At 66.9% G+C, this 115,343-nt stretch carries 95 protein-coding genes, 1 tRNA gene and 1 pseudogene (1 of these 97 running past the window's edge); 44 read left to right on the top strand and 53 right to left on the bottom strand.

Annotation, left to right across the window (positions count from 1 at the left end; translation table 11 throughout):
- On the bottom strand, window positions 1-1,232 hold the 5' portion of the coding sequence (locus tag AC1DIX_RS17320; protein WP_477326012.1) for an Hsp70 family protein. The gene continues 19 nt to the left of window position 1, outside the view; only the first 1,232 of its 1,251 coding nucleotides appear in the window; its start codon is at window positions 1,230-1,232; its stop codon lies off the left edge, out of view.
- Window positions 1,233-1,388: 156 nt separating this feature from the next.
- On the opposite strand from AC1DIX_RS17320, the pseudogene AC1DIX_RS17315 reads away from it, so the two are divergent.
- From AC1DIX_RS17315 to cphA (AC1DIX_RS17295), 5 genes and pseudogenes are all read left to right on the top strand, one after another.
- A pseudogene (locus AC1DIX_RS17315) lies at window positions 1,389-1,780 on the top strand (cbb3-type cytochrome c oxidase subunit I); the annotation flags it as partial.
- A gap of 36 nt (window positions 1,781-1,816) precedes the next feature.
- Complete coding sequence (locus AC1DIX_RS17310) at window positions 1,817-2,248, top strand: DUF2244 domain-containing protein (RefSeq protein WP_477326010.1); 432 nt, start codon at window positions 1,817-1,819, stop codon at window positions 2,246-2,248.
- 161 nt (window positions 2,249-2,409) lie between these two features.
- Window positions 2,410-3,318 carry an isoaspartyl peptidase/L-asparaginase gene (locus AC1DIX_RS17305; RefSeq protein WP_477326008.1) on the top strand — a complete coding sequence of 303 codons (909 nt, stop codon included), beginning with the start codon at window positions 2,410-2,412 and terminating at the stop codon, window positions 3,316-3,318.
- 28 nt (window positions 3,319-3,346) lie between these two features.
- Entirely contained in the window at window positions 3,347-4,264 is a 918-nt protein-coding gene (locus AC1DIX_RS17300; RefSeq protein ID WP_477326006.1) for a cyanophycinase, read from the top strand.
- Window positions 4,261-6,870, top strand: coding sequence for a cyanophycin synthetase (cphA, locus tag AC1DIX_RS17295; protein ID WP_477326004.1), 2,610 nt, complete (start codon window positions 4,261-4,263; stop codon window positions 6,868-6,870). The genes AC1DIX_RS17300 and cphA (AC1DIX_RS17295) overlap by 4 nt, the downstream gene beginning before the upstream one ends.
- An 18-nt stretch (window positions 6,871-6,888) precedes the next feature.
- Here the strand turns inward: cphA (AC1DIX_RS17295) and AC1DIX_RS17290 are convergent, their stop codons facing one another.
- The 5 genes from AC1DIX_RS17290 to AC1DIX_RS17270 all read right to left on the bottom strand — a co-directional run bounded on the left by AC1DIX_RS17290 (window position 6,889) and on the right by AC1DIX_RS17270 (window position 14,831).
- Window positions 6,889-7,944, bottom strand: coding sequence for a hypothetical protein (locus AC1DIX_RS17290; RefSeq protein WP_477326002.1), 1,056 nt, complete (start codon window positions 7,942-7,944; stop codon window positions 6,889-6,891).
- 78 nt (window positions 7,945-8,022) lie between these two features.
- On the bottom strand, window positions 8,023-10,659 hold the full coding sequence (gene cphA / locus AC1DIX_RS17285; protein ID WP_477326000.1) for a cyanophycin synthetase: 2,637 nt from the start codon (window positions 10,657-10,659) through the stop codon (window positions 8,023-8,025).
- A gap of 92 nt (window positions 10,660-10,751) precedes the next feature.
- Window positions 10,752-12,215, bottom strand: a complete 1,464-nt coding sequence (locus tag AC1DIX_RS17280; RefSeq protein WP_477325998.1) for an iron-containing redox enzyme family protein — start codon at window positions 12,213-12,215, stop codon at window positions 10,752-10,754.
- Window positions 12,216-12,416: 201 nt separating this feature from the next.
- Window positions 12,417-13,817 carry an amino acid permease gene (locus AC1DIX_RS17275; RefSeq protein ID WP_442122106.1) on the bottom strand — a complete coding sequence of 467 codons (1,401 nt, stop codon included), beginning with the start codon at window positions 13,815-13,817 and terminating at the stop codon, window positions 12,417-12,419.
- A gap of 168 nt (window positions 13,818-13,985) precedes the next feature.
- Window positions 13,986-14,831, bottom strand: a complete 846-nt coding sequence (locus AC1DIX_RS17270) for a metallophosphoesterase (RefSeq protein ID WP_477325996.1) — start codon at window positions 14,829-14,831, stop codon at window positions 13,986-13,988.
- Between the two features lie 118 nt (window positions 14,832-14,949).
- Between AC1DIX_RS17270 and AC1DIX_RS17265 the strand changes: the two genes are divergently transcribed.
- From AC1DIX_RS17265 to AC1DIX_RS17245, 5 genes are all read left to right on the top strand, one after another.
- Window positions 14,950-15,576, top strand: coding sequence for a LysE family translocator (locus AC1DIX_RS17265; RefSeq protein ID WP_477325994.1), 627 nt, complete (start codon window positions 14,950-14,952; stop codon window positions 15,574-15,576).
- Between the two features lie 142 nt (window positions 15,577-15,718).
- Complete coding sequence (locus tag AC1DIX_RS17260) at window positions 15,719-17,230, top strand: FAD-dependent oxidoreductase (RefSeq protein ID WP_477325992.1); 1,512 nt, start codon at window positions 15,719-15,721, stop codon at window positions 17,228-17,230.
- A 96-nt stretch (window positions 17,231-17,326) separates the two neighbouring features.
- Complete coding sequence (locus AC1DIX_RS17255; protein WP_477251896.1) at window positions 17,327-19,192, top strand: AI-2E family transporter; 1,866 nt, start codon at window positions 17,327-17,329, stop codon at window positions 19,190-19,192.
- 147 nt (window positions 19,193-19,339) lie between these two features.
- A complete protein-coding gene (locus tag AC1DIX_RS17250; protein WP_477325990.1) occupies window positions 19,340-21,550 on the top strand; it encodes a hypothetical protein in 2,211 nt (736 codons plus the stop codon).
- An 86-nt stretch (window positions 21,551-21,636) separates the two neighbouring features.
- A complete protein-coding gene (locus AC1DIX_RS17245; protein WP_477325989.1) occupies window positions 21,637-23,253 on the top strand; it encodes an MFS transporter in 1,617 nt (538 codons plus the stop codon).
- Here the strand turns inward: AC1DIX_RS17245 and AC1DIX_RS17240 are convergent.
- The 6 genes from AC1DIX_RS17240 to AC1DIX_RS17215 all read right to left on the bottom strand — a co-directional run bounded on the left by AC1DIX_RS17240 (window position 23,232) and on the right by AC1DIX_RS17215 (window position 30,870).
- On the bottom strand, window positions 23,232-24,107 hold the full coding sequence (locus AC1DIX_RS17240; RefSeq protein WP_477325987.1) for a lysostaphin resistance A-like protein: 876 nt from the start codon (window positions 24,105-24,107) through the stop codon (window positions 23,232-23,234). The genes AC1DIX_RS17245 and AC1DIX_RS17240 overlap by 22 nt on opposite strands.
- Before the next feature lie 73 nt (window positions 24,108-24,180).
- Window positions 24,181-25,287 (bottom strand): TIGR03118 family protein, encoded by a 1,107-nt coding sequence (locus tag AC1DIX_RS17235; RefSeq protein ID WP_477325985.1) that lies wholly within the window; start codon window positions 25,285-25,287, stop codon window positions 24,181-24,183.
- 120 nt (window positions 25,288-25,407) lie between these two features.
- The gene (locus tag AC1DIX_RS17230) at window positions 25,408-25,833 is read right to left on the bottom strand and encodes a DoxX family protein (protein ID WP_442122097.1); all 426 of its coding nucleotides are present in this window, start codon (window positions 25,831-25,833) and stop codon (window positions 25,408-25,410) included.
- A 58-nt stretch (window positions 25,834-25,891) separates the two neighbouring features.
- On the bottom strand, window positions 25,892-28,351 hold the full coding sequence (locus tag AC1DIX_RS17225; RefSeq protein ID WP_477325983.1) for a sensor histidine kinase, YfiR-like protein-associated: 2,460 nt from the start codon (window positions 28,349-28,351) through the stop codon (window positions 25,892-25,894).
- A 2-nt stretch (window positions 28,352-28,353) separates the two neighbouring features.
- Complete coding sequence (locus tag AC1DIX_RS17220; RefSeq protein WP_477251885.1) at window positions 28,354-28,935, bottom strand: TOL_0243 family YfiR-like periplasmic protein; 582 nt, start codon at window positions 28,933-28,935, stop codon at window positions 28,354-28,356.
- A gap of 3 nt (window positions 28,936-28,938) precedes the next feature.
- Complete coding sequence (locus AC1DIX_RS17215) at window positions 28,939-30,870, bottom strand: TOL_0244 family TonB-dependent receptor (protein WP_477325981.1); 1,932 nt, start codon at window positions 30,868-30,870, stop codon at window positions 28,939-28,941.
- Between the two features lie 171 nt (window positions 30,871-31,041).
- On the opposite strand from AC1DIX_RS17215, the gene AC1DIX_RS17210 reads away from it, so the two are divergent.
- Complete coding sequence (locus AC1DIX_RS17210) at window positions 31,042-32,820, top strand: PHA/PHB synthase family protein (RefSeq protein WP_477325979.1); 1,779 nt, start codon at window positions 31,042-31,044, stop codon at window positions 32,818-32,820.
- Window positions 32,821-32,830: 10 nt separating this feature from the next.
- Here AC1DIX_RS17210 and AC1DIX_RS17205 read toward each other — a convergent pair whose 3' ends face one another.
- Window positions 32,831-33,760: a LysR family transcriptional regulator gene (locus AC1DIX_RS17205; RefSeq protein ID WP_442122092.1), complete on the bottom strand. Its 930-nt coding sequence runs from the start codon at window positions 33,758-33,760 to the stop codon at window positions 32,831-32,833.
- Window positions 33,761-33,865: 105 nt separating this feature from the next.
- Between AC1DIX_RS17205 and AC1DIX_RS17200 the strand changes: the two genes are divergently transcribed.
- The 3 genes from AC1DIX_RS17200 to AC1DIX_RS17190 all read left to right on the top strand — a co-directional run bounded on the left by AC1DIX_RS17200 (window position 33,866) and on the right by AC1DIX_RS17190 (window position 38,386).
- Window positions 33,866-34,225, top strand: a complete 360-nt coding sequence (locus tag AC1DIX_RS17200; protein ID WP_477325977.1) for an HAD hydrolase-like protein — start codon at window positions 33,866-33,868, stop codon at window positions 34,223-34,225.
- Between the two features lie 425 nt (window positions 34,226-34,650).
- A complete protein-coding gene (locus AC1DIX_RS17195) occupies window positions 34,651-37,083 on the top strand; it encodes a membrane-bound PQQ-dependent dehydrogenase, glucose/quinate/shikimate family (RefSeq protein ID WP_477325975.1) in 2,433 nt (810 codons plus the stop codon).
- A gap of 16 nt (window positions 37,084-37,099) precedes the next feature.
- On the top strand, window positions 37,100-38,386 hold the full coding sequence (locus tag AC1DIX_RS17190; protein WP_477325973.1) for a carbohydrate porin: 1,287 nt from the start codon (window positions 37,100-37,102) through the stop codon (window positions 38,384-38,386).
- On the opposite strand, the gene AC1DIX_RS17185 is transcribed toward AC1DIX_RS17190, so the two are convergent.
- The 18 genes from AC1DIX_RS17185 to AC1DIX_RS17100 all read right to left on the bottom strand — a co-directional run bounded on the left by AC1DIX_RS17185 (window position 38,383) and on the right by AC1DIX_RS17100 (window position 51,539).
- Complete coding sequence (locus tag AC1DIX_RS17185) at window positions 38,383-39,030, bottom strand: TetR/AcrR family transcriptional regulator (protein WP_477325971.1); 648 nt, start codon at window positions 39,028-39,030, stop codon at window positions 38,383-38,385. The two genes, AC1DIX_RS17190 and AC1DIX_RS17185, sit on opposite strands and share 4 nt — an antisense overlap.
- Before the next feature lie 107 nt (window positions 39,031-39,137).
- Complete coding sequence (locus tag AC1DIX_RS17180) at window positions 39,138-39,566, bottom strand: DsrE family protein (RefSeq protein WP_477251875.1); 429 nt, start codon at window positions 39,564-39,566, stop codon at window positions 39,138-39,140.
- Between the two features lie 10 nt (window positions 39,567-39,576).
- The gene (locus AC1DIX_RS17175) at window positions 39,577-40,593 is read right to left on the bottom strand and encodes an MBL fold metallo-hydrolase (RefSeq protein WP_442122086.1); all 1,017 of its coding nucleotides are present in this window, start codon (window positions 40,591-40,593) and stop codon (window positions 39,577-39,579) included.
- Between the two features lie 43 nt (window positions 40,594-40,636).
- Window positions 40,637-41,125, bottom strand: a complete 489-nt coding sequence (locus AC1DIX_RS17170) for a thioredoxin family protein (RefSeq protein ID WP_477325969.1) — start codon at window positions 41,123-41,125, stop codon at window positions 40,637-40,639.
- A 20-nt stretch (window positions 41,126-41,145) separates the two neighbouring features.
- Complete coding sequence (gene soxB, locus AC1DIX_RS17165; protein WP_477326030.1) at window positions 41,146-42,858, bottom strand: thiosulfohydrolase SoxB; 1,713 nt, start codon at window positions 42,856-42,858, stop codon at window positions 41,146-41,148.
- Between the two features lie 28 nt (window positions 42,859-42,886).
- Window positions 42,887-43,510: a sulfur oxidation c-type cytochrome SoxX gene (gene soxX, locus AC1DIX_RS17160; RefSeq protein WP_477325967.1), complete on the bottom strand. Its 624-nt coding sequence runs from the start codon at window positions 43,508-43,510 to the stop codon at window positions 42,887-42,889.
- A gap of 9 nt (window positions 43,511-43,519) precedes the next feature.
- Window positions 43,520-44,326 carry a sulfur oxidation c-type cytochrome SoxA gene (gene soxA / locus AC1DIX_RS17155; RefSeq protein WP_477325965.1) on the bottom strand — a complete coding sequence of 269 codons (807 nt, stop codon included), beginning with the start codon at window positions 44,324-44,326 and terminating at the stop codon, window positions 43,520-43,522.
- A 52-nt stretch (window positions 44,327-44,378) separates the two neighbouring features.
- The gene (gene soxZ / locus AC1DIX_RS17150) at window positions 44,379-44,690 is read right to left on the bottom strand and encodes a thiosulfate oxidation carrier complex protein SoxZ (RefSeq protein WP_477325963.1); all 312 of its coding nucleotides are present in this window, start codon (window positions 44,688-44,690) and stop codon (window positions 44,379-44,381) included.
- 43 nt (window positions 44,691-44,733) lie between these two features.
- Window positions 44,734-45,195 (bottom strand): thiosulfate oxidation carrier protein SoxY, encoded by a 462-nt coding sequence (gene soxY / locus AC1DIX_RS17145; protein WP_477325961.1) that lies wholly within the window; start codon window positions 45,193-45,195, stop codon window positions 44,734-44,736.
- Window positions 45,196-45,217: 22 nt separating this feature from the next.
- Entirely contained in the window at window positions 45,218-45,652 is a 435-nt protein-coding gene (locus AC1DIX_RS17140) for a pseudoazurin (RefSeq protein ID WP_477325959.1), read from the bottom strand.
- A 35-nt stretch (window positions 45,653-45,687) separates the two neighbouring features.
- The gene (locus AC1DIX_RS17135; RefSeq protein WP_477325957.1) at window positions 45,688-46,746 is read right to left on the bottom strand and encodes a c-type cytochrome; all 1,059 of its coding nucleotides are present in this window, start codon (window positions 46,744-46,746) and stop codon (window positions 45,688-45,690) included.
- Window positions 46,730-48,094, bottom strand: a complete 1,365-nt coding sequence (gene soxC, locus AC1DIX_RS17130) for a sulfite dehydrogenase (RefSeq protein WP_477325955.1) — start codon at window positions 48,092-48,094, stop codon at window positions 46,730-46,732. Before soxC ends, AC1DIX_RS17135 begins: the two co-directional genes overlap by 17 nt.
- Window positions 48,095-48,215: 121 nt before the next feature.
- Window positions 48,216-48,584, bottom strand: a complete 369-nt coding sequence (locus AC1DIX_RS17125; protein ID WP_442122077.1) for an ArsR/SmtB family transcription factor — start codon at window positions 48,582-48,584, stop codon at window positions 48,216-48,218.
- Window positions 48,585-48,676: 92 nt separating this feature from the next.
- Window positions 48,677-49,246 carry a DUF302 domain-containing protein gene (locus AC1DIX_RS17120; RefSeq protein ID WP_477325953.1) on the bottom strand — a complete coding sequence of 190 codons (570 nt, stop codon included), beginning with the start codon at window positions 49,244-49,246 and terminating at the stop codon, window positions 48,677-48,679.
- A 124-nt stretch (window positions 49,247-49,370) separates the two neighbouring features.
- A tRNA-Val gene (locus AC1DIX_RS17115) sits at window positions 49,371-49,445 on the bottom strand.
- Window positions 49,446-49,514: 69 nt separating this feature from the next.
- Window positions 49,515-50,222, bottom strand: a complete 708-nt coding sequence (gene dnaQ, locus AC1DIX_RS17110) for a DNA polymerase III subunit epsilon (RefSeq protein WP_442122075.1) — start codon at window positions 50,220-50,222, stop codon at window positions 49,515-49,517.
- 62 nt (window positions 50,223-50,284) lie between these two features.
- Window positions 50,285-50,725, bottom strand: a complete 441-nt coding sequence (gene rnhA / locus AC1DIX_RS17105; protein ID WP_442122074.1) for a ribonuclease HI — start codon at window positions 50,723-50,725, stop codon at window positions 50,285-50,287.
- A gap of 22 nt (window positions 50,726-50,747) precedes the next feature.
- Window positions 50,748-51,539, bottom strand: coding sequence for a class I SAM-dependent methyltransferase (locus tag AC1DIX_RS17100; protein ID WP_442122073.1), 792 nt, complete (start codon window positions 51,537-51,539; stop codon window positions 50,748-50,750).
- Between the two features lie 45 nt (window positions 51,540-51,584).
- Here AC1DIX_RS17100 and gloB point away from each other — a divergent pair, with 45 nt between their 5' ends.
- The gene (gene gloB / locus AC1DIX_RS17095) at window positions 51,585-52,394 is read left to right on the top strand and encodes a hydroxyacylglutathione hydrolase (protein WP_477325950.1); all 810 of its coding nucleotides are present in this window, start codon (window positions 51,585-51,587) and stop codon (window positions 52,392-52,394) included.
- The gene (locus AC1DIX_RS17090; protein WP_477325948.1) at window positions 52,394-53,083 is read left to right on the top strand and encodes a DsbA family protein; all 690 of its coding nucleotides are present in this window, start codon (window positions 52,394-52,396) and stop codon (window positions 53,081-53,083) included. The genes gloB and AC1DIX_RS17090 overlap by 1 nt, the downstream gene beginning before the upstream one ends.
- Window positions 53,084-53,123: 40 nt before the next feature.
- Here the strand turns inward: AC1DIX_RS17090 and aceB are convergent, their stop codons facing one another.
- Entirely contained in the window at window positions 53,124-54,713 is a 1,590-nt protein-coding gene (gene aceB, locus AC1DIX_RS17085; protein WP_477325946.1) for a malate synthase A, read from the bottom strand.
- 126 nt (window positions 54,714-54,839) lie between these two features.
- Between aceB and AC1DIX_RS17080 the strand changes: the two genes are divergently transcribed.
- Window positions 54,840-55,754, top strand: coding sequence for a LysR family transcriptional regulator (locus tag AC1DIX_RS17080; RefSeq protein WP_442122069.1), 915 nt, complete (start codon window positions 54,840-54,842; stop codon window positions 55,752-55,754).
- Between the two features lie 94 nt (window positions 55,755-55,848).
- On the opposite strand, the gene AC1DIX_RS17075 is transcribed toward AC1DIX_RS17080, so the two are convergent.
- The 4 genes from AC1DIX_RS17075 to AC1DIX_RS17060 all read right to left on the bottom strand — a co-directional run bounded on the left by AC1DIX_RS17075 (window position 55,849) and on the right by AC1DIX_RS17060 (window position 59,295).
- On the bottom strand, window positions 55,849-56,052 hold the full coding sequence (locus AC1DIX_RS17075) for a cold-shock protein (protein WP_036166698.1): 204 nt from the start codon (window positions 56,050-56,052) through the stop codon (window positions 55,849-55,851).
- Between the two features lie 296 nt (window positions 56,053-56,348).
- Entirely contained in the window at window positions 56,349-56,741 is a 393-nt protein-coding gene (locus tag AC1DIX_RS17070) for an Hpt domain-containing protein (protein ID WP_442122068.1), read from the bottom strand.
- A gap of 9 nt (window positions 56,742-56,750) precedes the next feature.
- Complete coding sequence (gene upp, locus AC1DIX_RS17065; protein ID WP_442122067.1) at window positions 56,751-57,401, bottom strand: uracil phosphoribosyltransferase; 651 nt, start codon at window positions 57,399-57,401, stop codon at window positions 56,751-56,753.
- A gap of 193 nt (window positions 57,402-57,594) precedes the next feature.
- Window positions 57,595-59,295 (bottom strand): isovaleryl-CoA dehydrogenase, encoded by a 1,701-nt coding sequence (locus tag AC1DIX_RS17060; protein ID WP_477325944.1) that lies wholly within the window; start codon window positions 59,293-59,295, stop codon window positions 57,595-57,597.
- A gap of 347 nt (window positions 59,296-59,642) precedes the next feature.
- On the opposite strand from AC1DIX_RS17060, the gene AC1DIX_RS17055 reads away from it, so the two are divergent.
- Genes AC1DIX_RS17055 through AC1DIX_RS17045 form a run of 3 tightly spaced genes read left to right on the top strand, consistent with a single transcriptional unit; the run spans window position 59,643 to window position 62,732 of the window.
- The gene (locus AC1DIX_RS17055) at window positions 59,643-61,379 is read left to right on the top strand and encodes a putative bifunctional diguanylate cyclase/phosphodiesterase (protein ID WP_477325942.1); all 1,737 of its coding nucleotides are present in this window, start codon (window positions 59,643-59,645) and stop codon (window positions 61,377-61,379) included.
- On the top strand, window positions 61,376-62,332 hold the full coding sequence (locus tag AC1DIX_RS17050) for an HDOD domain-containing protein (RefSeq protein ID WP_477325940.1): 957 nt from the start codon (window positions 61,376-61,378) through the stop codon (window positions 62,330-62,332). Before AC1DIX_RS17055 ends, AC1DIX_RS17050 begins: the two co-directional genes overlap by 4 nt.
- Window positions 62,262-62,732 (top strand): hypothetical protein, encoded by a 471-nt coding sequence (locus AC1DIX_RS17045; protein ID WP_477325938.1) that lies wholly within the window; start codon window positions 62,262-62,264, stop codon window positions 62,730-62,732. The genes AC1DIX_RS17050 and AC1DIX_RS17045 overlap by 71 nt, the downstream gene beginning before the upstream one ends.
- A 129-nt stretch (window positions 62,733-62,861) precedes the next feature.
- On the opposite strand, the gene aroC is transcribed toward AC1DIX_RS17045, so the two are convergent.
- Window positions 62,862-63,953: a chorismate synthase gene (aroC, locus tag AC1DIX_RS17040; RefSeq protein ID WP_442122063.1), complete on the bottom strand. Its 1,092-nt coding sequence runs from the start codon at window positions 63,951-63,953 to the stop codon at window positions 62,862-62,864.
- A gap of 176 nt (window positions 63,954-64,129) precedes the next feature.
- On the opposite strand from aroC, the gene AC1DIX_RS17035 reads away from it, so the two are divergent.
- Window positions 64,130-66,400, top strand: a complete 2,271-nt coding sequence (locus AC1DIX_RS17035) for a putative bifunctional diguanylate cyclase/phosphodiesterase (RefSeq protein WP_477325936.1) — start codon at window positions 64,130-64,132, stop codon at window positions 66,398-66,400.
- A gap of 127 nt (window positions 66,401-66,527) precedes the next feature.
- Here the strand turns inward: AC1DIX_RS17035 and AC1DIX_RS17030 are convergent, their stop codons facing one another.
- Window positions 66,528-66,980, bottom strand: a complete 453-nt coding sequence (locus AC1DIX_RS17030) for a CBS domain-containing protein (protein ID WP_442122061.1) — start codon at window positions 66,978-66,980, stop codon at window positions 66,528-66,530.
- Between the two features lie 246 nt (window positions 66,981-67,226).
- Between AC1DIX_RS17030 and AC1DIX_RS17025 the strand changes: the two genes are divergently transcribed.
- Genes AC1DIX_RS17025 through AC1DIX_RS17015 form a run of 3 tightly spaced genes read left to right on the top strand, consistent with a single transcriptional unit; the run spans window position 67,227 to window position 69,668 of the window.
- Entirely contained in the window at window positions 67,227-68,537 is a 1,311-nt protein-coding gene (locus tag AC1DIX_RS17025) for an O-acetylhomoserine aminocarboxypropyltransferase (protein ID WP_442122060.1), read from the top strand.
- Between the two features lies 1 nt (window position 68,538).
- Window positions 68,539-69,345, top strand: coding sequence for an alpha/beta fold hydrolase (locus AC1DIX_RS17020; RefSeq protein ID WP_477325934.1), 807 nt, complete (start codon window positions 68,539-68,541; stop codon window positions 69,343-69,345).
- Window positions 69,346-69,359: 14 nt separating this feature from the next.
- Window positions 69,360-69,668 carry an Mpo1-like protein gene (locus AC1DIX_RS17015; RefSeq protein WP_477325932.1) on the top strand — a complete coding sequence of 103 codons (309 nt, stop codon included), beginning with the start codon at window positions 69,360-69,362 and terminating at the stop codon, window positions 69,666-69,668.
- Here the strand turns inward: AC1DIX_RS17015 and AC1DIX_RS17010 are convergent.
- Complete coding sequence (locus tag AC1DIX_RS17010; protein WP_477325930.1) at window positions 69,658-71,655, bottom strand: GGDEF domain-containing protein; 1,998 nt, start codon at window positions 71,653-71,655, stop codon at window positions 69,658-69,660. The genes AC1DIX_RS17015 and AC1DIX_RS17010 overlap by 11 nt on opposite strands.
- 104 nt (window positions 71,656-71,759) lie before the next feature.
- Window positions 71,760-73,136 carry a YihY family inner membrane protein gene (locus AC1DIX_RS17005; protein ID WP_477325928.1) on the bottom strand — a complete coding sequence of 459 codons (1,377 nt, stop codon included), beginning with the start codon at window positions 73,134-73,136 and terminating at the stop codon, window positions 71,760-71,762.
- A 71-nt stretch (window positions 73,137-73,207) separates the two neighbouring features.
- Here AC1DIX_RS17005 and wrbA point away from each other — a divergent pair, with 71 nt between their 5' ends.
- The 12 genes from wrbA to AC1DIX_RS16945 all read left to right on the top strand — a co-directional run bounded on the left by wrbA (window position 73,208) and on the right by AC1DIX_RS16945 (window position 86,977).
- Complete coding sequence (gene wrbA, locus AC1DIX_RS17000; RefSeq protein WP_047825946.1) at window positions 73,208-73,819, top strand: NAD(P)H:quinone oxidoreductase; 612 nt, start codon at window positions 73,208-73,210, stop codon at window positions 73,817-73,819.
- Window positions 73,820-73,822: 3 nt separating this feature from the next.
- The gene (locus tag AC1DIX_RS16995; protein ID WP_477325925.1) at window positions 73,823-74,221 is read left to right on the top strand and encodes a DUF2069 domain-containing protein; all 399 of its coding nucleotides are present in this window, start codon (window positions 73,823-73,825) and stop codon (window positions 74,219-74,221) included.
- On the top strand, window positions 74,214-75,635 hold the full coding sequence (locus AC1DIX_RS16990) for an FAD-binding oxidoreductase (RefSeq protein ID WP_477325923.1): 1,422 nt from the start codon (window positions 74,214-74,216) through the stop codon (window positions 75,633-75,635). Before AC1DIX_RS16995 ends, AC1DIX_RS16990 begins: the two co-directional genes overlap by 8 nt.
- 13 nt (window positions 75,636-75,648) lie before the next feature.
- Window positions 75,649-76,092: a DUF4124 domain-containing protein gene (locus AC1DIX_RS16985; protein ID WP_477325921.1), complete on the top strand. Its 444-nt coding sequence runs from the start codon at window positions 75,649-75,651 to the stop codon at window positions 76,090-76,092.
- Entirely contained in the window at window positions 76,080-78,647 is a 2,568-nt protein-coding gene (locus tag AC1DIX_RS16980) for an ABC transporter permease (RefSeq protein ID WP_477325919.1), read from the top strand. The genes AC1DIX_RS16985 and AC1DIX_RS16980 overlap by 13 nt, the downstream gene beginning before the upstream one ends.
- The gene (locus AC1DIX_RS16975) at window positions 78,647-79,720 is read left to right on the top strand and encodes a lipocalin-like domain-containing protein (protein WP_477326028.1); all 1,074 of its coding nucleotides are present in this window, start codon (window positions 78,647-78,649) and stop codon (window positions 79,718-79,720) included. Before AC1DIX_RS16980 ends, AC1DIX_RS16975 begins: the two co-directional genes overlap by 1 nt.
- Before the next feature lie 29 nt (window positions 79,721-79,749).
- Entirely contained in the window at window positions 79,750-81,564 is a 1,815-nt protein-coding gene (locus AC1DIX_RS16970; protein WP_477325917.1) for an ABC transporter transmembrane domain-containing protein, read from the top strand.
- A 98-nt stretch (window positions 81,565-81,662) separates the two neighbouring features.
- On the top strand, window positions 81,663-82,757 hold the full coding sequence (locus AC1DIX_RS16965; protein ID WP_477325915.1) for a threonine aldolase family protein: 1,095 nt from the start codon (window positions 81,663-81,665) through the stop codon (window positions 82,755-82,757).
- A 38-nt stretch (window positions 82,758-82,795) separates the two neighbouring features.
- The gene (thyA, locus tag AC1DIX_RS16960) at window positions 82,796-83,590 is read left to right on the top strand and encodes a thymidylate synthase (RefSeq protein WP_477325913.1); all 795 of its coding nucleotides are present in this window, start codon (window positions 82,796-82,798) and stop codon (window positions 83,588-83,590) included.
- Window positions 83,591-83,594: 4 nt separating this feature from the next.
- Window positions 83,595-84,080 carry a dihydrofolate reductase gene (locus AC1DIX_RS16955; RefSeq protein ID WP_442122047.1) on the top strand — a complete coding sequence of 162 codons (486 nt, stop codon included), beginning with the start codon at window positions 83,595-83,597 and terminating at the stop codon, window positions 84,078-84,080.
- 175 nt (window positions 84,081-84,255) lie between these two features.
- On the top strand, window positions 84,256-86,511 hold the full coding sequence (locus AC1DIX_RS16950; RefSeq protein WP_477325911.1) for an Orn/Lys/Arg family decarboxylase: 2,256 nt from the start codon (window positions 84,256-84,258) through the stop codon (window positions 86,509-86,511).
- A gap of 64 nt (window positions 86,512-86,575) precedes the next feature.
- A complete protein-coding gene (locus tag AC1DIX_RS16945; RefSeq protein WP_477325909.1) occupies window positions 86,576-86,977 on the top strand; it encodes a lysozyme inhibitor LprI family protein in 402 nt (133 codons plus the stop codon).
- Window positions 86,978-87,061: 84 nt separating this feature from the next.
- Here the strand turns inward: AC1DIX_RS16945 and dcd are convergent, their stop codons facing one another.
- The 3 genes from dcd to AC1DIX_RS16930 all read right to left on the bottom strand — a co-directional run bounded on the left by dcd (window position 87,062) and on the right by AC1DIX_RS16930 (window position 89,180).
- Window positions 87,062-87,628: a dCTP deaminase gene (gene dcd / locus AC1DIX_RS16940; RefSeq protein WP_442122044.1), complete on the bottom strand. Its 567-nt coding sequence runs from the start codon at window positions 87,626-87,628 to the stop codon at window positions 87,062-87,064.
- A 38-nt stretch (window positions 87,629-87,666) separates the two neighbouring features.
- Window positions 87,667-88,494: an alpha/beta fold hydrolase gene (locus tag AC1DIX_RS16935; protein WP_477325907.1), complete on the bottom strand. Its 828-nt coding sequence runs from the start codon at window positions 88,492-88,494 to the stop codon at window positions 87,667-87,669.
- Window positions 88,495-88,619: 125 nt separating this feature from the next.
- Window positions 88,620-89,180, bottom strand: coding sequence for a Spy/CpxP family protein refolding chaperone (locus tag AC1DIX_RS16930; protein ID WP_477325905.1), 561 nt, complete (start codon window positions 89,178-89,180; stop codon window positions 88,620-88,622).
- 136 nt (window positions 89,181-89,316) lie between these two features.
- Between AC1DIX_RS16930 and AC1DIX_RS16925 the strand changes: the two genes are divergently transcribed.
- Both AC1DIX_RS16925 and AC1DIX_RS16920 read left to right on the top strand, forming a co-directional pair.
- Complete coding sequence (locus AC1DIX_RS16925; protein ID WP_477325903.1) at window positions 89,317-90,003, top strand: response regulator; 687 nt, start codon at window positions 89,317-89,319, stop codon at window positions 90,001-90,003.
- Between the two features lie 2 nt (window positions 90,004-90,005).
- On the top strand, window positions 90,006-91,532 hold the full coding sequence (locus AC1DIX_RS16920) for a sensor histidine kinase (RefSeq protein ID WP_477325901.1): 1,527 nt from the start codon (window positions 90,006-90,008) through the stop codon (window positions 91,530-91,532).
- 1 nt (window position 91,533) lies between these two features.
- Here the strand turns inward: AC1DIX_RS16920 and AC1DIX_RS16915 are convergent, their stop codons facing one another.
- The 9 genes from AC1DIX_RS16915 to AC1DIX_RS16875 all read right to left on the bottom strand — a co-directional run bounded on the left by AC1DIX_RS16915 (window position 91,534) and on the right by AC1DIX_RS16875 (window position 108,042).
- Window positions 91,534-93,927 carry a DNA internalization-related competence protein ComEC/Rec2 gene (locus tag AC1DIX_RS16915; protein WP_477325899.1) on the bottom strand — a complete coding sequence of 798 codons (2,394 nt, stop codon included), beginning with the start codon at window positions 93,925-93,927 and terminating at the stop codon, window positions 91,534-91,536.
- A gap of 22 nt (window positions 93,928-93,949) precedes the next feature.
- Window positions 93,950-94,924, bottom strand: a complete 975-nt coding sequence (locus AC1DIX_RS16910) for a T6SS immunity protein Tli4 family protein (RefSeq protein WP_477325897.1) — start codon at window positions 94,922-94,924, stop codon at window positions 93,950-93,952.
- Between the two features lie 158 nt (window positions 94,925-95,082).
- Window positions 95,083-96,690 carry a T6SS immunity protein Tli4 family protein gene (locus AC1DIX_RS16905; RefSeq protein WP_477325895.1) on the bottom strand — a complete coding sequence of 536 codons (1,608 nt, stop codon included), beginning with the start codon at window positions 96,688-96,690 and terminating at the stop codon, window positions 95,083-95,085.
- A 259-nt stretch (window positions 96,691-96,949) separates the two neighbouring features.
- Window positions 96,950-98,623, bottom strand: coding sequence for a PGAP1-like alpha/beta domain-containing protein (locus AC1DIX_RS16900; RefSeq protein WP_477325893.1), 1,674 nt, complete (start codon window positions 98,621-98,623; stop codon window positions 96,950-96,952).
- A 30-nt stretch (window positions 98,624-98,653) separates the two neighbouring features.
- The gene (locus tag AC1DIX_RS16895) at window positions 98,654-101,512 is read right to left on the bottom strand and encodes a type VI secretion system Vgr family protein (RefSeq protein WP_477325891.1); all 2,859 of its coding nucleotides are present in this window, start codon (window positions 101,510-101,512) and stop codon (window positions 98,654-98,656) included.
- 177 nt (window positions 101,513-101,689) lie between these two features.
- Entirely contained in the window at window positions 101,690-102,493 is an 804-nt protein-coding gene (locus AC1DIX_RS16890) for a TatD family hydrolase (protein ID WP_477325889.1), read from the bottom strand.
- 6 nt (window positions 102,494-102,499) lie between these two features.
- A complete protein-coding gene (gene lolD, locus AC1DIX_RS16885) occupies window positions 102,500-103,207 on the bottom strand; it encodes a lipoprotein-releasing ABC transporter ATP-binding protein LolD (RefSeq protein ID WP_442122033.1) in 708 nt (235 codons plus the stop codon).
- 13 nt (window positions 103,208-103,220) lie between these two features.
- On the bottom strand, window positions 103,221-104,486 hold the full coding sequence (locus AC1DIX_RS16880) for a lipoprotein-releasing ABC transporter permease subunit (RefSeq protein ID WP_442122032.1): 1,266 nt from the start codon (window positions 104,484-104,486) through the stop codon (window positions 103,221-103,223).
- A gap of 109 nt (window positions 104,487-104,595) precedes the next feature.
- Window positions 104,596-108,042: an Ig-like domain-containing protein gene (locus AC1DIX_RS16875; RefSeq protein WP_477325887.1), complete on the bottom strand. Its 3,447-nt coding sequence runs from the start codon at window positions 108,040-108,042 to the stop codon at window positions 104,596-104,598.
- A gap of 119 nt (window positions 108,043-108,161) precedes the next feature.
- On the opposite strand from AC1DIX_RS16875, the gene AC1DIX_RS16870 reads away from it, so the two are divergent.
- Genes AC1DIX_RS16870 through arfB form a run of 3 tightly spaced genes read left to right on the top strand, consistent with a single transcriptional unit; the run spans window position 108,162 to window position 111,327 of the window.
- Window positions 108,162-109,244: a hypothetical protein gene (locus tag AC1DIX_RS16870; RefSeq protein WP_477325885.1), complete on the top strand. Its 1,083-nt coding sequence runs from the start codon at window positions 108,162-108,164 to the stop codon at window positions 109,242-109,244.
- A complete protein-coding gene (gene recJ / locus AC1DIX_RS16865) occupies window positions 109,241-110,938 on the top strand; it encodes a single-stranded-DNA-specific exonuclease RecJ (RefSeq protein ID WP_477325883.1) in 1,698 nt (565 codons plus the stop codon). Before AC1DIX_RS16870 ends, recJ begins: the two co-directional genes overlap by 4 nt.
- Window positions 110,935-111,327, top strand: a complete 393-nt coding sequence (arfB, locus tag AC1DIX_RS16860) for an alternative ribosome rescue aminoacyl-tRNA hydrolase ArfB (protein ID WP_477325881.1) — start codon at window positions 110,935-110,937, stop codon at window positions 111,325-111,327. The genes recJ and arfB overlap by 4 nt, the downstream gene beginning before the upstream one ends.
- 9 nt (window positions 111,328-111,336) lie before the next feature.
- Here the strand turns inward: arfB and AC1DIX_RS16855 are convergent, their stop codons facing one another.
- Window positions 111,337-112,239, bottom strand: a complete 903-nt coding sequence (locus AC1DIX_RS16855; RefSeq protein ID WP_442122028.1) for a LysR substrate-binding domain-containing protein — start codon at window positions 112,237-112,239, stop codon at window positions 111,337-111,339.
- Window positions 112,240-112,351: 112 nt separating this feature from the next.
- Between AC1DIX_RS16855 and AC1DIX_RS16850 the strand changes: the two genes are divergently transcribed.
- The 3 genes from AC1DIX_RS16850 to AC1DIX_RS16840 are packed head-to-tail and all read left to right on the top strand — an operon-like array spanning window position 112,352 to window position 115,307.
- Entirely contained in the window at window positions 112,352-113,530 is a 1,179-nt protein-coding gene (locus AC1DIX_RS16850) for an MFS transporter (RefSeq protein ID WP_477325879.1), read from the top strand.
- Between the two features lie 24 nt (window positions 113,531-113,554).
- Window positions 113,555-114,361, top strand: coding sequence for a 2,5-didehydrogluconate reductase DkgB (dkgB, locus tag AC1DIX_RS16845; RefSeq protein ID WP_477325877.1), 807 nt, complete (start codon window positions 113,555-113,557; stop codon window positions 114,359-114,361).
- A 13-nt stretch (window positions 114,362-114,374) separates the two neighbouring features.
- Window positions 114,375-115,307 (top strand): TIGR03571 family LLM class oxidoreductase, encoded by a 933-nt coding sequence (locus AC1DIX_RS16840; protein ID WP_477325875.1) that lies wholly within the window; start codon window positions 114,375-114,377, stop codon window positions 115,305-115,307.
- Window positions 115,308-115,343 lie beyond the last annotated feature (36 nt).

Raw genomic sequence — 115,343 nt, 5'->3', positions numbered from 1 at the left:
GCGTCGATGGCCAGGCCTGCGCCGATGCTGCCGAACAGGTCGCCCTCGACGCGCCTCGCCTCGGGGACGATGGCGGCAATCCGTTCACGCAGGGCCGCGACCCCGCTCGAGCCGCCGGTAAAGAACACGGTGTCGACCTGGTCCGCGGCCACCCCGGCCTCGCCCAGCAGGCGCTGCACGGTGGCGCCGACCTGGTCGACCAGGCCCGCGATGGCCGCCTCGAACACCGTGCGCTCCACCTGCAGGCGTTCGGGCGGCGCCAGGCGGTCCAGGTCGAGCTCGACCAACGGCGTGGCCGACAGGCCGATCTTGGCGTCCTCGACGCGCATCGCCAGCCAGTGGCCGGCGCGCTCGTCGATCAGATTGCGCAGCCGGCCCAGCTTGGCCGGCTCGGCGGCGTCGCGCGCCAGGTCGTCGAGCTGGGCGATGCTCTTGCGGGTATAGGCCTGGTTGATCGTGTGCCAGGTCGCCAGGTTGAAATAATAACTGGACGGCACCGGCGCACCAGAAACCAGCGCGCTGCCGTAGCCCAGCAGCGGCATCACCGAGGCCAGGCTCAGGTATTTATCGAAGTCGGTGCCGCCGATGTGCACGCCGCCGGTGGCGAGGATGTCGTCGCGGCGCTCGATGCGGCCTGCGCGGTCCGGGCCGAGGCGCACCAGCGAGAAGTCCGAGGTGCCGCCGCCGATGTCGGCGATCAGCACCAGTTCTTCCTTCTCGATGCGCGATTCGTAGTCGAAGGCGGCGGCGATCGGTTCGTACTGGAAGCCGATCTCGCGGAAACCGGCCGCGCGCGCGATCTCGGCCAGGGTGTCCTCGGCCAGGCGGTCGGCCTGCGGATCGTCGTCGACGAAGTACACCGGGCGGCCGAACACGGCGCTGGTGAATTCGCGCCCGGCCTGCTGCTGGGCGCGACGGCGCAGCTCGCCGATGAAATGGGACAGCAGTTGACGGAATGGCAAGGCGCGCCCGGCGACTTCGGTCTGGCCATCCATCAGGCTGGTGCCGAGCAGGCTTTTCAGCGAGCGCATAAGGCGGCCCTCGTAGCCCTCCAGGTAGTCGGCCAGGGCGGCGCGGCCGTAGCGCACCTGTTCGTCGTCGGCATTGAAGAACACGACCGACGGCAGGGTCGGCTTGCCGTCCTCGAGGGCCAGCAGGCTGTGATGGCCGGGGCGGACCCAGCCGACGGTGGAATTGGAGGTGCCGAAATCGACGCCGCAAGCGTTCGCCATGGAAGCCTATCTGGAAGAGGAGCAAGGGAAGGGGCGAGATGTTACCAGAACTCGGCCGGGGCCGGCGAGTCTCCCGCCGCCGCGGAAGTTCCACAAGCCGCAATCGGGCGCCGGATGTATCAAGCCCGCCACACGCTGCGATCGTGCGCGCTGCCGATGTTCTGCTGGACCTGGCTGATCACCGCCTGCCTCGGCACCACCCTCTTCATCGCGGCCGGCTTCTTGTGGGTGTTCACGATCGGCGGCTTTTCCGGATTGATCCTGTCGGTGGCGCCGATCGACATCCAGGTCCAGGACACCTATTATGTGGTCGGCCATTTCCACTACGTGCTGGCAGCCGGATCGCTGTTCTGCATGTTCTCCGGCTATTATTACCGGGTGCCGAAGTGGACCGGGCATATGGTCAACGAGTGGCGCGCCAGGTTTCACTTCTGGAATTCGCTGCACCGGCGCCTGCCAGGCCCTGGGACGGCGCGGCAGGGCTGGAGTGGACGGTGCCCAGCCCGGCACCCTTCCATACCTTCGAGACGCCGCCGATGGTGAATTGAATGTGGTTCGAGTGGACACTGCAGCGCAATTGTTCGATGACGCCCCGCCAGGTGGCGCGCGCCTATGCCGTGCTGTGCACCATCTCGCTGGCCGTCGCCCTCGCCTTCTTCCTGCGCGGGGTCTGGATCGTGCTGGCCTTCTCGCTGCTCGAACTGGCCTGCGTGGGCCTGGCCCTGGTCCTGTATGCCCGCCACGCCCTCGACCGCGAACGCATCTCCCTGTCCACCAGCTGCCTGCTGATCGAATGCGTGCAGGCGAACGTCCGCAGCCAGGCGCGCCTCGATCCGCTCCGGACGCGCGTCCTGCCGCCCACCGAGCTGCCGCCCGCCGGCGCCCGGCGCCCCCTGATCACCCTCGAGTCGCGCGGCGTGCGAATCGAAGTGGGCCGTTTCGTCAATGAAGCCAAGCGCCGCCAGGTCGCCCGCGAGCTGCGCCAGGCCCTGCGCCAGGTTTCCGCCCTGCCCTGAGCCATTCCCGTCCACTCTTCCTCACGAATCCTTGTCAGCGGGCTCTTACATTCACACGGCCCGGGCACCGATGTTTCAATTTCTACATCATTTGCATAATGTGGACATTCGAATGCCGCGCTGAAGCCTAGCGCGGCATTGCATCATTTTGGAGAAGAAGAATGTCACTAAGCCAAGGAAGCTATGCCATCGTCGTCCACGGCGGCGCCGGCGGCAAGCCCGAATACAAGGACGGTTGCGAGCGCGCTGCCCAGCGCGCCGTCGAAGAGCTCGGCATCAGCGGCGATGCACTGGAAGCCGCCATCGCCGCCGTCACCGTCCTCGAGGATGACGGCCGTTTCAACGCCGGCCGCGGTTCGGTGCTGTGCCTGGACGGCGAGACCGTCGAGATGGATGCATCGGTGATGGATACCCGCGGCCGCCTGGGCGCGGTCGCCTGCGTGCGCGGCATCGAGAATCCGGTGCTGCTGGCGCGCGCGGTGGCCGATACCCCGCACTGGTTCCTGGCCGGCGACGGCGCCGACCGCTTCGCCGCCGCAATCCGCCATCCGGTCTGGAACCAGATCTCCGAACACCAGCGCGAGCAGCACCGCAAGGTGCGCGAAGCGCTGGCCGGATCGGCCCCGGCCATGCCCGGCGTCGACAACCAGGCCTTCCTGCGCTTCTGGAACTACCGCAGCGCGCCGGACCTGCCGGCGGGCGCGGCCTGCGACACGGTGGGTGCCGTGGTGCGCGCAGCGGACGGCCATTTCGGCGTGGCCGCCTCTACCGGCGGCTCGGCCCCCTCCCTGCTGGGCCGGGTGGGCGACACTCCCATCATCGGCAGCGGCTTCTACGCCGGCCCGYATGGGGCGGTGGCCGCCACCGGCGTCGGCGAATACATCGTGCGCCACCTGCTGGCGCACCGCGTCTACACCTGGATCGAGGACGGCATGCCGCTCGAACAGGCACTCAGGCGCGGCATCGAGCTGTTCGACAAGGACGTCGACGTCGGCCTCATCGCGGTCAGCCGCACCGAAGCCGGCGCCTTCAGCAACCGCGACATGCCGCAGGCGCGGATCGGCAACTGAGCATCAGGGATTGAAAAGCACCGATCACATGACGCCACGAGAACAAACCCAGCAACAAGAGCATCAGGAGCGCCAGGTGCGCGAAAGCCACGGCCACCTGGTCATCATCGGCGGCCATGAAGACCGCAAACGCGACAAGGAAATCCTGTGCCGCTTCGTCGACCTCGCCGGCGGCAAGGATGCGAAGATCGTCGTGATCTCGGCCGCCAGCACGGTCGCCGACGAGATGTGGGAGATCTACGACCAGGCCTTCGGCGAACTGGGCGTCACGAACCGCGTACACCTGCACCTGCGGAACCGCCAGTGCGCCAACGACCCTGAACACATCAAGGACATCCGCGACGCCACCGGCATCTTCATGACCGGCGGCGACCAGAAGCGCCTGCTGGCCATCATCGGCGGCACCGCCCTCGACACCGAGATGCATGCCGCCCTCAAGCTGCGCGGCGCCTGCATCGGCGGCACCAGCGCCGGCGCCTCCGCGATGTCGGGCCACATGCTGGCCCAGGGCCGCGCCGAACTGCACCCCGAGAAGGGCTCGGTGAGCCTGGGTGCAGGCCTGGGCTTCCTGCACAAGGTCGTCATCGACCAGCATTTCTCGGAGCGCCAGCGTCTCTCGCGCCTGCTGTCGGTGGTGGCCCAGAATCCGTACTTGCAGGGCATCGGCATCGACGAGGACACCGCCCTGGTCATCGAACGCGGGGTCGGCATCCAGGTGCTGGGCGAAGGCGCGGTGACCATCGTCGACGGCCGCAACATGAGCACCAACATCGCCGAGATCTCCGACCGCGAAACCCCCGAACTGATCGACGTACGCCTGCACCTGCTCCCGGCCGGCAGCAAGTACTGCCTGCCGGAGGCGGACGAAGCCTGCGAACCGCACCGGATCCCGGCCCCGCTGCTCGAGTTTTTAGAAAACGTAACGAAACGGAATCCGCTCTCATGAGAATCATCGAACAACGCTTCCTGCGCGGCCCCAACCTGTACGCCGCTGCGCCCTGCCTGATGGCCGTCGTCGATACCGGCGAAGATGGCGCGCATTCCCATATCGCCGGCCTCGGCGCCCGCCTGCTGGCCCTGCTGCCCGGGATCTGTCCGGAAGCCGCGGTCCGCCTGTCCGACTGCGCTTCGCCCGCCGAAGCCCTGGAACCGGTGACGATGGAGCTGCAGCGCCTGGCCGGCGCCGCCTCCGATTTCAGCGCCAGCATGCCCATTCCCGCACAAGCGGAACGGCTGCGGGTGGTCTGCGGCTATGCCGTCGAACAGGTGGCCGGGGCCGCCCTGCGCACTGCCCGTGAGCTGATCCGGGCCCTCGCCGCGCACGAGGACGTCGACCTCGGCGCCGCATTGAAGGAACTGCGGGAGATCGCGCTGGACCATGCGATCGGCACCAGCACCGGCGCCGTCATCGATGCCGCCCGCAAGCGCGGCATCCCGAGCCTGCGCCTGACCGACCAGGCGAACCTGTTCCAGCTGGGCTGGGGCAGCAGGCAGAAACGCCTGCAGGCGACCATCACCGGCGCCACCAACAACATCGCGGTCGGCATCGCCAGCGACAAGCAGCTCACCAAGACCTTGCTCGACCAGGCCGGCTGCCCGGTCCCGGCCGGCGACACCGTCACCAGCCTGGCCGAGGCCCAGCGCGTCGCCCGCAGGCTGTGCAGGAACGGCGGAAGCGTCACCGTAAAACCGCTCGACGCCAACCAGGGCAAGGGCGTGACCACGGCCTGCGCGACGCCGGAAGAGGTCGAGCGCGCCTTCGAGTTCGCGCGCAGACATGGCCGCCGCGTGATCGTCGAGGAATTCCTGCGCGGGCGCGACTACCGCGTGCTGGTCACCGGCAGCAAGATCGCGGCCGCGTCCTGGCGCCGCCCGCCGCACGTGACCGGCGACGGCGTGCATTCCATCCGGGAGCTGGTCGAGATCGAGAACCACAACCCCGCGCGAGGCGACGGTCACACCAACATCCTGACCAACATCCCGCTCGACGAGATCGCCCTCCAGATATTGGCGAGGCAGGGCTATGATCTCGATTCGGTACCGGCGGAAGACGCCTGTGTCGAACTGCGCGGCAACGCGAATCTCTCCACCGGCGGCACCGCCGAGGACGTGACCGACCTGCTGCCGGAAGAGACCCGCGACATCTGCATCCGCGCCGCCCGCACCATCGGCCTCGACGTGGCCGGCATCGACATCGTGTGCGAGGATATTTCGCAGCCGCTGCGCGAGCAGCGCGGCGGCATCATCGAGGTTAACGCGGCGCCGGGCATCCGCATGCACCAGTACCCGAGCCGCGGTACCCCGCGCGACGCCGGCGCCGCCATCGTCGAGGCCCTGTTCGGCGAGGACGACGGCCGCATCCCCGTGGTGGCCGTCACCGGTACCAACGGCAAGACCACGACCACCCTGCTGATCGCCAACGCCGTCCGCATGGCCGGCCTGCGCGCCGGGGTCACCACCACCGAGGGCGTATTCGTCGACGGCCAGCGCATCGTCAAGGGCGACTGCACCGGCTACCGCTCGGCGCGCAGCATCCTGAGTTCGCCGGACGTCGACTTCGCGGTGCTCGAGACGGCGCGCGGCGGCATCCTCAAACGCGGCCTGGCCTACGACCGCTGCGACGTGTCGGTAGTGCTGAACGTGTCGGCCGACCACCTGGGCATGGACGGCGTCGACTCGGTCGAGGAGCTGGCAAGGGTCAAGGCCGTGGTCGCCCAGCGCGCCTCGCGTGCGGTGGTGCTGAACGCCGAGGACGACCATTGCGTGGCGATGGCGGCGACCCTGGCGGACGGCGTCGAACCGCTCTACTTCTCGCTGGACGCCGACAACCCGCACCTGCTGCGCCACCTGGACAACGGCGGCCGCGCGGTCTACCTTGAAGACAATACGATCGTGCTGGCCAACGGCGCCCGCCACGAAGCGATTGCCGACGTGCGCCAGATGCCGGTGGCCTTGCAGGGCGCGGCCCGCTATAACATCGCCAACAGCCTCGCCGCCACCGCGGCGCTGGCGGCCTGCGGCTTCGGCAACCAGGAAATCGCCGACGGCCTGCGCAGCTTCGTGTCCGACTGGAAGCACAACCCGCTGCGCTCGAACCTGTTCGACGTCGACGGCGTGACCGTGATCTTCGATTACGCCCACAACACGGCCGCCTATGCGGCCCTGGCCGAGACCGCGCGCGCGATGACGCCGGGCCGCCTGGTCGGCGTGGTGGCCGCGCCGGGCGACCGCCGCGATGCCGACCTGGTCGACATCGGCATCACCTGCGCCGCCGGCTTCGACGAGCTGGTGGTCTACGAGACCGAGAACCGCGGCCGCGCCGCCGGCACCGTGGCGGCCCGGCTGGTCGAAGGCATCCGCCTGGCGAAGTTCGAGGAAGACCACCTGCGCGTGGAGCTGGATGTGCACGAAGCGATCCGTGCCGGGCTGGCGCGCTGCGAGAAGGGCGATGTGCTGGTGTTCGGCTGCGGCTCGGACATCAGCGAGTTGCTGGAGGCGATACGCCCGGCGTCGCCGGAGGCGGCCAGGCGGATCGAGACCGAGGCGGCCTGAGGCCGCCCTTCATGCCGGCTAGCGAGTGGGACCCGTGTACACGCCATTACGGAAATGGCAGTCGGACGATGGGCCCCAGAGCTGGTCGACGTGGATGTACTGCATCCCCATCATCGTCTGCACGCCGATCATGGGTTTCTTGATATCGAAGACGAGACCGCAATTGGTCCTGGTACCGATTGCAATCGTCTTGCGCATCTCGACCGCCTCGGCCAGCAGCTTCGCCTGCAGCTCCTGTTGGCGCCGCGCCCGTTCCTGCTGCTCCAGCTCCTGCTGCTGCTTGCGCGCTTCGTAAGCCGTTTTCTGGTCGGCCGCCTGCGCCTTTTCGAGCGCCAGGTACTTTGCGCTACCGCTCGAGCATTGTTCGAACTTCGCCGCGAGCGCAGCCTGGTCGGTATCGAAAGTCGTGGTCCAGCCTTTTCCCAACTGGTTGAAACCCAGGTAGACCCTGACGTCGTTCGACGGTCTGCCGTAGGCGAATACGTTTGACAGGTTCGCATATGGCCACTTGCTGCGTTCCATGCGGGTCTCGTCATAGCTACAGTCCGCCTCCTGGTAGGAACTGAAACTGACCCACTGCTGGGGCATGACTTTCAAATTGCCGTCCTCTGCCATGCCGCAGGCCAGGACGTAGCGGTTGTCAAAATTGACGGTCTCGAACTTCGTACCATCCCGCAGCTTGACCATCTCGGTGAAATAGGGATCCTTGTCGGTACCGCTGCGGCCGATGCTCTCGACGCTGGCGATCTTCGTCAGATTCACGTAATAGACGTCGATGGTCCCCTTGCTCTTGAAGAGACCCGGCCTGCCGGTCAATGCATTGACCCGGTAGCACAGGTTTTTCATGTCGACGCCGTCCTTGACTCCCGGCAGGATCGCCCGCGAGAACTCGAACTGGGTAAAGTTCGGTCCCCGCATGTTGTCACCGAAGTAGAATTCGCGGTAGCTTTCGGACGCGTCGTAGTATTTCAGGTGGTTGTCGAACCTGATGTCCCAGTCGGTTGCCGTCGCGGCAGTCGAGCAGCCTGCGGCGAAGATGAACAGGATGTGCGAGTGTTTGAGTTTCTGGAGCATATGATCTTGAGTGCGCTGAAATGTTTCCTGATTGCATCATATCATGCAATTTAGATACGCTCCAGCCCCCCGATAAGCTCACCCCACCTGCCCCGCAATCCGCTCCGCACTCTCCGGATCCATCTCCCGGATCGCATCCACGAACACCTGCAGCGAGGACCCGCAGGCAAACACCAGTACATCGCCGCGCTCGCACAGCGACATCCCGAGGCGGATCGCCGCCCCCACCTCCAGCTCGCGGTGCAGGGTATCGGTCTTGCCGACCACCTCTTCCGCGCCCTCCAGGATCAGGTCGACGGCGCCGCCGTAGGCGCGGCCGCGGCTGGACGATTCGTAGACCACCAGTTCGTCGAAACGTCCCGCGCAGACGCGCCCGACTTCGAGCAGGTCGGCGTCGCGGCGGTCGCCCGGTGCGGTGACGATGCCGACCAGCTGGCCGGGCAGCAGCGAGCGCGCCATCTCGGCCAGGGCGGCGTAGGCGGCCGGATTGTGGGCGTAGTCGACGATCACGGTCACGCCGCGCACCTCGAACACATTGGTGCGCAGCGGATTGGTTTTGCCGTCGCTGACGAAGGTGGAGAGGCCGGTGGCGATCTGCAGATTGCTGAAACCGGCCGCCATCAGCGCCGCGCTGGCCGCCAGGGCGTTGGCGATGTTGTAGCGCGCGCGGCCGCCCATCGAGATCGGCATGCTCTCGACCCGCAGCAGCTCCTGGTGCACATTGCCGTCGGCGAGCACGATGGCATTGTCCTGCAAATAGGCGGCGCGGCCGCCCTCTTCCAGGTGGCGCAGCAAGACCGGGGCTTCCGGATTCATGGCGAAATAGACCAGCTCCACGTCGGGGCGCACGCGGCGCGCCATCGCCACACACAGCGGGTCTTCGGCGTTCAGCACGGCGGCGCGGGTGGCGGACAGCGGCACCACGGCCTTCACCTGGGCCAGGTCTTCGATGCTGTCGACGCCGTCCAGGCCCAGGTGGTCGGGCGAGACGTTCAGGCAGATGCCGACGTCGCAATGGTCGAAGGCCAGACCGCGCTTGAGGATGCCGCCGCGGGCCGTCTCCAGCACCGCGATCTCGACTTCCGGCGCGGCCAGCACGGTGCGCGCCGACCAGTAGCCGGTACAGTCGCCCTTGGTGATCTGCTTGCCGTCGATGTAGACACCGTGGGTGGTGGTGGCGCCGGTCACGCGCCCGGCCAGGCGCGTGGCGTGGGCGATCAGCAGCGTGGTGGTGGTCTTGCCGTTGGTGCCGGTGCAGGCGATGATCGGGATGCGGCCGTCCGAGTTGCCCATCAGGCCTTCGACGATCGCGCCGCCGGCGTCGCGCGGCTCGCCGCTGCTCGGATACTGGTGCATGCGGATGCCCGGCGCGGCGTTCACTTCGATCACGGCGCCGCCCTGGGCCGCCAGCGGCTGGCTGATGTCGTGGCAGACGATGTCGATGCCGGCCACGTCCAGGCCAATCTTGCCTGCTGCGCGCACGCAGATCTGGCGCGTCGATTCCGGCAGCAGCTCGGTCACGTCCTCGGCGGTACCGCCGGTCGACAGGTTGGCGGTCCCGCGCAGCTCGACCGCCACACCCTCGGCGGGGATGGTATCCGGCGCTTGGCCCTGTTTGCGCAGGACGTCCTCGGCATGCGCGTCGAGCGCGATGCGGGTCAGGATGTTGGTGTGCCCCGCGCCGCGCGCCGGGTTGCGGTTCTCGATCTCGACCAGCTCGCGAATCGTGTGCCGGCCATCGCCCACCACATGGGCCGGACGGCGGCAGGAAGCCGCGGCGACGCGGCCGGCGGCCACGAACACGCGGTAGTCGCGGCCCTCGATGCTGCGTTCGACGATGATGCGGCGTCCGAACTTGCGGGCGAAGGCATAGGCCTGCTCGACTTCTTCCGGCGTGCGGCAGTCGACCGTCACGCCCTTGCCCTGGTTGGCGTCGAGCGGCTTGACGGTGACCGGCACCGCCAGCTTGCGGGCCACGCGCAGGGCGTCGTCGATGGTGTCGACGGTCTCGCCTTCCGGCACCGGCACGCCGGCTTCCGTCAAGAGCTGCTTGGTGAGCTGCTTGTCGCCGGCGATGCGCACCGCGATATTGCTGGTGTCGCCGGTGATGGTGGCCTGGATGCGCTTCTGCTTGACGCCCCAGCCGAGCTGGAATAGGTTGGCGTCCTCGGTGATGCGCTGGACCGGGATGCCGCGCTCGTGGGCGGCCGCCAGCACGGCGGCGGTACTGGTGCCGATCGCGTAGTGCTCGGCCAGCTCGCGCAGTTCTTCCAGGCGCGCCGCCAGGTCGTTGAAGTCATGGCCGTGGGCCAGCGCGTCGACGATGTCCACCGCCAGCTGGAAGGCCGGCTGCGCCACCTTCTCGATCTGGTAGGCGCACACCACCCGGTACTGGCCGGGTGTGCCGGCCATCGGGCGGGTGCGGCCGAAGCTGGCCGGAGCGCCGGCCAGGCATTGCAGGCCGAGGGTCACGTGTTCGACCACGCGCGCCAGGTAGGTGCCCTCGCGCAGGCGCTGGGCGAAGCCGCCCGGCTGGCCGATCGGCACCAGGTGCTCGGCCAGCGAAGGCAGCAGGTTCAGCAGGGCTTCGCTGAACCGCGGAATGTCGCGCGTGGAGACGCCGTACAGGTCGCCGAGGTCGAGCACGGACAGCAGGCAGGGGGTATCCGCATGGACGTTCGGGCCACGCAGGAATCGTTGTTCGAGAATTTGCACGTGTAGGTCCTTGTAAGGCTGATCGCACGGCGGCGCGGAAGAGAGGCATCCCTTCCGCGCCGTCGGGTCTTGCTTCCGTCCTGCCCTTGCCGTTATGCGTCCAGCAGTTGCGAATACATGCGGGTCGCCATCAGGCCGATGGCCGTGTGGTGCACGGACGGCGACATCAGGCGCGCCAGCATGGCCATCGCTTCCTGCTTGGAAGCGGCGCCGGCTACCTTCTCTTCCAGTTCGCGCAACTCGGCATCGCCCTGCAGGGCGCCGGCCGCATGGCGGCGGATCAGGCCGCGCTCCGGATAGCCGCTCTTGCCGGCGTGCTGGGTCAGGGTGTCGAGGGTGCGCTGGCGCGCGCGGTGGCTCAGCACGCGCGTGGTGCGCTGGGAGGCGTCGGCATCGCGCGGGGTCTGGATCCAGTCGCGCAGCACCTGCTGTTCGTAGCTGGTGAAGACGCCGAACATCTCGGCGCGTTCGCCCTGGATCAGGCGCCAGAAGCGGCTGTTCTCGACGTCCTCGCCGCGCTTGATCCAGCCGGCGCTTTCCAGCGCCGCCAGGAAGGCCGGGATCTGCCTGGGCTCGCCGAGCCAGTCGTTGATCGAGCGGCCGGCGACGCGGCAGTAATCCGAATGCATGTTGCGGCCGACCGCGGCCTTGGCCGTGAAGATCTCGACCAGCTCCGCTTCCAGATCGAAGGCGGCGATCACCGAGGTGGTGCAGGCGCCGAGTTCGTTCAGCCGGTAGCCGTCCAGCACGCGGCGGAAGAAGTCGGCCGGGTCGCCGGACTGCGCCATCAGGTGACGGAGCGCCTGCACCGCCTTGTGCGCATGGCCGCTGCCGGCGTTGTCGACGGTGACGTGCAAGGTGAAGTAATACGGGTCGATGCCCAGTTCGTTCAGCTCGTAGGACGTGATCAGCAGGTGCAGCGGCAGCTGCTCGTAGCCGAGGTTGTAGCCCACGACCTCGGGCAGGAAGCGGTCGGCGTTGCAGGCCAGGGCCAGCTGGATCGCGCCCTGCACGAAATGGCTTTCCGACAGGCTTTCCCAATGCTCGCAGCCATGGATGGCCAGCAGGCGGCGGTACAGGGTCACGTGGTTCTTGTCGGGCGCGCCGTCGCCCAGCTCTTCGAGATAGGTCTTGATGAGGGGGTGGAAATCCGGATTCTCCCAGCGCGGCAGGGTACCGTAGAGCCAGGCGCCGTCGACCAGCTTGGTCGGCGCGACGCCCTTCAGGAAGTACAGCGCATGCGATTTGCTGCCGAAGTAGCGGCGCGGCGCGCCGTTCTTGCGGGCGCTCAGGTATTCGCGATAGGCGATGCCCGCCGATTCGGCGCGGCCCTGGATCCAGCCGGGCAGCTCCCACAAGCCGTCCGGCAGGTCGCAGGGTTCCAGGCGCGCGGCCTCGATCTGGGCCTGCAGGTAGTCGCGCGACCTGGCGGCGGCCGCCTCCGGCTTGTCCAGCAGGGAGAAATACAGGGCTTTCGAGCTTGCAAGCGCCTGGCCTGCCCGCGCTCGTGGCGCGGATTCCAGCTCGGGCGACTCCATGGCATAGGTGGTGGTCATAGACAATCTATTGGTAAATGTTCTACCAAGATTATCCGTAGCGCCCGGCGCGCACGTAATCGGTTGTCGGCTTACCTGAATGTCGGACAGGGATTACAAAAATTTCACGAATTTCCAAAAGGAACTTCGGAAAACGATCGGGGCGCCGCAGCAGGAGCCGCGGCGCCCCGATCGGGCAATACTAAAGGATGGCGCTGACCCTTACTGGGTCACGCCATGCAGCAGCGAACGGCTGCGTGCGTAGCCGAAGTAGACCAGCAGGCCGATCGCCAGCCAGATCCCGAAGGCGATCCAGGTGATGAGGCTCAGGAAGCTCATCAGCGCCAGGCAGAAGATCACGGCGATCGCCGGAATCACCGGCACGCCCGGGCAGCGGAAGGCGCGCTTCAGATCCGGACGCTTCTTGCGCAGCACGATCACGGCCACCGATACCAGGCAGAAGGCGGCCAGGGTGCCGATGTTGACCAGCTCGGCCAGCACGTTCAGCGGCACGAAGGCAGCGATCAGGCCGAACAGGATGCCGACCACCCAGGTCGCGAAGAACGGGGTGCCGAATTTCGGATGCACGGTCGACAGCTTGGCCGGCAGCAGGCCGTCGCGCGACATCGCGTACACGATACGGGTCTGGCCGAAGGCCATCACCAGGATGACGGTGGTCATGCCGAGGATGGCGCCGAGGTCGACGAAGCCGGCGAACCAGTTTTCGCCGGCGTGCTGCAGGGCCAGCGAGACCGGGTGGTCGATGCCTTCGAACAGCTTGAACGGCACGATACCGGTCATGATGGCCGACACGATCACGTACAGGATGGTGCAGATGGCCAGCGAACCGATGATGCCGATCGGCAGGTCGCGGGTCGGGTTCTTGACTTCCTCGGCGGCCGAGGTCACGGCGTCGAAGCCGATGAAGGCGAAGAACACCACGGCGGCGGCACTCATCACACCCGACACGCCGAAGGGCATGAAGGGATGCCAGTTGGCCGGGGTCACGTGCTTGAAGCCGACCAGGATGAACAGCAGCACGACCGAGATCTTGATGACGACCATCACGTTGTTGACGCGGGCCGACTCACGCACGCCCCAGGACAGCATGGCGGTCAGGACCAGCATGATCAGCAGCGCCGGCAGGTTCATGATGGTGCTGACGCCGGGCAGCGCGCCCGGTGCCGCCGACAAGGCTTTCGGAATCTCGATGCCGAAGCCGCCGATCAGGGATTGGAAATAGCCCGACCAGCCAACCGACACCGCCGAGGTCGCCAGGCCGTATTCCAGCAGCAAGTCCCAACCGATCATCCAGGCCACCAGTTCGCCCAGCACCACATAGCTGTAGGTATAGATCGAACCGGCCACCGGCACCGTCGATGCGAACTCGGCATAGCAGAGGGCGGCGAAACCGCAGGCGATGGCCGAGACGACGAAGGACAGCGTCAGTGCCGGACCGGCGGTCAGGGCGCCGGTGCCGGTCAGCACGAAGATACCGGTGCCGACAATCGCCCCGATACCCATCAGGATCAGGTCGAAGGGGCCCAGCACCTTCTTCAGTCCGCTGGGCTTGCCTGCGGCGGCGACCATGTGGTCGAGATTCTTGGTTCTAAAAAGACTCACTGCATTCTCCAATCGATAGTAGATAGTCCCCAGGCCCTTTTATATTGGATGTCTCCTCCGCGGGCATGGTTGCCGCTCGGCAGCAGCGTAAGCGGCACGTCATATTACTCAAAAATCAATCGATAGAGTACGCCCTTGCCCGAAAAACGGTTAATTCGGGAAGAATTTTTAGCGCAAAGTGCAGATGACGAGCTCAGGATCGGCGCGAACGCGCAACGGAATGCCGGCGCAGCCGATGCCGCGGCTGACGAACAGGGGGCCGTTGCCCGCGATCTCGAAGCGTCCATGGCCGTATTCCCGCGAATAGGGACCGCTGGGACGCTTCAGCGGTTCGCCATTGCGGCGTACCACCTGCCCGCCGTGGGTGTGGCCGGCAAAACCGAGGTCGAAACGCTGGCCTTGCAGGCACCACAGGCCGTCCGGGGAATGCATCAGATAGATCCGCACCGGACCGGCGCCGGCGAAGGTGGCCCCGGCCGAAGGCGCGCCGGTCCACGGATCGTCGATGCCGCAGATGCTGACCGACCCGAAAGGCGCCGCCAGCGCGATATTCCGGTTGACCAGCACCTCGATGCCGGCCTCGGCCAGCACCGCGGCCACCTCGGCGCTGCCGTTCCAGACGTCGTGGTTGCCCAGCACGGCATAGGTGCCGAGCGGCGCTGTCGCTTGCCGCAGGAAGCCGCGCAGCTGGCCGATGTTGGCGGCGTCGAAGGAAATATAGTCGCCGCCCAGCAGCAGCACGTCCGGACCTTCGTGCCGAATCCGCTCCAGCAGCACGTCGAACAAGGCCGGATGGGTGGTCGGGCCGGCGTGGAAGTCCGAGGCGAAGCCGATCTTCAAGGGCCGCGGCAGCCGCCGCTCGGGCCCCAGCTCGAGCTCGTAGCGGCTCACGCCCAGGCTGCCGTGACCGCCCAGGCGATAGCTGAGTCCCGCCGCCCAGCCGCCCGCAAGCAGGGTGCCCAGCAGCCTCTCGGTGGCGTGGCGGACTGGCCGGTGGCGTTTGCTTGGTCGCATGCAGTGGAAAGAATTAACAGATGTTGCAAAATTGCCACTGTACACCATCGAGGCCGCCCAGTGGCGCAACCTTGGACCGGCACTAGTGCACTATGTCAACGAAGTGTAAGATGCGCGCATGCTGACACCCGAACAATTGCTCGCTTTCCTGGCCGCCGCCATCCTGTTGACCCTGTCTCCGGGGCCCGACAATATGATGGTCCTCGGCATCGGCATGGCCAAGGGCCGCATGCGCGGGATGGCCTTCGGCCTCGGCTGCGCGCTCGGCTGCCTGAGCCATACCCTGCTGGCGGTGATCGGTGTCAGCGCCCTGATCGCAGCCTCGCCGCTGGCCTTCACGACCTTGAAGGTATGCGGCGGCCTCTACCTGGCCTGGATGGGTTTCAACGCCATCCGCAGCCGCGGCGGCGCCGCCGCCAGCCGCGCCGAGGGTGTGACCGAATCCGCGCGCACCCTGTTCTTCCGCGGCGTGTTCGCGAACGCCATCAATCCCAAGGTGGCGCTGTTTTTCCTGTCCTTCCTGCCGCAGTTCGTGGTGGCCCAGCGCGGCGACGCCAACCTGCAGACCGCCCTGCTCGGCCTGACGTTCACGGCGCAGGCCGCAGTCCTGTTCGGCCTGCTGGGCTTCTTCTCCGGCACGGTCGGCACCTGGCTGACGCGCCGCCCGCGCGCCGGCATGTGGATGGACCGGCTTGCCGGCGCCATCTTCATCGCACTCGGCCTGCGCCTGATCGTGGCGCGCTGAGGGCTGCGCCGGCGGGCATCTTCTTTCGTTTACGTTCGTCAACGCTGCGCCGCGGCATGCCGGTTCTTGGGATCATGAGCCGAACGCGGCCAGCCCCGCGGCTGGCCGTACGCAGACCGACAACGACAGAAAGGCGCCCCCTATGGATACCTCATCGCTCTGGAAAGGCACGGCGGCCAAGACCGCCTGCCTGCCGACCCTGCAAACCGACCTGAAAGTCGACGTCGCCATCGTCGGCGCCGGCATCACCGGCCTGACCGCCGCCATGCTTCTGGTCCAGGCCGGCAAGCGGGTCGCCGTACTCGACGCCAGCAAGGCCGGCGACGCCAACACCGGCAACTCGACCGGCAACCTCTACGCCACCGTCGACCTCGGCCTGCACACGCTGGAAGAGCTGCATGGCCTTGAAACCATGCGCCGGGTGGTGGAGTCGCGCTCGGCCGCCATCGACCTGATCGAGGCCACGGTCGGCCGCCTGAACCTGGACTGCGGTTTCCAGCGCGTGCCCTGGCACCTGATCGGCGTCGATGCCGCCCATGTGGGCGACATCGAGAAGGAAGCGCTGGCGGCGATGCGTGCGCGCCTGCATGCCGACCTGCGCGACGACGCCCCGCTGCCGATCGACACGGCGTTGAAAACCCTGCGGGTCGAGGACCAGGCCCAGTTCCAGCCGCTGGCGTACGTGCGGCAACTGGCCCAGCGCATCGGCGGCGAGGATTGCCTGATCTTCGAGAACACCCGCGTCACCGCCATCGACGATGCGCCTGCCGTGGTCCACACCGAGCACGGCAAGGTCGCCTGCCAGCATATCGTGATCGCCACCCATACGCCGGTCGGCATCCACCTGGTGCAGTCGCAGCTGGAGGTGGTGCGCGAATACGGCATCGCCGCACCGCTGCACGACAGCGTGCCGGAGCCCGGCGTCTACTGGTGCATCGGCCGGGAGCGGCATTCGGTGCGCACCTTCACCGAGCACGGCCGCAGCTACCTGGTGGTGATCGGCAGCGCCCACAAGCTGGGCGAGCAGGAAGTCGGCGCCGAGCGCTTCCAGCAGCTGGAACTGTTCGCGCGCGACCACTTTCCGATCGGGCCGGTCGAATACCGCTGGTCGGCCCAGCGCTACCGCGCCAAGGACAAGCTGCCCTATATCGGCCGCAACGTCGATGCGGAGAACACCTATGTCGCGACCGGCTTCTCGGGCGACGGCCTGACCTACGGCACCCTGGCCGGCATGATGCTGGCCGACGAGATCCTCGGCCGCGGCACGCCCTGGCGCGACCTGTACGCGGTCGAGCGCCTGGCCGGGGACAAGCGGCCCAGGGGCTTCGAAAGGGAAAGCTCCGGCCCCGCCAGCCCGGACAAGGCGGTGGCGCTCGGCGCCGGCGAGGTCGGCAAGCTGGCCGACCTGCCGCCCTGCCAGAGCCGCAAGATCGAGGTCGACGGCAAGCCGGTGGCGGTCTATCGCTCCCAGGACGGCCGGCTGCAGGCGGTGGCCGGCAAGTGCTCGCACATGGGCTGCGAGATCAAGTGGAACGGCGCCGAGACCAGCTGGGACTGCAGCTGCCACGGCAGCCGTTTCGCGCCGGACGGCCGGGTGCTGGAAGGACCGGCGCTGGCGCCGCTGCAGACAGCCAGCATCGATCAAGGCGCTTGAAAACCACCATAAAATTGATCGCCTTCACGTTTTTGCGCTACATTGCTGGTTTTACGTTTTCTCGGGATAGATTTCTATTCCGCACGCAGCACGCGAATGCGCGATCTCTCCCTGTTCAAGCACCTGAATGCCGGCTCCCTGATCACCGTCACCTGTGGCCTGGGCCTGCTATACGTCGGCCGCGACGTTCTCGAACCGATCGCCCTCGCCTCCATCCTCAGCCTGGTGATCGCGCCGCTGATCCGCAGCATGCGCCGCGCCGGCCTGCCCCAGGTGCCGGCGACGGCACTGTCGGTGCTGCTCGCCACCACCTGCCTGGTCGGGGTCGGCATCGTGCTGGCCTTCCAGCTGGTGGCCGTCACCGGCGACCTGCCGAAGTACCGTGCGGCAATGCGCACCAAGGTGGCCGCCGTGCGCGAAATCGCCGAGCGGCCTTTCGCCCGCATCGAGGCCGAACTGAGCGCGGTGGCGCCGTCGGGCGGCACGACCGCCACCGGCAAGCGCGGCATGACCACGATCACCATCAGCCCGACCCAGCCGATCCCGGTCGAGATCCGCGCCCCGCGCCTGACCACCACCGGCGCACTGACCCGCCTGTTCTCGCTGGCCTGGGGCCCGATCGGCGAGGCCGGCCTGGTGCTGGTGCTGCTGATTTTCATGTCGCTGGAGCATGAATCTCTGCGCGACCGCCTGATCCGGCTCGGCGGCCAGACCGAGACCAGCCGCACGATCCAGGCCCTCGCCGATGCGGCCCAGGGCGTCTCGCGCTTCTTCTTCTCGCAATTCATCGTCAACATCACCTTCGGCGCCCTGATCGGCGTGGTGCTGTGGGCGCTCAGCGTGCCGCACGCGGCGCTGTGGGGTGCGCTCAGCGGCCTGCTGCGCTTCGTTCCCTATCTCGGCATCATGGCGGCCGGCGCCGTGATCGCGGTGTTCGTGGCCGCCATCGACCCCGGCTGGACCCTGGCCCTGTCGGTGATGGTGCTGTTCGTCGCCCTCGAACTGGTGGTGGCCAACATCATCGAACCGAAAGTCTACGGCCACAGCTCGGGCCTGTCGCCGCTGGCCGTGATCGTTTCGGCCCTGTTCTGGGGCGCGATGTGGGGCCCGGTCGGGCTGCTGCTGTCGACCCCGCTCACCCTGTGCCTGGTGGTGGCCGGCCGCCACGTCCGCACCCTGGAGCCGGTCACCATCCTGCTCGGCGACGCCCCGGCCGTCACGGGCGCCCAGCGCTTCTACCAGCGCGTGCTGGCCGGCGACATCGGCGCCATCATCCACGACGCCCATGCCTACCTGGAGCGCTCCAGCTTCGCGCGCTACTGCGACCACATCCTGCTGCCGGGCATCGTGCTGGCGGCCAGCGACACCCGCTCGGGCAAGATGGAAAAGATCCAGGAGGAACGGATCCGCGCCGTCATCGCCGACGTCGCCATCACCCTGACGCCGGAATCGGGCGGCCCGCCGAAGAGCCGGCGCCGGCGCGACGTCTCGCTACTCGACGCCAATGTCGGCGCCCACCTGCGCCAGATGCGCGAGGCGCGCCTGGGCCGCTGGCAGGGCGCCCTCGACGTCCCTGCCCACTCCGTCGTGCTGTGCGTCGGCCTGGCCTCGATGCGCGACGACCTGCTCAGCGAACTGCTGGTGCGCGCCCTGCGCGAAGCCGGCGTCGACGCGCGCAGCTTCTCGATCATCGCCGACAACGAGAACCCGGGCCCGGACACGGCCGACCTGGTGTCGACCGTCTTCATCGCCTATCCGGTCGAAGCCATGCTGGACCAGTGGCTGGCCACCGTCGCCAACCTGCGCGCCGGCCTGCCCGAATCGATGCTGGTGACGATACGGCTGCCGCTGATCGATCCGGTGCCGAGCGCCTCGCTGGTCGAAAAGCAGGTCGACATGGTGCTGCGTTCCTTCGAAGAAGCGCTGGCCTTCGTCGCTCCCGAGCGCGTGCCGCGCCCGTAAGCAGGCGCGGCCGACGCCGGTCTTTCCGGCCGACAGCAGCGGCGCGTCGCCGTCTTGATCCTTGCCCAAGCCACTGCTCGGAAAACGCTCCACGGCGGCGGCCCTGCCCGTATGATCATGGAGAGGCAACAGGAAGGGAGACGGAGGATGCCGGAACGGACGGAAGTCGGGGAGCGTGACATGGGCGGGGAGCGGCTGCGCGAGCCGGCCGCTCCCCGCCGGCGCTCGCCCGGCCGCGGCAACCAAGTCACCCGCTTCACCTTCCTRCGCCGCACCCTGCTGCTGAATTTCTATCCGGTGCTGACGGTCGTCGCCGGCAACATCATCCTGCTCATGGTCCCCCAGGCGCGCGAGGCCCTGGGCGCCTTCGGCAACTTCAACGAGACCAGGGACGTGGTGTGGGCCAACGCCGGCTACTGGTTCTTCATCGCGGCCCTCGTCTACTGGTCGCTGACGGCCTGGTACTGCGCGCGGCTGCTGCTGGCCAAGCGCTTCGCCGTCGACAATGTCGGCCAGTGCGCCAGCCATCGCTTCGCCGCCGCCACCAATACCTGGCTGCCGCGCGGACTCGGCCTGCTGGCCTGCGTCCCGATCACGGTCTGGTTCGCGCTGCCGGACGCGCCGCCCGGCGCCTGGCTGGTCCCGGCCCTGTACACCGGCCTGTTCGTGGCGCTGACGGTGCGGCGCCGGCGCCTCCTGAACCGCTGGCTGGGCCGGCAGGCGCTGGCGGACAAGGCCTGGGCGCGCACCCACCGCACGCCGCGCATCAGCCTGGCCGCGATGCTGCTGATGTTCGCCGTGTCCGGGATGGTGCTGGCGGCGGTCTGCATCGGCCGGGAGACGGCCTCGCGTCTCCTCGGCGCCCCGGCCCTGCTGCTGTTCGCCTTCGGCTCCTGGACCGTGTTCGGCAGCATCATCCTGGTCTACCTGCCGAAAACCGCCGGCTGGCCCTCGCTGGCCCTGCTGCCGCTGTTCGCGGTCCTGCTGTCCTCGATCTCGAACGAGAACCACTTCGTGGCCCGCAACGGCGGCCCGCCGCTGGCCGTCCGGCGCCCGGCGCTGGCCGACGACTTCCGCGCCTGGCAGGCGGCGCGCGGGGTCCATGGCGGCGAACCGGTTTACCTGGTGGCCGCGGCCGGCGGCGCCTCGCGCGCGGCCTTCTGGGCCGGCACCCTGCTGCTGGAACTGGAGCGCCAGGCGCGCAGCCAGGGCAAGCGCTTCGCGCCCAACATCTATGCGATGAGCGGCGTCTCCGGCGGCAGCCTGGGCCTGGCCGCCTTCGCCGGCTCGCTGGCGGTGGGCGATCCGAACTATGACCTCACGGCCGACCGGGTCGAAGCCTTCCTCGGCCAGGATTACCTGGCGCCGCTGGTCGGCTACCTGCTCTATCCGGACCTGCTGGCCCGCTTCTGGCCCTTCCCCTGCCGCGCCTGCGACCGCTCGCTGGCGCTGGAAGGCGCCTGGCAACGCGGCTGGGCCCAGCGCTTTCCGCTGTCGCCGGCGCACGACTGGTTCAGCCGTCCCCTGCTGGCGCCCGGATCTGACGCGGCCGGCCTGCCGCGGCTGCTGTTCAACACCACCTCGGCCAGCGAAGGCCGCCGGGTGCTGCAGTCGAACCTGGCCTTCCTGCCGCCCCAGGCCTACGACCTGTTCGCCCGCCCGCCGGGCGACCAGGCGCTGGACACCACCCGCCTGACCCTGGCCCAGGCGGTCCATAACAGCGCCCGCTTTCCCTACATCAGCCCGGCCGCGCTGGTATCCACCATCGGCGGCCAGCGCTGGGACTACCTGGTCGACGGCGGCTACTTCGAAAACTCGGGCGCGGCCACGCTCAACGCGATGATCCGCGAGATCCTGACGCTGGGGGTGATCAAGCCCGAACAGCTGGTGGTGCTGGTGATCGAAAACGAGCCGGCCACGCAGTCGCAATGGATCTGCCCGACGGGCGCCCAGTTGCGCGATGCCGCCGCCGGCCCGGCGCCGCGCCCCCTGTCGGTCGGCCTGCGCATGCCCTGGCAGGCGCGCCTGCGCCCCGGCGACAAGGTGGTGCCGCCGGTACCCGAGCTGTCGCTTCCCTTTTACGCCCTGTACCAGACCCGCAACGCGCGCGCCCAGGCCGCCGAGGAGGAAACCACCCGCCTGCTGGGCGGCTGCGGCGCCGGCCGCGTGGTCGAACTGCGCTACCCCTGGACACGTGATGCCCGCCAGCCGCCGCTCAGCTGGTACCTGAACGGCGGCACCACGCGGGCCATGGCCGGCATGCTGCAGCGGAAAGAGAGCGAGGCGCCCGAGGTCGGCGCCTTTCTGGCGAACTGGAAGCGGATCCGCGAGACCATCCTGGGCGAAGCCACCCCTTGAGGCCCTCCATTAAGTTGTCATACGTCAGTTGCACGTCGGTATAATCGGCGCTTCCACCCGCACCGCTGTGTTCTTCCGGAAGCCCCATGAAGCAGAACGGCCTGACCTTTCACTCCCCCTTCGCCTTCTGGATCGGCACCCTCGCCATCGTTGCCGGCGTCCTCGCCCACATTCCGATGTTCGTCTGCGCTTCCCACATGGGCTACCGCATGGTCGGCATGCCGATGGATGCGGCGATGCTGGCCGGGATGGCGCTGATTCCACTGGGCCTGGTCCTGGCCGCCTACGGCCTGATGCCCCGCCTCGGGCGCCTGCGCGCGCACGGCGGCGGCCACGCCCCCCTGCAGTTCGAGGTGGCGGACGGCATTCCGCTGAACCGCCGCCACTGGAGCCTGGTCCTGGTGCTGGTGGTGGCCCTCACCATCGACGTCATGAAACCGGCCACCCTCGGCTTCGTGATGCCGGGGATGACCAGCGAATACAGCCTCAGCAAACAGAATGCCGGCTTCCTGGCCCTGGTCGCCCTGACCGGCACCACGGTCGGTTCGGTGGCCTGGGGCATGATCGCCGACCGCTACGGCCGCCGCGCCACGATCCTCTTGTCCGCCCTGATGTTCATCGGCACCGCCATCTGCGGCGCCATGCCGTCCTTCGGCTGGAACCTGGCGATGTGCTTCCTGATGGGCGCCTCGGCCGGCGGCCTGCTGCCGATCACCTTCACCCTGATGGCCGAGATGATTCCGGCGGCCCACCGCGGCTGGCTGCTGGTGGCGTTGGGCGGCATCGGCAACTCGGCCGGCTACCTGGTGGCCGCCGGCGCCGCCAGCCTGCTGGAACCTTCGTACAGCTGGCGCGTGCTGTGGCTGCTGGGCCTGCCGACCGGCGCCGTGATCATCCTGCTCAGCCGACTGCTGCCGGAATCGCCGCGCTTCCTTGCGAGTAACGGCCTGCATGCCGAGGCACGCGCGGTGCTGGCCCGCTTCGCCGGCAGCATCCGCGATGCGGGCGCTGGCCCGGCCGCGAGCGGCGCGCCGGCGGCGGCCGGCTCCGGTATCGGCGAACTGCTCCGCGGCGGCTATGCGCCGCTGACGATCGGCATGAGCGTGGCCGGCGTGGCCTGGGGGCTGGCGAACTTCGGATTCCTGCTGTGGCTGCCGATGAACCTGCGCGCCATGGGCATGGATGCCGCCACCGCCACCTCCCTGCTGGCGCGCGCCGCCTTCCTCGCCCTGCCCGGCACCCTGCTGGTGATCTGGCTTTATCACCGCTGGAGCTCGATCATGACCCTGGTCGCCTTCATCGCCTTGAGCGCCGCCAGCCTGCTGGCCTTCTTCCTGCTCGGCTGGATGGGCATCGCTTCGACCACCGCCGTGGCGATCGCCACCTGCGCCCTGCTGGTCTCGGCCAGCGGCGTGATCGCCACCCTGATTCCCTACGCGTCGGAGATCTATCCGGTGCACCTGCGCGCCACCGGCTCCGGCGTGATCGCCGCCAGTTCCAAGCTGGGCGGCATCGTCGGCGCCGGCCTCGGGGTGGTGGGACTGTTCGCGGACGTCCCGCTGTCGGCCCTGGTCATCGCCGTGCCGATGCTGGCCGCCGCCGTGTTGCTGGCTCGCAAGGGCATCGACACGCGCGGCCGCCGTCTCGAGGACATCCAGCGCCTGGTGACGGTGGACGCCGCTCAGCGCGCCAGCGCCGGATAGGTAAATGCCAGGAAGTGCACGGCGTTGAGGACGAAGTGGGTCAGGATCGCGCCCTCGATGTGCCGCGCGCGCAGGTAGGCCCAGCCATAGAACAGCCCGGCGACGGTCGCCAGCAACACCAGCGGCGCCCCGCCACGCGCGTGCGCCAGGCCGAACAGCACGGCGCTGAGCACCAGTGCCAGCGCGGCGCCGGCGCGCCAGCGTTGCATCGCAGCCGCCATGCGTTCGAGCAGCAGGCCGCGGAAGAAGGCTTCCTCGGTCACGCAGGTGAACAGCAGGTTCATCGCCAGGAAGGCCGCCGAATACGGCGTCCACTTGAGGTCCGGCAGCACATAGCCCAGCGCGAGGCCGACGCCCAGCACCACCGCCAGGGTCGCGAGCGGCACCGGCCACGCGCGGCGCAGCATGGCCAGCCATTCTTCTGCGGTCCGGAGCGGCCGGCAGAACACGCCCATCAGCACGATGCCGGCCACCACGGTGTCGTAGTTCAGGCGCAAGGTCAGCGCCGGCGCACCGCTGGAAAACACGATGCCTTCCGCCAGCACCGGATTGAAGAAGCCCGGCACCCGGTGCAGGGCGAACAGGAAGGCGGATAAGCCGGTCAGCACCAGCAAGGCGGTCCGCAGCCAGGTCTGTTGCGCCTCGCGCGCCTGCCAGGCCAGGGCCGCGAAGCCGCCCACGAACAGCGGCGCCCGCCAGTCCAGGCTGCCGGTGGCGATGCCCGCCAGGCAGACCAGCGCCAGGCCGGTGCACCAGGTCCAGTCGCGCCGGCCGCGGATCGGCGGCGCCCACAGCAGCAGTACGGCCAGGGCCAGGGCGCCGAAACTCGGCAGGGTGGCGGAAGACAAGGGCATGGGTCGGAGGGCCGTTATTGTAAATTTGCAAGATTATACGGCCCCGCCCGCACCTGTCGACTACCCGACCTTGCTACTCGGCATCGTTCATGTCGTCGTACTCGTTGCCCGGCGCCACGTCGAGCCGGCCGTACAGGCCATGCTGCTCGCCGGCCGGCCCGGCGCTGAAGAACAGCGTGTCGATCGGCTGGTTCTGCAGGCCGTTGCCGAAGGCGATGCCCCACAGACCGTCGATATGCACGGGCTTGTGGTCCATGCCCTTCAGGCGCCCGACCCAGCGGCCGCTGTCGAGGTCATAGGCATTGATCCTGCCGTCGCCGAAATTCCCGACCAGCAGACGGTTGCTGAACTTGCCGAAGCTGGCCGGCGCCAGCGCCATGCCCCAGGGCGCGTTGAGGGCGCCGTTCGAGGCCAGGCGCCGCACCAGGCGGCCGTCCGGGTCGAACACGTCGATGAAGCCGAGTCCGCGTCCCTTCACGTCGTCGTGGCGATCGGCGTCCTGCTTGGCGTAGCTGACGTAGAGGTCGCCGTTGATGGCCTGGATGCCGAAGGGGGCGAAGCCCGACGGCATGTTCGGATCGAAGAACGGGCGGTCCGGCAGGGTGACCGGCTTGAAGCTGCCGTCGTAGACGTCGATCTTGCCGTTATGGAAGTCGGTCGCGTATATCAGGGGCCCGCGGCCGTTCGCGCTGACCGCCATGCCCTTGTAGACGGCCTGGCTGGCGCCGTTGTCGATCACGCGCACGGCATGGTTCAGGTCGACGCTCGGTGCCCAGCCGGAAATGCCGCCGTCCTCGTTGACGAACAGGAAGCGGCTCGGTGCCGACACCGCCCCCTTGCTGACGACGAAGGCGGGGCCGCCGTAGAAGACGACGCCGGTCGGGTTGCCGGTCTGCTTGCCGGTGCCGGGGATCGTCACGACCAGGGTCTGGGGTTTGCCGTCGCCGTCGTACAGGGTGGAAAAACCGGTGCCGTTGTCCGCCACCCAGGCCACGCCGAAGGGGTTGAAGGCAAGGCCCCAGGCGTTGATCAGGCGCGCGTCGTTATTTTCAGCGCGGATCTGGCTGCTGTCGGAGACCAGGTTGCGCTGCTTGTAGAATTCGCCCGCCCAGGCGCCTTGCGCGCCGGCGAAGGCCAGCGCGCCGAGCGCACAGGCCAGTGGTGTGGACATCCTCTTCATGATAAGCCCCTCCGGTTGGTCAATGGATTGCCGTCTGGCCCGCATGCGCGGGTTTGACTGGCACCGTTGATACCCGAATCAGGGCCGGTGGTTCACGGCGTCGGCCGCAAAAGAGCCATTTTAGTTGAAGCGCCCCGCCGCGCCGCCGAGGCTGTAACGGCCGGCGCCCAGCAAGGCCACGGCCACCGCGGCGCCGAGGTACATGCCCTGCAGCTCCAGCGCCCAGCCGCCGGTCTCGTTGAGGGTGAAGAACTGTTTGGTGTGCACCAGCATCAGCGCGACGATCATGTTGATCACGACCACGAGGGCGGCGGCACGGGTGAACAGGCCGACCAGGATCAGCAGCGGGGCGATCACCTCGCCCACGTAGACCCCATAGCCGACCACATGAGGGATCCCGAGCTTGTCGAGCATGCCGGTAATCATACCAATGCCGCCGATCAGCTTGGAAACGCCATGGAACAGCAGCAGGACGGCGAGCAGCACGCGCAGCAGCAGCTTGCCCTGGTCGTCGGTGGCGGGATGCAGGACGTTCGAGGTTTCCATGGCGATGCCTCCTTTTGTCGAGTACACCACCGGAATCATATCCTGAATCCGCCCGAACTCAAGCGCCGTCCGCGCAGGTGGCCTCATCCAGTACTTGCTGCAGCGCGGCCAGGGTGAAGGGCTTGGGCAGGAAAGACGGCTTGACCGCCAGGCCCGGAGTATCCGGGGCGCCGTAGCCGGACGAGAAGATGATCCGCATTCCCATGCCGCGGCCGGCCACCGTGCGCGCCAGTTCGAGGCCGGTCATGCCGGGCAGCGAATGGTCGGTCAGCAGGATGTCGAATTGTCTTTCGGCCAGGATCTCGAGCGCCTGCTCGGCGCTGCCCGCGCCTTCCACCGCATGTCCGAGCACCAGCAGCAGCTCGGACAGCATGGCGCGGGCGTCCTGGTTGTCCTCGACCACCAGGATGGAGATCGGCCGGGCGGCGCTCGACAGCGCGGCTTCCTCATCGGCAGCCGGAGCCGGAATCGGCGGCGCCGGAATCGGCGGCGCCGGTTCGAGCGGCAAGGCCGGCGCCGGCGCCGCCACGGCAGCCTCCTTGCGCGCCGCGAACAGCTGGCGGATCTTGCGCGCCAACTCGTCGCGGCGGTAGGGCTTGCTGATCAGTTCGACGCCCGGATCGAGGCGTCCGCCGTGCACGATGGCGTTCTGCGTGTAGCCGGAGGTGAACAGGACTTCGATGGCCGGCAACATCTGCTTGGCCTGGCGCGCCACCTCGATGCTGCGCACCGGGCCCGGCATGACGACGTCGGTGAACAGCATGTCGACCGGGATGCCGCTCTGCAGGATGGTCAGCGCGCCCTGGCCGTCGCTGGCCTTCAGCACGCGGTAGCCCAGGCCCTGCAGCATGTCGACCACGGTGGCCTGCACCGCCAGGTCGTCCTCGACCACCAGGATGGTTTCCGAGCCGCCCAGCACCGGCGCGTTGCGCAGGTTCGGCAGCTCGACTTCCGGCTGCATCGAGCGCGGCAGGTAGATCTTGATCGTGGTGCCGCTGCCGACTTCGCTGTAGATGCGGATGTGGCCGTTACTCTGCTTGACGAAGCCATAGGCCATCGACAGGCCCAGGCCGGTGCCCTCGCCTTCGCGCTTGGTCGTGAAGAAGGGCTCGAAGGCGCGCGCGATGACCTCCGGCGGCATCCCGCAGCCGGTGTCCGAGATCGCCAGCATCACGTACTGGCCGGGCGCCACTTCCGGCTCGTGCAGGACGTAGTTGTCGTCGAGCATGGCGTTGTTCAGTTCCAGGGTCAGGCGGCCGTCGCCCTTCATGGCGTCGCGCGCGTTGATGGCCAGGTTCAGGATCACGTTCTCGAGCTGGTGCGGGTCGGCCAGGGTGGTCCACAGGCCGCCGGCGACCACGGTCTCGATCTGCACCGATTCGCCGAGCGCTCGGCGCAGCAGGTCGTCCATGCCGCGCAGTACCCGGCCGATATTGGTCGCCACCGGCTGCAGCGGATGGCGGCGCGCGAAGGCCAGCAGCTGGGACGACAGCTTGGCGCCGCGGTCGGCCGCGAAGGCCGCGGATTCCAGGCGGCGCTGGGCCTCGGGATTGCCCGCCAGGGACATCTGCAGCAGTTGCAGGTTGCCGGCGATGACCTGCAGGACGTTGTTGAAGTCGTGGGCCACGCCGCCGGTCAGCTGGCCGATCGCCTCCAGCTTCTGCGACTGGCGCAGCTGGGCGTGGGTCTTTTCCAGCTCGGCGGTGCGTTCGCGGATACGCTCTTCCAGCGAGTTGTTCAGCTGGCGCACGGCATCCTCGGCCTCGACCCGCACGTCCATCTCGTGCTGCATGCGGGCATGCGATTCTTCCAGCGCCTTGGCGCGCTCGCCGACTTCGCCGAGCATCCCGTTGAAGGCGTCGACCAGCACGCCGACCTCGTCTTCGGTGGTCTTCGGCACACGGGTCGAGAAGTCGCGCTTGCGCATCGCGCGGTCGACCGCGTCGGTCAGTGCCAGCACCGGCTTGATGATGGCCGCCTGCAGCCAGCTCGACATCAGCATGGCCACCAGCAGGCTGCCGCCCAGCACCGCGGCGAGGATGGACAGGTAGCGCTGCACCTGGGCCATCAGCGGATATTCGGCCTCGACGTAGATCGTGYCGACCAGCTCGCCGTTACGCAGCATCGGCGTGGCGACGCCGATCTTGCCGCCGTCGATGGTCTGGCCGGGGCGCGGCAGGCGCTTCGGCAGGCGCGCCAGGTCCTGCGCGGCCTTGGCATAGCTGGCGAACACCTTGCCGTCCGGGCGGTAGATGGCGGCGGTGACGATCGGCGGCCGCGCGCGCAGCTGCAGCAGGTTTTCCCGGGCCACGCCGGCGTCGTTGAATTCGAGGGCCGGCTTGGTCACTTCGGCCAGGATGTCGGCCTGGGCGCGCAGGTCGTCGGCCCAGCCGGTCTGGTAGTTGTGGACGTCGAGCACCAGCATGGAGGCGCAGGCGACCAGCAGCGCGGTCAGGGTGGTCACCAATACGCCCAGCACCAGCTTGCGGGAGATCGATTGTTTTACGGCGCCGAACATGCTTAATGGTTTCCTTTCACCACATTGGTCGCAACACTGAAGAGTCGCGAATTCAGGTGGATGCCGCTCTGCTCGGCGGCGTCCACGGAGACTTCGAAGCGGACCCGGTCGTCGACGGTCCGGAAGTTGATGATGGCGCCCTGATCCAGCGCGCCGTCAAAGGCGGTGACGGTCAGGATCGCCCGCCCCTTCGCCGGGCGCAGCCACTGGGCCAGCCGGCCGCGTTCGCCGCGCCCGACGAAGAGCATGTGCAGCTCGTTGACGGCGTCGCCCGGCAGCAGGCGCTTGACCACCACGCCGCGGTTGTTGACGCTGCGGCCGGCGGCGATGCGCGCCAGCTCGTCGGCGACGGTGTCGTCGCCGGCCACGCCGATCACGTAGGGACTGTCGGCCTGCGGGAACACGGCCGGCGGCCATTCCGCGTAATTCAGGAATTTGTGCAAGTAGGCCGCCTCGACCTTTTCCTCGCTGGCGACGATGGGAGCGCCGGCCGCGGCGGCACCGGCGGCCGCGCCCAGGCCGGCGCCCGCCAGGCAAACTCCGGCGAGGAAGGCGCTGCTGAACAGGATGCGCAGGGGTCGCACGGCTTACAGGTTCCAGACCAGCTTGAGGAGGACGGCGCGCTCGTAGCTGCTGCGCACGCCGGCCGCGCCGGACTCGGCGTGCCGGGGATCCAGCAGGTTGCGGCCGATCAGGTTCAGCTCGAGGCCCTTGCGGATGCGCCAGCCGTAGCGCAGGTCGAGTGCCGTGTAGGACGGCACGGCCGGCCTGGGCAGCGCGCCGACGTGGCGCAGCGTGACATCCAGCTCCTGGTTGTCCGCCAGGTCGTGCGAGGAGCGCAGCATCCAGTAATGGCTGGGATCGCTGGTGGCGAGGCCGGTGGCGCCGCTCAGGTCGCGGCTCTCGGGGTTGACGGCGGTGTCGATGCGCTGCACCACGCCGCCGCCCGAGAGACGCCAGTTCTTGCCGGCCTGCCAGCTGGCCCAGGCTTCGATGCCGCGGGTACGGCCGTCGGCCAGGTTGCGGAACACCGAGCCGCTGCCATGCCGGTTCGGCTCGATGGTGCGCAGCTTGTCGTAGCGGCCGAAGAAGGCGGTGGCCGAATACGATAGCGCCGGCAGCGGCTGGGCGCGGTAGCCGAGCTCGAACACGTTGGCGACCTCGGATTCGAAGTCCGGGCCGCCCGCGATCGCGTATTGCGGCACGCCGCCGACGAGCGCCGGCCGGGTCGGCGAATACAGGTCGCGGTCGATCCGCGAAGGCGCGCGTACCGAGCGCGACAGCGAGCCCCACACCAGGGTCGACGGCTGCGGATTCCAGGCCAGGCGCAGGGTCGGCAGCACCTCCACGCCGGTGTAGTTGTTGTCTTCGAACTTGAGGCCCGCGGTCAGGCGCAGGTTGTCGCGCAGGGCCAACTCGTCCTGGGCGAACAGGTTGGCCCAGTGCAGGTTCAGGTGTCCCGGCAGGAAGCCGAAGGCGGCGCCGTTGTCGACGCGGTCGTGGCCCCAGCGGTAGCCGCCGCCCCAGACCAGGCGATGGCCCTCCCCCAGGCCCACCGCGTGCTGCAGCTGCAGGTCGAGGGTGTCGAGGTGCTCGACGAAGGCCAGCGGCTGGTCGCGTTCGGTATGGTCCCAGTACATCTGCAGGGTCGCGGTCGAGCCGCCGGCGAAACTCCGGCTGAGGCGGCCGAGCAGGTTGGCGCCGCGCACCGCGATGTCCGCGGTGCCGGCCTGCTGCAGCTTGCCGTCGTAGACATCGCCCTGCACCGTCGCGCCGCGCGCCGCGTCGCCCCAATCGGCGCGGAAGCCCGCCTGCTGGCGCCGCCAGCCGGTGCGGCTGCGGGCGCCGTTCTCGCGGTCGACGTCGTCGTCGGCGGCGTATTTGCCGTAGACGCGGTAGTGGCCGCCGTTGCCGAGGGCGCCGCCATGGCGCACCGCGCCGTTGCGCTCGTCCTTGCCGGCGCTGGCGCTCACCAGGGTGCCCTGGGTGCCGGCCGCCGATTTGGTGATGATGTTGATGACGCCGTTGACGGCATTCGCGCCCCACAGGGTGGCGCCGGGCCCGCTGATGACCTCGATCCGGTCGATGTCTTCCAGCACCACATCCTGGACGTCCCAGAACACGCCGGAGAACAGCGGCGAATACACGGTCCGGCCATCGATCAGCACCAGCAGCTTGTTCTCGAAGGCGCTGCTGAAGCCGCGCGCCGTGACCGCATAGTTACGCGCATCGACGCGCGCCACCTGCAGGTTGGGCGCCAGGCGCAGGGCTTCCGGCAAGGTGGCGGCGCCGGCCCGGTGGATCTCGGTGCCGGTGATGACGAAGATCGACGAAGCGGCTCCCGACAAGGCTTCCGGGCGGCGCGACACCGAGGTGACCTGGATGTTGGCCAGCTCTTCCAGGCTGAGGTCGCCGAGATCACGCGGATCGGGCGCGGACGCCTGGGCCCGGGCATCGAAGGCGATCAGGGAAAGGGCGATACAATGCGCCAGCGGGAGCAGTCTAGTTTTACCGAACACGTTTAAACAGCCTGGGCGGAAAATTCGTGCGGCATTGTAACGCAATAAATTTCCGCGACACAAACTTATCCTTGTTGTACGTACTGTGTGTATACGGAAACTTCACCAGCGCGCGGCACTTTACCGCCCAGTTCTGGTCGAACTCATGCCCTCTTCCGAAAGGTCGCCGCCATGAACGCCCGTCCCGACATACCGCCCAGCGAGCAGATGCGCGAAGCCAGCGCCTGGCAGGGCGGCATCCCGCCGCGTTACCCCGAATCCAGCGTCGAGCACGCCCACGTCGACCTCGCCCTGAATGCCTGGCTGGGCCGCATGACCGGCTATGTGTCGCCGGCGGCCCTGGCCGCGGCCTGGCAGGACTGGGCGGTCCACCTGCTGCTGTCGCCCGCCAAGCAGATGGAGCTGGCGATGCAGGCCGCCACCAGCGTCGAGGAAGGTCTGCGCTACTGCACCGCCGCCCTGCTCGGCAATGGCGAGGAACCGGTGCGGCCGCTGGCCCAGGACAAGCGCTTCAGCGCCCCTCCCTGGCACACCTGGCCCTATAACCAGATGAGCCAGGGCTTCCTGCTGACGCAGATGTGGTGGCACCGCGCCACCAGCGGCGTGCGCGGCCTGTCGCCCCACCACCGCGACGTCGTCACCTTCCTCACCCGCCAGCTGCTGGACGGTCTGGCGCCCTCGAACTTCATCGCCACCAACCCGGTGGCGCAGCAGGCCACCCTCGCCAGCGGCGGCGAAAACCTGCTGCACGGCGCCCTGCGCGTGGCCGGCGACCTGCGCCGCGGGCTGGCCGGCACCGCCGCCGTCACTTTTCGCCCTGGCCGCGACGTCGCGGTCACGCCCGGCAAGGTGGTGATGGCAAACCACCTGATCGAGCTGATCCGCTACGACCCGCAGACGCCCCGGGTCCACGCCGTGCCGCTGCTGATCGTGCCGGCCTGGATCATGAAGTATTACATCCTCGACCTGTCGCCGGAGAATTCACTGGTGCGCTACATGGTCGAGCACGGCCACACCGTGTACATGGTTTCCTGGAAAAACCCGGACGCCGAGGACCGCGATCTCTCGCTCGAGGATTACCGGCGCCTCGGCGTGATGGCGGCGCTCGACACCGTGGTCGCCCAGACCGGCGCGGCGAACATCAACGCCTGCGGCTACTGCCTCGGCGGGACCCTGCTGGCGATCGCGGCGGCGGCGATGGCGCGCGACCACGACCGGCGCCTGGCCAGCATGACCCTGCTGGCGGCCCAGGTCGACTTCACGGAACCGGGCGAGCTCTCGCTGTTCATCGACGACAGCCAGGTCGCCTTCCTGGAAGCCGTGATGTGGCAGCAGGGCTACCTCGACACCCGCCAGATGGCCGGCGCCTTCCAGCTGCTGCGCTCGAACGACCTGATCTGGTCGCGGCGGCTGCGCCACTACCTGCTCGACATTCCCGACAAGGACAACGACCTCGCCTCCTGGAACGCCGACGCCACCCGCATGCCCTACCGGATGCACTCCGAATACCTGCGCAAGCTGTTCCTGAAGAACAGCCTGGCCAGCGCGCGCTACATCGTCGACGGCCACGCGGTGGCGCTGACCGACATCCATATCCCGATCTTCGCGGTCGGCACCATGACCGACCACGTGGCGCCCTGGCATTCGGTGTACAAGATCGTGCCGCTGACCGATACCGACGTCACCTTCCTGCTGACCACCGGCGGCCACAATGCCGGCGTGGTGTCGCCGCCCGGCACGCCCAGGCGCAGCTACCAGATCGCTTCGCATGCCCACGACGCCCCGTACGTTGCGCCGGACACCTGGCAGGCGGCGAACGAGCACCACGAAGGCAGCTGGTGGCCGGCCTGGGAGACCTGGCTGGCTGCGCGTGCCGGTCCGCTGACGGCGCCCCCGGCTCCGGTCGAGAGCCTGGGCGACGCGCCCGGCGTCTACGTCCTGCAGCCCTGATTCGCAGGCCTCAGCCCCAGGCGAAGCTTTCCAGCTCGTCCGAGATCAGTTGCTGCCCGTGCTCGACCATGAATTCGTGGAAGGAGGCGGCCACCGTCGGGATCGCACGCGCGGCCTTGTGCATCACGTGCCAGTCGCCCTGGACCTTGACGCCCGGCACCCGCAGCACGCTGAGGAGATTATTCCTGACCTCCAGCGTACAGGCGTGCACGGACAGGAAGCCGACGCCGAGGCCGGCCGCCGTCATCTGCTTGATCGCCTCATTGCTCGACAGCTCGGAGCCGATCGCCAGCGGCACGCCTTCGTCCTCGTACAGGCGGTCGATGGCCGCCCGCGTGCCCGAACCGCGCTCACGCACCAGCAGGTTATCGGCGGCGATGTCGTCGAGGCTTACTGCCGCCTTCGCCAGCAGCGGGTGGCCGGGGGCGACGAAGAAGGCCATCGGGTGACGGGCGAAGCGGCTGGCGCTGGTCGGGAATTCGCGCGGTGGCGTGCCCATGATGGCCAGGTCGATCTCGTCGCGGCTCAGCATGCCGATCACTTCCGGCCGTGAACCGACCTGCAGCTTGATGCGCACGTGCGGGCGCCCCGTCGTGAAGCGCACCAGCATCGGCGGCAGCAGGTGTTCGGCGGTCATCACCGCACCGATGCGCAGGGTACCGCTGGTCACGCCCTTGAGCGCGGCGATCTCGTCGCCTGCCTCTTCCCACAAGCCGAGGATGCGTTCGGCATAGCCCACGAGTAGTTCGCCGGCGGCCGTCATCTGGATGTTGCGGCCCTGGCGGCGGGTCAGCGGCACGCCGGCCGCCTCTTCCAGCAGTTTGAGGTGCAGGGACACGGCCGGCTGCGTGACGTGCATGGCTTCCGCGGCCCGCGAGACGCTCTGGTGGCGCGCGACCAGCACGAGGGCCTGCAATTGCTTGAAGCTGGCAGGATACATAAGCTTTACCTTATCGAATTCCTAGAAATATTTATTTTTATTTTATCTTGCGCGGCCGTATAGTAAAACCCATCCAGCAACAACGGCTCAGAAAAGGAGATCATCATGACGGCACAAGCGCTCATCTTCGACTTATCCGCATTCGTGAACATGGACACGGACCGCCTGCTGCACGAAGCGGTCGAGCACGGACTGCCCTGCGCCCTGATCTCCGAACTCCCCTACCGCCAGGCCGAGCAGCAGTTGCGCGACCGCTTCGGCGACACTGCCCACCACATCTTTTCGGTCGTGCTGACCGGCGCGGATTTCAAGGAGCGCGGACACAAGTCGCCCTATTCCATCGTGCTGAACCAGCTCGGCGTGCCGCCCGACGAGGCGCTGGCCGTGACGAGCTCGTCGCACGCCATCGCCGCCGCCCGTACCGCCCGGATCGGCGTGCAGGGCGGCAGCGAAACCCGTCACTGAGCCGCCACTGAGCCGCCACCGAGTCATGGCTGGCCGCCACCGCGCGGCCTTCGCAAACAGGCATCGCCCAACGGCCGTCGAACCAGCGTGTTAAAATCCTGTCTTCGGGAAAACCTCGCTTGGATGGCCGTATCGACGATTGACTAGTATCACCCTCGACTTCCCCCGCTCCGCAAAGACCAGGGCCGCATCAGCACACTGATCGCGCGCCGCAATTCATTACATATCCGACAAGCTTCGGCCAGGCTTCGTATCGCTTCGCAGCCAGGACGACACAAAAACGGACCATGTTTAACTAACTGGTTAGTTATCCTCCGGCCTGGCGAACGGGGCCTGCCGCACAGGCGATACGAATCGACGCGTCCCCTCCTCCGAGGCTGAACGAACAACGCTTGATTGCATGGTTAGTTCTTGGAGAATTCGTAATGACTAAAAATGAAACCCCTCCTTCGACAGGGCTGAAGGTGTGGTGTGGTTTGCTCGGCCTGGTATTGCTGGCCACCGGCCTGTTCTTCGCCGTCGGCGGCGCCAGGCTAGCCTCGCTGCACGGCAGCTGGTACTTCCTGGTCGCGGGCCTCGTCATCGTCGCGGCCGCCGTCCAGTTCCTGCGGAAGAAGCCGTCCGCGGTGCTCGTGTACGGCGCGGCCTTCGCCGGCACCCTGGTCTGGGCGCCGCTCGACGCCGGCATCGACTTCTGGCCGCTGGTCTCGCGCCTGATGCTGCCGACCGGCCTGATGGTGCTGGCCCTGCTGACCTGGCCGTCGCTGCGCAGGCGCGCCACCGGCCAGGCGGCGGGCAAGGCCGCCTACGGCATGGCGCTGCTGCTCGCGGCCGGCATGGCGCTCGCCTTCGTCAACATGTTCCAGCCGCATCCAACCGTCGCCTTCCAGGGCACGCCCACCCCGCTGGTGCCGGTGGCCCCCGGCCAGGGGCAGAAGAACTGGAGCAATTACGGCAACACGCCGGGCGGCAGCCGCTTCGCCGCACTGGACCAGATCACCCGCGACAACGTGAAGAATCTGCAGCTTGCCTGGACCTTCCACACCGGCGACACCCCGATCAGCCCCACCGGCAATGGCGCGGAAGACCAGGAAACTCCGCTGCAGATCGGCGACCGCATCTATTTATGCACGCCGCATAACAACGTCATCGCCGTCGATGCGGACAGCGGCAAGAAGATCTGGGAGCGCGCCATCAACGCGCAATCCCAGGTCTGGAACCGCTGCCGCGGTCTGGCCTATTTCGATGCCACGCAGCCCCTGGTCCAGCCGACCGTGGCCGGCGCGACCCCGGTCCCGGCGGCCACGGTGCCAGCCGGCGCCAACTGCCGGCGCCGCCTGCTGATGAATACCATCGACGCCCGCCTGGTCGCCATCGACGCCGACACCGGCGCCATGTGCGAAGGCTTCGGCAAGGGCGGCTTCGTCGACCTGAAGGCAGGCCTCGGCGCCGCCGACGATCCGAAATACCAGCTCACCTCCGCCCCGACCCTGGCCGGCACCACGGTGGTAGTGGGCGGCCGCGTGGCCGACAACGTCCAGACCGACATGCCGGGCGGCGTCCTGCGCGGCTTCGACGTCATCAGCGGCCGGATGCGCTGGGCCTTCGACCCCGGCCACGACGATCCGAACGCGCAGTTGGCGCCGGGCCAGACTTTCGCCCGCAGCACGCCGAACTCCTGGGCGCCGATGTCCTACGATCCGGCGATGAACACCGTCTTCATCCCGATGGGCAGTTCCTCGGTCGACCTGTGGGGCGGCAACCGCACGCCGCTGGACCACCGCTACGCCACTTCCATCCTCGCGCTGGATGCCAGCACCGGCAAGGAGAAATGGGTCTACCAGACCGTACACAACGACCTGTGGGACTTCGACGTGCCGATGCAGCCCAGCCTGGTCGACTTCCCGGCCAGGGACGGCTCGACCAGACCGGCCGTCGTGTTCGGCTCTAAGTCCGGTCAACTCTTCGTGCTCGACCGCCTGACCGGCAAGCCGCTCACCCGCGTCGAGGAACGCCCGGTCAAGACCGCCGGCATCCAGCAGGAGCAGTACTCGGCCACGCAACCGTTTTCAAGCGGCATGCCGCAGATCGGCGCGGACACCCTGAAGGAATCGGATATGTGGGGCGCGACGCCCTTCGACCAGCTGATGTGCCGCATCAGCTTCAAGTCGATGCGCTATGAAGGCCTGTTCACGGCGCCGGGCACCGACGTCTCGCTCAGCTTCCCGGGCTCGCTGGGCGGCATGAACTGGGGCAGCCTGTCGGTCGACCCGAACCATCACGTCATCTTCGTCAACGACATGCGCCTCGGCCTGTGGGTGCAGATGATCCCGCAGAAGCATGACGCCGGCCCGGCCGGCAATGGCGGCGAAGCGGTCAACACCGGCATGGGCGCCGTCCCGCTGAAGGGCACGCCGTATGCGGTGAACAAGAACCGCTTCATGTCCCCGCTCGGCATCCCCTGCCAGAAGCCGCCCTTCGGCACCTTGTCCGCCGTGGACCTGAAGACGCAGAAGATCCTGTGGCAGGTACCGGTCGGCACCGTGCAGGACACCGGCCCGATGGGGATCAAGATGCGCATGAAGATGCCGGTCGGTATGCCGACCCTCGGCGGCACCCTGGCGACCCAGGGCGGCCTGGTCTTCATCGCCGGCACCCAGGACTACTACCTGCGCGCCTTCGACAGCGCGACCGGCAAGGAAGTCTGGAAGGCGCGCCTGCCGGTGGGCAGCCAGGGCGGGCCGATGAGCTATGTATCGCCCAGGACCGGCAAGCAATACGTGCTGATCTCGGCCGGCGGCGCACGGCAATCGCCGGACCGCGGCGATTACGTCATCGCTTATGCGCTGAAGCACTGAATTATCGAGGTAACTGATGCAAAAAATTCATGAAATTCGGCGCCTGCACATCTGGCGTCCGGCCTCCTGCGCCACCCTGCTGGCCATGGCAGCGCTTTCTCCGATGGCGTCGGCTGCCGACGAATCCACCCTGACCGGGGACTGGGGCGGCGCGCGCGCCCGGTATCTCGACGCCGGCGTGAACTTCCGGGGCGATTATGTCTCCGAGACCTTCGCCAACGTGAGTGGCGGCCTGAAGCGCGGGAGCACCTATGCCCAGCAGCTGCGCCTCGGCGCCGATGTCGACATGGGCCGTCTTGCCGGCTGGTCCGGCGCCACGCTCCACCTCACCATCAACGACCGGCGCGGCGCAGGCGTGTCCGCCGACTACATCGGCAACCGGCTGCCGGTCCAGGAAGTCTACGGCGGTCCCTACACCCGCCTGAGCGAGGCCAGCTATGAACAAAACCTGCTTGGAGACCGGCTGAACCTGCGCCTCGGTTACTTCGCAATGGGCAATGACCTCGGCGGCATGGCGATCGGCTGCCAGCTGGTGAATGCGGCCTTCTGCGCCCACCCGCTTTCTCTGTCGGGCAATAGCGGCTGGTACAACTATCCGAATGCGCGCTGGGGGGCGGCCGTCCGCTACAGCTTGGGCCCGGAGCTGCTGTTCCGCACCGGCCTGTTCCAGGACAATCCGCGCCTCGGCGACAGGCGGAACGCCTTCCGGCCTTTCGCCGCCGGCACGGCGGGCGTAATGCTGCCGCTGGAGCTGGAATATGCGCCCGGCAGCGCGCCGCACAGCGATGCACTGCCAGGCCATTACAAGCTCGGCGTCTTCTACGATACGGCGGACGCGAAGCGGCAGGGCGAAGCGGGCACGGTGAACGGACGCTACGGCATGTACCTGCTGGCGGACCAGATGATCCTGCGCGACGGTCATGGCGGCCGCGGGCTGTCGGTGTTCGGCCAGTTCACGGCGAACCCGCGGGCCTCGGCCCAGATCACGCGCTGGGTTGCGGCCGGCCTGGTCAAGACCGGCACCTTTGCCGGCCGGGATACGGATACGGTGGCGCTGGGCCTGGTGCATGCGCAGGTCAATCCTCGACTGCGCGAGGTAGCGGCCCTCTCGAACCTCGATGACGGCGGCTATGCCGCGCCGCCGGCCGGCGAATCCGTGGTGGAACTGAGCTACGGTTTGCAGCCGCGGGGCTGGCTGGGTGTGCGGGCCGACGTCCAGTACGTCGTGCAACCCGGCGCCTTCAGCTACCGCTCGACCCGGAATGCGCTCGCGGTCGGCACCCAGCTGAAGCTCACGTTCTAAGCGCGCACGGCGCGCAGGACCGTGTCTATCACGGACGCGCGCCGCGCCGCATGCACCTCGGGCGCGCCGAGGTCGCGGTCGAAAATGAAGCTGAAGGTATGGCGGTTCGACACGTTATAGAAGGACAGCGCGCTGATCGTCATGTGCAGGTCGACCGGATCGACGTCGGCGCGAAACACGCCATCGGCGATGCCGCGCCGGCACAGGCTTTCCAGCACCGTGATCGCCGAACGGTTGATCGCACGCAGTTCCGGAATCTTGCGGATGTACTCGCCGTGGTTGATGTTCTCGCTCATTACCATGCGGATGAACTCGGGATGCGCGGCATGGAAATCGAAGCTGGCGCCGACCAGTGCGCGCAAGGCGTCCACCGGCGGCAGGCTCTCAAGATGGAAGTCGCTCTCGATCTGGCGGAAGCGGCGATAACTCTCTTCCAGCGCGGCGACATACAGATCCTCCTTGCTACCGAAGTAGTAGTAGATCATGCCCTTGTTGATCCCGCTTTCGGCCGCGATGGCGTCGATGCGTGCGCCGCTCAGGCCGCGCCTGGAGAATTCCTGGAGCGCGACGTTGAGGATCTTGTCGCGGGTGCCTTCTTCCTCTTCCCCGGGGATGGCGTTCTTCGATCGGCTGGCTTTCGTCATCGAGCTATTCTAAACGATCGCGCACCCAGCGAGCGTGGCGTATGCGGCATCGACGTCTTCGACCTGGACCGAGATGATCACGCCCTGCGGCTCGCGCAGGAATTCCCTCAGGGCTTCAGATAGGCATAGCCTTCCTGGTACTGCAGGCGCGCCACTTCCGCCACGCCCGAAGGCACGATGGTCGCTTCCGGCATGACGCGCTTGCGATCGATCTTGCGCGCCTCCAGGGTGTTGTTGCACACCCTGAATTTGACGTTGCGGTTCGACAGTTCCTGGACCACGGCATCGTAGGGATTGCCGTTCTTGTCCTTGGCATCCTCGAGCAGGAAGTCGATGCCCGGGCCATGGGCCACCACGACGATCTGCGCCTTCGGGCTGGCGTTCAGGTGGTTGCGGATATTCCCCATCGCCGCCATCGCCGTCGACGAATCGTTGATGTGATAGACGACCTTCTCTTCGCGTCCGCCGGCGGCGCCGACGGCGGCTGCGACGACGGCCAGGCACAGCACCGCGGCGATTGCTCGGAATAGCTTCATGGGATTCTCCTCAACGTTGTGGCGACGGTTTCGGGTTCGGTTCCAGGCTTTCCTTCTCCATGAGGAGGAAGGTGCCATAGGCATTGAGCCGGTTGGCCTGCTCGAATGCAGGATAACCCGCGTAGGCGCTCCAGTCGACTTTTGCGTAGGCTTCGTCGAAGGAGTTCAGGTCGGCCACCGCCTCGCCCATGGTCTTGCGCAGGAATAGCAGGTAGGAGCGGGTCAGGTCGAGATCCTTGCGCGGGTCGTGCGAGACCTCGCCATGCCCCGGCACCACGACCGCCGGCGCCAGCGCCAGCATGCGGTCCAGCGCCGCCAGCCAGATGCGGCTGTCGGCATCGCCGACGAAGGGCAGCCGGCCGGTGAAGAACAGGTCGCCGGCGAACAGCAGCCTGTCCTCAATGACGCTGAGCATGATGTCGTCCGGCGCGTGTGCCCCGCCCGCATCGATGATCCTGAAGTGGAGCCCGCCCATCTCGAAGGCGATCGGCCTGCCGTCGGCGAAGCTCAGCCAGCGGTCGGCCGGCAGCAGGCGGGTGCGTTCGTCGACCCAGGGCTTGAGCGCTTCCTTGCGCTGGGCCAGCCGCAGGGCCGCCGTATCCGAGGCCAGGTAGGCGCGGCCGTTCTGGTGCGCCCAGATCTCGGCGCCGGCGGCCTTGAAGGCTTGCAGCCCATAGAAGTGGTCGGCGTGGTAGTGACTGACGATCACGCGCCGGATCGGCTGCGAGGTGACGCCGCGGATCGCCTTCACCATCGCCTCGCCCAGGGCCGGGGTGCCGAGCGCGTCGAACACGAGCACGCCGTCGCCGGTGACGACGAAACCGGCATTCGACATGAATCCCTTGTTGTCGCTGCCCGCCACGCCCGGCTGGCCGTGGAAGAACCAGGCGTGCGCACTGACCTTGATTGGCGTGAGTACCGGCGGCTGGGGCGGCGCGGCCGCGGCGCTCCGGACCAGGCCGATCAGTACCAGCGGCAGCAGCCATGCGCGGCGCAGCCACGCCGACATCATCTGAAACAAGCGCATTCCCCACTCCTCCCGCGCACCGGCGCGATGTCAAGATGTTCGTTCACCGCTTCTCGGCCAGCGCACGGCGCGCCGCCGCCAGCGTTTCGTCGAGGTAGGCGCCGTACATGCCGGCGACGTCGCCGCCTTCAAGTACCGGCGCCAGCTGCCGCCCGCGTCCATCCAGCACCAGCACGCTGGGCGCCACGCGGATGCCGTAGCGCTTGCCCAGGGCGCTGCCGGAACCGGCTTCGCCGTCGAAACCGCGCAACGGCGCGGCCGACGACAGGTCGGCTTCGCGCACCAGCGGCCGCTCGCCGGCCGCGCCTTCGCGCGCCAGCGGCAGCAGGTAATGACGGCGCACCACTTCGCAGTAGGCGCAGCCCGGCAGCGAGAACAGGATCACCAGCGGCACGCCGCGCCGCAGGGCCGTGCGGCCGTCGCTGGCAAGATCGTCTGCCGCCGGCAGCGTGGCCCGTGCGGGCTCCGCATGGGCGACGCACGTCAGCACGGCGCATGCCAGCGCCGTCGCCACCCTGATCGTCGCCGCCATTGTGAACCCTCGCACGGCGGCTAGGCCATGATGCCCGGATTGCCCTGCAGGCCCACCAGGCGCGGCGTATTCAGCTTGCGCGGCGAGACCGTCTTCTTCGACCTGAGCCACTGCGCCACCACGTTCCACACCGGCTCGCCCGAGGCGCCCTCGGCCACCGGCGCCCAGCCGGCCACCTGGTAGGTCTTGCCCGCCTCGACCGGCTTGCCGTTCAGGCGCATGTCGCGGATGCGCGAGCCCATCGGCGCCGCCGGGTCGATCGCATAGCTCATCCCGCCCACCCGCACCATGTCGCCGCCCTGCTGGTAGTAGGGATCGGGATTGAACAGGTTGTCGGCCACGTCCTCGAGCACGGTCTTGATGGTCGCGCCGCTCATCTCGGTCAGGGTGCTGTAGGAATAGGTGGTCGCGGTCTGGTCCATCAGGTGCTCCATCAGGATCGGACTGTCGGGCAGCAGCGTGGTGCCCCAGCGGAAGCCCGGCGAAAATGCCAGGTCGGCGCCCTTCACTTCCATCAGCGCGTCGACGATCAACTGGTCGAAAGTGCCGTTGAAGTTCCCGCGCCGGTACAAGGTGCCCTCGGTCAGCGCCAGCTTCTCGTTCAGCTGGGCTTCATACGGCGCACGGACCTTCTTCACCAGCGCGGCCATGTCGCGGTCGGGCGGCAGGAAGTTCGAGAATACCGGCAGCAGGCGGTACTGGAAGCCGCGCACCTGGCCGTCGCGCACGTCGAAGTCGAGTACCCCGAGGAACTTGCCGTTGCTGCCGGCATTCGTCACCAGGGTCTTGCCGCCGCCGTTGGGCACGACCACCGGCACCGGCACGCCGTCGTGCGTGTGCCCGCCCATGATGGCGTCGATGCCGCGCACCCGCGACGCCATCTTGATGTCGACGTCCATGCCGTTGTGCGACAGGACCACCACCAGCTTCGCACCCTTGGCGCGCGCCTCGTCGACCATCTTCTGCATGTTCTCTTCCTGGATGCCGAAGCTCCAGTCGGGCACCATGTAGCGCGGATTGGCGATCGGCGTGTAGGGAAAGGCCTGGCCGATGATCGCCACCGGCACCCCGTTCATCTCCTTGACCACATAGGGGTCGAACACCGGGTCGCCGAAGTCGTTGGTCTTGACATTCTGCGCCACGAAGTCGACCTTGCCCTTGAAGTCCTTGCCGACGATTTCCTGCACCCGCTTGTCGCCCAGGGTCATCTCCCAGTGCGCGGTCATGACGTCCACGCCCAGCTGCAGGCAGGCGTCGACCATGTCCTGCCCCTTGGTCCAGAGCGCGGTGGCGGAGCCCTGCCAGGTGTCGCCGCCGTCGAGCAGCAGCGCACCGGGTCGCCCGGCGCGCATCTTCTTCACCAGTGTCGCCAGGTGCGCGAAGCCGCCGACCTTGCCGTAGCTGCGCGCCGCCTGCTCGAAGTCGAGCGCCGTGAAGGCGTGCGCCTGCGGCGAGCGCGCAGGCATGCGGACCTCCTTCAGCAGCGCTTCGCCGACCAGGTGGGGCATGCGCCCGGCCGCTTGGCCGAGGCCGATGTTCACGCTCGGTTCGCGAAAATAAACCGGCATCAGCTGGGCATGGCAATCCGTGAAATGCAGGAAGTGCACATTGCCGAAGCGCGGCAGCTCGTACAGCGCGTCCGGACGCGGGGCCGCGAGCGCGGACTTCGCATCGAGCAGCATGCCGCCGGCCGCGGCGATCCCCAGCAGTTGCGCGAATTCGCGTCGATTCATACCCATCGATCTTCCTCCGACCCTGACTTCATTGGTTCACCGGCGACGCCGGGTCGAGCAGCAAGGCCACCACGTCCTTGATCTGCGCCTCGCTCAGGATGCCGTTGTGGCCGAAGCGCGGCATGTTCGAGCAGGCGGTATAGGCCTGGGCGTTGTAGATCTTGCCCCAAGTGTACTTGACGATCTCCTCGCTGTTCCCGCGCAGCTTGCCGTACTGGTAAAGGCTCGGCCCGATGTTACCGAAGGAGATCTCCTGCTTCGTGATCTGGTGGCAGGCGTAGCAGTTGCCGCCGTTGATGCCGCCGATCGCATCCGACGACTGCATGCCGCGACCGTTCTGGGCGATCTTCTCGCCTTCCTGCCAGCTGCCGAGGTAGTTGCCGTCGGCCGGCGGGCGGATGGTCTTCTGCTGGGCAGCCTCGATGCGGGTCGCCACCTCGGCCGGGCGCTCCTGTGGATACTGGCTGCACAGCTGCTGGGCTTCGTCGCGCTCGGTCACGCGTTCGAGCGTGGCCGGGCCTTTCGAACGGAAGTCCTGCTTCAGCAGCGCCAGCGCGCTCTGTCCGGCATCGGACTCGGCGGCAACGGTGGCGCAGCCCGCCACAACAGCGGCGCCGGCCAGCGCGCCCAGGGTTCTTGCGAAGATGCTCATGCTGCCCTCCTATCGTTTCAGTGCCGGGCCGGCGTAGACGCCGCCGTTCGCGTTCTTCGCCAGGAACATCGTGATCGCGGTGATCGCATCCGATGCATACAGGGGTTCCGGGAAGCGCTGCTGGCGGAAGCAGTCGTACAACCGGTGCTGCATGGTGCGTACTTCTCCCTGCGAGACGCGGTAGGCCGGCCAGGTGGTATAGGCCGCCTGGGCATTGGCTTTATCCAGGATGTTCGGCAGCTCCTGCAGGCGGATGCGCTGGCCGGTGGTCGAATGGCAGGTCGCGCAGGCGAAGTCGTGGGCGCCGCCGCGGTAGAAGAACAGCTGCCTGCCGGCCTCGTAGGCCTGCTTCTCCATCGGATGATTCGTCGACACGGCCATGGGGACGCCGCGCGACTCGGAGGTGATGTAGGCGACCAGGGCCTCGATGTCCGACTGCTTGCCGGTCGAGCCGAAAGGCACCCTGGTGGCCTCGGCCAGGCTCAGTCCCTGCAGGGTCATGCGGCAATACACCAGCCGCTGCTCGAGGTCCATCACCTTGCCCACGTCCTTGAAGTAGCGCGGCAGCTCGGCATAGGCACCCTTCAGCACGCCCGGCCCCTTGCCGAAGTCGCACTGCTCGAGCGAGACCTTGTTCGGTCCCGCCTTTTTCTTCCACAGCTCCTCGCCGCGCATCTCCCACAGCTCGGCGGGATTGCCGTCGGCGAGCATCTGCCGGTACTTTGCGATCTCGTCGGTGGCCGACGATTGCGCCAGCGCCAGCGCGCACACTGCCTGCAGCGGCAAGGCGACGCAAACGAAACGTAAGATCCTCATGCCTCTCTCCTCCTGGTATGGCCTGCGCAGTCTGCGCCGCGCTCACCTGTTTTTAGCTGATGGTGCTTTCATCGGTGCGGGTGTCGCCGGCGGTGTCGACCCAGGTCACGCTGACCTTGTCGCCCTTGGCGGCGCCCTTGACCTTGAAGGACAGGAAGGGATCCTTCGACACCGAAGGGCCGAAGTTCGCATCCAGCACCACCTTGTCGTTCACCTTGGCCAGGAGGGTCTTGATGAAATGCGCGGGGATCGTCTTGCCGCCCGCGTCCTTGCGCTGCCCGGTCTCCATGTCGTGCCGCATGAGGACCTTCACTTCGGCCGTGTCGCCGGTGATACTGGCGCGAATACGCATTGGGTCTGCCATGTTCTCTTCCTTTCTCTATGTCCTGCCATGTCCTGCCGGGAGCTCAGCCGCCGCAGCCGCCGAGGGTGACCTTGATTTCCTTGCTGGCGACCAGCCATTTGCCGTCGGCGCGCACCAGGGCATGGACGTTGGAAGTCGCGCCCATCTTGACCCGGGTGGTCACGGCCGGCTCGGTACCGGCGGGGATATTGAAGCTGGCCGACATGGCGCTCGGATTCTTCTCGACCAGGATGGCCATGAAGTCCGTGTTCGGCGCGCGGCTGGAAATCGACACCGGCACCACGGCGCCGTTCTCGGCGATGTCCGGACCGGTGATGGTCACGTCCTGGCTGACGGTGAACTTGTCGCCGCCGAGCTCCTTGACCGCCGCCTCCAGGCTCTTGGCGTCGAATACCTTCTGGCTCCATTCCGCCGCGAAGACGTCGGCGGGCTTGAGCAGGCCGGCGGCAAAGGCGGCTCCCAGCACCGAGGTGATGCGCATGATGTTGCGTCGCTTTTGATTCATACGGTTCTCCGTTTGTTGAGAGTCACTTCACCTGCGCCATGTAGCCGGCGAGGCGATCCTTGTTCATGACGAAGGACTTCGACAGGGTCTCGGCCTGGCCCTTGGCCTCGGCCAGGTTGACCGGCTTGCCGACCTGGATGACGCCGGCCATGCCCATGACCTTGTGCGGATCGCACACGTAAAGGTACACCCCTTCCTGGTCGAGCTTCAACGAGATCTCTTCGTCCGGCCTGCCCTTCCACGGCGTGGCGCCGGCTGGCACCAGCACCGAGGCGCTGTTGTGCGAGGGGTCGACCTTCACGAACTTGACGGTATCGCCCTTGGCGACGCGCAGGAAGCCGGGTTCGAACACCATGCTGCCGTCCTTGCCGGTGTTGAGCATCCTGACCTGGTGATCGGCCGCCATGGCGCCCGCGCAGGCGAGCGACAGGGCGATGCCGAGAACTGCATGTTTCATATGTGCTCCATCTCCAAGTTGAACTTGCTACAGCTTCATTGCGGGGCGAGGATCCACCCCACCAGGACCTTCAGGTCCTCGTCCTTCACGTGGTCCTGGGCCGGCATCGGGATCGGGCCCCAGCTGCCGGTGCTGCCGTTCCTGATCTTCTCCACCAGGCGCGCGGATGCGCCGGGATCGTCCTTGTATTTGGCGCGCACCGACATGAAGCTGGGCCCCACTACCTTGCTGTCGACGCCATGGCAGGCCAGGCAGGCATTGGCCTGGAATGCCGGCGGCGGCGCCGTGGATGCGGTGCTGGCCATGGCCACGGCCGGCGCCGCGGTGCCCTCGCCCAGCCTGGCCGGCGCCGGCCGCGTGGTATCGACGCCGCGGGTGGCGCCGAAGGCACGCGTCTGCAGGGCCAGGTTGCCGTGGGCGTTGCGCGATGCTTCCGGCAGTGTCGAACGCGGGGCCGGATCGGCCGGGCAGTTCTTCATGCAGGCCACGCTGTGCACGTCGGGCTTGCCCTTGATGTCCCACATGCCGTGATTGGTGGTCATCCCGTTCCGGTTCGGCATGCGCTGCTGGGCCTGGGCAATCGTCGCATCGGACAGCACGAAATCGTCGGGTACGATCTCGCCCATGTTCAGCAGATAGGCGGTGACGGCGTACACCTCGTCGGTGGTGAGCGACTTCGGCGCGTTCCACGGCATGGCGCGGTTGATGTAGTCCCACAGCGTCGACACGGTCGCCACTTTCATCAAGGTGGTCTTCTGCGGCTGGCGGCCGTTGACCAGGGCGGCGACCCGGCCGCTCCTGACGTCTTCCGCCGTCGTGCCGCCGACCAGCGGCGTGAACACCTCGTTCGATTCGCCGAAGGTGCCGTGGCAGGAAGCGCACTTGCCTTCCCAGACCGCCTGGCCCGCGGACACGCTGCCCGAACCCTTGGGCAGGCCCTTGAAGTCGGGGCGGACGTCGATGTCCCAGGCCGCGATCTCCTTCGGCGTGGCGGTGCGTCCGAGGCCGCTCAGCGGGCCTGCGATGGCGGCAGCGGCAACGACGGCAGCGCCGGCCACCGCGATGGCGGCGGCGGTCTTAATAAACCTGGACATTCGCCACCTCCCCCGATGCCCCCACCTGCCAGGACTGGATGGCATTGTTGTGATAGATGGAGCGCGTGCCGCGCACCGCGCGCAGTTCGTTGATCTTCGGCTGGACATAGCCGGTGTCGTCGATTGCGCGCGACTGCAGCACGGCGGGCGCGCCGTTCCATTCCCAGTCGATGTTGAAGCGCGTCAGGGCCTTGCTCAGCACCGGCGTCTCCAGGCGCGCGGTGCGCCAGTTGCGGCCGCCGTCCACCGACACGTCGACGCGCCTGACCTTGCCGCGGCCGGACCAGGCCAGGCCGGTGACGTTGTAGAAGCCCGTGCCGAGCAGGCGCTGGCCGGCGGACGGCGTGGTGATCACCGACTTGCACTCCTGGATCGAGGTGTACTGGCGATAGCTCCCGTCCGGCATCGCGTCCATGTAGTGGATCGCCTCGTCCTTGGTGGCGTAGGGCTGGTCCCCGACCTCGATGCGGCGCAGCCACTTGACCCAGGACACGCCCTGGATGCCCGGCACCACCAGGCGCAGCGGATAGCCGTTCTCCGGGCGCAGCATCTCGCCGTTCATGCCCCAGGCGACGATCACGTCGTCGAGCGCGCGGTCGAGCGGGATGGTGCGCGTCATCGAGGAGCCGTCCGCGCCTTCGGCCAGGACGACACGGGCGGTCCGCTTGTCGTAGCCGCAGTCCTCCAGCAGGACCGACAGCGGCACGCCGGTGAACTCGCTGCAGCTCAGCATGCCGTGCGAGTACTGCACCGACGGCACCGCCACGTTGCCCCACTCCATGGCCGTGTTCGCGCCGCATTCGATGAAGTGAATGCGCGAGACCGAGGGCATGCGCATCAGGTCGTCCATCGTGTAGACCTTGGGATTGCGCACCAGGCCGTTGATCATCAGGCGGTGCCCGGTCGGATCGATGTCGTGCCAGCCCTGGTGGTGGCGCTCGAAGTGCAGGCCGGACGGCGTGATGATGCCGAACAGGCCCTGCAGCGGCGTGAACGCGACCGAGGCCGCCGAGACGCGGGTCAGGCCCGGGGATTCGCGGCGTTGCAGGTTGGCCTCATATTTGGAAGGCAGGCCGTAGGGCATCGCCGCTACCGGACGGCCGAGGGTGCGCGAATGTTCCGGCAAGTTCAGGATGTGCGGATCGCCGCCGCCGCTCACGGCCGGGCGTTCCTGGCCGAGCGCGCTGCCGGCCGTCATGGCGGCGCTGGCCGCCAGGAAGCTGCGGCGCAGGAAGCCGCGCCGCTGCTCGTCCAGTCCCTGGGTGTTGATCTCGTCGATCAGCTCCCGGCCGAGGAAATTCTCGGGCGCCTTCACGACACGGCCAAATCTGCGTACAGGTTTATCCATCCTCTGTTCCGTTCCGGTTGATGATGCATTACCAACTGCACATATAGTCATATGCGCATATCGCTACATGCGCATATACGCATTAAATCAATGCCTTGCCTGGCGCTTGCGCGCCCTCGCCTTATGCGTCCGTGGACATGAAGTGTTCGATTGCAGCCTGGTCGATGCGCCGGCTCTTCTTCACTTTCTCGGCCATGTGGGTGCACACCGTCCGGCAGAGTTCGATCGTGTTCTGGTCTTCGATGCGGTAGTACACCTGCGCGCCTTCCTTGCGCCTGCCGAGGATGCGGGCACGGTAGAGCATGTTCAGCTGGCGCGAAATATTTGCCTGGGTGGCGCCGAGTTCGCTGACGATGGTGCCGACCGGACGCTCGCCATTGCACAGCGCGTGCAGGATCTTCAGGCGGGTCGGCTCCGACAGCAGGAAAAAGTAGTTCGACACCTGCTCGAATACTTCGGCCATTTCCGTGTTGTCGAGATCGGGGTCCATGTGTTCGTATTCATCTATGCGTGTATGCGCATATAACCATCACATTGGCACTATCGCAAGAACTTTCGATATTGCATCGCCACATACGGCAATCAAAATTCGCCCGCGGCGCCACGATCGAGCATCTTGAGCATGGTCTTGCGCACCCGCAGCACGGACTGCTGCAGTTCCGGCGGCATTGAGCGGCCAAGGCGGAGCAGCACATCCATATTCATCGCGTAGAGCCAGAGGCCGTCGTCCTGTTCGACCACCGCAACCCGGCAAGGCAGGAAGGCCGACATGGCGGGACTGAAATCGACGATCGCGCGCGCGGTGGAGGGATCGCAATACGAGTAAATCTTCAGGAACTTTTGCTGCTGGCCGGAGCGGACGGCCAGCTCCCTGGACAGGAACAACTCGCCTACCGGCCGCAGATTGTCTTCGGCGGCCACGCTGGCGAAGGCTTCCTCGACTTCCTTGGGCGATATGCCTGGCGCGACCTTGCGCGACCAGGTGGTTGCCGCGGCGATGTCGCCATTCGCGTCCGCCCAACGGCCTGCGACCCTTGCCGCTTCGGCGGTGGTGCCCGGCTGGGCGTTGGCGAGAACTTGGAGGGTCTTGCATCCTGTGACGCTCGAAATGAGGCATAGGGCGAACAGGAGGCGGGATGCGAAGGCTGGCATGTGGCTTTACGCAGCTAGAAAGTTGCATAGAGGATAAACGCCGGGGACGGGTGATGCAAGCTTTGCGCCTGGGCAGCGCAGAAACAAAAAGGCCAGCAAATCTGCCGGCCTTTTCGATGAATCCTGGTGGGAAGTGCAAGTTTCGAACTTGCGACCCCTGCAGTGTGAATGCAGTGCTCTACCCCTGAGCTAACCYCCCTGTTTTGCTGCTTTTGCTGCGATTGCATCGCTGCAATGACGAGCATTATAGGGGGAGTTTTGCGTTTTGTCACCCCTGCGGAGAATATTTTCTCCAAACACATTCTCCCTTCACCCCTTTGTCGAGTGCGGCCAACACGCTCTCGTGCTCGGCGAGCTCGTCCTCGGCAGCCGACACCACGAGGATGTCGCCCAGCGGGACGGCTTCAAGCTGCGCGCCGCCGCCGGTCTCTTCGATCTCGACGTCCATCGACAGCATGTTCTGCCCGCGCGTCATTGCCAGGTAGACGTCGGCCAACAGTTCCGAGTCCAGCAGTGCGCCGTGCAGCTTGCGGTGGGCGTTCGAGATGCCGTAGCGGTCGCACAGCGCGTCCAGCGAGTTGCGCTTGCCCGGGTGCAGTTCCTTCGCTTGCACCAGGGTGTCGATCACGCTGGCGCAATGGTTGACGAAGGGCGGCAGGCCAATGCGCTCGAATTCGTGGTTCAGGAAGCCGAGGTCGAAGGGCGCGTTGTGGATGATGATTTCCGCATCCTTGACGAACTCGCGCAACTCCTCGGCGATTTCGTGGAACTTCGGCTTGTCGCTCAGGAATTCGGTGGTCAGGCCGTGTACCGCCAGCGCCGCCTCGTCGGAGTCGCGCTCGGGGTTGACGTAGTAGTGCAGGTTCCTGCCGGTCAGTTTGCGGTTGAAGATTTCGACGCAGCCGACTTCGACGATGCGGTCGCCGGTGCGTGGATTCAGGCCGGTGGTTTCGGTATCGAGAACGATCTGGCGCATGCGCTTATTGAGAGAATTCGTTGAAAATCAAAGGCTTATTTTAGCATTTCCGGAACAAGTCTTCAGCGCCGGACCGAGGCCGCGCCCATGTTCGCCAGGGCGTCGGCGCGCTCGTTGCCGGGATGGCCGTTGTGGCCGCGCACCCAGCGCCATTCGACCGCATGCTGCTGCTGGGCGGCGTCGAGGGCCTTCCACAGGTCTTCGTTCTTGACCGGTTCCTTGGTCGAGGTCTTCCAGCCGCGCGCCTTCCAGCCGTGGATCCATTCCGAGATCCCCTTCTGGACGTATTGGCTGTCGGTATGCAGCACCACGTGGCAGGGACGGTTCAGCACGCCCAGCGCCTCGATCACGGCGCGCAGTTCCATGCGGTTGTTGGTGGTGTTCGGCTCGCCGCCGAAGATTTCCTTTTCGTGGTCACCGGCCACGAGCAGCGCGCCCCAGCCCCCTAGGCCCGGATTTCCCTTGCAGGCCCCGTCGGTAAAAATCTCTACTTTGGTCGTCATGCTGCGTTCTTTTCCTCTTGCCTTAGTTCTGGTTGTTGCGTTCGTTGCGGTTGGTCGCCGGCACCGCTTTCGGCGCCTTGCCCGGCTTCTTGTTCCAGGCCGGCCCGATGATGTTCATGCCCTTGACCCGCTTGATCGCGTGCACGATATAGACGGCCCCGAGATATGGCCACCAGCGCCGCCCTGCCCCCTCGACGAAGGCGAAGCGATGCAGCCATTGGGAAGTGCGGAATGGCGGCGCGTAACAGCCGAAATGGCTGCGGGTGGCGCCGAGATTCAACAATTTTAACCAGTCTTTCAGCCGGGGCATAGAGATGAACTCGCCCGCGGTGGGCAGGTAGGTGCTGCTGGTAATGCGGCCCATGCCCTGGCGCACGCCCCACATGCTGGCGGGGTTGAAGCCGCAGATGATCAATTGCCCTTCCGGAATCAAGACCCGCTCGACCTCGCGCAGCACCTGGTGCGGCTCTGCAGCGAACTCGAGCACATGCGGCAGCACCACCAGGTCCAGGCTCTGCGACGCGAACGGCAGGTCGGCGAAGTCGAGGGCGACCGCGACCTGCTTGCCGCTGGCGGCAATCGCCAGTTCGTCGGCGCTCGAGGTGCGGGTCGCGGCCTGCCACTTGTTCGGCATCCGGTTGGCGGCCAGCGCGTCGATCTGCGGCACGCCGATCTGGACGGCGTTGAAGCCGAAGATGTCGGCCGTCAGCTCGTCCAGGCAGGCCTGCTCCCAGGCGCGCACATAGGCGCCGGCCGGCGATTGCAGCCAGCGGTCGAGCGCTATAATGGATTTTTCGGATGCAGCGCTATCCATGCCATCCTTTCCTGAATCGGATCTCTACACGCATTTTCATCGCTTATGACGATTTCGCCGAGCACTCTGGCAGTCCTGACCGTACCCGCCTTCAAGGACAATTATCTCTGGCTGATCCATGACGGTGTCCACGCCGCGGCAGTGGATCCGGGCGACGGCCAGCCCATCCTCGATGCCTTGCGCGCGAACGGCCTGACCCTCACCGCCATTCTACTCACCCATCACCATGCTGACCATATCGGTGGCGTGCCTCAATTGCTTAAAGAATATGACGTACCGGTCTACGGCCCGCGCAACGACGGCATCGCCGCGGTAACCGACCCGCTGGGCGAAGGCGACCGCTTCCAGGTGCCGGGCCTGGCGCTGGAGTTGTCGGTGCTCGAGGTGCCGGGCCATACGCTGGGCCACATCGCCTACGTCCGGAATCATGAAGGCCACGCCGCGGGCGAGCACTGGCTGTTCTGCGGCGACACCCTGTTCGGCGCCGGCTGCGGCCGCCTGTTCGAAGGCACGCCCGCGCAGATGGCCGCTTCGCTGGCCAAGCTCGCCGCCCTGCCCGACGACACCCTCGTCTATTGCGCCCACGAATACACCTTGTCCAACCTGCGCTTTGCCGAGGCCGTCGAGCCGGGCAACCGCGCCCTCAAGATGCGGATCGAGGCCGACAGCAAGGCGCGCGGTACCAAGCTGCCGACCGTGCCCTCGACCATCGCCGCCGAAAAAGCCACCAATCCCTTCCTGCGCGCCACCGAGCCCGGCATCGTCGACAGCCTGGTCGCCGCCGGCCGCCTGCAGCCGGGCGCTTCGCCGGTAGCCGCCTTCGCCGCCCTGCGCGAATGGAAGAACGTGTTCTGATGAGCGCCGCGCCGACGCAGGCCGACTTTTACTTCGACCCGATCAGCCCCTATGCCTGGCTGGCGGCACGTTCGCTCGGCCGTCTCGAAGGTGCCGGCGTTCAGGTCCGCTTCATGCCGGTGCTGTTCGCCGGCCTGCTGAAGGCCCATGGCAACCTGGGGCCGGCCGAGGTGCCGGCCAAGCGCCTCTACCTGTTCCGCGACGTGATGCGCGAAGCGGCCCGCCGCGGCCTGCCCTTCGCCGGACCGCCCGGCCATCCGTTCAATCCGCTGACGGCGCTGCGCATGTGCACGGCGATCGGCGACGACTTCGAGCGGCGCAGGCTGGCGCTGGCCTTGATGGCGGCCTGCTGGGAAGGTGGGGAAGATGTGTCGGATGCGGCCGTGTTGGCGCGCCTGGCCGATGAGGCCGGTTTCGATGGCCATGCCTTGCTGGAGCGGGCTGCGACGCCGGAGATCAAGCAGGCGCTGGCGGCGACGACCGATGCCGCGATTGCCGATGGTGTCTTCGGGGTGCCGACATTCCGGCTCGATGGCGAGCTGTTCTGGGGCGGGGATCGCATCGAGGCGCTGCTGTGGCGGCACGAAGGTGGGACGATCGATGAGGAGCAGCTGGCCGCGTTTCTGGCGAGGGAAGCGTTGGCACAACGTAGGGTGGGCACTCCCCTGCCCACGCAAACGCCGGCATAACGCACATGTTCGCGTGGGCACACCGTGCCCACGACAGCGTTCAGATCTCTTCGTACAGCGGCAAGGTCAGGAACTCGGCAAACTCCTCCGAAGTCGACATCTGTTCGAAGATCTCGGCCGCCCGCGCATAGCTCGGGTTGTCGCCGTTCGGCGCGACTTCCTTCACCTTGGCCAGTTCTTCCGGAATCATCGCGCGTACCATCTCGGCGGTGACCTTGCGGCCGTCCTCCAGCACGCCCTTCGGCGAGCGGATCCACTGCCACACTTGCGAGCGGCTGATTTCGGCGGTGGCGGCGTCTTCCATCAGGTTGTGGATCGGCACGCAGCCGTTGCCGGCCAGCCAGGCGCCCAGGTAGTGGATGCCGACGTTGATGTTGTAGCGCAGGCCGGCTTCGGTGATCGGGGTCTCCGGCTTGAAGTCGAGCAGTTGGGCGGCCGTGACTTCGACGTCCGGACGCTGCTTGCCGATCTGGTTCGGCTTGTCGCCAAGCACCTTCTTGAACTCGGTCATGGCCGGCTCGACCAGGCCCGGGTGGGCGACCCAGCCGCCGTCGTAGCCGTCGGTGGCGTCGCGCGCCTTGTCGCTGATGACGCCGCCCATTGCGATGGCGTTCTTTTCCGGGTCGTTCTTGATCGGGATCAGGGCCGACATGCCGCCGATCGCCGGCGCGCCGCGCTTGTGGCATGTCTTCAGCAGCAGCAGCGCATAGGCGCGCATGAAGGGTGAGGTCATCGTCACCTTCGGACGGTCGGCCAGGCAGAACTCCTTATCCAGCTTGAACTTCTTGATGCAGGAGAAGATGTAGTCCCAACGGCCCGCGTTCAGGCCGGCGCTGTGCTCGCGCAGTTCGTACAGGATCTCGTCCATCTCGAAGGCGGCCAGGATGGTCTCGATCAGCACGGTGGCCTTGATCGTGCCTTGCGGCAGGCCCAGCTCGTCCTGGGTCATCTTGAAGATGTCGTTCCACAGGCGGGCTTCCAGGTGCGATTCCATCTTCGGCAGATAGAAGTAGGGACCGGCGCCGCGCGCCAGCTGCTCCTTGGCGTTGTGGACCATGAACAGGGCGAAGTCGAAGATGCCGCCGGAGACGCGCTGGCCGTCCACCAGCACGTGCTTYTCRTCCAGGTGCCAGCCGCGCGGRCGCACGACCAGGGTCGCGACCTTCTCGTTCAGCTTGTACTGCTTGCCGTTCTGCTCCAGCGAGATGGTGCCGCGCACGGCGTCGACCATGTTCAGCTGGCCGGTGATCTGGTTGTCCCAGTTCGGGGTGTTCGAATCCTCGAAGTCGGTCATATAGCTGTCCGCGCCCGAGTTCAGGGCGTTGATCACCATCTTGCGCTCGACCGGGCCGGTGATCTCCACGCGGCGGCATTCCAGCGCTTTCGGGATCGGCGCAATCTTCCAGTCGCCGTTACGGATATTGGCGGTTTCCGGCAGGAAGTCCGGACGTTCGCCGGCATCCAGGCGCTTGGCGCGCTCGGCGCGGGCGGCCAGCAGTTGCTGGCGGCGCGGCTCGAACTCGCGGCTCAGCTTGGCGACGAGGGCGAGCGCCTCGGGAGTCAGGATCTGTTCGTAGCCGGGTTTGATCTCGGCGCGGATCTCCATTCCGGACGGGGTGGCGATGCTCATGACTTATTCTCCTAGGGTTGGCGTTTGCTATCTGGTCAAGTATATTCACTCAAGCGTCATTAAACGAGACAAAAAATATATTCATCTGTGCGTTTTTGTCACAGATGGGGAGCCTACACAGTCAGCATGGGTCATTTTCGCCAGATTTCCACCTTCGTCGAAGTCGTCGCGCGCGGCAGCCTGTCCGCCGCGGCGCGCGCCGAGGGCATCGCCCCCGCCATGATCGGCCGCCGCCTCGACGCCCTCGAGGCCCGCCTCGGTGTCAAGCTGATGCAGCGCACTACCCGCAAGCTGGTGCTGACCGACGAGGGCGCCGCCTTCCTTGAAGATTGCCAGAGGATCCTGGCCGAGCTGGAAGAAGCCGAGTCGGCCGTCTCGGAGCGCAGTGCGCGCGCCACCGGCCACCTGCTGGTTTCGGCCCCGGCCGGCTTTGGACGCCAGCACGTGGCGCCGCTGGTGCCTTCCTTCCTCGCCGAGCACCGCGACCTGACGCTCAACCTGAACCTGAACGACCGTGTGGTCGACGTCATCGGCGAAGGCGTGGACGTGGCGATCCGCATCGCCGCCCTGTCCGATTCCAGCCTGGTGGGCGTGAAGCTGGCCGACAACCATCGTGTGGTAGTGGCCGCGCCCGCCTACCTGAAGCGCCACGGCACGCCGCAAACGCTGGACGAACTCGCGCGCCACAACTGCCTGGCGATCAGCAGCGAAGGCAGCCAGCGCGGCTGGACCTTCCAGGAAGACGGCCGCATCGTGACCCTGAAGGTGGGTGGGAATATGGTTTGCAACGACGGCGCCGTGCTGCACGACTGGGCGCTCGCCGGGCGCGGCCTGGCATGGCGTTCGATGTGGGAAGTGGGGCCGGAAATCGCGGCGGGAAGGCTGGTGCCGGTGCTGGAACAATACGCTGCGCCGGGCAACGATATTTATGCGGTATTCGCCCAGCGGCGCCACCTGCCGCTGCGCATCCGCAGCTTCGTCGACTTCCTGCGGCACGCCTATTCTCAGCCGGAGTATTGGCGGAACAAGCTTGGAAGTTAAAGAACATTTCCCGCAAAAATGAATGTCGCAGGCAAAAAAAATCCCCGGACATGCCGAGGATTTTTTGCTGACATTCAGCGAGTAATCGTGACGATTACAGCGGCTGGATGTTCGATGCTTGCTTGCCCTTCGGACCCGAGGTCACGTCGAACGAAACACGCTGATTCTCTTGCAGCGACTTGAAGCCTTGGGATTGGATCGCCGAGAAGTGAGCGAACAGATCTTCGCCGCCTTCGTCCGGGGTGATGAAGCCGAAGCCCTTGGAGTCATTGAACCATTTAACGATGCCAGTTGCCATTACTATTTCCTATTTCAGTTGAAGTGGGCTTGCGCCCGTTTACGATCGTTTGAAGAAGCAAGAAACAAATGACAGACTAACTGCACTGCAACCGCGAATCCAACGATCCCACATTATACCGAATAAACCAGAACATACACGGTTTTCGAAAAATAAAAAGCGCGATTCGTGTCATTCCTAAAACCAACTTTCACGCGCCTTTATTTAACGTCGGCTGTAAGCAGAATATAGAGTAACGAATCCTGACAAGTTTGTCATATATCAAACGACTTTCAGACAAATTTCTTGTCGAAAGATCAGATGCCGGACTCGTCGTTGGGATAGGCATCCTTCGGGTCGCGCAGGGCCCAGGCCACGAACACATCCAGTTCGCAGAGCCAGGCGCGCCAGTCTTCCGGCGCGACAGCGTCGAAGGTCATCAAGACCCGCAGGCGCTGTTCGAGGTTGCGGGCCTGGTGGCCGAGGATGCGGAAACCGAAGGTGGCGGAGGAGCCCGCCAAGGTGTGGAGCACGGCGTGCAGCTCGCCGATGAGCTCAGGCTGCGGCCGGACCGTGTCGAAGGTGTTGCGCGCAACCGACAGGCGCCCCAGGGTCAACGGGAGGGAAGACGCGAACTTGTCGTTCAGCTCTGCCAGACGCTCGAAGAATTCGACGTCGACCGCACCGTTCATGCCCTGGGCCGTGCTCATCTGCGCGCGTTACTTGGTGCCGAAGATGCGGTCGCCCGCATCGCCCAGGCCCGGAATGATGTAGGCGTGCTCGTTCAGGTGGCTGTCCAGCGAGGCCACGTAGAGCTTGACGTTCGGATGGGCCTTGTGGAACACCTCCACGCCTTCCGGCGCAGCCACCAGGGCCAGGAAGATGATCTGGTCGTCCGGCACGCCGCGCTTCTTGAGCACGTCCACGGCGTAGACCGCCGAATTGCCGGTCGCGACCATCGGATCGCAGAGGATGAAGGTACGCTCGTTGGTGTCCGGCAGGCGCACCAGGTATTCCACCGGCTGGTGGGTGTCCGGATCGCGGAACACGCCGATGTGGCCGACGCGGGCGGACGGCACCAGTTCCAGCAGGCCGTCGCTCATGCCGACGCCGGCGCGCAGGATCGGGACGATGGCCAGTTTCTTGCCGGCGATGACGGGCGCGTCGATCGTCATCAGCGGGGTTTCGATCTCGCGGGTGGTCAGCGGCAGATCGCGCGTGATCTCGTAGCCCATCAGCAAGGTGATCTCCCTGAGCAGCTCGCGGAAGGTCCGGGTCGAAGTGCCGCGGTCGCGCATGTGCGACAGCTTATGCTGGATAAGCGGGTGATTCAGGATGAACAGGCTGGGGAAACGCGGATCTTGTTTCATTATCGAACTCTATCTAATTGCGGTCATGCCTAGAGTGTCTGACAAAGCCTTCAGGGCAAGGGATACGGCCCACCGGCGCGCCGGCGAAGACAGTAGGCTGGTACGGCGAGCGGATGCAACGCCGCCATGGAGGTTTTGTCAGGCACTCGTAGCTGAAAGAGCAGCATTATCCCAGCCGCGGGCTTATTTGTCCCTATCTTGTTGAAGAAATTTCCAGAGCACGGGCCAGGATCGCGGCGGCGTCGACCCCATCCGCCAGCCGGCCGAAGGCGCCGCCGACGTCACGGGCGATGCGCGAGGCCACGAAGGCATCCGCCACCTGGGCCGGCGCATGGCGCAGCAGCAGCCCGGCCTGGACCCCGACCACCAGGCGCTCGGCCAGGCGGCGCGCGCCGAATTCCGACACCGCCCCACCCGCCAGCTCGTCGAGCAGGCCCGCGCACCAGGCGTCGAAACGGGCGTCGCGTCCGGCGGCCAGTGCGAGCTCGCGCGCCAGCGCGGCGCCCGCCTCGGGCGACTTGCCGAAGGCGCGCAGCACGTCCAGGCACATCACGTTGCCCGAGCCTTCCCAGATCGAGTTCACGGGGAATTCGCGATACAGCCGCGCCAGCGGGCCATCCTCGACATAGCCGTTGCCGCCCATGACTTCCATCGCCTCGGCGCCAATGGCCGGGCCGCGCTTGCACAGCCAGTATTTGCCGGCCGGGGTCAGGATCCGCCCCAGCAGCACTTCATCCGGGTCGTCCTGGCGGTCGTAACAACGGGCCAGGCGCAGCGCGTAGGCCGTCGCCGCCTCCGATTCCAGCGCCAGGTCGGCCAGCACGTTCTGCATCAGCGGCTGCTCGGCCAGCGGACGGCCGAAGGCGCTGCGTCCGCGCGCATGGTGCAGCGCATGGCAGAGGGCTGCGCGGATGATGCCGGCGGTCCCCAGCACGCAATCGAGCCGGGTATGGCTGCCCATTTCGAGGATGGTCGGGATGCCGCGGCCTTCGCGCCCGATCATCCAGCCGACGGCGTCGCAGAACTCGACCTCGGACGAGGCGTTCGAACGGTTTCCCAGCTTGTTCTTCAGGCGCTGCACGCGGATGGCGTTGCGGCTGCCGTCCGGCAGGAAGCGCGGCACGAAGAAGCAGCTGAGGCCAGCGCCCCCCTCGCTGTCCGTCTGGGCCAGCACCAGATGGGCGTCGCACTGCGGCGCCGAGTAAAACCATTTATGACCCACGATCGCGAACGCGCCCTCGCCTTCTTCGCCGAAGCGGGCTTTTGCCTGGCCTGGGCCGAGTGGCGTGGCGCGCGTGGTATTGGCGCGCACGTCGGTGCCGCCCTGCTTTTCCGTCATGCCCATGCCGATCAGGGCGCCGCGCTTCTGCTCCACCGGGAGCGAGCGCGGATCGTATTCGCGCGACAGGATCTTCGGCAGCCAGCGCGCGGCAATTGCCGGGTTCTGGCGCAGCGCCGGCACCGAAGCATAGGTCATCGTCACCGGGCATTGCGAACCGTTCTCGACCTGGCCGAACAGCAGGTAGGCGGCGGCGCGCGCGACCTGCCTTCCGGGCCGACCGGCTTCGCTGGGCTCCCACGGCAGCGAGTGCGTACCGTTCTCGATCAGCATGCTCATCAGGCGGTGCCAGGACGGATGGAATTCGACCTCGTCGATGCGATTGCCGGCGCGGTCGAAATTCACCAGCCGCGGCGAGAATTCGTTGGCCAGCCGCCCCAGGTCCAGCACCTCGCTGCTGCCCAGTGTGGCGCCGAGGGCGTCCAGCGTCTCCCTGGCCCAGCCGGCGCCTTCTCTCTCCAGGCCTTCACGCAGGGCGGGGTCGCAGCGGAACAGGTTGACGTCGCCGAAAGGCGGCGCCTGGTTGAATACCTCGTGCGTATCGAATCGGTTCATGGCCGCGCCTCCTTGCGTGGTGTCCACATGTTGTTGCACATAAGCATCATGGCTGGAAAGGAAAAGTTTCCTAATTGCACTACATCGGCGACAATACAGCGGTCCGGCACCGCAATCGAGTTATCGACAAGACAACAAGGCTAGCCTAAAGCCTTTTGCCGGGCAAGCACGACCTGTCCGAAACGACAGCTGCCGGACCTCAAGAGAGAGCCAGACACGCGACCGCATTGTGTTTTTTAATGCTCTTGAGAATCTTTCAGTGATACATTGTCTTCGGTTTGGTACACTCGTGCGGCTCCACCGGAACCCGTCGTTTCGGCCAAGATAAGAAAGCAGATATTTTAATAATGCGCCCCGGTTCACCAGCAGCAGCGAACGAGGATCCGCGCCATGCGCAGACGGCCCACGGACTGGATGCGCTCATGGAGGCGGCGGGCGACATCGCGTTCCGGATCGACCCGTCCGGCCTGATCCGCCAGGCCAGCCGGCGTACCCTGCGCCTGCTCGGCGCCGCCGAACTCCGCGGCACCTCCCTGCCCTCCCTCGCGCTCGAAGCCGACCAGCCCGCGCTGCGCAACGCCATCGTCGACGCCACCGCGCGCGCCGAACCGGTGCTGGTCGAAGCCCGCCTGCGCGCCGGCGAAAAGGACACCTGGTTCGAACTGCGCGTCAGCCTGCTGGACGGCGACCCGGATCTGCTGGCGGTTGGCCGCGACATGTCGTCCCAGCGCGCCACCGAGCAGCGCCTGCGCCACATGGCGACCCACGACGCCCTCACCGAACTGCCGAACCGCCTGCTGCTGTCCGACCGCATCCGCATGGTGATCGCGAACGCCCGCCGCTCCGGCCAGGGCTTTTCGGTCGCCACCATCGGCCTGGACGGCTTCAAGAAAGTCAACGACGGCCTCGGCCACCCGGTCGGCGACGCCGTGCTGCGCATGGCCGCCGGCCGCCTGCGCAAGACCCTGCGCGATTCCGACACCCTGGCCCGCGTCGGCGGCGACGAATTCGTCGCGGTCCTGCCGGGCACCTTCAACGAAGCGCAGATCAAGCTGGTCACCGGACGCCTGCTGGCCGCGCTGCAGTCGCCGTTCGAGATCGACAGCCACACGGTCTACCTGGGCGCCTCGATCGGGGTCTCGGTCTACCCGGACCACGCCGAGGACGAGGTACGCCTGGTGGCCCTGGCCGACAGCGCGATGAGCCGCGCGAAGGAAACCGGCAAGGCCCGCACCGTCACCTACAGCGCACGCGAGAGCGGCCCGCCCCAGCACGACATCTCGCTCGAAGCCGCGATGTTCTCGGCGGTACGCGAGGGCGAGTTCATGCTGTACTACCAGCCGATCGTCAGCAGCCGCACGCGCCGCATCGAAGGGTTCGAGACCCTGATGCGCTGGAAGCATCCGACCCTCGGCATGGTGCCGCCGGTGCGCTTCATCCCGATCGCCGAGACCAATGGCCTGATCAACATGCTGGGCGCCTGGGCGCTGAAGTCCGCCCTGGTGCAGCTGCGCCAGTTCGAGGAAGTCGCCAAGCGCGACCTCTACATCTCGGTCAATATCAGCCCGCGCCAGTTCCGCAACGACCGCTTCCTCTCGGTGCTGGACGACGCCCTCGCCTTTTCCGGCGCGCCCGGCGACAAGCTGGTGCTCGAGATCACCGAGGGTACGCTGATGGTCGATCCGGCCCACGCCGAGAGCATCCTCGGCAAGATGGCCGAACGCCGCGCGCGCATCGCGATCGACGATTTCGGCACCGGCTACTCCTCGCTGGCCTACCTGAAACGCTTCCCCATTTCGGTACTGAAGATCGACCGCGCCTTCATCAAGGACCTGCCCGCGTCCGAGAAGGATGCGGCGATCTGCAACGCCGTGCTCGACCTGGCCAAGCACCTCGACCTGTCGGTGGTGGCCGAAGGCGTCGAGACCGAAGAACAACTCACCTACGTGGAGTCGCGCGGCTGCGACTACGTGCAGGGCTACCTGACCGGAAAACCCATGTCGGCGCACGTTGCCCTGGCCGCGCTGAAGGAAGACCTGTACACCGAGCTGCTGCCGGACGACCTGCGCGCGGGCACAACATGAACCAGACACTCCAACTCGAGCGCTCGCCGAAAGCGGACGCCACCCTCGCACTGCTGTGGGAACGCATCCGCCGCCGCGGCGACATGCCCGGCTTCACGCGCGCCATCAACGCCATCCTGGCCTCGATGCGCGGCGAAGACGAGCGCGATTTCTCCATGACCCAGACCGTCCTGTCCGACCCCGTGCTGACGCAGAAGGTGCTGCGCCTGGCGAACAGCGGCATGTACTCGGCATTCGGCCAACGCATCAACACCGTCTCGAAAGCCGTGCTGGTGCTGGGTACCGAAGCCATTGGCCACCTGGCGCTGGGCCTGAAGCTGATCGAGGAGCTGAGCAAGTCCACGCCGGATTCGCTGCAGGCCCACATCGAGATGGAAAAGGCGGTGCTGGCCGGGATGGTGGCCCAGCAGGTCGCATCCATGGCGGACGTGCGCGACCCCGAGGAAGCGGTGGTCTGCTCGATCCTGCACTCGCTGGGCCGGATGATGGTGACTTTCTACCTGCCGGAGCGCTGGACCCTGCTCCAGCAGGCCGCGAGCGAAGGCGCGGAAGACGCCGCCGCGCTGGACCAGCTCGGCCTCACCCTCGAACAGGTCGGCCGCGCCACGGCCGAACAGTGGGGCCTGCCGCGCAACCTGATCGCCGGCATGCGCCGGATCGAACCGGGCGAACGCGGCGACGGTTTCGGCCACGACGACTGGCTGGCAGYGCTGGGCACCATGTCCTCGCAGTGCGCCGAGTCGCTGTGGCATGGCGACGAGCAGGGGCTCGAGCAGGTCGCCCAGCTGGCCTCGAGCTTCGCGCCGATGCTGGGCATCGAGCCGGACCACATCGTCGGCGCCATCGAGCAGGCGAAGGTCGAAGCGGCCGACGCCCGGCCAGATGATGTCGATAGCGCTCGAGACGGCCTACCACGGCCTGTCGTTCACGCGCGCCTTCGGCTTCCTGCGTAGCCGCCGCGAGGGCAAGTACAGCGCCAAGATCGGCCTCGGCGACGGCGCCCGCACCCTGCAGCCGAATCTGGTGTTCGACGACGCCTACGAGCCGAACGTGTTCTTCGCCTCGCTCGGCAGCGACCGCGTGATCTTCATCGAGAACGCACGCGACCCGAAATTCGCCAGCAAGCTGCCCGGCTGGTGGAAAGGCGCCCTCGGCTCGGCGCGCTGCTTCGTGATCATCCCGCTGTGCACCCACGGCGAACCGGTCGGCTTCATCTACGGCGACTGGGACGACCGCTTCCCCCAGGTCTTCCTGAGCCAGACCGAATTCGGACTGCTGAACGATTTGCGGGCGCTGGTGGTGAAGTCGGTGGAGCGCAGGCAGCAGCTCGAGGCTGTCGCGACGCGCGCCTAAGCACCGCTACAATGCCGTCGCTCCCGCGACGGCGGGATAGTGCCCTTGGCACTCCCCCCGGTTTGTCAGTGTCTCGCCAGCGCAAGCAGAACCTGGGTCCCCGCCTTCGCGGGGACGACGGTAATCGAATCAGATACGCGGCGTGCTGACCCGCACATCCCCGCACTGGGCGCGATGCATCAGCGCATGATCGATCAGCACCAGCGCCAGCATCGCCTCGGCGATCGGCGTGGCGCGGATGCCGACGCAGGGATCGTGGCGGCCGAAGGTTTCGACGCTGACCGGGTTGCCGTCCTTGTCGATCGAGCGGCGCGGCGTGCGGATCGACGAGGTCGGCTTGATCGCGATCGAGACCGTGATGTCCTGGCCGGTCGAGATTCCGCCCAGCACGCCGCCGGCGTTGTTGCCGACGAAGCCTTCCGGGGTCAGCTCGTCGCCATGCTCGGAACCCTTCTGCGCCACCGACAGGAAGCCGGCGCCGATCTCGACGCCCTTCACTGCGTTAATGCCCATCATGGCGTAGGCGATGTCGGCGTCCAGCTTGTCGTACAGCGGCTGGCCGAGGCCGACCGGGACGTTCTTCGCCACCACGTCGATGCGCGCGCCGATCGAGTCGCCGGCGCGGCGCAGCTCGTCCATCGCGGTTTCCATGCGCGCGATCAGGTCGGCGTCCGAGGTCGCGGCGAAGAAGGGATTCGCATGCACGTGTTCGAAGGACTGGAACGGGACGGCGATGTCGCCGAGCTGGGACATGCAGCCCATGAACTCGGTGCCGTAGTGCTCGCGCAGCCACTTCCTGGCGATCGCGCCGGCGCCCACCACCGGCGCGGTCAGGCGCGCCGAGGAACGGCCGCCGCCGCGCGGGTCGCGCACGCCGTACTTGTGCCAGTAAGTGTAGTCGGCGTGGCCCGGACGGAAGGTGTCGGCGATGTTACCGTAGTCCTTGCTGCGCTGGTCCTCGTTCGGGATCAGCAGCGCGATCGGGGTGCCGGTGGTGACGCCCTCGTAGACGCCGGACAGGATCTGCACGCGGTCGGCTTCCTGGCGCTGGGTCACGTGGCGCGAGGTGCCTGGCTTGCGGCGGTCCAGCTCGGGCTGGATATCGGCCTCGGAAAGAGCGAGCCCTGGAGGGCAGCCATCGATGACGCAGCCGATGGCCGGGCCATGCGACTCGCCGAAAGTGGTGACGGAAAACAGCTTGCCAAAGGTATTGCCGGACATGGATGCGTGCGAGATAAGTAAACGGAATGGTCGATTCTACCAGCAGGACCCGGGCCATGGTGGAGAGGGGTGGTGGAACAACGCTTTCGATGTTGCCTTAAAGAATTTTTTTCTGTCGAGCTGGCAACTCAGATATACTAGATTTCATTGTTCCATGCCAACTTGGAGATACAGCAATGCCCGCACCGACGACGCCTCAGGGCCAGGCGCAGGACGACGAACTGGTGTTCGTCGACGAAGCGCCGACAGCCTCCGGCGGCGCCCCGGACAACGAAGCCGGCAGCGCCGGCGCGTGGCGGGTGCTGATCGTCGACGACGACGCCGACGTCCACTCGACGACCACCTTCGCCCTCGGCAGCCTCGAACTGCACGGCCGCAAGCTCGCTTTCCTGCATGCCTACTCGGCCGCCGAGGCGCGTGCCCTGCTGGAGCGCGAAGGCGACATCGCCGTGGTCCTGCTCGACGTCGTCATGGAAGAGGCGGACGCCGGCCTGCACCTGGTGCGGCACATCCGTGAAACCCTGGGCCGGCACGACCTGCGCATCATCCTGCGCACCGGCCAGCCCGGCTATGCGCCCGAGATGGACGCCATCCGCGGCTACGACATCAACGATTACCGGACCAAGTCCGAACTCACGCGCACCAAGCTCTACACCTCGGTGGCGTCGGCGATCCGCGCCTACGAGCAGATCCGCGCGCTGGAAGCGAGCCGCCAGGGCCTGGCCGAAGTGGTGCGCGCCAACGCCGAGCTGATGGCGCAGCGCACGGTCGGCGGCATGGCCGACGGCATCCTGCGCGAAGCGGCGCGCCTGATCGGCCAGCCCGCGCCCGGCCTGATGTGCTCCTGCCTCGGCGGCCCGCAGGCGGCGGCATGGCAGGTGCTGGCAGCCAGCCGCGACAAGGCCGCGCTGGCGCCGGGAGGCATGCTGCCCGCGGGCGGCGACGGCGCCGCGGCGGCGATCCGCCAGACCCTGCTCGAACAACGCCACATCTTCGGCGAGCGCTACCTCACCCTTTATTTCGGCGGCAAGGCCCACTGCGATTTCGCCACCTGGATCGAGCTGGAACGTCCGCTGGATCCCCTGCGCCGCGGCCTGCTGGAGCTGTTCGCGTCGAATATCGCGGTCGGCCTCGACAACGTGGCCCTGCTGACCGACCTCCAGCGCGCCGCCTTCTACGACCCGCTGACCGGCCTGCCGAACCGCACCCGCCTGGTCGAACTGATCGATGAAGGCATCAGCCGCAACACCAACGTGGCGGACGAGGTCCTGTGCCTGGTCGACCTCGACCACTTTGCCGAGATCAACGACGCCCTCGGCCACCAGTTCGGCGATGCCCTGCTGGTCGCGGTGGCCCAGCGCCTGCGCGCCCGGCTCCATTCGCGCCTGCAGCTGGCGCGCATCGGCAGCGACATCTTCTGCGTGCTGGGCGACTCCGCCGAGGTCGATCCGGAAGCGATCCGCGCCCTGTTCGCGGCGCCCTTCTCGATCGAGGGCCAGGACCTGCAGGTCTCGATCACGCTCGGCCTGGTGCGCCTGATGGAGCACGACGGCAGCGGCGCCGACGCCCTCAAGGACGCCGACATCGCCCTCAAGCGCGCCAAGAGCCGCCAGCGCGGCGGCCATTTCTACTTCTCGCGCGGCATGGGCGTCGAGATCCGCGAACGGGTGCGCCTGATGCACGCACTGCGCAGCGGCTTCGCGCGCGGCGAACTGTTCCTGGCCTTCCAGCCCCAGGTGGAACTGGGCGCCCACCGCCCCTTCGGCGCCGAAGCCCTGCTGCGCTGGCGCACCGAGGACGGACGCCTGGTACCGCCCGACCGCTTCATCCCGATCGCCGAATCATCGGGCCTGATCATCGAGATCGGCGAATGGGTGCTGCGCCAGGCCTGCGCCGAGCTGATGCGCCTGCGCGCGGCCGGCTACCTGGACTTCACGATGTCGATCAACGTGTCCCAGGTGCAGTTCCGCCACCCGGGCTTCCTCGACATGCTGCGCCAGGCGCTGGTGGACACCGGCGCGCCGCCGGAGCGAGTCGAGCTGGAAATCACGGAATCGATGGCGATGGAAGAGCCGGACCTGCTGATCGAGCGCCTCGCCGCGATCAAGCGCACCGGCGTCTCGATCGCGATCGACGACTTCGGCACCGGCTTCTCGTCGCTGTCCTACCTGCAGCGCCTGCAGGTCGACCGCCTGAAGATCGACCGCGCCTTCGTCACCGAGATCACGGGCTCGGCGCGCGGCAGCAGCATTGCTGAAATGGTGATCGAGCTGGGACGCAACCTCGGGCTGTCGATCATCGCCGAAGGCGTCGAGGACGAGCGCCAGGCGCAGATCCTGCAGGCGCTGGGCTGCCCGCTGGCGCAGGGCTTCCTGTTCTCGCGGCCGCTGGCGCCGGAGCAGCTGCTGGAGTGGCTGGGGGCGGATGCGCTGACGCGCGCGGCTTGAATATCAACTACGTCGTTCCCGCGGAGGCGGGAACCCAAGTGCGCCGCGAACTGAGGACGCCTGCCTGCACTACTCAAGCAAACCTGGATCCCCGCCTGCGCGGGGATGACGGTCTTCAGGCCAACACTTAGTCGTCAGCCGCCTGTTCCGCCGGCCAATCCCGGATATACGCCTTCAACATCCGGTTCTCGAAACTTTGCGCCTCCAGCACCGCCTTGGCGACGTCATAGAACGAGATCACGCCCAGCAGGGTGCGGGCATTCATTACCGGCAGGTAGCGCGCATGCTTTTCCAGCATGATGCGGCGCACCTCGTTGACCTCGGTGTCCGGGGTCACGGTGATCGGGCTGTCGTCCATGTGCTTGCGCACGCTGCCGGCGGCGGTTGCGCTGCCGAAGGTATTGACGGCCTGGATCACTTCGCGGAAGGTCAGCATGCCGACCAGGTCGCCGTATTCCATTACCACCAGAGAACCGATATCGCGCTCCGCCATCGTCGCCGCGGCGTCGGCCAGCGGCGTGTCCGGAGACACCGTGTAAAGGATATCGCCTTTCACCTGCAGGATTTCAGATACTTTCATAGTGGTCACCATGTCGTGGGTACGTGGTACGGGAGCGCTGGGAACGAGAGAGCTGGACACTGGATTCGGAGGTACTTGGACCTTATTCAACACATAACGCCGACTCTAGCCTATGCCTTCCGAAAAAGCCATACTTGCGCGCTAACAAACTTGCGCAAATGATGATTTAAAGCCACTCGCGATGTCGCATTGCTATCGGCTGGTGGTAGGATGCCGCTCGTCACCATCACTACGGATGAACAGATCATGAGCGGTCCCAGGTATCCCGGCTTCGACACCCTGTCCCTGCACGCCGGCGCCAGCCCCGACCCGGCCACCGGCGCGCGCGCCACACCGGTGTATTTCACGTCCTCGTTCGCGTTCCGCGATGCGGACCACGCGGCCTCGCTGTTCAATATGGAACGCGCCGGCCACGTCTATTCCCGCCTCTCGAACCCGACCAATGCCGTGCTCGAGGAGCGTATCGCCGCCCTCGAAGGCGGCGTGGCCGGCATCGCCACCGCCAGCGGCCAGGCCGCGCTGCACCTGGGCCTGTCCACCATCGCAGGCGCCGGCAGCCACGTGGTCGCCTCGCGCGCCCTCTACGGCGGCTCGCACAACCTGCTTGCCTACACCCTCAAGCGCTTCGGCATCGAGACCAGCTTCGTCGATCCGCGCGACCTCGACGCCTGGCGCGCCGCGATCCGGCCCGAAACCAAGGTGCTGTTCGGCGAAACCCTGGGCAACCCGGGCTTGGACGTGCTCGACATCCCGCGCGTGGCGGCACTGGCCCACGAGCACGACCTGCCGCTGATGGTCGACGCCACCCTGAGTACGCCCTGGCTCCTGAGACCCTTCGATCACGGCGCCGATCTGGTGTTCCACTCGGCCACGAAATTCCTGTGCGGGCACGGCACCGCGATCGGCGGCCTGCTGGTCGACGGCGGCAGCTTCGACTGGCAGCGCGCCCATGCGCGCACGGGACGCTTCGCCGAACTGTGCGAGCCTTATGAGGGCTTCCACGGCATGGTGTTTGCCGAGGAATCGACGGTCGGCGCCTTCGCCCTGCGCGCGCGGCGCGAAGGCTTGCGCGACTTCGGTGCGGCGATGAGCCCGCACAATGCCTTCGCCATCCTGCAAGGCATCGAAACCCTGGGCCTGCGCATGGAGCGCCACGTGGCCAACGCGCGCAAGCTGGTCGAATTCCTGGTGAGCCATCCGGCGGTGGAATCGGTGGTCTGGCCCGAGCTCGAAAGCCATCCCGACCACGAGCTGGCGAAGACCCTGCTGCCGCGCGGCTGCGGCGGCGTGTTCTCCTTCCACCTGCGCGGCGGACGCGCGGCCGGCAAGCGCTTCATCGACGCTTTGCGCCTGTTCTCGCACCTGGCCAACGTCGGCGATGCGAAATCGCTGGCGATCCACCCCGCCTCGACCACACACTTCCGGGTCCCTGCCGACCAACTGGCCGCGGCCGGGGTCGGCGAAGGCATGATCCGCATCTCAAGCGGCCTCGAAGATGCCGACGACCTGATCGAAGACCTGACGCGCGGGCTGAAGCTGGCCCAGAAGGGAGCCTGAAATGATCTACGAGATCAACGGCGCTCCAGCCTACAGCTACACCGGCGGCAAGGCCTTCGATGCCCGGCAGCCCACCATCGTCTTCCTGCACGGCGCCCAGAACGACCACTCGGTGTGGGCCCTGCAGAGCCGCTACTTTGCCTGGCACGGCTGGAACGTGCTGGCGCCCGACCTGCCCGGCCACGGCCGCAGCGGCGGCCAAGCCCTCGACAGCGTCGAGTCTATGGCCGACTGGCTGCTGGCCCTGCTGGATGCGGCGGGCGCCGGCCAGGCCGTGCTGGCCGGCCACAGCATGGGCTCATTGATTGCGCTGGAAGCCGCCCACCGCGCGCCCGGCCGGGTGACGGGCTTGGCCCTGCTCGGCACGACCTGGCCGATGAAGGTATCCGACGCCCTCCTCGCCGCCTCGAAGGACCGGCTGCAGGAGGCGATCGACATGGTCAATATCTGGTCGCACACCGGCCCCCTGCCGCGCCCGGCCTGCCCGGCGCCCGGCTTTTCCGTCACGGGCCTGTCGCGCCGCCTGATGCAGCGCCTGGCCGAGCAGAACCCGGACCAGCTCTTCCTCACCGACTTTTCGGCCTGTAATGCCTACGTCAACGGCGGCGCGGCGGCCGCCGGAATCAGTTGCCCGACCCTGTTCGTTCTGGGCGCGCGCGACGTCATGACTCCGCCGCGTTCCGCGCAGGCGCTGACGTCGGCCATCGGGCATGGCAAAATCGTCACCGTGGATGCCGGCCACGCCATGATGGCCGAGCAGCCCGACGCAGTCCTCGACGCGCTGATCGCCTTCGCCGGCAGACAATGAGAGGAGACCTTCAGATGGCGGCCGTTCGCTACAGCAGCTTTGCGGAGTTCTATCCCTGCTACCTGACCCAGCACGACAACCGCCTGTGCCGGCGCGCCCATTTCATCGGGACCTCGTCGGCCATCGCCGCGATCGCCCAGTACCTCGACAGCCTGAATGCCTGGTGGCTGCTGTTCGCACTGGTGAGCGGTTATGGCGGGGCCTGGATCGGCCACTTCGTCTACGAAAAGAACCGCCCGGCGAGCTTCGGCAATCCCTGGTGGTCGTTCCGGGCCGACTGGGTAATGTACTGGCAGATGCTGACCGGAAAGCTCAGCTGGTAACGTTGACGAGGCTCAGCAGGCCATCGGCCGAAGCCTGCTTCAGGTCGGCATCGGCGGCGGCGACCGCCTCCTTGGTCAGCTCGGCGGCATCCTGCACGCCGAAAGCCTGGTTGCGGCCGGCCGTCTTGGCCAGATAGAGGCAGAGGTCCGCCAAGTGGACCAGCTGTTCCCAGCCGGGGGCGGCCTCATTGTCGGCCGGGTTCGGGCAGAAGCCGATCGATACCGTGACGGTCAGCTCGCGCTCCTCGGCGACGATGGCGGTGCCGGACACCGACGCCAGCAAGCGGCCGCAGACCTTGCGTGCCTCGTCGGTGGCGACGCCGGGCAGGTAGGCCAGGAATTCCTCGCCGCCCCAGCGGATCAGCACATCCTGTTCGCGCAGCGCGCCCGCCAGGCGCGAGGCCACGTTTTTCAGGACCACGTCGCCGGCGCCATGGCCGAAGCGGTCGTTGATCGACTTGAAGTGGTCGACGTCGAGCAGCAGGAAGACGCCGCCGCCCTTGGCCTCGCCGCGGCTGCGCTGGGCGTGCAGTTGCGGCACGACCTGCTCGTAGAAGTAGTGGCGGTTGAACAGGCCGGTGAGCGAGTCGCGGGTGCTCTGCAGGAACAGCTGTTCGTTCTTCAGCTTCAGCGTGGCGTTCGCCTTCCTGACGCGGGCGTACAGCAAGGCAATCAGGGCCACCGCGGCCAGGGTCGTCGCGCTGAGCAGCACCCACATGCTGCGCAGGCGCTTGACGTTGGCCAGTTCGGCCGCCTTCAGCTCGCTTTCGTGGTGCAGCGCGCTCAACTCGGCCTGCTTCTTCTGGACCGCATAGGCGCGCTGCAGCGCCTGGTAGGACAGCTGCTTTTCCTTGCGCCAGGCGGCCAGCGAGACCGAGCCGGCCTTTTCGTAGATCGTCAGCGCGTCGTCGCCCCAGCCGACCTGGTTCAGCGCGTGGCCGTAATCCAGCAGCATGCGCACATAGCGCTCGTCGCCCTGCATGCCGGCCAGCGCCTTGTCGACCATGGCGCGGCCGCCGGCGATGTTGCGGAAATAGATGGTGGCGATGCCGAGCTGGAAGGATGCGAGGCGACTGCCGGTGTCGTCCTCGAACTCGCGCGCGATCCGCAGCGCCGCTTCGCTGGTGCGGGCGGCCTCGCCGAAACGGCGGGACTGGATATAGAGTTCGGCCAGGTTCGCCATCGGCACGGCCAGGCTCTCGCGGGCCTGGAGTTTTTCGAGGGTCTCGACGGCCGCCAGCAAGGCCTTCTCGGCGCGCTTCTGGTTGCCGGCGCGGGCGGCGGCCGCGTATTCCGTCAGCCTGGCGTGGGCCAGCTGGGCCGGGATGCCGCGGCTCCTGGCGATGGAAACCAGTTCGTCGGTCAGGGACAGGGCCTGGGCCGCGCCGGCAGTGCCATTGCCGGCCAGCAGGCGCACCTGTTCGCGCAGCGCCATCGACAAGGCGTCCGGGTCGCCGCCCGCGCGCGCCAGTGCGACCGCGCGCGCCATGAAGTCGAGGGCGTCGTCGACGCGGCCTTCCTGGTCGGCCAGCAGGCCCTGGGCGACCAGGGCGCGGGTCTGCAGGTGGACATCGCGGCTGTCGGCGGCCAGCGCGGCGCCGTCCTCGACGAGGCGACGCGCCGCATCCTGGTCGTGTACCAGCCTGGACAGCACCAGGCCGTGGCTGAGCATGGCCTTGGCCAGCAGGTTATCGTCGCGGGATTCGCGGGCTATCTGTTCCGCCTGGACGGCGGCATCGAGGGCTTCGTGCTTCCTGCCGCGCCAGAACCATGCGCGGCTGCTTTCCACCAGGACCAGGCCCAGCTGCGGTCCGCTGCGCCCTTGCTTCAGGATATCGAGCCTGCGCAGGGCGTCGAGGGGCATGACATAGGCTTCCTCGCGGGCATTGATCAGCTCGTGATTGAATTCGTACTGGTCGTCGCCGGCATGGGCCAGCGCAGTCCAGCACAGGAACAGCAGGCCCAAGAGGAAGCGGCGCACAACCATGTGGTCTCCAAACGTATGCCGCCAATAGTAACATCGGGCAACGTTTGATTCCACAATTCAACTGTATCCGTAGCGAAACAGAAACGGAACCGTTGGTGAACAGGCTATTTAACAACAAAATGGTCCGCCAAGCTCTGGTCCAGCCCGCGCTCCACGGCCGCCTCGACCCGGCGCGCCAGCGCCGCCGTATCCAGCGCCAGCGGCGAGTTCTGCGCAGTCTCGACAGCCCCCGTTCCCGGCGCAGGCGGGCCCTCGACCCCGGCGCCGCCGAACACGAACAGGCGGTAGACGTCGGACAGGCGGACCAGGCCTGGGTCGACCAACAGAACCCAGCCGTCGCCGCCTTCGCGCGCGCCGCGGCCCCAGATCGCCTTGACGGACTCCTCCGCGTGCACCCGGCCCACCCAGCCCGCCGCCACCATCTGATCCAGCAGCAGGGACATCTCGTCGTAGCCGATGCGGGTGTGGGCGCGGATCTGGGCGCCGGTCGCCAGCGCGGTGCCGGTGGTCGCGGCGGCGCCGTGGAGCACCTTCAGGATCGCCATCGCATCGACGAAGGCGCCGCCCGGCAGCGGTTCATACCACCAGCGCTCGTACTTCACCACCGGCAGCGCGGCGGTGAGCAGCGCGCCCACCAGGGTGATCAGCCAGGACAGATACATCCACAGCAGGAACAGCGGCAGCGCCGCCAGCGCGCCGTAGATGATGGCGTAGGTCGGGAACTGGCGGATGAAGATGGCGAACACGCGCTTGGCGATCTCGAAGGCGACCGCCGCCACCAGCCCGCCCCACAGGGCGTCGCGCCAGTCGACCCAGCGGTTCGGCACCGTCATGTAGAGCAGCGTGTAGGCGCCGGTGGTCAGCGCCACCGACATGGCGGTATAGAACAGGGTGCCGATGAAGGGAACGGCGCTCATCAGGCCCGTGGTGGCGCTGAACAGCTGGGAAGTAAGGGTCAGCGAGATGCCGAACAGCAGCGGCCCGAGCGTCACCAGGGCCCAGTAGATCAGCACCCGCTGCACCAGCGGCCGCGGGCGCTTGACCCGCCAGATCTGGTTGAACGCGCGCTCGATCATGCCGATCATGGCCGCCGTGGTCAGCACCAGGGCCACCGCGCCCACCGCCGACAGCTTGGTCGCCTTGCTGGCGAACTGGGTCAGGTTCGAGGTGATCGTGTTCGCGATCGCCTTCGGCATCACCATCTGCACGAAGTAATGGTCGAGGGAGGAGCGCAGCTGGCCGAAGATCGGAAAGGTGGTGAAGATCGCCAGCACGATGGTCAGCAGCGGCACCAGGGCCAGCGTGGTGGTGAAGGTGAGGCTGCCCGCCACCTGCGGCAGCTTCTCGGTCAGCAGGCGGCGGCGCGCGAAGCGCACCAGGTCGCGCACCTCGGCCCAGGTCAGGCCGCGCACCTTGTCGACGCCGACGTTGATCATCTCGCTGGTGGAACGGGAAATACTGGAGACGGTTTTGGAAAGCATTGGACCCTGGTAGCGGCGCGCGGTCATGTCGCGCTTCGTGTCATATTATAAAGCGCCCTATAATACCAACGATGAACCCAACCAATCCGATCATCCTCGTCCTCTATTACTCTCGACATGGCAAGACACGCAAGCTCGCCGAACTCATTGCCCAGGGCGTGGAAAGCGTCCCCGGCGCGGAGGCGCGCCTGCGCACCGTGCCGGCGGTGTCGACGGTGGCCGAAGCCACCGAGCCGGACATCCCACGAAGCGGCGCTCCCTATGTCGAGCTCGAGGACCTGGCGGAATGCGCCGGACTGGCCCTGGGTTCGCCCACCCGGTTCGGCAATATGGCGGCGGCGATGAAGTACTTCCTCGACGGGACCTCGGCACAGTGGCTGTCCGGCACCCTGTCGGGCAAGCCGGCTGCCGTCTTCACCTCCACCGGCAGCCTGCACGGCGGCCAGGAATCGACCCTGCTGTCGATGATGATTCCGCTGCTGCACCACGGCATGATGGTGATGGGCCTGCCCTACACCATGCCGGAACTGATGACCACCGAAAGCGGCGGCAGCCCCTACGGCGCGACCCACTGGTCCGGCGTGGACGGCAACCGGCCGATCACGGACGACGAGAAGCGGCTCGCGATCGCGCTGGGCCGGCGCCTGGCGCTGGCGAGCCGCAATCTGCAGGGGATGGAGTAGGACATGCAAGTGCATCGGGTATTCCATACGGGGGCGGTGACCAGCCTGGTCATCCTGTGCGTCTGGCTGCTTGCCTGGGAAATCGTAGTCGCCCCGCTGCATCCGGGCGGCTCTCTGCTGGCGCTGAAAGCGCTGCCGCTGCTGCTGCCGCTGCGCGGCGTGATCAAACGCGACCTGTACACGCTGCAGTGGTCGTCGATGGTCATCCTCATCTACTTCGTCGAAGGCGTGGTGCGGGCCTGGAGTGACAAGACCGACATCTCGCGCATCATGGCGCTGGGCGAGGTGCTGCTGGTCGTCTCCTATTTCATGTTCGCCCTGCTCTACCTGCGCCCCTACAAGAAGCAGGCCCAGAAGCTGGCGAAGGAGTTGCTCGACAAGGTAAAAGTACCGCATGACTGATTCCGTATCCGATCTCTTCCTGGCGCATTGCCGCGAGCTGATCGGCGTCGAGCACGTCCTCACCGGCGAGGCCGACGTCGCCCCCTACCTGACCGACTGGCGCGGCCGCTTCACCGGCCGTGCGCGCGCCGTGCTGCGCCCCCTCGACGCCGCCCAGGTGGCCGGCCTGGTGCGCCTGTGCGCCGCCCACCGCGTGCCCGTCGTGCCGCAGGGCGGACGCACCGGCCTGGTGGTCGGCAGCGTGCCGGACGAATCCGGCCATGCCGTGGTGCTGTCGCTGCGCCGCCTGAACCGCATCCGCGCCATCGATCCGGTCAACCGCACCATGACGGTGGACGCCGGCTGCATCCTGCACGACATCCAGCAGGCCGCGAGCGATCACGGCATGCTGTTCCCGCTGTCGCTGGCGGCGGAGGGCAGCTGCACCATCGGCGGCAACCTKGCGACGAATGCCGGCGGCACCGGCGTCCTGCGCTACGGGAACACGCGCGAACTCTGCCTCGGCCTCGAAGTCGTCACCGCCCGCGGCGAGCTGTGGGACGGCCTGCGCGGCCTGCGCAAGGACAATACCGGCTACGACCTGCGCGACCTGTACATCGGCGCCGAAGGCACCCTCGGCGTGATCACCGGCGCCGTGCTCAAGCTCTTCCCGCAGCCGAAGGCCGGCATCACCGCCCTGGTGGCGCTGTCCAGCTGCCGCGATGCCCTGGGGCTGCTGGGCATGGCCCAGGACACCGCCGGCCCGACCCTGACCGGCTACGAGCTGATGAGCGACGTCTGCCTGCGCCTGGTCGGCAAGCACTTCCCCGACCTGCCGCGGCCCTTCCCGCAGCGCCATCCCGAGTACGCCTTGCTCGAACTGTCCAGCCACGAGTCGGAGCAGCACGCGGTGCGCCTGCTGGAAGAGACCATCGAGCGCGCGCTGGAAGCCGGCCTGGCCCAGGATGCCGTGGTGGCGACCTCGATCGCCCAGTCGCGCGCCCTGTGGGCGATCCGCGAGCACATCCCGCTGGCCCAGGCCGCGGACGGCAAGAACATCAAGCACGACATCTCGGTCCCGATCTCGCGCATCGCCGATTTCGTCGAAAAGACCGACGTCCTGCTCGAACACGCCTGGCCGGGCGTGCAGGTGGTGTGCTTCGGCCACCTGGGCGACGGCAACCTGCACTACAACATCGCGCCGCCCGAGGGCACCCCGCACGAAGCCTTCCTCGCCTACCAGGGCGACGTCAACCGCATCGTGCACGACAACGTGGCGGCCTTCGGCGGATCGATTTCCGCCGAGCACGGCATCGGCGCCCTGAAGCGCGACGAACTGCCGCGCTACAAGACCCAGGTCGAACTCGACCTGATGCGTGCCATCAAGGCAGCCCTGGACCCGCTCGGCATCATGAACCCTGGCAAAATTCTTTGACCGGAGATCCTTCATGATGCGCCATTTCCTCCTCCTCGCCGCCACCCTGCTGCCGGCCGCCGTCCAGGCCCAGGACGTGTACAAATGTACGCACGAGGGCAAGACCAGCTACGGCGACCAGCCCTGCGCGCAAGGCGCGTCGACAGCCCTGCCGCCGGCGCCGGCCGGCATCTCGATCTCGGACCAGATCGGTCCGCAGGGCGGCGACGCCCGCACCCTGCTGGAACTGGAAAAGGCCCGCATCGCCCGCGAGAAGGCGGCGGAGAAGCAGGGCCGCGTCGAGGTCCGGCAAGCGCGTGCAGTCCAGGCCCAGCGCAAGAAATGCGACAAGCTGCGCCTGCGCCACAAATGGGCGGAAGAAGACCTGGCCCATACCGCGCACGGGCCGAAGCATGAGGCGGCGCGCATCAAGCTGAGGCGCCAGGCCGAAACCCTGGCGGTGGAATGTCCGGCCTAGGGCTGCTGTCGCGCTGGCTGCTGTTCGGCGAGTGGCGCGCGCATCCGATGCGCGCCCTGCTCGCCGTCGCCGCGATCGCGGTCGGCGTCGCCATGGGCTTCGCCATCCACCTGATCAATGCCGCCGCCTTCAACGAATTCTCGGCCGCCATCCAGAGCCTGGCAGGCCAGGCCGACCTGCAGGTGCGCGGGCGTGAAGCCCAGTTCGACGAAAGCATCTATCCGCGCCTGGCCACGCATGAAGGCGTGGCGCTGGCCTCGCCCGTGCTGGAACTCGATGCCGCATTGGCCGGCAGGCCGGGTTCGCTGAAGGTCGTCGGCCTCGACGCCCTGCGCGCCGGCTACGTCTCGCCCGACCTGGCCGGCGTGCCGCAAAAGGGCCGTGGCGCCGACGTGCTGGCCGACGACACCATCTTCCTTTCGCCCGCCGCCCAGAACTGGCTCGGCGCGCAGGCCGGCGCCACCCTGATGCTGCGCGCCGGCACCCGGAACGTGCCGCTGCGCGTGGCCGGCCCCATCCTGCGCGCCCGCAGCGGCCAGCGCCTGGGCGTGATGGACATCGGCGCCCTGCAGTGGCGCTTCCACCAGCTCGGCAAGCTGTCGCGCATCGACCTCAAGCTGCGCGACGGCGTCGACCGCGCCGCCTTCGAGGGCGGCCTGGCACGCGAGCTGGAACGCGATTTCCCGGGCCGCTTCACGGTGGCGGCACCGAACGACGCCAACCAGGAGAGCCGCAACAATAATCTCAGCCGCGCCTACCGCGTCAACCTGACGGTGCTGGCCTTGGTGGCCCTGTTCACCGGCGCCTTCCTGGTGTTCTCGACCCAGGCCCTGTCGGTGCTGCGGCGGCGCAGCCAGTTCGCGCTGCTGCGGGTGCTGGGCCTGCCGCGCCGCCTCCTGCTGCGCCAGGTGCTGCTCGAAGGCGCCAGCCTCGGCGTGATAGGCGCCCTGCTCGGCATCGCCGCGGGTTACGGACTGGCGGCGGCCGCGCTGGCCTTCTTCGGCGGCGACCTCGGCGCCGGCTACTTCCCCGGCGTGAAGCCGACCGTCCACTTCACGCCGGTGGCGGCGAGCGTGTTCTTCCTGCTCGGCCTGGGCGTGGCCCTGCTGGGCTGCGCGGCGCCGGCCTGGGAAGCGGCGCGCGCCCGGCCCGCCGTCGCCCTCAAGTCCGGCAACGACGAGACCGCGTTGGCCCGCCTGGCGCGCATCTGGCCCTCGCTGCTCTGCCTCGGCGCGGCCGCAGCCTGCGCCTTCGCCCCGCCGGTGTTCGAGCTGCCGCTGTTCGGCTATCTTGCAGTGGCCCTGCTGCTGATCGGCGGGATCGGCCTGATGCCGCGCCTGGCGGCCAGCAGCTTCCGCTTTCTGAACCGCCTGCACATGCGGCGCGGCTCAGGCCATCCGGAACGCGCGCCTTCGCCGGTGCTGTCGCTGGCGCTGGCGCGGCTCGCCAATGCGCCGGGCCAGGCATCGATCGCCCTGGGCGGCGTGCTGGCCAGCTTCAGCCTGATGGTAGCGATGGGCATCATGGTGGCCAGCTTCCGCGTCTCGGTGGACGACTGGATGCTGCACATCCTGCCGGCCGACCTCTACGTGCGCACCGCCAGCGGCGGCAATACCGGCGGCCTCGGACCCGCCGAACAGGCGGCGATCGCCGCGCTGCCGGGCGTCGCGCAGGCAGCCTTCCTGCGCACCCGCCCGCTGTCGCTCGACCCGGCGCGGCCGAACATCAGCCTGGTCGCGCGCGATATCGATGCCGCCGACCCGGGCCGCCTGCTGGCCCTGGTCGGCGCGAGCGCTCCGGCGCCGGCCGGCGAACTGCCGGCATGGGTGTCGGAAGCCATGAGCGACCTGTACGGCATGCATGCCGGCCAGCGGATCGAACTGCCGCTGGGCGGCCGCAAGCAAGTCTTCTTCATCGCCGGCGTCTGGCGCGACTATGCCAACCAGTCCGGTTCGGCAATCGTCAGGCTGGCGGACTACCGCCGCCTGACCGGCGACACCACCGTCACCGATGCCGCGCTGTGGGCCGCCGACGGCACGCAGCCGGAATCCATCGCCGCGCGGCTGCGCGCCCTGCCCTTCGGCGCCAGCCTGCAACTGGCCAGCCCCGGCGAGATCCGCGCCGCCAGCCTGCGCATCTTCGACCGCAGCTTCGCCGTCACCTATCTGCTGGAGGCGATCGCGATCGCCATCGGCCTGTCCGGGGTGGCCGCCACCTTCTCGGCCCAGACCCTGGCGCGCGCCCGCGAATTCGGCATGCTGCGCCACGTGGGCGTGTCGCGCGGCCAGGTGCTGCGCATCCTGGCGCTGGAAGGCGGCTCGCTGACCGTGCTGGGCGTGGCCACCGGCTTCGCCCTCGGCCTGCTCATCAGCCTGATCCTGGTCTACGTGGTGAACCCGCAATCCTTCCACTGGACCATGCAGCTGCACCTGCCCTGGTCCCTGCTCGGCAGCGTGGCCGCGGTGCTGGTGGCGGCCTCGGTCGCCACCGCGCTGGTGTCGGGCCGCTATGCGCTGTCCGGCGGGCCGGTGCGCGCCGTGCGGGAGGACTGGTGATGCGCCTGCTCTGCCTGCTGATCGCCATGCTGTCCCTGCTGGCCGGCGCCGCCCTTGCGGGCCCGCCGCAATTCGCGCCGGTGACGCCCGGCCGCGCCCTCGTGTTCCCGCAGGACTATGGCGCCCATCCCGGGCACCGCACCGAATGGTGGTACGTGACCGGCTGGCTGAACACGCCTGACGGCAAGCCGCTCGGCTTCCAGGTCACATTCTTTCGCAGCCGCACCGAACACGATCCGGATAATCCCAGCGCCTTCGCGCCGAAGCAGCTGGTGATCGGCCACGCCGCCCTGTCCGATCCGGCTGCCGGCCACCTGCTGCACGACCAGCGCAGCGCGCGCGAAGGCTTCGGCCTGGCATGGGCGAAAACCGGCGATACCGACGTCAAGCTCGAAGACTGGCGCATGCGGCGCGGGCCGGACGGCCGCTACCTGGTCTCGGTCCGCGGCGGCCAGCTGGCCTTCGAACTGCAGCTCACGCCGACCCAGCCGGTGCTGCTCGAAGGCGAGGCCGGGTTTTCGCGCAAGGGCCCGCAAGCCGGGCACGCCAGTTATTATTACAGCGAGCCCCACCTGGCAGTGTCGGGCACGGTGACCAGCAGGGGCAAGCCGGTATCGGTCAAGGGCACGGCCTGGCTCGACCACGAATGGTCCAGCCAGGTGCTGGACACGAATGCGGCCGGCTGGGACTGGACCGGGATCAATCTGGATGACGGCGGCGCCCTGATGGCCTTCCAGATCCGCGCCAGGGATGGCGCCAAGCTGTGGGCCCACGCCACCCTGCGCGATGGCGCCGGCCGCCTGAGCCAGTTCGGCCCGGACCAGGTCGGCTTTGCGCCGCAGACGCGCTGGAAATCGCCGCGCACCGGCGCCACCTACCCGGTGGCGACCACGATCACGACCGGCGCGCTGCGCTGGCTGCTGAAGCCGCTGCAGCCGGACCAGGAACTCGACTCGCGCCGCTCGACCGGCGCCGTGTACTGGGAAGGCGCGGTGACGGTGGAGCGCGACGGCCGCCAGCTGGGCCGCGGCTACCTCGAGCTGACCGGCTACCTCGACCCAATGAAACTTTGAAGCACTCCGACAACAAGAAGCCAAGAGACATGAGTAAAAGCACTACCAGTTCCAACGATGCGGTCAGCCGCAAGGGCACCTTTGCCGCCCTCGCCGGCCTCTTCCCCTTCCTGCGCCCCTACCGCCGCCAGTTCGTGCTGGCCGGGATCGCCCTGCTGGTCGCCGCCGGCGCCACCCTGGCCATCCCCTACGCCTTCAAGCAGATGATCGACCACGGCTTCGGCGCCGCGGCCGGCGGCAAGAGCATCGCCAACGTCAACGCCACCTTCCTCGCCCTGTTCGGGGTGGCGGCGGTGCTGGGGGTGGCGACCGCCGCCCGCTTCTACATGGTGTCCTGGCTGGGCGAGCGCGTGACGGCCGATATCCGCAGCGCCGTCTACTCCCACGTGGTCCGGCAAAGCCCGGAATTCTTCGAAACCACCCGCACCGGCGAAGTGCTGTCGAGGCTCACCACCGACACCACCCTGATCCAGGCCGTGGTCGGCACCAGCATCTCGCTGGCGCTGCGCAACAGCCTGCTGTTCGTGGGCGGACTGGCCATGCTGTTCGTGACCAGCGCCAAGCTCACCTCCATCATCCTCGGCCTGCTGGTGCTGGTGGTGGTGCCGATCGTGCTGTTCGGCCGCCGCGTGCGCAAGCTGTCGCGCGACTCCCAGGACCGCATCGCCGACGCCTCGGCGCTGGCCGGCGAGATCCTCAACGCCATGCCCACCGTACAGTCCTTCACCGGCGAGCGGCGCGAAGCCCAGCGTTTCGGCGCTTCCGTCGAACACGCCTTCCACACCGCGATGCGGCGTATTCGCGCGCGCTCCATCCTCACCATGCTGGCCATCGTACTGGTGTTCGGTACCATCGTCTTCGTGTTGTGGCTGGGCGCCCACGCGGTGCTGGAAGGCTCGATGACGGGCGGCGACCTCGGCCAGTTCATCCTGTATGCCTCGATCGTCTCCGGCGCCGTGGGCGCCCTGTCCGAAGTGATGGGCGAAGCCCAGCGCGCGGCCGGCGCCGCCGAGCGCCTGCTGGAACTGCTGGCCCTTCGCTCCAGCATCGAGAGCCCGCTGCAGCCGAAGCCGCTGCCGGCGCGCCAGGCCGCCGGCAGCTCGCTGCAGCTGGCCGGCGTCGGCTTCTCCTATCCCTCGCGTCCCGACCACGCAGCGCTATCCCACCTCGACCTGAACATCAAGCCGGGCGAGACGGTCGCCATCGTCGGCCCCTCCGGCGCCGGCAAGACCACCCTGTTCCAGCTGCTGCTGCGCTTCTACGATCCGCAGTCGGGCGCGATCCTGCTGGACGGCGTCGACATCCGCGACCTCGACCTGCACGTGCTGCGCAACGCGATCGGCATCGTGCCCCAGGACACGGTGATCTTCTCGGCCGACGCGATGGAAAACATCCGCTACGGCCGGCCGGAGGCCAGCGACGCCGAAGTGATCGCGGCGGCGAAGATGGCGGCCGCCCACGAATTCATCGAACGCCTGCCCGAGGGCTACGGCTCCTACCTGGGCGAGCGCGGCGTGCGCCTGTCCGGCGGCCAGCGCCAGCGCATCGCGATCGCGCGGGCGCTGCTCAAGAATCCGCCGCTGCTGCTGCTGGACGAAGCCACCAGCGCCCTCGACGCCGAATCCGAGCGCCTGGTGCAGAGCGCCCTGGAAGYGGCGATGGTCGGCCGCACCACCCTCATCATCGCCCACCGCCTGGCCACCGTGCAGCGCGCCGACCGCATCATCGTGATGGAGGACGGCCGCATCGTCGAGACCGGGACCCACGCCTCGCTGGTGGCGCTGGGCGGCATCTATGCGAACCTGGCGGCGCTGCAGTTCCATCATGTGCAAGTAGTCCACTGAGCACCCGAGCGCTCCCGGCGCCCGGGGCCGCCCTTTCCGGTCCCGGCAGTTCGGTGTAGAGTGGCGCGGTTGACCAGACCGATCCACTGGAGCCCCCCTTGAGCGATACCGAACTGCTTGCACGCTGCACCACCGTCCTCCCCGSCCACCGCGCCCGCCGCCCGGCCGAGATGTTCTCCGCCATGGCCGCCTGGTGCGAAGCCAAGGGCATCCAGCACGACGTCTACGGCGAAGGCGCCGTGGTCCAGGACTTCGAACGCAAGGTCGCCGAACTGCTCGGCTTCGAAGCGGCCGTCTTCTGCATTTCCGGCACCATGACCCAGGTGACCGCCCTGCGCCTGGCCGCGATGGACCGTGGCATGGCGCCGGTGGCCCTGCACCCGACTTCGCACATCTTCGTGCACGAGCAGTCGAACTACCAGCTTCTGAACCACTTCGCCGCGCTGTCGGTCGGCGAGCGCCACCGTCCCTGGACCGCGGCCGACATCACCGGCATTCCGGAACGGCTGTCCGCCGTCGGCCTCGAGATCCCGATGCGCGAGATCGGCGGCCAGCTCTCCAGCTGGGACGAACTGCAGGCGATCAAGGCGCACTGCCGCGCGAAGGGCATCCACCTGCACATGGACGGCGCGCGCCTGTGGGAAGCGGCGGCCGGTTATGGCCGTCCGCTGGCCGAGATCGCAGCCGGCTTCGATTCGGTCTACGTCTCGCTGTACAAGGGTATCGGCGGCGTCGGTGGTGCGATGCTGCTGGGGACGCGCGAATTCGTGGCCCGTGCCGCCAAATGGTTCGCGCGCCAGGGCGGCAAGCTGGTGCACCAGAGCCCCTACGTGGTGGCGGCGGCAATGCAGTTCGATGCGCGCCTGGCCAGCATGCCGGCGCTGTTCGAGCGCACCCGCTTCGTGTACGAGGTACTGGCCGAGCATCCGGTCCTGAAGCTCAATCCGGCGGCGCCCCAGGCCAATATGCTGCACGTGCACCTGCCGGTCGGCCGCGAGCGCGCGCTCGAGATCCGCCGCAAACTGGCGGCCGAGCACGGGCTGTGGATCTTCCACCGCATCAGCCACGGCGTGCTGCCCGACACCTCCTACTTCGAACTCTACGTGGGCGACAATCTCCTCGAAGCGCCCGACGGACGTGTGCGTGAGGCGGCGGCGCTGCTGGCGGCCGAGGTGCAGGCGGCGATCGGTTAAAATGCCGGATCATCAACCCGCTTTACACCGAAACCCCGATGCGCCAATACACAGACCTCATGCGCCATGTCCGCGACCATGGCACGGTCAAGCTGGATCGCACCGGTACCGGCACGCGTTCCGTGTTCGGCTACCAGATGCGATTCAACCTCCAGGACGGCTTCCCGCTGGTGACGACCAAGAAGGTGCACCTGAAGTCGATCATCCATGAACTCATCTGGTTCCTGAACGGTTCGACCAATATCGCCTACCTGAACGAGAACGGCGTCTCGATCTGGGACGARTGGGCCGAYGAGAACGGCAACCTGGGCCCGATCTACGGCTACCAGTGGCGCAGCTGGCCGGCGCCGGACGGTTCGCACATCGACCAGGTCAGCCAGGTGCTGGACCAGATCAGGAACAATCCGGATTCGCGCCGCATGATCGTCTCCGCCTGGAACGTCGCCGACGTACCGCAGATGAAGCTGCCGCCCTGCCACGCCTTCTTCCAGTTCTACGTGGCCGAAGGCAAGCTGTCCTGCCAGCTCTACCAGCGCAGCGCCGACATCTTCCTCGGCGTACCCTTCAATATCGCTTCCTACGCCCTGCTGACCCACATGATGGCCCAGCAGGCCGGCCTGGAAGTGGGCGACTTCATCTGGACCGGCGGCGACTGCCACCTGTACGCGAACCACATGGAACAGGTCGAGCTGCAGCTGTCTCGCGAAGAACGCCCGCTGCCGAAGCTGGTCATCCGCCGCAAGCCGGAGTCGCTGTTCGACTACAAGTTCGACGACTTCGAGGTGGTCGGCTACGATCCGCATCCCGCGATCAAGGCCCCGGTGGCGGTGTAATCCCATGGCTAAGCAAATCACTCTCGTGGTCGCGATGGACGGCCAGCGCGGCATCGGCGTCGACAACCAGCTGCCCTGGCACCTGCCCGAGGACCTGGCCCACTTCAAGCGGGTCACCCTCGGCCATCCCATCATCATGGGCCGCAAGACCTTCGACTCGATCGGCCGCCCGCTGCCCAAGCGCCGCAACATCGTCGTCACCCGCAACGCGGACTGGTGCTACGCCGGCGTCGAGGTGGCGGGGTCGCTGCAGGAGGCGGTCGCCCTCGCCGGCGATGAACCCGCCAGCATCATCGGCGGCGCCCAGATCTTCCATGAATCGATGGGCCTCGCCGACCGCATGATCATCACGCACATCGACGGCGTCTACCGCTGCGACACCTTCTTCCCCGAGATCGACCCGGCAACCTGGATCGAGACCGCGCGCGAGGAGCATCGCTCGGCCGATGGGGTGGCGTTTGCCTTCGTCACTTACGAGCGCAGGAAGTAGGCTCGGCCACAAGAGTGCGCCACGATCGGACCAGTCTGGTTAACCTAGCAAAAATTTTTGCACGGGACCGGAAGTTTTCTGCGAAAATCCGCTTCTCAATTTTTTACGGTGCCGTGCCCGGCCATCTCTACATTCCTGGAGATGGGGTGCACGGCGCTTCGCTTTGGAGCTGTCCATGAAATTTCGATTCCCTATCGTCATCATTGACGAGGACTTCCGTTCCGAGAACACTTCGGGCCTCGGCATTCGCGCGCTGGCCGCCGCGATGGAAAAAGAAGGCATGGAAGTGCTGGGCCTGACGAGCTATGGCGACCTGTCCCAGTTCGCCCAGCAGCAGTCGCGCGCCTCGGCCTTCGTGCTGTCGATCGACGACGAGGAATTCGGCGGCGGGACGCTCGAAGAGACCAATTTCGCCCTTAGCGCGCTGCGCGCCTTCGTGCAGGAGAYCCGCCACAAGAACTCGGACATCCCGATCTACATCTACGGCGAGACCCGCACCAGCCGCCACATCCCGAACGACATCCTGAAGGAGCTGCACGGCTTCATCCACATGTTCGAGGACACGCCGGAGTTCGTGGCGCGCCACATCATCCGCGAAGCGAAAGCCTACCTGGACAGCCTGGCGCCGCCCTTCTTCCGCGCCCTGGTCAACTACGCCAACGACGGCTCCTATTCCTGGCACTGCCCCGGCCACTCCGGCGGCGTCGCCTTCCTGAAATCGCCGATCGGCCAGATGTTCCACCAGTTCTTCGGCGAGAACATGCTGCGCGCCGACGTCTGCAAYGCAGTCGAGGAACTCGGCCAGCTGCTGGACCACACCGGCCCGGTGGCCAAGTCCGAGCGCAATGCCGCCCGCATCTACAACGCCGATCACTGCTACTTCGTCACCAACGGCACCTCGACCTCGAACAAGATGGTCTGGCACTCGACGGTGGCGCCGGGCGACATCGTCGTGGTCGACCGTAACTGCCACAAGTCGATCCTGCACTCGATCATCATGTGCGGCGCGATCCCGGTCTTCCTGATGCCGACCCGGAACAACCTCGGCATCATCGGCCCGATCCCGCTGGAAGAGTTCTCGCCGGAGTCGATCCGCAGGAAGATCGAAGCGAACCCCTTCGCCCGCGAAGCCAAGAACAAGAAGCCGCGCATCCTGACCATCACCCAGTCTACCTACGACGGCGTGGTCTATAACGTCGAGACCCTGCGCGAACTGCTGGACGGCAAGATCGACACCCTGCACTTCGACGAAGCCTGGATCCCGCACGCGACCTTCCACGACTTCTACAAGAACATGCACGCGATCGGCCGCGACCGCCCGCGCGCCAAGGAATCGATGATCTTCTCGACCCAGTCGACCCACAAGCTGCTGGCCGGCCTCTCGCAGGCCTCGCAGGTGCTGGTGCGCGAGTCGGAAACCGTCAAGCTGGACCAGGACGCCTTCAACGAGGCCTACCTGATGCACACCTCGACCTCGCCGCAATACTCGATCATCGCGTCCTGCGACGTCGCCGCCGCGATGATGGAAGCGCCGGGCGGCACCGCCCTGGTCGAAGAATCGATCTACGAATCGCTGGACTTCCGCCGCGCCATGCAGAAGGTCGACGAAGAGATCGGCGACGACTGGTGGTTCAAGGTCTGGGGCCCGCAGGTCACCAGCGAGGAAGGCATCGGCACCCAGGCCGACTGGATGATCCATGCCGAGGACACCTGGCATGGCTTCGGCAAGCTGGCTGAAGGCTTCAACATGCTGGACCCGATCAAGGCTACCGTGGTGACCCCGGGCCTGGCACTGGACGGCTCCTTCGACGACTCCGGCATCCCGGCCTCGATCGTGACCAAGTACCTGGCCGAGCACGGCGTGATCATCGAGAAGTGCGGCCTGTACTCCTTCTTCATCCTGTTCACGATCGGCATCACCAAGGGCCGTTGGAACACCCTGGTCACCGCCCTGCAGCAGTTCAAGGACGACTACGACCGCAACCAGCCGATGTGGCGCATCATGCCGGAGTTCACCGCGGCCAACCCGCGCTACGAGTCCTGGGGCCTGCGCGACCTCTGCCAGCAAATCCACGACTTCTACAAGTCGCGCGACGTGGCCCGCCTGACCACCGAGATGTATTTGTCGGACATGATCCCGGCGATGAAGCCGTCGGACGCCTTCGCCAAGATGGCCCACCGCGAGATCGAGCGCGTGGCGATCGAAGACCTGGAAGGCCGCATCACGGCGATCCTGCTGACGCCTTACCCGCCGGGCATCCCGCTGCTGATTCCGGGCGAGCGCTTCAACAAGACCATCGTCGACTACCTGCGTTTTGCGCGTGATTTCAATGAGCGCTTCCCGGGCTTCGAGACCGATGTGCACGGCCTGGTCAAGCGTGAGGTGGATGGCAAGCTGGGGTATTTCGTCGACTGCGTGAGGCAGGACTGATCGTCAGCTTTGCCTGTACAGAAGCCCGGAGCGATCCGGGCTTTTTCATTCGAGAGGAAGATCCATGGATTCACGTTCCCCTGCTCCGCGTGCCGTCGCCGCGGGTGCCCTGATGTTCACGGCCCTGGCCACATCCGCCGCCGCGCTGGACTGCAAGACCCCGATGAACACCCCCGAAATCAACGAGTGCGCGGCCATCGAGCAGAAAGCGGTCGAAGCGAAGCTCAACCAGGCGTACCAGCGGACGCTCAAGGCGCTCGACGACGAGGGCAATGAAAGCATCGAGACGAAGAAGAAGCTGATCGTGGCGCAGCGCGCCTGGGTCAAATTCCGCGAGGCCGATTGCGATGCCGTCTACCAGCGCAATGCCGGCGGCACCATCCGCACCGTCATGTATATCGGCTGCATGCAGACCCACGCCAAGGAACGCATCAAGGCGCTTGAGGATTTTTCGCCGGCTTACTGAAGCCAAGGGCTCGCAAACGAAAAAAGGGGCCGCAGCCCCTATTGAACATGATACAGCCTGGCGCACCAGGCATCGAAAACCGTATCAGGTCTTCGGCAAGGTCACCCCATGCTGGCCCTGGTACTTGCCGCCACGGTCCTTGTACGAAGTCTCGCAGACTTCGTCGCTTTCGAAGAACAGCACCTGGGCGCAGCCCTCGCCAGCGTAGATCTTGGCCGGCAGCGGCGTGGTGTTCGAGAACTCCAGGGTCACATAGCCTTCCCACTCCGGCTCGAAGGGCGTCACGTTGACGATGATGCCGCAGCGCGCATAGGTCGACTTGCCGAGGCAGACCGTCAGCACGTTGCGCGGGATGCGGAAGTACTCGATGGTGCGGGCGAGCGCGAAGGAGTTCGGCGGGATGATGCAGACGTCGCTTTTCACGTCCACGAAGGAGTTCGAATCGAAGTTCTTCGGATCGACGATGGTGCTGTTGATGTTCGTGAACACCTTGAATTCGTCGGCGCAGCGGATGTCGTAGCCGTACGACGAGGTACCCCAGGAGATGATCTTGCGGCCTTCGTTTTCCCTGACCTGCTTGGCCGAGAAAGGCTCGATCATGCCGTGTTCTTCCGCCATCCGGCGGATCCATTTGTCGCTTTTGATGCTCATCGCAGGGCTTTCCGGTGAATGAATAGTAACCCGCGATTCTACGCGAAAGCCTTGCGGCGGTCATCTGTCGCAAGCTCGGGCAGGAGACGCGCTATCATCTCGCGGGTCAGCTGCGCGGTGAGCTGGGGCGACTCCATCGGATACAGGTGGGAGCCCTCGATCGTGACCAGATTCTCGCCCACCAGCCTGCGGGTCGAGGCCATGCCGGCCTGGCGCAGTTCTTCCGAACGGGTGCCGGCCACGAAGCCGATCGGCAGCGGGTAGGGCTTGCGCAGCACCTCGCCCATGTCGTGCGGCAGGCTGCTGTAGATGGCCGCCTCGACGTCGCGGTCGAAGCGCAGCTGCACGCCTTGCGGATGCGGGGCCAGGCCGTGGTCGAGATAGTCGTCCAGCGCGCCCGGCGCCCAGGCCTGGAATATCGGTTTCGAGATGAAGTGTTCGTAGGCGGCCGCGCGCGAAGGCCAGACATTGCGGCGCCGTTCGGCGATGCCGCCCGGAGACAGCTTGCGTCCCAGGCCCAGCGCTTTCGCGATCCGCCAGACGTGGGCGCGCCAGCCCGCCACCACCGGCGAATCCAGCATCACCACGCAGCGCGCGAGATCCGGCCGGCGCCAGGCGGCCAGCATGCCGACCGCGCCGCCGAGCGAGTGCCCGACCAGGATCGGCGGTTCGTCATGGCGTTCGAGCTGGGCGATCAGCTCGTCGATCAGCGCATGCCAGTTGTCGTCCACCGGATAGCGCGGATCGTGGCCGAGCATGTCGGTGGTGTGGACGTCGAAATCGCGGCCCAACTCCCCGAGCAGGCGTCCGTAGGAGCCCGAGGGATAGCTGTTCCCGTGCGTGAAATGCAGCAGAGGCTTGTTCATGCCGCCCATTGTAAGGGCATTGCAGCGCACGGGTTGCCGGCGCGCTTTCCGTTTAGAGGGAAACGCCTACAGCCGGCAGCACCAGGTGCAGCACACCGCATCGCCGTCGGCGCCTCCCTTCCCGATCAGGGACGCTCTTGCGGCGGCTGCGGGCGGCGCTTGCGCATCTGCTCGCGCTGTTCGGGCGTCAGCACGGCCAGCACCTGGGCGTGGACGCGGGCCTGCAGCAGCGCCTCGGCGGCGATCGCCTGGCCGAGCTCGCGCGAGGCGGCACTGGCCCTGGCTTCGTCGAACTGGGCGGCGTCGCCGAGGGCGCGCAGGGCTTCGTGGGCGCGGCGCACCGCCTTTTCCTGCTGGCGGTGCTGTGGCGCGGCGGCGTGCCGGATCGCAAACRGTTTGTCCTGCTGGGCTTCGGTCAGGTGCAGCCCGCCGTGACGGCCGAATCCGGGGCCGCCCTCGTGGCCGAAGCCCGGACCGCCACTGTGCTCGCCGCCGTGGCCGAAACCGGGACCGCCAGGGCCACGGCCTTCCGCTTCGGGACCAGGACCAGGACCGCGGCCTTCGCGGCCCTGGGTGGCGTCCTGGCCGCCGTCAGCCGGAGGGGCTTCCAGCTGGCCGGCGGCGAAGGTGGTGGCACAGCAGGCCGCGAGCAGTGCGGCGGCGATGATTTTGCGCGTCGGATTCATGTCGTGCATCCTTGAGTGGTTGGGATGCCGCATTGTCGTGTGCGCCTCTGTTAAGTGGTGTTAGGCCGGTGTAAAACGAGGTAAAGAGAATCCATGGCCGGCTGCCCCATTTCCCGCCATTTGCTAAGATGCGAACATGACTCAAGTGCTGTTAATCGACGACGATACCGAACTGGTCGGGATGTTCACCGAATACCTGGAGCAGGAAGGCTTCCGGGTGGCCTGTGCCCACGACGGCGAAGCCGGGGCGCGCGAAGCGCTCAGCGGCCAGTACGCCATGGTCATCCTCGACGTGATGATGCCCCGCATGAACGGCATCGAGACCCTGCGCCGCATCCGCGCCGCCAGCCGCATCCCCGYGCTGATGCTGACCGGCCGCGGCGACGACGCCGACCGCATCCTCGGCCTCGAACTGGGCGCCGACGACTACGTGACCAAGCCCTGTACCCCGCGCGAGATGACTGCCCGCGTGCGCGCCATCCTGCGCCGCACCCAGGGCACCGGCACCGAGGGAACCGGCATCACGCTGTCGGTCGGCAAGCTGACCATGCTGCCCGAACAGCGCCGCGCCACCTGGGACGGCGTACCGCTGGAACTGACCAGCACCGAATTCAACCTGCTCGAAGTCCTGGCCCGCAACGCCGGCCGCCCGGTCAGCAAGAACGACCTGTCCGAACAGGGCCTGGGCCGTCCGCTGGCCCGCTTCGACCGCAACATCGACGTCCACCTGAGCAGCCTGCGCCACAAGCTGGGCACGCTGGCGGACGGCCGCTCCTGCCTGCAGACCGTCTACCGTCTCGGCTACCAGCTGATCCGCGAATAACGATGGGCCGGCTGTTCTGGAAGTTCTTCCTGTCGATCCTGCTCGCCCAGGTGGCGGCCACGATCGGCATCGGCGGCACCGTGTGGCTGCGCGACCAGGCCCGGCATCGCAACACCGAACCGACGCTGGACGTCGGCCCGCCCGCCGCCATCATGCTCGACGCGGCCACTGCCACCCTGAGACACGGCGGCATCGACGGCCTGCGCGAGCTGGCCGCCAGCAACCGCCGCGTGCGCCTGTATGTGCTCGACGAGCAGGGCCACGAACTGCTCGGGCGCTCGGTGCCGGTCAAGCTGCGCGAGCAGGTCGAACGCGACCTCGAAGCCGGCCCGCAGTCCCTCCATGCCGTCGCACGCCTGACCGCCCCGGACGGCCGGCGCTACCTGGCATTTGCTTCGCGCGTCCCGGGCCCCTATCCGGGCGCCGGCGGCGAGTTGCCGAAGCCCGGGTTTGCCGGCGGCGCGGGCGCCGGGGCCGGTGCCGGCGTCGGCACCCTGCCCGGCCCCCGGATCGCCTCGCGCGACGCCGGCGGCTATGGCTCGGGCCGCGGCACCGGTCCCGGGCTCGGTCCCGGCCTCGGTCCCGGTCCACGCGGCCCCGGCGGCGGATTCGGCCTGCCGCCCGAGTTCGGACGCCACGTCGGCCGCTGGCTGCCGATCGTCGCCGCGACTCTGGCCAGCTTCCTGTTCGCAGCCCTCCTCGCCTGGTATTTCTCGCGCCCGATCCGTGCCCTGCGCGGCGCCTTCGAATCCGCCGCCGCCGGCGATCTCGCGCCCAAGTTCGCCGAGACCAGGATGGCGGTCGGCGGCGACGAGCTGGCCGAACTGGGCCAGGACTTCGACCGCATGAGCGCCCAGCTGCGCGCCCTGATGGACGGCCAGCGCCGCCTGCTGCACGACGTCTCCCACGAACTGCGCTCGCCGCTGGCGCGCCTGCAGGCGGCGATCGGCCTGGCCCACCAGCAGCCGGAAAAGATCCAGGCTTCGCTCGACCGCATCGAACGCGAAAGCGTGCGCATGGACCGCCTGGTGGGCGAGCTGCTGACCCTGTCGCGCCTGGACGCGACCAGCAAGCCGCCGGCGATGGAACAGGTCGACCTGGTCGAGATGGTCGACCAGATCGCGGACGATGCTCGCTTCGAAGCCGGCGCCCGCATCGACGTCGACGCACCGGTCCCGGTGACGGTGCGCGGCGCGCCCGACCTCCTGTGGAGCGCGGTCGAGAACATCGTGCGCAACGCCGTCAAGCATGGCGGCGCGGACGGCGCGGTCGACGTCGCCCTGCACCCCGAGGACGGTTCGGTGCACATCGAAGTCCTGGACCGCGGACCCGGCATCGCCGAGGAAGACATGGGCAAGATCTTCGATCCCTTCTTTCGTTCGAATCCGACACAGAACAACGTCGACGGCCACGGCCTGGGCCTGGCGATCGCCAAGCGCGTGGTCGAGACCCATGGCGGGCGGATCACGGCGGCGAACCGCGCCGGTGGCGGCTTGCGGGTGACGATTACCTTGCCGCGCGAGGCCTGATCTAGCGCGGCCCGGCGTACCAGTAGCGGGCGTGCCGGCGGCGGTAGTCCTCGTAGCCGACCGCATCGCCGAACTCCAGGGTGACGGCGCCCTGCTCGTCGGTCCGCAGGCGCTCGATGCCGAGCTGGCCGTAGCGTTCGAAGACCTCGTTCTTGGGATGTTTGTAGCGGTTGCGCCAGCCTACCTGGAACACGCCCACGCTCGGCTGCACGGCCGCGAGGAAGGGCGCCGTCGACGAGGTGCCGCTGCCGTGGTGCGGCGCCAGCAGCACATCGGCACGCAGGCCCGCTGCGTTTGCCGAGACCAACGCCGCTTCCTGGGCCGCCTCGATGTCGCCGGCCAGCAGGATCGCCGTGCGCCCGTTCGAGATTCTGACGGTGCAGCTGCGCGCATTCGCCTTCGGCTTCGGGTCCGCGTAGATCGGCGCCGGCGGATGCAGCATCTCGAAGCGGACGCCGTCCCACTCCCACTGCTGGCCCGCCGTGCAGCGCAGGTGGCGCCGCGCTGCGCGCACGATGGCATGGCCATCCTCCAGCGACGAGGCAACCCAGCCGACCCGCTGTTCCCCCAGCACCGCCAGCGCGCCGCCGGTGTGATCGAGGTCGCCGTGACTCACGACCATGCCGTCGAGCACGCCGATGCCACGCATGYGCAGATAAGGCAGCAGCACGCGGCTGCCGGCGTCCAGGCCGGGCGCGTAGCCGGGACCGGTGTCGTACAGCAGGCGGTGGCCGGACGTCTCGACCAGCAGCGCCATGCCCTGGCCGACGTCGAAGGCGATAACCCGGAAGCGCCCAGGCTCAGGATGCTCGGGCATCTGCAGCARCAGCGGCAGCCAGGCCGCGGCGCCGGCCCAGCGGTGCGGCCAGCCGCGCGGCATCAGCATCCACAGCGTGCCGCCGAGGGCCAGCAGGAACACCCAGGGCTGGGGCGACGGTGCGCGCCAGACCGCCGCCGGCAACGCGGACAGATGGCCGAGCGCAGCAGCCAGCCCCTCGACCGCCGCATGTGCCGCCACCAGCAGCCAGCCGGACAAGGGCGCGGGCAGCAGGCTGCCCAGCAGCGCCAGCGGCGTCACGATAAAACTCACCAGCGGGATCGCCACCGCATTCGCCAGCGGGCTGACCAGCGACACCTGGCCGAACAGCAGCATGGTCAGCGGCACCAGTCCCAAGGTCACCGACCACTGGGTGCGGCCGGCCAGCGCCATCTTGTTGCGCAACCCGGTCTCATGCGGCGCAATCCTGCCGTGGCCACCGAACAGGATCACCGCCACCGCCCCGAAGGACAGCCAGAACCCCGGCCACAGCACGGCCCAGGGATCGAGCAGCACGACCACGCCGAGTGCCGCGCACAGCACATGGGTGACGCTGGACAGCCTGCCCATCCACAGCGCTAGAGCCACCACCGTCAGCATGTAGAGCGTGCGCTGGGCCGGCACGCCGAAGCCGGCCAGCAGCACGTACAACAGCGCGACCAGCGCCCCGCTCAAGGCGGCGACCTTTTGCGCCGGCAGCCGCAAGGGCAGCTGGGCGCCGGTCAAGAAGGATCGCCGCCACAGGCTCGAGACCGCCAGCGCCGCCAGCCCGGCAATCATCGTGATGTGCAGGCCCGAGATGGAAATCAGGTGGCCGATGCCGGTGCGGTTGAAGACCTGCCAGTCCGACTGGTCGATGCCGCGCTGGTCGCCGATCACCAGCGCGACGATCACGCCTGCGTACTGCCGCCCCTCGAGCGCGCGCAGGATGCGTTCGCGCAGCAGGGCGCGGCTGCGCTCGACCACGGTGCCGAAGCGCGGCACGAAGGCGTCCAGGCAGACATTGGCGTCGTCGGCGCGCACATAGCCGGTGGCGCGCACGCCCTGCTCCAGCAGCCAGGCTTCGTAATCGAAACCGCCGGGATTAGCATTGCCGTGGGGCCGCTGCAGGCGGACCGTCAGGCGCCAGCGCTCGCCGGGCATCAGCGTTGCGGGCAGTTTCGCTTCGCCGCGACGGTCGGCGTACCAGGAGAGTGCGATCCTCGGCGGGACGGTGCCACCCGGGGTTTCCGTGCGTTCGACCTGGAGATTGAAGCGCAGGCCCTGTTCGAAGCGATATGGGAGGCTGTCGACCATGCCGACGACGGTGAGATCGCGGCCTTCGTCATCGGCGGACAGTCGGGGAGCCAGGGCGTGGTAGGCCACCAGGGCGGCCCAGGCGTAGCCGAGCAGCGCGCCGGCGATGGCGGCGGCGCAGGCCTTGCCCGCATCCTTGCTGAAGCTTCCGGGGCGCTTCGCCAGCGCGATCAGTGCGACGACGCCGGCGCCGCAGGCGATCAGCACGCCGATGGATGGGAGCCCGGCGGAGGACTGCAGTACCAGCACGCCGGTTGTGAACCCCAGGATGGCGCTGCGCATCGTGGATATCGTGGACGGGCGCTCAGGGGGCGACCGGCTGCCGCGGATCTGTTGGGCGGAAATTCGGACGGATGCTGGAGGCGATGCTGTCCCACGGAATAAGTACGGCATCTTCATGCAAACTCGACCCTAGAGGCGGAGCACTGGGACGCACATTGATCCCGGCCTGTGCTTCCAGGGACATGAATGGCAGCAAGACGTTACTTTCTGCGCCTCTCGTTTCCCAGCTGAGCGTATAGGTAGTCGTGAAATTGAACTCCCATATCCGTTCTACCAGTTCCTCACCTTCCAAGCTGTTGATACTGCGCTTCTTAGAGCGCAACTTGGTCACCCGTAGCATTTCAGCTGCGCTAGCATTTGCATCCACACGTGCCCACCGAGCTAGCAGACCTGAGCCGGGATGCCCTCCGGCGACACTTAAAAGCGTTAGCGCCACATCTGGGTGGTCTGGGATGCTGACGTGCATGGCGACTTGTTCACTTTTGTGCTCAGACAGCGGCTCGGCGAAGACAGCACCGGCAACGCAGAACCCTGGCACGGTCGGTATTTCGTCTTCTCCACGCAGCTGTAGTCGCGCAAGCAACCCGTCGGCCGCTTTGGCGTCGGCCTCGTCCACATAGTTCGCTGATAAGGTAAAGCTCCTCCCAGCGGTATGCGCATGAGCTTCCACTGAAACCCACTCAACATTAATCTTTCGTCCTTCTATCAATTCGCTGCTACGGGTGCGGCCAAAGACGAATGTTCGTCCTATGACATCCGGTATGCGCAGCTCGTGTGCCTCGAGAATTCCGCCATGTCCGCTACTGGCCGCTTCGCCGTCACCTTGACTGATCTCGGCTTCACGCTTGGCAAGCCGTTGCTGAAATTCAGCTTCAGATTCTTCGACCGAGTCGATTTCGAACCCATCTATCCTTTCATGTGTGAGGCTTACTTCAGCTTGACTTGGCACATCGATCAAATAGCGGCCGACACACACCGTTTTCATCTTGTCCGTCATATGCGCCACCTCGGATCTGTCGCGCACGCTGCGAATTTCGCTAAGAGCCCAATTCCCGAAGGAGCCCAAGGCCACCAGAGAAATCATGAAGTAGAGCCACCGAGGCATTTGCGTCTCTCCTCCGACACGTTAAGAGATACCGACAGGACGCCAGAAGTTCAAACGAATGCCGGCGGATCGTCGGCCGGCACGCTGTCTGCCAGCACTGGAGCAGGCGCTACTGACGGGGCAGCCTCGGCAAGCCGCATCAATTGCCACCCACTGCGACGCTGAATCACTTCCGGTCCGCTGGATTTCACGAAGACGCCGGCCGGTACCTGAAAGGTAGCGGCCGGCAGCAGGCTGCCTTGCGCGAACCAACGCGTTCCGTCGAGCGCCTGCGGCTCTTCACAGCGCCACCAGCCACTCGCCGGACAGGGCTCTCCTGTACGAACATATGTCCCGATAGCGACTGTGCGCCCATCAGCAGCAACGCGGTCCCGTCCCGAGGCTGAGGTGATAGCGGATGCGAACGTCACCGAGGTTAGGCCACGTGGGCGCTGGCGTTTGTCGACCAAGGTCCACGTGGTTGGCCGCGGAGTTTCGACGCTGGGCTGGATACGCTTCAACTTTTGCCATAAGGTTTGCCGTGGCAATAACAGCGCCTGCGGCATGCGATCCCCTTGGCGGATGAACTGTACCCGACCACCGTGTACGTCCAACCGAGGCCCACCTTCGGAACAACGCCACCAACCGGATTGTGGACAGACTTCGCCTGCACTGGCGACGGCACCGAGTTTCGGCCCCGATGGCTGAGGCGGAGTTCCCCCCGACGGTGGCGGACCACTCTTACGGACGCGGATGCTGGAAGCAATGCTGTCCCATAAATTGAGCATTGCATCTTCGTGCAGACTTGTCTCGACCGGCTTGCCCCCTACCCGTTCCGAAATGCCAGACTGTAGCTCCAACGACAGATAAGGTTGGAACAGGTCGTCGTCCACACCCGGGGTCTCCCAGTTGAAACCGTAGGTCGTGGTGAAATTGAATTCGCGCACACGAATCAACAGCTCATCGCCGTCAATTCCGTTGATGATGCGCTTGTGTTCTCTAAGCTTGGTAATGCGAAGTAAGGCTTCCGCTCCCATGGTTGCATCGGTGGTTGCGGTACGCGCAGGGAGGCTCGGATCGGATCCGCCACCGGGCATACTGGCCAGGGTCATCGCCAAGTCGGGATGGCCGGGCAGACCGATGTGCATGGCGATATGTTCGGTCTTATGTGGAGGCAGCGGCTCAGCGAATACTGCTCGCCAGACGCAAAAGCCGGGCACACTCGGAATTTCATCCTCGCCGCGCAGCCGTAACTGTGAAAGCAGTGCTTCGGCTACCTTGGCATCCCCCTCGTCGACATAATCAGCCGATAGCGAAACGCTAAGGCCATTGATATGGGCATGGCTCTCGACGGACACCCACTCGGTATCTACCCGTCGCCCTTGTTCGTACCCGTGGCTGCGGGTTCGTCCGTACACGACGGTACGTCCGATCATTCCAGGAATGCGCAGATCGCGCACCGTAACAATTCCCCCTGGTCCGTTAGCGCGAGCTTCGGCACCCCGTGCGTTGATCTCTGCTTCGCGCGCGGCGATCCGTGCGCGAAATTCGGTATCACTTTCTTCTATCGTTTCAATTGCAAATCCATCGATTCTCTCGTGCGACATGCTGACTTCTGCCTGAACCGGCACGTCGACCAGATATCGACCGACACACACGGTTCTCATTTTTTCCGTCATTTTTGCCACCTCGGATCTGTCTCGCATACTGCGGACCTGGCCGGCTGCCCAGCTCCCCGCACAGACGAGGGCTGCCAGCAGGACGATAAGTTCCCGCCATCCGCGTCTCCTCACTCGCGTCATGGCAGCTTCTGTACCGGATTGATGATGGAATAATGGGAGAACAAGCTACCCGCGACAGCTTCGGGTCCGCCTTCCCTTGACATGCCACCGTTACACGAGCAGCTACGCCAAGCGACGCTGTGCTTGCAAGCCGGTATCATGGCAACTCCTGTACCAGCTTCGCGACGAGGTGCTGGGTCAGCATCAGAATGGATTCATTCTTGAACGCTCCTTGGTGGTCTATGCCACGGATTTCAAACAACTGTTTGACCTTGCCGCGAGGGCCGGCTCCTGATTCTGCCGGTACGGTACCGTCACCCCCGACGTCCTGATACGCAGGTACAGCGTCGAGCGCAGTCTTTCCCTCTACCGTGATGCGACGCCCTACTGTTTCGCGATAACCAGCAAAGCCCGCTCCCCGCAAATTCGCTTCTGTAAAAACTGCGCCGTTACCGGGATCACGTACCACCCACCGAACTGAGCCAAAGGACATATGAGCACGGTCGGAACCATAGAAGGCATACGTGTTCGGGTGATAATAAGTGTCTAAGGTGTCCCGATGAAACCGTTCGGCGCGATCGATCGCTCCCCAAATAACATTCTTAACTGCGTTTTTGCTGTTTCGATATTTGTTTGCAGGATCGCATAGTTTAAGGTCGACCATTCGATACCATGCATCCATATCGCGATATAGATCATATGGGTTGCCGGTTGGCATATGCACAATATCGCGGGCCACATCTCTATTGTTGACCCTGCTAAACAAACAAATATGTAGCCACGGACGTGGATACAGGTGGTTTGGCAGCAATTGCAATGGACCCGGCGAGGTTGCTAATACCGGCATCGTCAACTCCGGCTGGGTTCCCATGATCTCAGCGACTACATTGGCTTCGATCATCGCGCGGGGGTCGTTATGACTAGGGCTCGAGCTTTCGGTGCCACAAGCAATCCGGCGATAACAGGCTGGCGCGCCGAGCGCCGGCATTACACCATGGATGACACCTAAAATTTTGTCAGGTATCTGTTTCGCACATGCGCGCGCGACCAGACCACCCATCGAATGCGTCACTAAAATGACTTTCTTGCACTCACGTTTATGTTGAGCCCAGAATTCGATCGTACTTTCGATTCGGCGACGGAGCCGTAGTGCCGATTCCTCACACGATTCCAGCCAGTTGTACCCACAGGCATATACCGGGTAGTAGTACCCTGCGTGCTTCTCAAGTTCCTTCTCTGTTAACTTGTCGATCGCACGCACGCCCCACTTCGCGGGATCGCAGGCCATGACCTTCTCCCAATGACGACATACCACACGCTTGTTGTCAGAGGGGTTCATTTCAAAAGTGTGATTCAGCCCGACGTGCAGCGCGAAGAGCAGGCCGCCGTACGAGTCCCAGTGCACTTCGCCCCAGCAACGATCACGTACTTCCTTTTCGAGCATCCCGTAATTCCGAGCCTCAACCGGCAGGTTGACCTCGCCGGCCGAATCGACCTCCAGTGTTTTTGCATCCAACAATAGCTGCCGAATGCGCGCCTTGCGGTTGTGCCATATGTACGCTGCCTTGAGCGCATCGATATCACCATTCGGCGGCCGCCAAGCCTGCTCGCCCCGCTTCAGCTCCTGGTTCGCCGGCTTCTTCGGATCCTTCGCCGCCCGCAAATTCGTCCCCATAATCCCCGGCACCACAATCACCGGCACCACCTTTGACGGCGGCATCGTGAACAAGCCCCTGGTCTTGAGCGCCGTCGGCGTCAGCACCGTGCGTCCGGTCCAGCTGCCGTCCGGCTGCGGGACGAGGTTCGGCAATGGGCGGGTCGGGTCTGCCATGCGCGCTCCGTGTGAGGTAATGGATCCGGCTCAGGCGACCGGATCGTCGTCTTCGGGAAGGTAGGCCATGTCGACGCCGCCGATCATTTCTCCGATCAGCAGCGACGTCCGGCCCTGGTCGTCGGTGCGTCCGGTCACGGTGCGGCCGTCTTCGAAGGTGGCGCGATAGCGCTGGTTCGGGATCGGCGCACCGGTCTGCAGGTGGCGCAGTACCACGTATTCGTCGGTGTGCAGGTGCGAAGCAGGCAGGCGCACGTCCTTCGGACTGGCGCCGCCGGGGCCGAAGTACATGAAGTCGGAGCCCTTGTGGATCTGCTGGCTGCTGCTCTGGTGCGTGATCTTGCCGTCGATCCAGTCGGTGGTGGCGCCAGGAGCGATGATCTTTACGGCCGGCGCCTCCAGCTCGATGCGTTCGGCGGCGATCAGGCTGATGCGGCCGGACGACTTGATCTGGATGTTGCCCAGGTGGGTCTGGACGACGATGTCGCCGCGCCCCGCGCCCAGCTTCATGCCCATCTCGTGGGCGAACAGGCTCAGGCCGCGGGCGGCGCGCAGGAAGATGTTGCGGCCGGTCGAGATCTCGGCGTCGCCGGCGCTCACCACGTCCACCTTGCTGGCCGCGCCCAGCGCCAGGTTGTCGCTGCTGGCGACGATCGCGCCGGCCGGGGCGCTGGCGGCGACGATGGCCGCACCGCCGCCAGCGGCGCCCTCGGCGACGTTGCTGCCTTCATGCCAGCGCTTGAGCTTTTCGACCAGCGCGGCCAGGCGCTGCTGCGAGGGCTCGTCTTCGTTGTGGACGGCCGCCAGCTTGCCGACTTCGTCGAGGATGCCCTGCATGACTTCGGCCAGGCCGACCAGGCCGGCGCGCCCGAGCTGGCCGGTGGAACCGCCCTCGCCCGGCTCGGCGCTGATCAACACACCTTGCGCGCCGCGCACCGCCACCGACAGCTCGCTGCGCAGTTCGGCGCCCTCGCCGCGCGCTTCGGCGCCGCCGTGGTCGCGCGGCCGGGTCATCCAGCCCAGGTTGAGTTCCGAGGCACCGTGATCGCTGCCCAGCTGGGCGCTGATCTGGCCGCGGGTATCGTCGAAGCGCAGCTGGTTGCCGCGTGCGCCGCCGATTTCGCGGGTGCGGGTGCCGGACAGATAGCGGTTGCCCGGCAGCTTGCCCGCGCCGTTGAAGGCCGGCGGCGCCGAGCGCTGGTTGTACAGTTGGGCAAGAATGATGGGGCGGTCAGGGTCGCCGCCCAGGAAGGCCACCAGCACCTCGGTGCCGACGCGCGGCAGCTGAATGTCGCCGGACTGGTGCTGGCTGCCGCTGCCGTTGCCGGCCCAGTTCGAAGCCACCCGCACCCAGGCGGAATCCGCGGGGCCGCCGGAGGCGCCGGCGCCGCGCGCATGCTCGTGGTCGGCGGCGCGCATGCCGGGAAAGCGGATCTTCACGCGGCCGAGCGCGTCGCAATGCACGTCTTCGTTCGGCGGGCCGACCACGATCGCGCTTTGCAGCTGCGGATGCGGCAGATCGCTGCGCGGGTCGAAGGCGGGTACGATGGGGATGCCGCGCCGGACCGCACTGAAGGCGATTCGCACGCGGCCGCCGCCTTCCGCGGAGGACGCCGGTCCGACCGTGCCGAGCAGCGCGGACACCGGCGCGGCCAGCTCGCGCGGCAGGTTGTTGTCGGCCACCACGCGCAGTTCGGTGATGACGAAGTCGCGCTCGGACGCCGGGTGGGTATCGATCTCGGGATGGTCTTCCAGCGAAAAATACTGGCCGGCGCAGAAGTCCCGCACGCTGCCCTCGCCGTGGAAGCACTTCGATTCGAATTCGTGGCGGCTCATGCGCACGTGGCCGAGGCGCCAGTGGTCGTCGACGTCGTTGCCGGCGTGCGGCATCTCGATCAGGTAGTCGTCCAGGGTGGCGGCGAGCTGGTTGCCGCTCGGGCCCTGGTCGGCCATGCTGCGCGCGCTGGCAGTCATGAACTGCCCGCCGGCCGGGTTCTTGTAGTCCCAGCTATGGCGGGTGGTGACGCCGGGCTGCAGGCGGCGCGCGGCGGTCCAGGAGGTCACGGTGTCGCGGCCGTCGGCGATGCCGTCGCGGTGGTAGCGCACGCTGCCGGCGGCATTGCGCGGGAGGCTGCCGGCGTCGCTGAACAGCAGCAGCGTATGGGCCGGGGTGCGGTCGTGTGCGGGGTCGACCGCCGTGTTGCGGCTGCGTCCCGGACGGAAGACCCAGGCGATGCCGCGGCGCTTCAGCAGGCGGCGCACGAATTCGGCGTCCGATTCGTTGTGCTGCATGGTCTGTTCGCGCGGCGGGTAGTCGCGCATGTCGATCAGCGGGTCGATCTCCAGTTCGAAGGCATTCGCCAGCACGGTGTTCGAGTGGCGCCATTCGTCGCACAGGACCTGCGCGATCTCCAGCTCGTTCTGATAGCGGAACACGCGGCTGTTGCTGCGCTTTTCCATCACCGCGAAAACGTCGCGCAGCACCAGTTCGTAGGCCGCCAGGGCGCCGTCGGAATCGCCGGCGCGCGCCTCGGTGACCAGGCCGCAGACGCTGCGCAGGTGGCCGCGGTCGGTGACGAACTGGATCTCGGCCGGCAGTGCGATCAGTTCCTTGAGCGGCAGGTGCGGGCTGCCGGCCAGGCAGGCGACGCGATACTCGATGCCGCCGCAGACCGCCTCGCTGCCCACCACCCGCTGCGGCAGCAGGACGTCCTCGGAGAGCTGCCCGGCGTGCGCCAGGCGCAGGCGCAGGGGGCGATGGGCCGTGCTCAGGGACTTCTCGTGCTGCAGCAGCCGCAGGAATTCGCTCGCGCTCTCCACCGTGTCTCCTCCATGCGTGCCGTCGTGCCGCGGAAGCACCCATTCTTCCACGGTGCGTGGAGCAAACATTGCAATGCGTCATACGCTTCAGGGCAGCTCCGGACGGAACTTCATTCTGCCGGAATGGTCGTGGCTGCGTGAACGCGGAAACCGGCGCGCGCGACGGTGCGTCTGCTGCGCCTCACGGTGTCAGCGCACGGCACCATGCATGCGGGATGGGTGAGGAAGCGCGCGCTTAGACGATCTTCAAGGCGCGAGCAGCTTTTCCAGGCGTGGAATCGCGCCCAGCGCGCTGCGCCAGGTGGCCGCACCGACCTCGGATTCGGGCATGCCGCGCAGCCCGGCCAGCATGCGGCCGATCGCCGGCAGCTCCTCGGGGCTGTTGCGGCCGGGGTGGATCCAGCTGGGGGCGATGTCGGGCGCATCGGTCTCGAGCACGATGGCGTCCAGCGGCAGCTCCGCCGCCAAACGCCGGATCTGCAGTGCGCGCGTAAAGGTCATGGCGCCGCCGAAGCCGAGGCGGAATCCCAGGTCGATGAAGTTCTGCGCCTGCTGGAAGCTGCCGTTGAAGGCGTGGGCGATGCCGCCGTTCGGCCTGATCTGGCGCACGTGCTTGAGCACCTGGTCCTGCGAGCGGCGCACGTGGGTCAGCACCGGCAGGCCGAGATCGCGCGCGATGCGCAGCTGCTCGCGCAGGAAAAGCTCCTGCTTCTCGCGCATGGCCGGCTCGCACAGCATGGGGATGAAAAAGTCCAGGCCGATCTCGCCGATGGCCACGAAGCGCGGGTCCGCCATCGCCTCTTCGGCCAGGCGGCGCAGCAGCGCCAGGTCGTCCTCGGTCGCCCGCGGCACATGGATCGGGTGGATGCCGAGCGCGTAGCTGGCGTTCGGGGCGGCATGGGCCAGCTTGCGAACGATCTCGAAGTTGCCGCGTTCGACGGCCGGGATCACGATCATCGACACCCCGGCCTGCCCTGCGCGCGCCGCGACCTGCAGGGACTCGTCGCCGAACTCATGGGCGTCGAGGTGGCAGTGGGTGTCGATCCACATGGCGGTTCAGGTCTGTTCGGCCTGCAGTCCGTGCTCGGTCAGGCGCAGCACGCGGTCGCAGCGGCGCGCCAGTTCCGGATCGTGGGTCACGATCACGAAGGCGGTGCCGAGGGTGCGCGAGAGTTCCAGCATCAGGTCGAAGATCGTCTCGGCGGTGTTGTGGTCGAGGTTCCCGGTCGGCTCGTCGGCCAGCACGCAGGCCGGCTCGGTGACGAGTGCGCGCGCCAGGGCCACGCGCTGGCGCTCGCCGCCCGAGAGTTCGCCGGGCCGGTGGATGGCGCGCTTGGCCAGGCCGACCCTGGCCAGCATGGCTTCGGCGCGCGCCACCGCCTCCTCGCGCTTCACGCGGCGGATTAGGAGCGGCATGGCGACGTTGTCCAGCGCCGAGAACTCCGGCAGCAGGTGGTGGAACTGGTAGACGAAGCCGAGCGACGCGTTGCGCAGCTCGCCGCGCCGGGTTTCCGACAGCGCGGCGAAGTCCTCGCCCTGCAGCACCACCGCGCCGCCGCTCGGGGTATCGAGGCCGCCGAGGATGTGCAGCAGGGTCGACTTGCCGGACCCGGAGGCGCCGACGATGGCCACGCGTTCGCCGCGGCCGATGGAAAAGTCGATATTGTCCAGCACCCGCACGGCGTAGTCGCCTTCGCGGAAGGTCTTGCCGACGCCGCGGCAGGACAGGACCGGCGCGCCGGCAGTGTTCATGGTATTGCTCATTTCTTTTCGCATGTCATTCATAGCGCAGGGCCTCCGCGGGCTTCACGCGCGACGCCGACCAGCTCGGATACAGGGTCGCCACGAAAGCCAGCAGCACCGACACGCCGCCGATCTTGAAAACGTCCGGCCAGCGCATGTCCGAGGGGATCTCGCTGATCAGGTAGATATCCTTGGACAGGAACTGGATCCCGAACAGGTGCTCGATGAAGGGCACGATCACGTCGATGTTCAGGGCCACCAGCACCCCCAGCGCGACGCCGGCGATGGTGCCCATGATGCCGACCAGGGCGCCCTGGATCATGAAAATCTTCATGATCGAGCGCGGCGATGAGCCGAGCGTGCGCAGGATCGCGATGTCGGGCTGCTTGTCGGTCACCGTCATCACCAGGGTCGAGACCAGGTTGAACGCGGCCACCGCGATGATCAGGGTCAGGATGATGAACATCATCCGCTTTTCGGTCTGGACGGCGGCAAACCAGTTGGCGTTCAGCTTGGACCAGTCGCGCATGACCAGGTCGCCGGGCATCGACTTCTTGAGTTCCGCCGCCACCTGCGGGGCCTGGTGCATGTCGGCGATGCGCAGGCGCAGGCCCATCGGCGCCTGCAGGCGCTCCATGCGCTCGGCGTCCTGCAGGTGGACGAAGGCCATCGCCGAATCGAATTCGTAATGGCCGGCCTCGAAGATACCGGCCACCGTGAAGCTGCGGGTGCGCGGCACCATGCCGGCCGGGGTGGTCTGGGCCTGGGCCAGCATCATGGTGACCTTGTCGCCGACGCCGACGCCGAGCGAGCGCGCCAGCACATAGCCCAGCACGATGTTGAATTCGCCCGGACGCAGGTTCTGCAGGCTGCCCTGGCGGACCTGCTTGCCGACGCTTGATACCTTGTGCTCTTCTTCCGGCAGGATGCCGCGGATGGCGGCCGGCTTCATGACGTCGTCGCGCACCAGCAGGCCCTGGGTCTCGACGAAGGGCGCGGCACCGCGCACGGCCGGGTTGCGGAAGGCTTGCTGCTCTTCCTGGCGCCAGTCGGGCATGCTGCCGCTGGCGTCGAAGACCTCGATATGGGCCAGCACCGACAGCATGCGGTCCATCACTTCCTTCTGAAAACCATTCATCACCGACAGCACCACGATCAGCGCGGCCACCCCGAGGGCGATGCCGGACACCGAAATCAGCGAAATAAAGGAGATAAAACTGTTCCGGCCGCTGCGCTTGCCGGCCCGCGTATAGCGCAGGCCGACCAGCCATTCGTAGGGCAATTTGTGGATGATGCTCATGGGCTCCAGTGCGTATTTCTTTTGGTCCCGCAGTTTGCCATACAAAGGGAATGCACGTGAGGAATTGTCACAATTGGAATAGATTTCGGCTACCCAGGCCGACAGTCGATTACCAATAGTTCCAGCCCGCACGCAGCAGCAAGGCATTTTCATGCGTGCTGCCGTCCATGCTTCTCGCTCCCTGGTAGCTCAGGCCGATCGTCCATCCCCGCTGAATCATGAACTCGAGACCCGCGGACATCGACAGGCTGTTCTGGTCCAGGCCAAGCACGGTCACGGTATACGTATCGTTTCCGGTATCGGCATAGCCCAACCTGGCCACACTGTTGCGGCGAACCGCATCGCTGTATTCGACGCGGCCGGTCAGCCTGAGGACGCCCCATGAAACCGGAATGCCATATTGGCCGCGCAAGCCGACGATCGCGGCCAGGGTGTTGATACGCTGGTCCGCATATGCCAGGTTGTAGATGCCCGCCCCCGACTCCAGGTAGTGGCGCAAGCGGCTGGACGAGAATTGCAGGCGGCCGTAAGGCGACAGCAACAGGGTCTCGCGCTTGAACTCGACACCGCTGCTGACGGCGCCGAAAACCTGCTGGCCGATCCGGCTGCCGTCCGCAAAGCTGCCCGTATCGGTCACGTAGCGGTGGTTGTCGAAATCGAGACGGCCATAGCCCAGGAGGCCGTCGACGAATATCGGCCCCGGGTGATAGCTGGCGTACATGGCGGAACTCGCGGCAGTCGCCTTGCTTTGCGTGCCGGACCTGGCGACGTCACTGACGTCGCGCCCGAAGCCAAGGCCGAGGCCCGCCACGAAGGCGGACGAAAAGCGGTAATCCCCGCCGACGCTGATGCCCGCCGCGGTGTGGTCCAAGCGCAGGCTGTCACGATCGCCGTTGACGAAATTGACGTAGCCCCCGGTCCAGACGGCCAGCGCGGAGTCGGTGCGCTCGCCCCGAACCTCCGCAGCTGCGTTCGCCGGTGCGTCGGCGTCGGTTGCACCGATCGCATTGCGCGGCGGCGCCATGTTGCGCTGGGCTTCCTGCAACCGGGTCTTCTGGGGCAGGCTCACATTCACATCGAAGGGCCTGGACAGCCGGTCCCCGTCGTTATGCAGGTTTTCCAGGCGCCTGTTGAAATTGCCGATCTGGGCGCTGGCGAATTGGACCGCGCTTTGTGCCTGCGCGTTGACCACGCCGCTCACCTGCTGATCCTTGCCGGGATCCGGCCGGCCGGCGATATGGATCGTCAGGCTTGCCTTGTTCGAGGTCCCGGCGGCGTTGCTGAGGGTGTATTGCAGCACCACCGTACCGCTGGCCTTGGCCGCCGCGGCAAACCTCAGGAACACGAGCTTGCTGATGGCCGCCTCGCCTTGCGCGCCATCGGCTGTGCTCAGCAGCGAGGCGCCCGTGTAGGGGCCGCCGGTCGCCCCATCCGTCAGATCCACCACGATGGATTGCCCGGCATTGACGGTGACGCTGCGATCCGCGGCAGACGGTACGGGGCCGCGATCGGCAGGGGCAATCGCCAGCGTGTAGGCGGACGTGAGCGTCGACGACGCCGTGTCGGTAGCCGTCACGGTGAACGAGTAATTGCCGGCCGCGGCCGGTGTGCCGGTCAGTACGCCGTCCGAACCCAGGCTGAGTCCAGCCGGGAGGGCGCCCGAGGCAGTGTAGGAGAACGAACCGGTGCCGCCCGCGGCCACGAAGGTCTGGCTGTAGGGTTTGTCGACGGCGGCTGGCGGCAGCGCACCGGCAGCCGGCGACAGGGACATGGGCGGCGCCGTCACGGTAATATTGACGGTGGCGGCGCTCGATGCCCCGCCACCATTGGTCGCCGTGTAGCTGAAACTGTCGGAACCGAAATAGCCGGCCGCCGGCGTGTACAGCATGCTGGTGCCGGATACGGTGACCGTGCCGTGGCTTGGAGACGAGGTGACCGTCACGGACGTTGCCGTTCCCGTGATTGCCAGACTCACCGTGTTGTTCCTGCTGTCGGCGGCCACCGTGGCGCTGACGTTGGCGACGGCCGGCGGCGCGGGTGGCGGCGCCGTGATGGCGATGCTGGCGGTGGCGGCAGCCGACGTACCGCCGTTGTTGCTTGCGGTGTAGGTGAAGCTGTCCGCCCCGGAATAGCCAGCTGCCGGAGTATAAAGGATGCTCGTGCCTGACACAGTAGCTGTGCCGTGGCTAGGCGCCGACGCCACTGCCACCGACGTTGCCGCTCCGGTGATGGCCARAGYSACCGTGTTATTGCTGCTGTTGGCRGCSACCGTSGCRSTGACGTTGGCGACAGTCGGCGGTGCAGCGGTGACGGTGATGCTGGCGGTGGCGGCGCTCGACGTGCCGCCGCTGTTGGTCGCTGTATAGCTGAAGCTGTCGGYCCCCGAGTAGCCGGCAGCCGGGGTGTACAGGATGCTGGTGCCCGACACGGTAGCTGTGCCGTGGCTCGGCGCCGAYGCCACCGCCACCGAMGTYGCCGCTCCGGTGATGGCCAAAGYCACCGTGTTATTGCTGCTGTTGGCAGCCACCGTCGCACTGACGTTGGCGACRGTCGGCGGYGCWGCGGTGACGGTRATGCTGGCGGTGGCGSYGCTCGACGTGCCGCCGCTGTTGGTCGCTGTATAGCTGAAGCTGTCGGCCCCCGAGTAGCCAGCTGCCGGGGTGTACAGGATGCTSRTKCCCGAMACGGTAGCTGTGCCGTGGCTCGGCGCCGACGCCACCGCCACCGAMGTCGCCGCTCCGGTGATGGCCAGAGTCACCGTGTTATTGCTGCTGTTGGCAGCCACCGTCGCACTGACGTTGGCGACGGTCGGCGGCGCTGCGGTGACGGTAATGCTGGCGGTGGCGCTGCTCGACGTGCCGCCGCTGTTGGTCGCCGTATAGGTAAAGCTGTCCGCACCCGAGTAGCCAGCAGCCGGGGTGTACAGGATGCTGGTGCCCGACACGGTAGCTGTGCCGTGGCTCGGCGCCGACGCCACTGCCACCGACGTTGCCGCTCCGGTGATGGCCAAAGTCACCGTGTTATTGCTGCTGTTGGCAGCCACCGTCGCGCTGACATTGGCAACGGTCGGCGGGGCCGCCGCACCGGTACAGGTGACGCTCACGGCGGTGATGTGCACGCCGGTGGCGATGTTGAGAACCAGACCGGTTGCGGTGAGCTGGGACGAGGTCAAGGTGAAGGAATGCAGGCCGCCGACCCTGGAGCTGCTGTAGTAATTACGGCCATAGGCATTCGTGAAGCTGGTATCCTGGACCAGCACGTGGTCCGTCGCGAACGGCTCAATCGCTGCAGGGTCTCCGCCGTCATCCGTGTACGACACGGACACGCTCTCGCCGCTGGCAAACGACGCGGCGGAAAACGAGCGAACGTAGGAAGTCGTGTTCAGCGAAGCAAGCGTGGTACATGCCGGCGACAAGGCGTAAGCGGCCGGGGTCCAGAAGCTGAATTGCGCGAGCAATAACAAAAGAATACATAGTGCCTGCCGTTTGATGAGCGCCAGGCCGCCAATTTTTCCCGTCCCCCTCGCCTTCTCCGCCTTCCCTCGACCGGTTTCCATAAGATCACTATTAGTTGCCAAAAGGCACCATTATAGATGAATTGTCAGTATCAAAATAGTTGGCAGTGATTGTTTCCCCTGTCGCTTTGGCGAAGCCTCCATTTGTCCTACAATACGCCATGGCCCACATATCGCTCGTCCTGCCGTTCGCCCTCCCCGTTCCCGAATTCGCGCCCGACCTGATCCGCGCCCTCGATGCCCCGGCCCTGGCGGCGCTGCTGTCGCGTTCTTCCAGCCAAATGTTCCGCCCGCTGGAGGGCAGCGCGCGCGTGCTGCCGCACGAACTCTGGATCGCGCGCAGCCTCGGCCTGGCCAACGGCACCGCGCCCGGCTTCGCCACCAGCAGCATGCGCGGCTACGGCCTCGATCCGGGCGACGGCACCTGGTTCATCGTGAACCCGGCCCACATCCAGATCGCCCACAGCCACCTGATGATGGGCGACACGCGCCGGCTCGACCTGCGCGAGGATGAAGCGCGCGGCCTGTTCGACAGCGCGCTCGCCTGCTGCGAGGAGGCCGGCCACGCGCTGCTGTACGGCGCGCCCGACACCTGGTTCCTGCGCGCCGACACCTGGGACGGCATCCAGACCGCCAGCCCGGACGCCGCGGTCGGCATGAACCTGACCGACTGGGTGCCGGCCGGGGCGCAGGCGCGCGCCTTCCGCAAGCTGCAGAACGAAGTCCAGGTCAGCTGGTACACCCACCCTGTCAACGCGGCCCGCGAAGCGCGCGGCCAGGCCCCGATCAATTCGATCTGGCCCTGGGGCGCGTCGAGCGTGGCGGCCGAGCATGCCTTGAAACTGGTGGCGCGCGCCGCCGGCAAGCTGGCGCCCCAGCCCGCGGTGGCCACCTATGCCGCGCCGGGCTGGCTGACGGCCCTGGCCGACCAGCGCCTCGACAGCCTGGACGGCATCGGCGCCCTGATCGCCGATGGCGACGGGGGTGCCGACAAGGGCCGCCTGCTCGTCTGCGGCAACGCCGCCGCCGCGGCCATCGCGGCCGACTGGCACGCCTGGCTGCAGGAAATGCACACCCTCGAGCAGACGCTGTTCGCGCCCCTGCTGGCGGCCCTCAAGCAGGGCCGTATCAAGGCCTTGCGGCTGGTGCTGAGCCACCGCGACGGCCACCTGGAAACCACGACCACACCGATGGCCCAGCGCAAATTCTGGCGCCGTCCGACCTTGGAACATCTGAAGAAGTGAAGACCCGTATCTCCACCCGTCCCTTCCCCGGCCGCCAGAGCGAGCAGCTGGCCCAGGGCGGAATCCATCCCGTTCTGGCCCGCGTGTACGCCGCGCGCGGCCTGTCCGACCCGCGCGAGCTGGCCAGCGAACTGCAGGCCCTGCTGCCGCCCACCGCCCTGCTGCAGATCGACGCCGCCGCCGTGTACCTGGCCGACGCCATCCAAAGCCGGAAGAAGATGACCATCGTCGCCGACTACGACTGCGACGGCGCCACCGCCTGCGCCACCGCCCTGCGCGGCCTGCGCTCGATGGGTGCCCACGTCGACTATATCGTGCCGAACCGTTTCGAGTACGGCTACGGCCTGACGCCGGAAATCGTCGAGCTGACCGCGCGCGAAAAATCGCCCGACATCATCATCACCGTCGACAACGGCATCGCCAGCATCGACGGCGTCGAGGCGGCGCGTGCGCGCGGCATCGAGGTCGTGGTCACCGACCACCACCTGCCGGGCGACCATCTTCCGGACGCGCGCGTGATCGTGAATCCCAACCAGCCCGAGTGCGGCTTCCCCAGCAAGCACCTGGCCGGGGTCGGGGTCGTGTTCTACGTGCTGCTGGCCCTGCGTGCCGAACTGCGCAAGCGCGGCGTGTTCGACGCCGTCTCCCAGCCGAAGCTGGATTCCCTGCTCGACCTGGTCGCGCTGGGCACGGTGGCCGACGTCGTCAAACTCGACACCAATAACCGCATCCTGGTCGCCCAGGGCCTCAAGCGCATGCGCGCGGGCCGCATGCATGCCGGCATCGCCGCGCTGTTCCGCGTGGCGGGCCGCGAAGCGCGCTGCGCCTCGCCCTTCGACCTGGGCTTCGCCCTGGGTCCGCGCCTGAACGCCGCCGGCCGGCTGGAAAACATGTCGCTCGGGATCGAGTGCCTGGTAACGGACGATGAAGACCGCGCCTGGCAGATCGCCCAGCAGCTCAACGAGATCAACCTGAAGCGCCGCGAGATCGAGGCCGAGATGCAGGATACCGCCCTGCTCCACCTGGACGATTTCAACCCGTCGGATGCCAGCACCATCGCCGTGTTCGACGAGAGCTGGCACCAGGGCGTGATCGGCATCGTCGCCTCGCGCCTGAAGGAGAAGTTCTACCGCCCGACCATCACTTTCGCCCCGGCCGGCGACGGCTGGATCAAGGGTTCGGGACGCTCGATCGCGGGCTTCCACATGCGCGATGCGCTGGACCTCGTGTCCAAGCGCGTGCCGGGACTGATCGACAAGTTCGGCGGCCACGCGATGGCGGCCGGCCTGTCGATCCGGCATGAGCACTTCGACACCTTCCGCGAGGCCTTCGAAGCCATCGGCCGGGCGTGGCTGAGCGAAGCCCAGCTCGAGCGGGTGGTCGAGACCGACGGCCCGCTGGAAGACGATTTTTATACCGTGCAGTTCATCGAGCTGCTGGACGGCCAGGTCTGGGGCCAGGGCTTCGCGCCGCCGGTGTTCTGCGACGAGTTCCGCGTGGTCAGCCAGCGCGTCCTCAAAGAGAAGCACCTGAAACTGCTGCTCGAGCGGAACGGCCGGCGTTACGACGCGATCTGGTTCGGCAACACGGCCGCCCTGGGCGAACGCGCGCGCGTGGCCTTCCGGCTGGACGCCAACGAGTACAACGGCGTGACCAAGGTGCAGCTGCTGGTCGAGCACGCCGAGCCGGTGTGAAGCTGAATCCGGACGAGGTCGAGTTCAGTGCGATCCGGGCCCAGGGTCCGGGCGGGCAGAACGTCAACAAGGTCTCCTGCGCCGTGCACGCGCGTTTCGACGTCAAGGCCTCCTCACTGCCGGACCATGTCAAGGAGCGCCTGCTGGCGATGCGCGACAGCCGTATCACCGAGGATGGCGTGCTGGTGCTGAAAGCCCAGCAGTCGCGCAGCCTGGAAGCCAACAAGGAAGACGCCCTGCGGCGCCTGCAGGAGCTGATCGACAAGGCGGCCGTGGTGCAGGCGGTGCGGCGCCCGACCGGGCCGACGCGTTCATCCCAACGCCGCCGGCTGGACGAGAAGACCCGCAGCGGCCAGATCAAGGCGCTGCGCGGCAAGGTCAAGGACTAGCAAACCCGATCAGGCCTCGAACGGACGCTTGCCCAGTACCGCCACCACGTGGTCGACGAAGCAGGTGATGCGGGCGGCCAGCGCCGTGTTGCGGTAGTAGACGGCATTGATGGGCTGGAGCACGTCCAGGGTCTGTTCCGGGAAGAGCTGGACCAGCCGGCCGTTCGCGCGGTCTTCGCGGGTCATGAAATCCGAGAGGCAAACGATGCCGAGGTCGGCCAGCGCCATCTGCCGCAGCGTCTCGCCGCTGGACGAGGCGATGGTCGGGCGGATGCGCAGCGTGCAGCCGTCGGTATCGCGCAGCGGCCAGTCGTTCAGGGTTTCGGGCTGGTTAAAGCCGAGCAGCACGTGCTGCCCCAGTTCCTCCGGTCCGGCCGGGGTGCCGTGACGCGCCAGATAGGCTGGGCTGGCCAGCACGCGGATGCGGCTCGTTCCCACCAGCCGGGCGTGCAAGGTCGAATCCTTCAGGACACCGATGCGCAGGGCCACGTCGGTGCGCTTTTCGATCAGGTCGGTGATGCCTTCGTTCGAGTTCAATTCCAGCTCCACGTCCGGATAGCGGGCGCGGAAGCCTTCGATCAGCGGCACCAGCACATGCAGCATGAAGGGCGTGGCCGCATCGACCCGCAGCCGCCCGGCCGGGCGCATGCGCCGCGCCGCCATCTGTTCTTCCGCCGCGTCGACCGAATCCAGGATGGTGCGCGCGTGTTCCAGGAAGGTCGCGCCCTCTTCCGTCAATTCCAGCCGCCGCGTCGTCCGGCGCAGCAACGTCGTCTGCAGCTTTTCTTCCAGCCGTCCCAGCGCGCGGCTGGTCGCCGATACCGTCATCCCCAGCAGTTCCGCCGCGCCGGTGAGCGAGCCCGTGTCCACTACGGCCACGAAGGCCTGCATTTCGTCGAGGGTTGTCTTCATTTTTGATTCAAACGCAAAAGTCTTTGGCCGATCAGGGTCTTAATCCGCAAATATAAACCAAGGACAATACTTCCATCGAAAAACCCGACGGATTCTTCTTCAAGGAGCTGCAATGAAATCTTCAACCGCCTTATTGGCCCTGGCGACCGGCGCCTTTGCCATCGGCACCACCGAATTTACGCCCATGGGGCTGTTGCCGGTGATCGCCGACGGCGTGAACGTCAACATCCCCACCGCTGGCATGCTCGTGTCCGCCTACGCGATCGGCGTGATGGTCGGCGCCCCGGTGATGACCCTGCTGTTCAGCCGCTTCGGCAAACGGGCGGCGCTGATGTCGCTGATGCTTATCTTTACGGTCGGCAACCTGCTGTCTGCATTCGCGCCAGGCTATACCACCCTGCTGCTGTCGCGCCTGATCACCAGCCTCAACCATGGCGCCTTCTTCGGCATCGGCGCGGTCGTGGCCGCCAGCGTGGTGCCGAAAGAGAAACAGGCCAGCGCGATCGCGGCCATGTTCATGGGTCTGACGGTCGCCAACGTCGGCGGCGTGCCGGCGGCCACCTGGATCGGCCAGCAGGTCGGCTGGCGTCTTGCCTTCGGCGGCACCGCCGTGCTGGGCCTGATCACCATCGGCGCGCTGTGGCTGGCCCTGCCCAAGGGTGAACCGGGCGAGCGCCCGGACGTGCGCCGCGAGCTGAAGGTGCTGACGAGCCGCGAAGTGCTGCTGGCCATGGGCACCACCGTGCTGGGCTCGGGCGCCATGTTCGCGCTCTACACCTATGTGGCACCGATGCTGGCCGAGATCACCCAGGCCAGCCCGGGCTTCGTCGCCCTCGCCCTGGTACTGATCGGTATCGGCTTCACCGTCGGCAATAGCCTGGGTGGCCGCCTGGCCGACTGGTCGCTGGATGGCGCCACCAAGCTGATCCTCGCTTCGCTCGCCGTCGTCATGGTGCTGCTGCCGCTGCTGATGAAAACCCATGTCGGCGCCGCCATCGGCCTGCTGGTCTGGGGTGCCGCGGCTTTCGGCATCGTGCCGCCGGTACAGATGCGCGTCATGCAGGCTGCCTCCCAGGCGCCGGGTCTGGCTTCGTCGGTGAACGTCGGCGCCTTCAACCTCGGCAACGCGGTCGGCGCGGCCCTTGGCGGCGTGGTCATCGGCCAGGGACTCGGCTATGCGGCTGTGCCTTACGTCGGCGCGGCGCTCGCTGCCGGCGGTCTCGCCCTGGTCTGGATCGGCAATGCCGGGCACCAGCGGGATGCGGCCTGCACTTCCTCTTCTTCCATCTAATTCGACTTGATAAGGACATATACCATGAGCAAGATCCCTTCCTTCGGCGTCGGCACCTTCCGCCTGACCGGCCAGACCGTCATCGATTCGGTGTCGACCGCACTCGAGCTCGGCTACCGGGCGGTGGACACGGCGCAGATCTACGGCAACGAAGCCGAAGTCGGCCAGGCCGTGGCGGAAAGCGGTGTGCAGCGCTCCGAGCTGTTCCTGACCACCAAGATCTGGACCGCCAACCATGCGCGGGAGCAGCTCGTCCCCAGCCTGCGCGAGAGCCTGGAGAAACTGCGCACCGACTATGTCGACCTGACCCTGATCCACTGGCCGGCGCCCGGCAACGGCGTCGAGCTGCCGGAGACCATGGAAGCGCTGGCCGAAGCGAAATCCCTGGGCCTGACGCGCCAGATCGGCATTTCCAACTTCAATATCGCACTGACGCGGCAGGCCATCGACGTCGTCGGCAAGGACCAGATCGCCACCAACCAGATCGAGCTGAGCCCCTACCTGCAGGGCCGCAAGCTGACCTCCTTCCTGGAAGAACAGGGCATCACCGTCACTTCCTACATGACCCTGGCCTACGGCAAGGTGCTGAAGGATCCGGTGCTGGCGCGCATCGCCGACAAGCACCAGGCGACCGTGGCCCAGGTGGCACTCGCCTGGGCCCTGCAACTGGGCTATGCGGTGATTCCGTCGTCCACGAAGCGCGAGAACCTGGCCAGCAACCTGCTGGCGCGTGAACTCGTGCTGGACGCCGACGGCATGGCGCAGATCGCGGCGCTCGACCGCAACGGCCGCGAAGTCAGCCCCGAGGGCCTGGCGCCGGTGTGGGACTGAAGGGAGACCTGCCATGAACAGCCCCGCGCTCGCTCGCCTTGCCTCCGGTGGTTTCAGCATCGGCATCGAAGCTCCGCTGGACAACGACTGGACCCAGGCCGGCGAGAACGCCCGGCGCGCGTCGAATCGGCTGCCCGGCGAGCCGGACCTGCAGCGCCATGCCGACCTGGCGCGGCTGGCCGACCGGCTCGGCTTCCGTGCCCTGTGGGTGCGCGACGTGCCGGTGTATGACCCGTCCTTCGGCGATGCGGCCCAGGTGTTCGAGGTATTTTCCTACCTGGGTTACCTGGCCGGCATCACCAACGACATCCTGCTCGGCACCGCCGCCGTGGTGCTGCCGATCCGCGAGCCCCTGCTCACGCTGAAGTCGGCCGCGACCGTGCAGCGCCTGAGCGGCAACCGCCTGCTGATGGGCGTGGCCAGCGGCGACCGGCCGGTCGAGTATCCGCTGTTCGGCCGCGACTTCGCCGGGCGCGGCGGCAGCTTCCGCGAACAGGTGGCGCTGCTGCGCGATGGCGCGCAGGCTATCCTGCCGCCGGGACTGGACGTGCTGCCGAAGATGGATGCGCCGCTGCCGCTGCTGGTGGCCGGTCTCGCCCAGCAGGAGCCGGCCTGGATCGGCGAACGGATGGATGGCTGCCTGGCCTATCCCGGCACGCCCGAGGACCACCAGCACCGCGTCGCCGCCTGGCGCGCGGTGGCCGGCGCCAAGCCCTACGCCAGCTTCATCCACCTGGACCTGGCCGAGCGGCCCGACGAGCCCCTGCAGCGCTGGCGCTTCGGCCTGCGCGGCGGCCGCGAGGCACTGATCGCCGAACTGCAGGCACTGCGCGCAGCCGGCGTCGACCACGTCGGCCTGCACTTCCGCCGCAACCGCCGGCCACTCGACGAGACCTTCCACGAGATCGCCGAGCACGTGCTGCCGCATTTTCATCTCGCCCGCTAAATTCGGGGTCAGAGCACATTAGAAATGCAATTCGGG

Source organism: Massilia sp. 05N420, assembly GCF_056397205.1.
Note: the sequence above shows the minus strand (reverse complement) of the source record. Positions and strands in the feature narration are given on the sequence as shown.

What these genes read in the sequence shown, in the direction of transcription:
- soxZ (WP_477325963.1), bottom strand. Translation starts at nt 44,690, where the DNA reads ATGGCAGACCCAATGCGTATTCGCGCCAGTATCACCGGCGACACGGCC.
- AC1DIX_RS16895 (WP_477325891.1), bottom strand. Translation starts at nt 101,512, where the DNA reads ATGTTTGCTCCACGCACCGTGGAAGAATGGGTGCTTCCGCGGCACGAC.
- AC1DIX_RS16855 (WP_442122028.1), bottom strand. Translation starts at nt 112,239, where the DNA reads ATGAAGACAACCCTCGACGAAATGCAGGCCTTCGTGGCCGTAGTGGAC.
- soxX (WP_477325967.1), bottom strand. Translation starts at nt 43,510, where the DNA reads ATGAGCATCTTCGCAAGAACCCTGGGCGCGCTGGCCGGCGCCGCTGTT.
- AC1DIX_RS17230 (WP_442122097.1), bottom strand. Translation starts at nt 25,833, where the DNA reads ATGGAAACCTCGAACGTCCTGCATCCCGCCACCGACGACCAGGGCAAG.
- AC1DIX_RS17010 (WP_477325930.1), bottom strand. Translation starts at nt 71,655, where the DNA reads ATGGTTGTGCGCCGCTTCCTCTTGGGCCTGCTGTTCCTGTGCTGGACT.
- AC1DIX_RS17070 (WP_442122068.1), bottom strand. Translation starts at nt 56,741, where the DNA reads ATGAGCACGGCCCAGGGCATGAACGGTGCGGTCGACGTCGAATTCTTC.
- AC1DIX_RS17300 (WP_477326006.1), top strand. Translation starts at nt 3,347, where the DNA reads ATGACGCCACGAGAACAAACCCAGCAACAAGAGCATCAGGAGCGCCAG.
- AC1DIX_RS17255 (WP_477251896.1), top strand. Translation starts at nt 17,327, where the DNA reads ATGCGCGATCTCTCCCTGTTCAAGCACCTGAATGCCGGCTCCCTGATC.
- AC1DIX_RS17120 (WP_477325953.1), bottom strand. Translation starts at nt 49,246, where the DNA reads ATGCCAGCCTTCGCATCCCGCCTCCTGTTCGCCCTATGCCTCATTTCG.
- AC1DIX_RS17195 (WP_477325975.1), top strand. Translation starts at nt 34,651, where the DNA reads ATGACTAAAAATGAAACCCCTCCTTCGACAGGGCTGAAGGTGTGGTGT.
- AC1DIX_RS17075 (WP_036166698.1), bottom strand. Translation starts at nt 56,052, where the DNA reads ATGGCAACTGGCATCGTTAAATGGTTCAATGACTCCAAGGGCTTCGGC.
- AC1DIX_RS16840 (WP_477325875.1), top strand. Translation starts at nt 114,375, where the DNA reads ATGAACAGCCCCGCGCTCGCTCGCCTTGCCTCCGGTGGTTTCAGCATC.
- AC1DIX_RS17265 (WP_477325994.1), top strand. Translation starts at nt 14,950, where the DNA reads ATGCTGACACCCGAACAATTGCTCGCTTTCCTGGCCGCCGCCATCCTG.
- soxB (WP_477326030.1), bottom strand. Translation starts at nt 42,858, where the DNA reads ATGAATCGACGCGAATTCGCGCAACTGCTGGGGATCGCCGCGGCCGGC.
- AC1DIX_RS16850 (WP_477325879.1), top strand. Translation starts at nt 112,352, where the DNA reads ATGAAATCTTCAACCGCCTTATTGGCCCTGGCGACCGGCGCCTTTGCC.
- soxC (WP_477325955.1), bottom strand. Translation starts at nt 48,094, where the DNA reads ATGGATAAACCTGTACGCAGATTTGGCCGTGTCGTGAAGGCGCCCGAG.
- gloB (WP_477325950.1), top strand. Translation starts at nt 51,585, where the DNA reads ATGACGATTTCGCCGAGCACTCTGGCAGTCCTGACCGTACCCGCCTTC.
- soxY (WP_477325961.1), bottom strand. Translation starts at nt 45,195, where the DNA reads ATGAATCAAAAGCGACGCAACATCATGCGCATCACCTCGGTGCTGGGA.
- AC1DIX_RS17005 (WP_477325928.1), bottom strand. Translation starts at nt 73,136, where the DNA reads ATGCTTTCCAAAACCGTCTCCAGTATTTCCCGTTCCACCAGCGAGATG.
- AC1DIX_RS17045 (WP_477325938.1), top strand. Translation starts at nt 62,262, where the DNA reads ATGATGTCGATAGCGCTCGAGACGGCCTACCACGGCCTGTCGTTCACG.
- AC1DIX_RS17175 (WP_442122086.1), bottom strand. Translation starts at nt 40,593, where the DNA reads ATGCGCTTGTTTCAGATGATGTCGGCGTGGCTGCGCCGCGCATGGCTG.
- AC1DIX_RS17200 (WP_477325977.1), top strand. Translation starts at nt 33,866, where the DNA reads ATGACGGCACAAGCGCTCATCTTCGACTTATCCGCATTCGTGAACATG.
- wrbA (WP_047825946.1), top strand. Translation starts at nt 73,208, where the DNA reads ATGAACCCAACCAATCCGATCATCCTCGTCCTCTATTACTCTCGACAT.
- dcd (WP_442122044.1), bottom strand. Translation starts at nt 87,628, where the DNA reads ATGAGCATCAAAAGCGACAAATGGATCCGCCGGATGGCGGAAGAACAC.
- AC1DIX_RS16910 (WP_477325897.1), bottom strand. Translation starts at nt 94,924, where the DNA reads ATGACGGACAAGATGAAAACGGTGTGTGTCGGCCGCTATTTGATCGAT.
- AC1DIX_RS17090 (WP_477325948.1), top strand. Translation starts at nt 52,394, where the DNA reads ATGAGCGCCGCGCCGACGCAGGCCGACTTTTACTTCGACCCGATCAGC.
- AC1DIX_RS17170 (WP_477325969.1), bottom strand. Translation starts at nt 41,125, where the DNA reads ATGGCGGCGACGATCAGGGTGGCGACGGCGCTGGCATGCGCCGTGCTG.
- dkgB (WP_477325877.1), top strand. Translation starts at nt 113,555, where the DNA reads ATGAGCAAGATCCCTTCCTTCGGCGTCGGCACCTTCCGCCTGACCGGC.
- AC1DIX_RS17055 (WP_477325942.1), top strand. Translation starts at nt 59,643, where the DNA reads ATGCGCCCCGGTTCACCAGCAGCAGCGAACGAGGATCCGCGCCATGCG.
- AC1DIX_RS16890 (WP_477325889.1), bottom strand. Translation starts at nt 102,493, where the DNA reads ATGTGGATCGACACCCACTGCCACCTCGACGCCCATGAGTTCGGCGAC.
- rnhA (WP_442122074.1), bottom strand. Translation starts at nt 50,725, where the DNA reads ATGACGACCAAAGTAGAGATTTTTACCGACGGGGCCTGCAAGGGAAAT.
- AC1DIX_RS16905 (WP_477325895.1), bottom strand. Translation starts at nt 96,690, where the DNA reads ATGACGGAAAAAATGAGAACCGTGTGTGTCGGTCGATATCTGGTCGAC.
- AC1DIX_RS16995 (WP_477325925.1), top strand. Translation starts at nt 73,823, where the DNA reads ATGCAAGTGCATCGGGTATTCCATACGGGGGCGGTGACCAGCCTGGTC.
- AC1DIX_RS16870 (WP_477325885.1), top strand. Translation starts at nt 108,162, where the DNA reads ATGGCCCACATATCGCTCGTCCTGCCGTTCGCCCTCCCCGTTCCCGAA.
- AC1DIX_RS17240 (WP_477325987.1), bottom strand. Translation starts at nt 24,107, where the DNA reads ATGCCCTTGTCTTCCGCCACCCTGCCGAGTTTCGGCGCCCTGGCCCTG.
- AC1DIX_RS17280 (WP_477325998.1), bottom strand. Translation starts at nt 12,215, where the DNA reads ATGACCACCACCTATGCCATGGAGTCGCCCGAGCTGGAATCCGCGCCA.
- AC1DIX_RS16945 (WP_477325909.1), top strand. Translation starts at nt 86,576, where the DNA reads ATGGATTCACGTTCCCCTGCTCCGCGTGCCGTCGCCGCGGGTGCCCTG.
- AC1DIX_RS17025 (WP_442122060.1), top strand. Translation starts at nt 67,227, where the DNA reads ATGAGCGGTCCCAGGTATCCCGGCTTCGACACCCTGTCCCTGCACGCC.
- AC1DIX_RS17190 (WP_477325973.1), top strand. Translation starts at nt 37,100, where the DNA reads ATGCAAAAAATTCATGAAATTCGGCGCCTGCACATCTGGCGTCCGGCC.
- AC1DIX_RS17180 (WP_477251875.1), bottom strand. Translation starts at nt 39,566, where the DNA reads ATGAAGCTATTCCGAGCAATCGCCGCGGTGCTGTGCCTGGCCGTCGTC.
- AC1DIX_RS17020 (WP_477325934.1), top strand. Translation starts at nt 68,539, where the DNA reads ATGATCTACGAGATCAACGGCGCTCCAGCCTACAGCTACACCGGCGGC.
- AC1DIX_RS16920 (WP_477325901.1), top strand. Translation starts at nt 90,006, where the DNA reads ATGGGCCGGCTGTTCTGGAAGTTCTTCCTGTCGATCCTGCTCGCCCAG.
- AC1DIX_RS17125 (WP_442122077.1), bottom strand. Translation starts at nt 48,584, where the DNA reads ATGGACCCCGATCTCGACAACACGGAAATGGCCGAAGTATTCGAGCAG.
- AC1DIX_RS16935 (WP_477325907.1), bottom strand. Translation starts at nt 88,494, where the DNA reads ATGAACAAGCCTCTGCTGCATTTCACGCACGGGAACAGCTATCCCTCG.
- AC1DIX_RS16980 (WP_477325919.1), top strand. Translation starts at nt 76,080, where the DNA reads ATGTCCGGCCTAGGGCTGCTGTCGCGCTGGCTGCTGTTCGGCGAGTGG.
- lolD (WP_442122033.1), bottom strand. Translation starts at nt 103,207, where the DNA reads ATGAGCAATACCATGAACACTGCCGGCGCGCCGGTCCTGTCCTGCCGC.
- AC1DIX_RS17245 (WP_477325989.1), top strand. Translation starts at nt 21,637, where the DNA reads ATGAAGCAGAACGGCCTGACCTTTCACTCCCCCTTCGCCTTCTGGATC.
- AC1DIX_RS17185 (WP_477325971.1), bottom strand. Translation starts at nt 39,030, where the DNA reads ATGACGAAAGCCAGCCGATCGAAGAACGCCATCCCCGGGGAAGAGGAA.
- AC1DIX_RS17270 (WP_477325996.1), bottom strand. Translation starts at nt 14,831, where the DNA reads ATGCGACCAAGCAAACGCCACCGGCCAGTCCGCCACGCCACCGAGAGG.
- AC1DIX_RS17235 (WP_477325985.1), bottom strand. Translation starts at nt 25,287, where the DNA reads ATGAAGAGGATGTCCACACCACTGGCCTGTGCGCTCGGCGCGCTGGCC.
- dnaQ (WP_442122075.1), bottom strand. Translation starts at nt 50,222, where the DNA reads ATGCGCCAGATCGTTCTCGATACCGAAACCACCGGCCTGAATCCACGC.
- AC1DIX_RS17080 (WP_442122069.1), top strand. Translation starts at nt 54,840, where the DNA reads ATGGGTCATTTTCGCCAGATTTCCACCTTCGTCGAAGTCGTCGCGCGC.
- AC1DIX_RS17135 (WP_477325957.1), bottom strand. Translation starts at nt 46,746, where the DNA reads ATGTCCAGGTTTATTAAGACCGCCGCCGCCATCGCGGTGGCCGGCGCT.
- AC1DIX_RS16955 (WP_442122047.1), top strand. Translation starts at nt 83,595, where the DNA reads ATGGCTAAGCAAATCACTCTCGTGGTCGCGATGGACGGCCAGCGCGGC.
- AC1DIX_RS17015 (WP_477325932.1), top strand. Translation starts at nt 69,360, where the DNA reads ATGGCGGCCGTTCGCTACAGCAGCTTTGCGGAGTTCTATCCCTGCTAC.
- AC1DIX_RS16975 (WP_477326028.1), top strand. Translation starts at nt 78,647, where the DNA reads ATGCGCCTGCTCTGCCTGCTGATCGCCATGCTGTCCCTGCTGGCCGGC.
- AC1DIX_RS17310 (WP_477326010.1), top strand. Translation starts at nt 1,817, where the DNA reads ATGACGCCCCGCCAGGTGGCGCGCGCCTATGCCGTGCTGTGCACCATC.
- AC1DIX_RS17035 (WP_477325936.1), top strand. Translation starts at nt 64,130, where the DNA reads ATGCCCGCACCGACGACGCCTCAGGGCCAGGCGCAGGACGACGAACTG.
- AC1DIX_RS16985 (WP_477325921.1), top strand. Translation starts at nt 75,649, where the DNA reads ATGATGCGCCATTTCCTCCTCCTCGCCGCCACCCTGCTGCCGGCCGCC.
- AC1DIX_RS17030 (WP_442122061.1), bottom strand. Translation starts at nt 66,980, where the DNA reads ATGAAAGTATCTGAAATCCTGCAGGTGAAAGGCGATATCCTTTACACG.
- AC1DIX_RS16900 (WP_477325893.1), bottom strand. Translation starts at nt 98,623, where the DNA reads ATGGCAGACCCGACCCGCCCATTGCCGAACCTCGTCCCGCAGCCGGAC.
- cphA (WP_477326004.1), top strand. Translation starts at nt 4,261, where the DNA reads ATGAGAATCATCGAACAACGCTTCCTGCGCGGCCCCAACCTGTACGCC.
- upp (WP_442122067.1), bottom strand. Translation starts at nt 57,401, where the DNA reads ATGAAACAAGATCCGCGTTTCCCCAGCCTGTTCATCCTGAATCACCCG.
- AC1DIX_RS16880 (WP_442122032.1), bottom strand. Translation starts at nt 104,486, where the DNA reads ATGAGCATCATCCACAAATTGCCCTACGAATGGCTGGTCGGCCTGCGC.
- aroC (WP_442122063.1), bottom strand. Translation starts at nt 63,953, where the DNA reads ATGTCCGGCAATACCTTTGGCAAGCTGTTTTCCGTCACCACTTTCGGC.
- AC1DIX_RS17260 (WP_477325992.1), top strand. Translation starts at nt 15,719, where the DNA reads ATGGATACCTCATCGCTCTGGAAAGGCACGGCGGCCAAGACCGCCTGC.
- soxA (WP_477325965.1), bottom strand. Translation starts at nt 44,326, where the DNA reads ATGAGGATCTTACGTTTCGTTTGCGTCGCCTTGCCGCTGCAGGCAGTG.
- AC1DIX_RS17205 (WP_442122092.1), bottom strand. Translation starts at nt 33,760, where the DNA reads ATGTATCCTGCCAGCTTCAAGCAATTGCAGGCCCTCGTGCTGGTCGCG.
- AC1DIX_RS17210 (WP_477325979.1), top strand. Translation starts at nt 31,042, where the DNA reads ATGAACGCCCGTCCCGACATACCGCCCAGCGAGCAGATGCGCGAAGCC.
- AC1DIX_RS17290 (WP_477326002.1), bottom strand. Translation starts at nt 7,944, where the DNA reads ATGCTCCAGAAACTCAAACACTCGCACATCCTGTTCATCTTCGCCGCA.
- AC1DIX_RS17060 (WP_477325944.1), bottom strand. Translation starts at nt 59,295, where the DNA reads ATGAACCGATTCGATACGCACGAGGTATTCAACCAGGCGCCGCCTTTC.
- AC1DIX_RS17100 (WP_442122073.1), bottom strand. Translation starts at nt 51,539, where the DNA reads ATGGATAGCGCTGCATCCGAAAAATCCATTATAGCGCTCGACCGCTGG.
- AC1DIX_RS17140 (WP_477325959.1), bottom strand. Translation starts at nt 45,652, where the DNA reads ATGAAACATGCAGTTCTCGGCATCGCCCTGTCGCTCGCCTGCGCGGGC.